Here is an 89,591-nt window from a genome sequence, read left to right as displayed (position 1 = left end):
GAGGTCGCGCTTGGTGAGTTGGTAGTTGCGATCGTCCCAGCCGCCGAGTCGCTTCAGGGCGGGGTAGTCGACGGCGCGGTCGGCGCCGCGGGTGGCGTCGATGCTTTGAGCAAAGGAGAGGGCCGGCAGGAGCGCGAGGGCGCCAAGCAGGCTAAGAGCGTGTTTCGTTTTCACCTTGAGTACCTTCTCAGTGGTGTGTGTTATCGAACGAGTGCGAGCGGGCAACACGTGGCGGATCCGCGGGGGATCCGCCACGCCTACCCCCAGTCCCATTCCCACCCATCGAGCCGAGCGAGGTGGCTCGCGATCGTGGTAGGGGACGTGGCCGAGCAGTAGCACCGGTGATGATGCGTACTGTGCGGACGCCGCGACGGAGTGTGTCGGCGCCATATGTAATCGTTGTTATCGCTGTCAGTGACCGAGGTCTCAGGTCCTTCGGGCGTGGAGTCTTACACGAGCAATTCCGGGAATACCACCGATGGTAGGGGTTCGCGCGATAGGGCCCTGCGAGGCGTCCTATGAAAGGGCCATGTGGGGCGTTTTATCGCAGTTGTTCTCGTAAGACGTTCCCTTCGAACTGCGCTGAGAACTAAGTTGCGCAACGCGGCTTCCGTTGCCAGGTGCGGCGGCCTGATGATGGAACGGGAGACGTAAGTCATCTGTCGACCCTAGCGCAGCAGCGCCGGTGGTTAGCCGGCGCTGCGTTGCTTGGACTTCCCCCGGTCAGAAGGTCGTACTGGTAACGTTGCTCAGTTCGCAGGAACGCAGATCGAGTGCCTGGAAGTTGAGGGTTACGCCGTTGGCGCCGGCCCCGATGTTGCGGGTAGCGGTGGCCGTGCCGGTGCCGTCCGCCGCGGCGAAGGCGATCGGTCGAGCGTTGTTGAGTGCTACATCAACTGTGCACTGCCCAACGCTGATCGGCGTCGTGCCGGCGGCGCGGCCGAAGTAGATCAGGTTGAAGCCGCTCGGCGTGCCGTTGCTCGTGGTCCAGGCATTTTCCTGGCCGGCGACACCAGGATCGGTTTGCGCAAGCGTGTAGTCCACGCCGCCGCCCCCGCCGTCGACGGCGGTGCCTGCTACGTAGATGTCCACGGAGTTGCCGCCGCCGCCGGTCTCGCTGCGGTTGTCCGTGAAGATGGCGATGATGTTGTCCATGGTCACCGCAAGGCCATTGTAGTCACCGAATTCAAACCCATCGTTTATCTTAGGTGATGTCTCCGACGTGATGCGCTGTTCGTCGCTCCAGGTGACGCCGCCGTCCGTGGAGAACGTCCAGTAGACGTTGACGCTGGTGCGGCTAGGGTCGTCGATGGTGTTGTAGTAGATCAGGTGCACGGTGCCGTCGGGGCCGACCGTGAGCCACTGGTGCCAGCGATCGACGTCGAGGATGTCGGCCGTGGGGTGAGGAGTGACCACATCCCAGCTGTCGCCACCGTCACGCGAGTGGGCCACCTGAATGCGAGCGTGGTTGTTGGCCGGGTTACCGCCGGTCGGTGCGTTCGAGTCGGTCCAGGAGACGTACAGGCTGGCGGCAAAGGGGCCGTTGGTCGTGTCTACGTCTACGGAGTTATAGATGAACACGCGGCGGTTCGACATTGAGGGGATCGGGAAGTCGAAGCTGCCCTGCGTGTCGGCGATCACGGACGTGGGCAAGAAGGACTCGCCGCCGTTCTCTGACACGGCTAGGCGAATCGTGCGCGAGTTGAAACCCGGCCAAACGTAGTACAGACGCCCCGCGCGGTCGGTGCTGATGTCCGAGCCAATGCCGCGGTTGGCGTTGGCACCGCTGAAGGTGATCACGGGCTCGAAGGTGTTGCCGAAGTCCGTGGAACGCGCAAAGCGCATGATGTTGGACTCGTGCCAGGTGAGGTAGATGTTGTCCTGGAACGGCGAGGTGGGCGAGCGATCGACATGGAGGAACTCCTTGTCGACGAAGCCTCCGGCGCTGATCTCGCGGCGGGGATCGCCGTTTTCGGTGGCCAGATCATCCCAGGTTTGACCGTTGTCCGAAGAGCGGTAGAAGAAGTTCTGCGCCCCGAGGGTCGCGGTGTAGACGAATTGCCCATCGCTGGACCAACCGATCGTGGGGTCGCAGCAGGTGCCGCCCAAGGGCAGGGGCGCCGACTCGTTCCAGGTGACGCCGCCATCGAAGGAGTAGTGCATGCGCTGGCCCGAGCCTGGACCGTTGGAGCCTGCGACTAGCACGTCCGGGTTGATTGGGCTGACCTCGATGGAGGACTCGGCACCGCCGTTCGGGTTGGTGACGCGTGACTCGCCCTCCAGGGACACAACGATGTCGTTCTCGCCGAGTTCGGCGACCGGGTCGCGATGGGTCAACACGGTCCAATGACCGTTTGCCTCACGCTCCACATGGCGATAGAAATTCCCGTTCACGAGGAACCCGCTGTGCTCGACGAGGAAGCGCGGCAGCACCGAGTGTGGGTATTGAATGCGTCCCGTGCGAGGTAAGTCCGGGTACTGCTTGCGCAGCTGTACGCGATAGAAGGCGGGGATGGAGACGTTGAGTTCCGCCTCATTCTTGGCCAGTACGGCAAGGTCCCGGCGGGTGAGCTGGTAGTTTCGATCGTCCCAGCCGCCGAGTCGCTTGAGGGCGGCGTAGTCGACGCTTCGGTCGGCGCCGCGGGTAGCGTCGACATTCTGGGCGAATGTAAGTGCCGGCAGCAGCGCAAGGGCGCTGAGCAGGCTGAGTGCGTGTGTTGTTTTCACCTTGAGGTCCTTCTCAGTGGGTGTGTGTTTTGGAAACATCGCGGTCGATATTGGCGCGCCCGATCCCCCTAGATCGCTTGCGCGAGAGTAGTCCTACCGCAGCTCATGGGGGATTGCCACTGACGCGGCAAGAAGCTTGCCTCGTTGCGTCAACGGACGAGGATTCTTGGTTCATGTGTGGTGTTTTGTCGCACCCGTCCCGCGGTCGGTTTCATTAGAAACCAACCCTATTCGGGGCGATGCGCAACTTGCGGTGACGCTGTCAAACGACAGGAACCGGCCGGGGCCGCGCGTTCCCGATCGCTCTGTCGCCTAGCTCCTCGCCTTCTCGGTCGGGGGGAGAGGTTAGGCCACGGGGAGTGCGAAGCGTTCGGCCAGCGTCTGTTCCAGGGCGATTTGGTCGGCCACGAAGCCACGAATACCCTCGGCGAGCTTCTCCGTGGCCATCGCGTTGCTGTTTAGCTGGAAGCGAAAGTCCGCTTCGTCCTTGCATTCGCAGGTGCTCATCGGCGCCTCAGCAGCGCCAGGATGGAGGCGCCGGGGAAGGGGGTGTTGCTCAGCGGCCAGTGCCGTGAGTAGCTTTGGGGCGATCGTTAGCCGATCGCAGCCGGCCAGCGCGCGTACCTGATCAATGTTGCGAAAGCTTGCGCCCATCACGATGGTCTCAATGCCCTTGGCTTTGTACAGCTGGTAGATGTTGCGCACGGAGCGCACACCGGGGTCCGCCTCAATGGGTAGGGAGGGGGCTTGAGGGTCGCGTCCCTGATACCAGTCGAGGATTCTGCCGACGAAGGGCGAGATCAGGTAGGCCTTAGCCTGGCCAGCGGCGACCGCCTGCACATCGCTAAATAGAAGTGTGAGGTTGCAGTCAATGTCTTCACGTTGGAGCGTAGCGGCGGCTTGAATGCCTTCCCAGGTGGCAGCCAGCTTGATCAGGACGCGCTCCCGGACGACCCCAGCGTCGGCGTACAGAGCCATAAGGCGTCGTGACTTCTCGATCATGCCCTCAATGTCGAAGGACAGACGCGCGTCCACTTCCGTCGAAACGCGCCCGGGTATCACCTGCAGGATCTGCGTGCCGATGGCCACCGCTACCCGGTCGCACAGGTCTTGCATCCCGTCACAAGTGCGCGCCGATGACGCGATGATCTCATCGTAGCGGGGCAACTGAGCTGCCTTTAGCAGCAGCGTCGGGTTGGTGGTGGCGTCTACGGGGCTGTGCTGCTCGATGGCCTCGAGGTCCCCCGTGTCGGCCACGACGCACGTCATCTCGCGGAGTTGGTCTAGCTGGTGCATAGCAAAGAGGTTCCCGGTCCTGCCGTCGACGACCGCGCATGCTGCCATTAGTCGCTAGAATCTGTAAACGTTTACAGCTGTAGCTGGCCTGCAGATTCTTCGCGAGCGAGTAAGCGAGGGGCGCCGGCAGTCTGAAGAATCGGTCCAATTTCCGCAGTGATAGCGTTATCTTAGTGTGCACCGGGTGCTGCGATGCAAGGTGTGCCGGGGAAGGGCAGCACTGCTCGACAATCGTGCAGCGGCGCTTGATATTGAAAACGTTTACAAGGATACTCGCCCCAACAACACCCGTTCGACCAAGTGACACGACCTGAGGGTTGGGGGACCTTCCTACATGACCAACAAACACGTGATGAACCATGTGCTGGTGCGGGCGACCGCGCTGGCGATTGCGCTGAGCGTCGGCAAAACGGCCCTCGCGCAAGAGGGAGGCGGAGCGGTTGAAGAAGTGGTGACGGTCGGCATTCGTAGCTCGCTGACGAGTGCTGCCGACATCAAGCGCAACGAGAACGGCGTGGTCGATTCGATCACCGCGGAGGATCTGGGTAAGTTCCCGGATACCAACCTCGCCGAGTCGCTGCAGCGCGTGCCAGGTGTCTCGATCGATCGCCGCCAAAATGAGGGGAATCAGATTTCGGTTCGCGGCCTCGGTCCGAACTTCAACATGGTCACCTTGAACGGTCGTCAGATGCCCGTGACTTCCTCGCCGGAGCAAGAGAGCATCGCTTCAGCCACCCAGAGCAGGGCCTTCAACTTCGCTGAGATCGCCTCCGAGTCGGTGACTGGCGTCAATGTCTACAAGACGGCACGTCCCGACGTGCCTTCCGGTGGAATCGGGGCGACGGTGGACATCCGTACGGCGCGCCCCTTCGACTACGAGAAGACGACCTTCTTCTTCAGCGCTGCTGCCGCCCACGACTCTTCCGTTGAGGTGGGGGACGATGTCACCCCGGAGGTTGGCGGGCTGTTTTCCACCACCTTCGGCGGTGACCGCTTCGGTATCCTCGCCAACTTCTCCTACTCCAAGCGCGACTCGAGTGAGCTGTCTACGCATACCGATGGCTGGCTGCGGGATGAGCCGAAGGGGTCTGTGGATGACAACGACGGGCCCTACGAATTCTGGTGCGCAGACGAGAGCTCTGCTTGCGCAGATGCGCCCTTCGTCTACCGCCCGGTAACGCAGATATCTGAGATTCAACACAACACGCGAGAGCGTACCAACGCCCAGTTCGTCGCCCAGTTCGCGCCTAGCGATGACGTGTTGATCACCCTCGACTACGTGCTGTCACGCTTCGATCGTGAGCAGGACCGCTTCCAGACCGGGCTGTTCGGTGTGGTGGCCCCAGGTGTGTTCAACACTGTGCTCTCGGCGAACAACAGCGTGCTTAGTGCCACGCGCACGAACACGGCCGCAGACGCCATCGTCTACGAGAACACGCTTGCCATCGAGAACGACTCCTTCGGACTCAACATCGATTGGCAGCTGAGCGATTCGCTCAACATGCGTTTCGACGCGCATACCTCCCAGGCCGTGAGCCAGCCGGGAGGGCAAATCAACGACAACACGCAGCTCCTGCAGGGACCCTTGGGAATCGACTTCGACTTGACCTACACTCCCGGCGGCGTGGCCATCATCGTGGATGATTCAGGGGCCTTCCGCGGCGTCGACCAGTTCGGCGGTGGCGATCCGCGCCCGGGCGTCGATGAGTTCCAGGACGTGGATGGCTTCTCCCCCCTAGGGTCGGTCATTCGTAACATCGGTATCGACAACGAAATCGATCAGTTCCAGTTGGCCTTGGACTGGGAACTGGATGAGGTGACGCTCACGGTGGGGGCTTCCTACACGGACTACCAGGTCTCGACCAACGCCGTCTCCAGTGGCTTCGTCTTCCAAAACCTCGATGCGTGCAACGGCTGTGCGGACGTGCTCTCACGCGACATCATCGCGGCGCCGAGCGGCTTCAACGTGGTGAACCAGTTCCCGGTCAACGACCTGGTCGCAGCCACCTTCCCGATTCAGATCGACGACATCGTGGCGGCCAATCCGCCCACCTTCTTCGGTGCTTCCGAGCAGTCCTTGGCCCTGTACTTCAACCTGGACCACGACTTCCAGATCGGCAACATGGACGCACGGATCTCCGCTGGCTTCCGCTATGAAGACACGGACGTGACCGGGTCGGCCTTCCAGACCTTCCCCCAGTCCCTCACCATCACCACCTCCACCGAGGGCATGGTCAATTTCGATCCCGATGCGGAGCCGGAGTTCTTCGAGGTGGATGGCGGCTACGAGGTGTTCCTACCGGCCTTCGACTTCCAGCTGCGACCCCGTGAGGATTTGATCGCTCGCCTGTCCTACGGTAAGTCGATCGCGCGGCCGGACCTGAACGCCTTGCGCCCACTGACCACGGTGAGTGACTACCGCCCAGGCACTAGCACGGCGAGCGGCGGTAACCCCGATCTCAACCCGTACTTGGCGGACAACATCGACCTCTCACTCGAGTGGTACTACAGCCCCGGTAGCTACGCGGCGATCACGTACTTCTACAAGAACGTGAGCGACTACATCTCTAGCGAGGTGGTGAACGATGTCATCCTCGACGCCGACGGCAACCCGCTGTTGGACCCCCAGGGCCGCTTCGATCCAACGGTCATCCCGAATGTGGCAGTGACCAGTGAGCCGGGCGACCCCGAAGCGGTGTTTGCTATCACCCGGCCCCTGAACGCACAGGAACGATCGGTGAACGGCCTCGAGCTCTCCCTTCAGCACCTCTTTGGCGCATCGGGCTTCGGCATGCAGCTAAACTACACCCTGGTGTCGAGCGATGCGGAGTACGACCGCTCGAACTTCGAGCAGCAAGCCATCCTGATCGGGCTTAGCGATTCGGCTAACTTGGTCGGCTTTTACGAGAACGACCGCTTCTCGATTCGGGCGGCGGCCAACTGGCGCGATGAGTTCCTGTTCGCAGAGAATCAGCTGCGCGCCACCAACGAGCCGGTGTTCTTCGATGAGTACCTGCAGATCGATCTAAGCGCCTCCTACCAGCTCACCGAGCGGCTGCGTGTAGTGGCGCAAGGGCTGAACTTAAACGGAGAGGATCAGGTGCAGCGAGGTCGTTTCGACGAGCAGTTCCTCCTTCGCAATCAGCAGAAGGCCCGCTTCACCCTGGGCATTCGAGGTACCTTTTAGGCCTTGGGTGTGACGAGGGCCGATATGGAGTTCGCTGCGCTGAAACGCACCTTCGAGCGCGACGGCTACGTCGTGATCGAAGATATGTTCGACCCAGCGACGATGGATCGCTTGGAGTGCTCTATCGCGGAGCACTTCGGCGATCGTCCTGAGTTTCTCCACGACGGCCAGTTCATCACGAAGGCGAAGACCGAGGTGATTCCTTGGTTCCCGCAGCGCGAGGGCGTGACGGACTTCGACGACATCGAGCGCGATGGGCGCCTGCACGAGTTGAGCTCCCTTGTGCTTGGTGAGCAGTGGGAGTCGCAGTACTGCATGGTGATGTTCTCGCGGGCGGGCAGCAGCGGGCAGGCATGGCATCAGGATTGTGATCCCAGCAATCCCGAGCGCTATAACCTCAACCGACTGGTGTACACCCGCGACATCGTCGATGAGATGGGCGGGCAGCCGGTGGTGGTGCCCGGTTCCCATCGGCGAGGGCTGCTCGAGGCCGGGGATCCGATGGCGGCATTCGAGGGCCAGGTCGTCCTGCGTCCGCGCAAGGGCAGCCTACTGCTGCTCCACGGTCATAGCTGGCATCGTGTGCTGCCCGTAGTGCATGGCCATAGCCGTTCCTCCACCAATTTCCGCGCAGCGCCCAAGGGCACGCCGCAGGACATCACCGATGTCTGTGTCTACCGCAACATGCGCTACCGATTTTCCACCGAGGAGGTGGTGGAAGAGCGGATCTCTTAGGATAGGGCGCGAATCGTGTCCATCATGCGCTGTACGCGCAGGCTCGCGGCCAAGGGCACGATGGTGGATTCACGGCGGCCCGCCTGCAGATCCTCGTTGACCGAATCGATCTGGTAGTGGAAGCCTTCCGTGGTGCGCTGGTCCACGAAGCGGTCCACCATCTCGTCCAGGTGCCACAGCTGGCATTCGTCGGCCCGCCAGAAGTCGGGTATGGCGATGTAACCCTCCTCACCGATGATGTAGGCCCAGTTCCGCAGCTTGGCCCTAAACGAGGTGCCAAGCGAGGCGATGCAGTCACCGAAGCTGAGCGTTGCCACGAGGTCGTCTTCGACCCCGTTGGGCGCGCGGCGGGCCACCACGGTGAACTCTCGAGGGTCATCATCGCGAAGCAGTGCGGTGAACGCGACAGGGTAGACGCCCATCTCAAGCAAGCACCCGCCCGCTAGCTCGGCGTTGTACTCCCGCTTGGCGGGGTCGTAGGCGAGGGGATAGCCGAAGTCTGCTTGGATGCGCAGTACGCGTCCGATGCGTCCCGTCGCCACCCAATCCTTCGCGCGCCGTATCGGCGGCAGAAACCAGGTCCACATCGCTTCCATGAGATAGGTACCGCTCTCGTGGGCGAGATGGATCAGCTGCTGGGCGCGCTCTGCGCTCTCAGTGATTGGCTTCTCGCACAGCACGGCCTTTCCGGCGAGCATCGCCTCGCCCGCGTGGGTGAGATGGAAGTTGTGCGGCGTGGCGATGTAGATTGCATCCACCTGCGGATCGCTGTAGAGCGCTTGGTAGCCCCCATGGGCCGCGGGAATCGCGTACTGCGCCGCGAAGCTCGCAGCGGCGGCGCCGTCACGAGCGGCCACCGCCTGCACGCGACCTGCTTTGGTCGCCACCATGTCTCGGGCGAAGGTGTGGGCGATGCGCCCAGCGCCCACAATGCCCCACCGCACTTCACGCATGCGCTGGCCTTGCGCTACCCGCCAATTCCCGCTCGAGAGTCTCGAGCGACTTGCCCTTCGTTTCGGGCATGAGCCAGGTGAGTAGCACCAAAAATACGATCGCCGTCAGCCCAAACAGCAGGAAGGTGCCAGCGCTGCCAAGCGTGGCGAGCTCCCACGGGAAGATAAGCTGAACGGCGGAGGAGACGGCACTGTTGACCACCCCCATCAGTGCCATGCAAACGCCTCGGATGTGATTGGGGAAGATCTCGGAGAACAGCACCCACATCACCGGTCCGAGGGAGAAGGCGAAGGAGGCGACGAAGCCCAAGATCCCGAATAGCACCAGTCGTGCTTTGATCACACCGGCGCTTTGCAGCAGGGCGGCTTCGTTGGCGTCAAGGGCGCTGCGGCCGATGAGTTCGGCCACCGCGTTTTTGAACTGCGTATCGCTCTCGAAGCGTACGCCCTCGAGGGCGATCAGCGAGGAGAGATCGTCCGCGCTCACCAAGTCACTCAGGGCGCCCACGGGCAGCTCGTAGTAGGCAGTGAAAAAGCCGTAGGCGGAGATCATCATCGTGATGGCGACGCCCGCGAGTCCGGCCAGCATCAGCGGCCGACGTCCGACGCGATCGATCAACATCATCGCGAGGACGGTGAAGGCCACGTTGATCGTGCCCACGTAGGTGGCTTGAGCGAAGGCTGCGTTGGTTCCCACGCCGCTCTGTTCGAAGATCGTGGGCGCGTAGAAGAACACCACGTTGATGCCGCTGCTCTGCTGGGCGATGCCAGCGATCAACCCCACGATCAACACGAGGCGCAGGTCGGGGTGGAGCAAGGCGCGCAGCTTCGCCGCCAGCCCACGGGTGGCCTCCTGGGCGCTGGAGCAGATGCTGCTAAGGAGCTCCGGGACCATGGCGATGGGCGCGATGCGCGCCAGGATGCGCTCGGCCTCATCCCTGCGACCTTGCAGCACCAGGTAGCGTGGGCTCTCCGGTGCGAGCAGCATCAGGAAGAAGTAGCTGGCCGCCGGCAGCATCTCGAGCCCCAACATGTAACGCCACACGTTCTGGTCGAGGTCGAGCGCCTGCGCCCATGGGGCTCCCGATTGGCTCGCACCGAGGATGAAGAAGTTGGCGAAGTAGGCGGCGGAGAAGCCGATGACGATGTTCAGCTGGTTGATCGACACCATGCGCCCCCGAAGACGGGCGGGGGCGAGCTCGGCGATGTAGATCGGCGCCAGCATCAAGGTGCCGAAGGCGAGGCCGCCAACGAAGCGCGCGACGACCAGCGTGAGGGCGTCGGGAGCAAAGGCGGAGGCGATGGCGGACACGGTGTAGAGCAGGGCGAGGGCCAACATGACGGGCTTGCGGCCCACGTAGTCGGCGATGGGCCCGACCGTGAGCGCTGCGATCATCGCCGCAAAGCTCGGTGCACTCACGATCGCGCCAACCCACCAGGCGTTGAGCTCGAACTGGGTGGTGACAAAGCCGACCACGCCGGAGATGACGGCCGCATCAAATCCGAATAGGAATCCGCCGAGGGCGATGATGACCGCGTAGCCGATCGCGGTGCGGTCCGTACGACTCATCCACCTTCCTTCCAAGCCGCTACCGCACGGGTGAAGCGTGCGGCCAGCTCATCGTTGGTTTCAAGGCGCGTGTCGCCCCAGAAACCGCTCGCGTAGGGGGCTCCCCACATCGGCTGTGAATCCCAATCGACGTTGATGTAGGCGAGGGCGCGGATGACGTCGCGATGTTCGCCCAGGTAGGCGAACAGGGGCGCAAACCAGTAGTCCCAGATTTCCGTATCGCTCACCGCGACTCGCTCCGTGCCAGCTTCACCGTCCCAAATGGGACTGTGATGGGCCGTAAAGCCTTCGTTCAGGTCGAAGGCCTGCGGGGACGCTTCGGCAATCATCACAGGCTTGCCATGGGCCCGGGCGAGCGCTAACACCTCGTCCGCCAACTCGCCCGGGGCTAGCGGAACGAAGCTGCCTGTGGAGGCGATGGAACGCTCATCGGGGCGCATGAACCAGGATAGACCTAGCCAGTCGACGTAGTCATCCCCCGGGTACCAGCGGCTGATGTCCTCGTGCCCGCCGTCGATGATTTCGTCGACGCCAGCTGCGCTGGCCTGGAGCACGTACTGGATGTTGTCTGCGCCTTCCCCACGCAGCACATCGACGATGCGTCGGTAGGCGGCGATGAAGCGCTGCGGGTTCTCGTAGCCCTGGTTCCACGCGCCGTCGAACTCGTAGCCTATGCGCAGATAGACTTCCCCAGACACCGTGCTGGCGAAATGGGCCAGCTGCTGGATCTTGTCATCGTGGGCACCTTGCACCAGGCGCTGGAGCTCACCCGGGTGGTCGTTCTCGGTAATGGACAGGCCGATCGCGATGTCGTCAACGCCGAAGGTGGTGGCCGTGGTGTAGGCGCTGACTGCGCCGGCCCCCCAGGTGTGTTCGAAGGCTACGGGCTGTCCCTCGCCATCGATGCCGAGGCCGCCGAAGTTGCCTGGTGCCAGCAGGTTGTAGAGGTCGAGATAGGCGGTCAAGCCGTCCGGCGTGGGGCAGCAATCGCTGGCCATGTAGCCTCTAATCGCATCTAGGTCCTGTCCAATGATCAGCAGGTGAGAAGTGGGCGGAGCAGCCGAGGCCTCCTCGCGGGAGGGGGGCGCGAGGGAGACCTCAGCCACTTCGCCGCAACCTTCGATGGCGAGCGTCACCAGCAACAAACAGGGGAAGACGGTAGTGATGGTCAGGGTTCGATCGTTCATCGGCTTGTCGCTTGCACGGCGCACGGTGGTCTTGTTTCAATAGCGCAGACTGTAAACGTTTACAAAAGACGCGGCAACGTGAGAGGAGAGAGGCCTGTGGCGGTGCGCAACGGCGTTAGCAATCCGATCCTGCGCGGATTCAATCCCGATCCGTCGATCTGCCGGGTGGGGTCGGATTTCTACGTCGCGGTATCCACCTTCGAGTGGTACCCGGGCGTGCTGATCTACCACTCCCATGATCTGGCGCGCTGGCGACTGGTGGCGAGACCGCTCGACCGGGCAGCGCTGCTCGACCTACGCGGTGTACCGGACTCATGCGGCGTCTGGGCGCCGTGTTTGAGCTACGCCGATGGGCGCTTCTGGTTGTGCTACACGGCGGTGAAGCGCTTCGACGGAAACTTTAAGGACACGCACAACTACCTCACCACCTGCGAGGAGGTGGATGGCGTCTGGTCCGACCCGATCTACCTCAACTCCAGTGGCTTCGATCCTTCCCTGTTCCACGATCAGGACGGCAAGAAGTGGCTGACGAACATGGTTTGGGATCACCGAGGGGGACGCAGCTACTTCTACGGCATCGTGCTGCAGGAGTTCTGTGTAGAGGCGAGGCAGCTGACGGGTGAACGTAGGCATATTTTCCGCGGTACAGCCCTCGACTGCACGGAGGGGCCCCACCTGTACCGCTTCGGTGATTACTACTACCTAATCACTGCGGAGGGCGGCACGGGCTACGGTCATGCGGTGACCATGGCGCGTGCGAAAGCGATTGACGGCGAGTATGAGGCGGACCCTTCGGGGCCCCTGCTCACCGCGGCGGACGCTCCCGAGTGGCCCCTGCAGCGGGCCGGCCATGGCGACCTCGTGGAGACCGAGGACGGTGAGCTCTACCTCGTGCATCTGTGTGGGCGTCCGCTGCCGGGCACCCGACGCTGCCCCTTGGGGCGGGAGACGGCGATACAGCGCGTGCGCAGGACACCGGATGGATGGATGCGCCTCGCCGGCGGCGGGCATCTGCCAAGTGTTGCGGTCGAGCTCAGCGCACGGCCGTTCGAGCCTACCGCGGACGAGCACTATGAGGATTTCCGTGGCAGGCAGCTTCCGAGTCAGTTCCAATGGTTGCGCACGCCCGACCCGAGCGAGTTCATGAGTTTGGAGGCAGCCCCTGGGCGACTGCGGCTCTACGGCAAAGAGTCCCCCGGGAGCCTGTTCTCCCAGGCCTTGATCGCGCGGCGACAAATGCACTTCGTCTACGAGGCGAGCACGTGCATGCGGTTCGAGCCGGAGAACTTCCAACAGATGGCGGGGCTCATCTGCTACTACAATTCCTCCAAGTTCTACTACCTGTATGTCTCGTGCGACGAGGATGCTGTGAAGCACCTGAGCATCATGAGCTGTGAGGCAAATCGCACGCTGGCGGTGACTTACCCGGTGGCAGCGCTGCGTGTCGATCTGCCTCCGGATGCGCCCATCTGGCTGCGGGCGAGCGTGCGCTACGAGCACCTGAACTTCGATTGGTCCGAAGATGGCGAGCAATGGCGCCGCCTGCCCGTGACTCTGGATTACAGCGTGCTGTCGGACGAAGCGGGCATGGACGGTGCTGAGCAGTTCACCGGTGCGTTCGTCGGCATGACCTGCAACGACCTCTGCGGCGCGGGCGCCTACGCAGACTTCGAGAGCTTCGCCTACCGCGGACGAGACTAGGTTAGCGCCTGGGGGAGCCGGTGGACTGACGGATGATCAGCTTGTGCGGCACGATTTCTGCAGCGCGGTTGACGCGCGCGCTGTCTTCAATGCGGCGGCACAAGCGGTACATCACCCGCTCACCGATCTCCTCTGCAGGCTGGTTGATCGTGGTGAGTGGGGGGTCGGTGACTTCCGCGTAGCGGATATCGTCGAAGCCGATGATCGAGATGTCGTGCGGCACGCGAAGGCCAGCGGCCTTCACTTCGTGCAGGCAGCCCATCGCCATCTCGTCGTTGGCGCAGAAGATCGCCGTCGGCAGGCGGCTGTGGTTGAGCAGATTGCGAGTGGCGCGACGGGCCCCCGCGATGCTAAGGCCACCGTCCACCACCCAGCCCTCGGCGATTTCCAGCTCGGCGTGCTTCATCGCGCCGCGGTAGCCGTACTCACGATCCTTCGTGAGCAGGGAGGACTCCTCGCCGCAGATCATGGCGATGTCGCGATGGCCTAAGGAGATAAGGTAGTTAGTGGCTTCCTTCGCGGCAGCCACGTTGTCGATCTGCACGCTTGGAAACTCGGCCAACTCGGGAGACACGGTCTCGCAGCCGATCACGATCGGTAGGCGCTGCTTGCTCTTGCTCGACAGCACCTTGGTGCCAAACGGTGACATGCTGGCGAGCAGCACGATGCCGTCCGTCTGGTTCGACACCACCATCTTGCCAAGCTCGTCCGCGGTCATCGTGTTGAGCTGAGTCTCTTCGATGATGACGCCGTAGCCCTTCGCCGTCGCCGCCGCTCGAATGCCGCGCATGACCCCCGCGAAGAAGGGGTCGCCCACGGAGGGCAGCACCACCATCACGATGTTGGTGCGGCCACGGCGAAAGTTCTGGGCCAAGGTGTTCGGCGAGTAGCCCGTACGCACGATCGCGTCCTGGACCTTGATCCGGGTCTTGTCGGTCACCTTCTCGGGGGTGTTGATACACCGTGAGACCGTGGCGATGGACACGCCTGCGAGGCGCGCCACTTCTTTGATCGATACGTCTGCGGCCATGGGAAGATAACTCTCGCGGCGAATTAACTCGGTTCATTGGCGGACTTGACGCCTGCGTTTCACCGCGCGAATTGCGGCGTTGCGGAACCGTGAGACACCCAATAATGTAAACGTTTTCTCAACGCTCATGTAAAGAGGGACCTAGGCCTGTTGAACGCGGTGCAGCATTCTCTCTCTTCCTTAGGGCTCGCGTCTGCGCGGGGCCTGCACCTACGGGTGCTGAATCTTGGCGCCACCGTACAATCCCTTAGTATGCCCTCTGCACAGGGCCGGCTGCCGGTGGCGCTGGGATTTGAGCGGCCCGGCGACTATCGGCAAAGCCCTTTCTACCTGGGGGCGACCGTAGGCCGCTATGCCAATCGGATCCACCGGGCACGGTTCGCCTTTGCGGGTCGTCGCATCGCCTTGCAGGCCAACGAGCCGTCCACGGGCAACAGCTTGCACGGCGGAGATGACGGCTTTCATCGGCAAATTTGGCGCTTGGCCTACGGTCCTGATCGCCGGTCCATCCTATGCCGCTATCGCTCCCCCGATGGCGAAGGTGGGTTTCCCGGTAACGTCGTTGCAACGGTGATCTACACGCTGGTCGATCCGATGACGTTAGCGATTCGCTTTCATGCGGTGTCTGATCAGGACACGGTGCTAAGCCTCACGAACCATACGTACTTCAATTTAGCGCCCAGGGACGGGGCGGTAGATAGCCATCAAATACGCATTCATGCCAGCCATTACACACCCACCAACGATGCGAAAATCCCAACGGGGGAGCTGCGCGCGGTGGCTGGCTCCGCGTTTGATTTGCGCGAGTTGCGAGCCCTGTGTCACGAGGATGGACCGGCCCGTTTCGACCACAACTTCGCGGTGAACGGGCAGACGGGGGTGTTACGGCCCGCCGCCGAGCTTTACGCGCCGACCACGGGCCTGCGGATGCGCATGAACACGACGCAGGCGGGTGTCCAGCTCTACACTGGCGATGGACTCGCTGGGCCCTTCGCCCCGCGGCAGGGAGTGTGTCTGGAGGCCCAGGGCTTCCCTGATGCGCCGAATCAGCCGCAGTTTCCATCACCGCGTCTAGCGGCTGGGGAGCCCTACGAGCACACGAGCGTGTTTGAGTTCTCGGCGGGCCTGGACTAGGCGAGCCCCGCCGTCGAGGGGTGTGGGAACCCGCTTGGAACCGTTTGTGCCTTGTGCAGGCGAGCAGTCTGGCTCTAGAATGTAAACGTTTTCTTTTTCGGCCAATTCAGATGAGCACAGTCCTCGGGATCGATCTAGGCACCCAGAGCGTCAAGGCCCTCTGCTACGACGTGGACGCCCGTGAGATCATCGCGGTGGCGTCGGCGCCCCTGGATCTTTACCAGACCGACGCGGGCTTGGCGGAGCAGCAGGCCCACTGGTGGACCAACGCGCTCACCCACGCCTTGCGGCAAATCGGTAAGAGCACCCGCGAAGGCGTCGCGGCGATCGGCGTGTCTGGGCAGCAACACGGTTTTGTGCCTCTCGATGGAGGTGGCGAGGTGCAAGCCCCGGTGAAGCTGTGGTGCGACACCTCTACGGGCGCTGAGTGCGACCTCGTCATGGAGGCCTTCGGCGGCCGGCAGGCGTGCATCGAGGAGCTCGGTAACGCTATCTTGCCCGGCTACACGGCCTCGAAGGTGCGCTGGTTTCGCGACCAGCACCCAGGTCTCTACGCCAAGATGAGCAGCATTCTGCTGCCTCACGATTACCTCAACTTCTACCTGACCGGCGAGCGTTGTATGGAGGCGGGCGATGCCTCCGGCACGGGATTTCTCGACGTGCACACGCGCAGTTGGTCAAGCAAGATGCTCAGCGCCATGGATCCTGAACGGGATCTCAGCGAGTGCCTGCCGGAGGTCGGGGTCGCTAACGTGCCGATCGGTCAGCTGCTGCCCTCGGTGGCTAAGGAGTTGGGCCTTCCCGCTGGCGTGCCCGTCTCGATCGGCGGTGGTGACAACATGATGAGTGCCATCGGCACGGGCAACGTGGAGGCGGGCGTGGTCACCATGAGCCTCGGCACCTCGGGCACCGTGTTCGCGTACTCAGCAAGTCCCGTAGTGGACCCGAAAGGCAACATCGCGGCCTTTTGCTCGTCCACCGGTGGCTGGATGCCCCTGCTGTGCACGATGAACTGCACCGTGAGCACCAAGCTCATGGGAGAGCTCATCGGTAGCGACCCCCGAGACCTCGATGATCTTCTGGAGAGCTCGACCCCGGGCGCCGACGGCGTGGTCACCGTGCCGTACTTCAACGGCGAGCGCACGCCGAACCTGCCCAACGCCAAGGGCTGCGTGGCGGGCTTGGACGCACGCAATTGCCGCCCGGAGAACCTCGTGCGCTCGGCCGTGGAGGGCGCGACCTTCGCCCTACGCTTTGGCTTGGAGGAGCTCGCGGACCAGGGCGTAGCGGCCGAGCAGATCGTGCTGACGGGCGGTGGCGCAAACAGCCCCGCTTGGCGTCAGATGGTGGCCGACATCTGCGCTGCACCCGTGACCATGGTCAACCATAGCGAAGGCGCCGCCTTCGGCGCAGCGCTGCAGGCACTCGCCATGCTCGAGGGTCCCGAGAGGCCTATGAAGGAGCTGATCGCCCCCCACCTGCAGTGGGACGACGAGGCGCGCAAGGAGCCGAACGCCTCGGCGGTCAACCTCTACAACGACACCTATCGCGAATATCAATATGCTGCGCAGAAGGTCGCGGAGCTCTACGGGTGAGCATTGCGAGCTAGAGGTGATCCTATGAGTCGAACCGTCTTTACCGGTGACACGAGCTACTTTCCTGGCGTCGGGCAAATCACCTTCGAGGGCCCAGACTCGGACAATCCGTTAGCCTTCAAAGCCTACGATCCCGAGCGGGTCGTGCGCGGCAAATCGATGGAGGAGCACCTGCGCTTTGCGGTGTGCTACTGGCACTCCTTTTGTGGCAACGGCGGCGACCCCTTCGGCCCTGGCACGCGTGCCTACCCCTGGCGCATCGACGGCGATCCCCGCGCCTCGGCCACGGAGCGTCTGAACGCGGCCTTCGAGTTCTTCAGCAAGTTGAACGTGCCCTATTGGTGCTTCCACGACTTCGACCTCGCGTGGGAGGGGGCAAGCGTCGTCGAGTCTGAGCGCAACCTTCAGTACGTGGTCGAGCTGGCCAAGGAGCGCCAACAGGAGACCGGAATGCGTCTGCTCTGGGGAACGGCCAACGCCTTCTCTAACCCGCGTTACATGAATGGCGCTGCGACCAATCCGAACTTCGAGGTGGTGACCTACGTCGCCGCTCAGGTGAAGGCGGCGATCGACGCCACGATCGCCCTAGGTGGGGAGAACTACGTCTTCTGGGGCGGGCGCGAAGGGTATGCCTACCTGCAGAATACGGACACCAAGCGCGAGCTGGCGCATTTTGCGATGTTCCTGCACAAGGCGAGGGAATACGCCCGCGCGAACGGCTTCGAGGGCACCTTCCTGATTGAGCCCAAGCCCATGGAGCCGATGAAGCACCAGTACGACTTCGATGCGCAAACGGTGATCGGCTTCCTTCGCCATCACGGCTTGGCCGGAGACTTCAAACTCAACATCGAAGCCAACCACGCCACGCTGGCCGGGCACACCTTCGCCCATGATCTGCGCATGAGTGCGGATGCGGATCTGCTGGGTTCCATCGACGCTAACCGGGGGGATCCCCAGAACGGCTGGGATACGGATCAGTTCCCCGGGGACATCTACGATTGCGTGCACGCGATGATGGTCGTGCTCGAGGCGGGAGGCCTCGGCCGCGGTGGCCTCAACTTCGATGCCAAGGTACGTCGGGAATCGACGGACCGGGAAGATCTGTTCCATGCGCACATCGGCGGCATGGACGCGTTCGCGCGTGGCCTCGTGATTGCCGATCGGATTCTCGACGATCCGCGCTCGGCGCAGCTGCGCGACGGGCGCTACGAGAGCTTCGATTCGGGCGACGGTCAGCGCTTTGAGGCAGGCGAGCTCGGGTTCAATGAGCTACGCGAGATTGCCGTCGCGCGGGGTGAGCCGCAGCAGGTCAGCGGTAAGCAGGAGCTGTTCGAGAACCTGATCAACGATCACATCGCGCGCGGCGCTTCCTGAGGCGCGCCCGGCGGGGCTGCGTCGGCGATCTAGGGAGGATGCGCTCAGCTCACCGATCGGCCGTCTTCGCCGCGGCGCGCAGGCGCGCCAAGATCTCCTGCGCTGCCCCCTCGCGGTCTCTCTCATTTCTGCGCACGAGGGCCATCGGCGCGTCTACCTCCCGCGTATGACGTCCACTCCACACCATCAACTCCAGCAGCAGCGGCACCATGCGCTCCCCGTGTTCGGTGAGCTCATACTTCGTCCGTCGACCGTCCTGCGGATCGGCTAGGCGCACGATGACACCTGCCCGCTGCAGCCTGGCTAGACGCTCAGTTAGGATGTTGGTGGCGATGCCCTCGGGCATCGCCTTGAACTGCGAGAAGCTGCGCTTGTGGTTGAAGACCATGTCGCGCACCACCAGCAGCGTCCACTTATCACCGAGGATCTCGATCGCGTGGTCAATCGGGCAGCGCGAGCGCGGTGCTTTGGTCCGTTCGGTCATCGGGCCTCAGTAGGTCGACCAGTCCAGCTGCTGGTCCATGTGTCTACGATACCTCGCGATGCGCGCGAACTGCTCCAATACCTCCGGCGCAAAGAAGCGCAGGGACCAATGCAGGAAGACGTCAAGGGCGGTGACGGAGTCGCCTAGAAAGTAGGGGCCTTCAAAGCGCTGATCGTAGAGCGTCAATGCGCGGTGTATCGCCAGGCGCGATTCCGCCGCCTCGGGGTGGCCGGTCGGGAGCCTTAGGTGCTGGACGGGCGCGGCGTCTTGCGCGTGAATGCGAACAGGCCAAGCACCAAGAGCAGTGCTAGGGTGAGGGCGTGCAGCGGCCAGAAGGCCGTGGGTGCCAAGTCTCGCCCGTAGGTGTGGGGAAACCCGCTGACCGCCTGGACGACGATCGACGTGTTCCAGGCCAGCCACAGGAAACCACTGGCCGCGAGCGCGGCGCTGGCGCCAAGTGCTCGCAGGCTCATCAGCGGGGGCAGTTGCCATGCTACGTCGTCGCGCCGCAGTCGCCAGGCCAGCACCGCGAAGGCAAGGGCGAGGAGCACGAGGAACACGGCGATGACAATGCGCGCCTGGCCCGCCTGCTCTGCGGCCACGGCCTGCGCATCGGCACAATCGGTCGCGTACGCAGGGACCTCGAAGGACTCGCTCCAGAAGCAGAGCACGTCCTGGATGAGGTGCATGCCGTTGTTGCCGTTGGTAAGTACCACGATGCCCGCATCAGCCGAGGGCGACAGGGAGAGCCTGGCCCGCCAGCCGATGTTGCCCCCGTTGTGCCAGACGATGTCACCGTCTTCTTGCGCCACGAACCCTAGCCCGTACCAGCCGCCGGACTCGGGCACCGCGGTGTGGAGCAGTTCAACCGACGCGGGCGACAAGACGGTCTGCTCGCCGAGGTTAGCGACCACGAAGCGCCCGAGGTCTTCCGCCGTTGTGTGTAGGGCCGCGGCCGCCTGCGCCGTGAAGCGATAGCTGGGGACGCGCTTGCCGTGCGAATCGTAGGCGGTGGCTGCGCGGGCGAGCAACTCGGCAGAGGGTTGGTAGTCGCTGGTCGACATCCCCAGGGGTGTCAGCACGCGCTCGCGCGCGTAGTCGGCGAAGGCTTGTCCGGTCGCCTCCTCGATAATCAGCTGGATGAGCGTGTAGCCGCCGCCCGAATAGGACCATTCGGTGCCGGGCGTCGATTGCAGGAACACGGCGCCGGCACCGTTGGTGTCGCCGGCGAGTGATTCGGTGACGGTGGGGCGTTCCACCTCCGGCGGGAAGCCCGGGTACCCGCCCAGAGAGAGGCCGGCGGTGTGGGAGAGCAAGCGGCGCAGGGTGACGCCCGAGGCGTCGAAATCGCTGTCCGGGAGCTGCCAACGAGTGAGGTAGGTGGCGACCGGCGTGTCCAGATCGAGCACGCCATCCTCCACCGCTGTCATCACTGCCCAGGCAGCAACAGGCTTGGAGATCGAGGCGACCTGCATTACCGTCTGCGGTCTCATCAGCGCTTGCGCGTCGGCCCGCCCAGCGGCCGTGAGGTGGGTTACCTCGCCGCCGTGGATCAGGGCGACGGAGGCGCCGACGACGCCGTGGTTCTCGAGTGCCGCGGTCAGGTACGTATCGAACGCGGCGTACTTCTGCGCGTCAGCGATGGCGCCCAGGGGCAACAGCAGCAGGAAGAGAAGAGCGTAAACGGATTTCATAGGTCGCGCGAACTCTCTGGGGCTCCGTCCGCACGACGGCGGGCTTCGCGGACGAGGCGCACGAGCTCGGGGCGTAGCGCCTCGCAGCTGGATAAGCTCGCGTCATAGGTCAGTCGCCGATGATCGTCCCCCAGCGCCATGTCCACACCTTCGGGGTCGAGCCCCGTCATGTGCCATTCGCCGTTCGGCGCCCCGCACAGCACGTGGGCGTAGAGCGCCGTGGCGTCCAGGTGATCCTCGTTCATGTGCGTGACGGCGCCGCGCTCCATCGCGTGCCAGGCGGACCAGTCTGGGAAGGGCGTCGCCAGGTCCTCGTGGGTCAGGGCGAAGGCGCGGCCAAAGCCGAGCACGAGATCCGCTTGGGCGGGCCTTAGGCGCCAGAAGGAGAAGTCGTCGAAGTCCGCGTAGCGTGCGGCACCGGGGTGGCGGGCGAGGTAGCGACGCTGGACCCGTGCGCGTTGCTCATTCTCACATCGTTCGACGGTGCCGTGGAGCGTGAGGCGCCGGTGGGCCAACGGATCGCCGGCACCCGGCTCGCCGATCAGCACAGCGGCGCGCGGATCAGCAGTCATGCAAGCGACCCGGCCGGAGAGGGTGGAGACCAGGAACACGGGGCTGCCATCGCAGTCTGTAGCGAGGCCGACGCGACCGACCGTGGGTGCGCTCGCCTCGGGCTCACACAGGGCGAGGGCCCCGAAGCGTGCTGTGCGGATCATGTCCTTGGCCGTGCGCCGGGCATCGTCGTCTACGGGTTGTCGTACCGCCTGCTTGGTGTCGCTCATGCGTCCTATCACTGCGCTATTAGCTTGCGCCGATTGTGGCACGGTTCGGCCGGGGGATCGCCGTCGCTTAGCGTTCTGCAGCGCGGCCCTTCCAGCGCACGAGGTGACCTCGCATGGCCCACATGTCGTCGATCAGCACGTCGATCTGGCCGGCGTTCGGCACCGCGTCCAATTGCGCTGGACGGATGAGGCCGAGATTGGCCGTGCCGCGCGCGTAGGGTCCGAACACCAGGATGCGCGTGTTGCTGTCCGCCATCCGAGCAATGAATCGATTAGGCCAGCCCCAAAACAGGTGGCGTAGATTTAGGGGTACACCGATCACCTTGTCCCTACAGCTCGGGGGAATCCGGCCGCTCCATCCCGTGAGCAGGTAGTCCTTGGTGCACACTTTCGCTTCTGAACTACCGAAGGCGACGACCCCCGGGAAGCGGTCGGCGATGCGCTGCGAAGGCGCTGTCGCGCCGTAGAACAGATCGCCCAGAGGCACCGGGTCTCGGCCTGCGGTGAGGAGGGCGTCGGCGAGCTGATCGGCCTCGGCCGGGTCGTCGCTCTTGAAGTTGAACATGATCGCGCTGGCGGGCAGCGCGTCCAGGGCCTCTTGCAAGGTGGGCATCTGGCCCACGCCCCTACCGCGAAGGGGGTAGGTCTCGCCACCGTCCGCCGTGTAGCCATAGCCGACGTCCAGGGCCTGCAGCTCGCGCAAGGTCAGGTCGCGCGTCTCGCCGCTGCCCTCGGTGCGACAGTCGACGGTCCAGTCGTGGAAGAGCACGATCTCCCCATCGCGGGTGGGGGCGATGTCGACCTCCACCGCGTCTGCGCCGAGTGCTAGCGCCTCGCGCATGGAGCGGACGGTGTTTTCGAAGTAGTGGTGGACGGGCGCCACGATACGCGAGGCCGTGCAGTCGTCTCGGCCCACCCCGGTCCGATCGAAATAGTGGTACACGCCGCGGTGGGCGATCACCCGTGCCGTGCCGGGCGGCGTTGGCGCGAAGACACTGGCATTGAGGCCAGTGAGCGCAGCGAGGGCGATACCACCGAGGATCATTGCGAGGGTCCGCTTGTGCACGTACGCCTTCTCCCTTCCACGTCGACGATGTTGCTGATCGTGGCCAGGCACTGCGCCGTCGCACCCTACGCGTTGCAACGACGCCAAAGCGTAATGGACACTAGGGCCATCGACATAGTGCTAGGATTTTCCCCATGACCGCTACCTTCGACTTCACCGGCAAGCAAGTGTTCGTTTTCGGCGGCACGAGCGGCATCAACCTCGGTATCGCCCAGTGCTTCGCCAATGCAGGCGCGTCCGTCGCGGTGGCGAGCCGTTCCCAGGACAAGGTGGATGCGGCAGTGGCGACCCTAGGGGCCGGCGCCACGGGCTATTCGCTGGATGTGCGGGACGTGGACGCGGTGAGCGACGCCCTCGCGCGCCACGCGGAGGCGGCGGGGCCCCTCGACATTCTGATCTCTGGCGCTGCGGGCAACTTCCCGGCCTTCGCCAGCGACATGTCGGCGAACGCCTTCAAGTCCGTCGTAGATATCGACCTGCTCGGCTCCTTTCACGTGTTGAAGTCGGCGTACCCGTACCTCACCAAACCGGGTGCATCGGTGATCAACATCTCCGCCCCTCAAGCGTTTCTGGCCATGCCGATGCAAAGCCACGTGTGCGCGGCGAAGGCGGGCGTCGACATGTTGACGCGGACGCTGGCGTTGGAGTGGGGGGCGGCAGGGGTGCGCGTGAACAGCATCGTGCCGGGGCCGATCGAGAACACCGAAGGCGTGAGGCGCTTGGCACCGACGGAGGCGGTCGCCGACATGTATCGCAAGAGCGTACCCCTCAATCGCTTCGGCACGGCGACGGAGATCGGCCAGACGGCCATGTTCCTCTCCTCCGATGCAGCCGCTTACGTAAACGGCGCTATCCTGCCGGTGGACGGCGGCTGGTCCGTGGCTGGTGCTAGCGCCGCGGCACTCACCATGTTGGAGCTTCAGCCAGGCAAGCGCTGAGCTTGCCTGCTCACGCGTAGGGTGCGACCCATCACTAAAGGCGGCCGTGTCCTCCTCGTGCAATCCGCAAGCACAAGTGCTCGGCCACTACCGATTAGGCGTGTGCGCCAGCAGTTGACGCAGGCGCGGATAGTCCACCTTGGAGTTGTGGCGCTTGTCCATCGGCACGGTTCGCACGGCGACCACCGTCACCTCGCCTAGGGGCTGTGCCAGGTTGCGCAAGAGCTCCATGTCGAGGCGTTCTCCGGCGAGGGCAAGCCAGCGGCGCTCACCGTCCACGAGCAGCGCGGCCTGGCGCACGCCAGGCCAGCCGAGTGCCGCCGCTTCAAACGCAAAGGGATACAGACCGTCGGCGGTGGCGCAGAGGCGTCCGAGGAGCCACAGGCGACCTTGTGTATCCACCCGCACCGCATCCCCGGTGCGGTGCCAGAGCTGAGCGCCGTCATGGACCTTCGTGTGCCGATCGTCCGCGGGATCGAGGTAGCCCGGATTGACGTGGGGGCCGCTCACCCACAGTTCATCGTCCTCCACTCGCACCTGCGCTTCGGGGATGGGATGACCCGCGAGCAGACCGCCGCCACGCGCCATGGCCTCGAAGTCTGTGGCTTTGATCTCATCGAAGCGAATAGCGGCGATAGGTTCTGCCTCCGTGGAGCCGTAGACGGCGTGAATCGCGGCCTGCGGCATGGCCTTATGGAGCGCGTGCAGGAGGTTTGAGAAGACGGGGCCACCGCCGGTGAACACGGCCTTGATCGAGGGGAGCGCAGGGCCCTCGGCCCGCACCACGCGTTCGCAAACCGCCGGAGGGGCGACGAGGCGGGTCACCTGATGTCGGACCATCTGTTCACGCAGACGGCGACCGTCGAGCTTTGAAGGGCGCGAGAGGCGGCCCGCGGGGATGACGCTGGTGGCGCCCGCAGCCAGGTTGGAGAGGATGAATACCGGTAGAGAGATCAGATCGACATCGTCGGGCTGCGTGTGCCGAATCCGCTCCAGCAGCTCGTGCTGCAGCAGCAGGAACTCAACGGATCGAACGATTCCCTTTGGTTGGCCGGTAGAGCCGCTGGTGAAGGTCATCAACGCGGGGGACTCGGCAGCTGTGGCCACCACGGGACCATCGGCCCGGACACGTCGATCATTACGCGCCTTAGGGGGTGCAGCACTCGCGGTCGCGGGACGTTTCGGCAAGTTCGCCAGGGCGCGCAGTTCTGCGATGAAAGGCTGCAGGACGCGCACAGGCCAGCCGCCGATTAGCCCAGCGGGGCCAGCCGCTCGCACTGCGTGGCGTACGCCACTGAGGCCTGCGGCGGGTTCGGGAAACATCGCCACGGCGCCGAGACGGAACAGTGCTAGCAGTGTTTCGTAGAGAGCGGGCGAGACACCGCGGGCGACCAGGACGATATCGCCGGCGTGAATACCGCTTCGCTCCAGTTCGACAGCGCGCCGTCCAGATCGGGCTGCGAGCTCACCGTAGGTGGTGGTAGCGCCGCTGCCCATGATCAGCGCCGCCTGTTCGGGACGGGTGCTAGCGTGCGCGAGGAAACGCTCCAGCAGGGCGTTCACAGGCTCTTGCCGTAGAGCGCGTAGCGTCGAAATATCCGCCCCGCCGTGCGCGTACTGTGTTCGGCCGAGAGGTTGTCCTCGTGCATTAGGGCATGAATCACCTCGCTGAAGCCACGTCTTCCGGCGATGCGATGAAATCTGTTTGCCAGTGCGGAACCACAGCCCGGCACCAATGACGCATAGGTCTTGAGGATGACGGTGTGCGCGGGGTTGCTTGGATCCGGCAGGGCAAAGAGAAAGCCACGCAGGGCACCGGTCCCGTCTTCGGCCAGGAGCACCAGTTCAGGGTCGATGTGGACAGCGAGTGCCCGGTAGCCCTCTATGAACGCGGCGCGGGGGATCGGCGTGTAGAACGCGTTGCGCGCAAAGGCCTGTAGGCATACGTCGAAGATGCGGGAGAGTTCGTCTTCGAGCGCATCTGCGCGTAGCGACCTCAGGTGGATGCCTGGCGGGCGGTTTGCGTCAGGGGCGGGCGCGGCCGAATCGCGTACGGCCGAGCAGTAGCGCCCCACGACGTCGAATCCTGCATTCTCGAAGGCGGTTACGAAGTGCGATGGATTGGCTGGCTCCAGAAAGAACGGGTCGCGCCCCTCGCTCTGCGTGACCAAGCGGTAGCTGGACCACGTGGTGCCGTTCATGGGACCCAAGACGGCGCCGAATCCTGCCTCGCGCAGGCGGACGACGGCCACCTTTAGCGCCACTTCTCCCGCCATCGCATCCGCGCAGGCGAAGCTACCGATCGCTGCGGTTCGCGCGCCGTCAAGGCTGGGGGCGTGGGCGTAGACCGTCATCTCAGCGTTCGCGAAGTTCCACTCGGTGATGTCGTTCATAGGTGCTGGGGCTGTGGTGTGCGCTGCTTACCGGCGGGGCGGCGCGGGATGAGGCGACCGATCATGGTGAAAAGGGCAGTGTGAGCAGGCCCAGGGTCGCACTCACGGACCCCAACACCACCCAGGGAAAGCGCAGCTCGCGATCGCGTTGACTCCATCCAAGAAGTGCCGCTAGCGCGATGGCGCTGGCGCCGACGGTGAAGAAGCTCAGTGCCTGCGCCGACGCGCCTTCCACGACTACCGTGCGTACGCTCATCGCCGCCATGGCCAGCGCGGTTGCGAGCAACGCCACCGCGACCCGCTGGCCGTAGCGAGCAGCGATCCCAGCCGCCAGGCTCGCAAAGGCGACGTTGAAGGCGAAGATCGTGTTCACCTCGAGCAGGTGACTCACGAGGAAGAAGGCTAGCGCCACTCCCACGATCACGACTACCAGATTCAAGGGGTCGTGCAGTACCTCGCGGGCGGGGTCGGTGCGTCGGCAGAACGCGTAGACGGCCACCGCGAAGATCGGCGTGAGCAGGCTGTCCACGCCCGAGAAAGTGCCGATCAGGAAGAACAGGGACGTGAACATGGCCACCATGTGAGGAGACTCATGGCGGCGCCGGGTCAGCTCCATGAGCGTGGCCACGGACACGAGAAAGGCGCTAGCCACGAGCACCAGCCACCACGCGCCGAGGTAGCTGAGGTTGGCGAGGAGAAAGTACAGCCCTAAGGGGATGAACAGATTGTCGAGCCCCCGCCAGCTCGATGCTTCGAGCAGGGCACCGAAGGCGGCCGTGACGAAGGCGAGTAAGATGACTTCGCGGCGGCCGATGTCTGTGAGCAGGAGGTAGACGATCAGCGAGAGGAGCCAGCCGCTGGCGACGAACACCGCGACGCCCTCCCAACTCTTTCGCCCGCGTTCGACGCGGAAAGTATTGCGACCGTAGCGTGAGCCCACGATGGCGCTGGCGGCGTCGCAGAGCGTGAGCATGAGCAGCGGCAAGACGTAGAGCACCACGCCCATCGGCGGCGCACCCTGGTCGACTACGGTGATGTAGTGACCGTCCTTTAGAACGAACAGCAGGGCAACCGACACGGCGAACAGCACCTCCCCGTACGACACCCGATCCACCGAATGCAGTCCTTCGCCGAGCTTGCTGCGCAGGCGCCCGCGGGCGGCGATGAACACGGCAGCAGCGAGGGCGCAGGTCAAGGCGACTTCCCACGTATGGGTGAATAGCCAGGGGAACGCGAGGCAGTACAAGCCGAGGGAAATGTGGATAGCCTTGCGCGAGAGCTCCGGCGCCAGCTTGAGGCGCCTTGCGAGCCGCGCGACGCTCCACAGCACGGCCACTAGCAGCACGACAGATCCCACGATCTTGCCGGCGCTCAGGCCGAGCATAGCGGCGCTCACCGCACCTGCTCCACGACGAACGTGCGATAGAAAAAGGCCTTGTCGCGCGGTGCGAGGTCTTGCTCAAGAGCCTGTAAGGTGATGACCTGGTTGGCCAGGGATGGCGGTGCGCGCCGGGGTGCCATCATGTTCCAGTAGGCGATACGGGCACCGGATCGCGCGGTTGCCAGTACGGCGCGGTAGGCCGCTTCATGCGCCTGTGGCGACATGTACTCGAAGATGTCGGAGAGGTTGAAGGCATCGGCTTGCACGCCCTGATCTGCGAGGGCTTCCATCGTGCAGTGGTGAATCTCGAGGTGGGCGAGGCGCGACCGAATCATATCGAAGTTTGCGGCGCGCAGGGCGAAGGGCAAGGCGTCTTCGTGCTCACCGTGGCGTCCTAGCAAAATCCAGTGCAAATACGGGTTGGCGGACGGATCCAGGGCGACCAGTGCGTGACGTGTGAGCTCGCCAACTTGGGCCGAAAGGCTGCCTTCGGCGTGGGTGAAGAAGGCGGGGTCGCGGCCCAGGCGTCCCATGACGAACTCTGAAAAGAACAGCTTCAGCACCAATCGCCAGCGCCAGCTATTCCAGCGCTCGCGATAAAATTGCTCACGCGCCTCGGGGTCCCGTGAGTCGAGCAAGTCGCGCACCGTGCCGCTGCCGTGGATGACGGGCAGTACGCGGGTGCGGAACACGCGGAAGTAGTGCTCGAAGCGGCCGACGCCGCCCAGCCCATACCGTTCGACATGGTCCCGGCGTGCTGACCAAAACGCCTGATCCGCGTCGTCGAGGCGCCGCGCCGTGCGATCCAGCAGCTCGGCCCGTCGCACCGACGGACGCGATCCCATCAGCTCGACCAGCTCTTCGTGGCGTAGGGTCTCATAGGCGCTCACACGTAGGCGTACGCAGGCGAGCTGGGCAGCGCTGAGATCGACGGCGATCACGCGCGCGAAGCCGCGCGCCAGCAGCGCGAGGGCGTTGTCGCCGGCGGAGGCGATGGAGAGGGCAGTGGCGTTGCTGAGGTCAGTAGCCTCATCAGGCACCAAGGCGGACAAGAGGATATCCGCGTCCTCCCACACCTGGGCGTAGCGGATCTGGTCGAAGCGCGCGCGGCTGGTGATCTCGGTGTCGCTCACGGCGGCGTCTCGGCGGATGGTGCGTCGCCGACGCGGGCAGCCTCGTCAGGCGTCACTGCGGTTGTGAAGTCAGACGCTCGCTGCACGCGGGTGATCGTGCCGAGGCCGCCGTCGAGTCGCACCAGGTCGCCGCTCTCGAGCCAAGCGGTGACCCCTGGGACCGCCACCACGCAAGGCAATCCCAGCTCACGGGCGACGATGGCGGAGTGCGACAGCAATGAGCCGCGCTCGGCGATCACGCCGGCCGCAGCGGCGAATACAGCGATCCAACCGGGGTCCGTATGCCGTGCGACCAGAATCTCGCCAGTCTTCAGCCCCTCGCGCCGCGGGTCTGTGATCACCCGCACGCGCGCAGTCACGATGCCCTGGCAACAGGCGAGACCTTCTCGCACTTCCTCGCCGCGATGATCGTCTTCAGCATCGGCACTCGTCTCGTGGTGGAGTGCGCCTTGCAGCACGGCGAGGCTCGGCAGGGGCGAGCGCAGGCTTAGGCGTTCAGGGGGGTCCGGGCGTGCCAGGCTCGCGTCGAGTTCCCGTTGGCGCAGTGCGGCGAGTTGGCGCAGATCTTGGGTGACGCTCGTCCCCTCCGCCGCCGCGAGCAGCTCGTCCACCGTCAGGCAGAACACCTGGCGGGCGTCGTCCAGGACGCCGGCTTCCTGCAGCCGTGCGCCCATCGCCAGGAAGATCCGGCGCACGCGGCCAAACAGGCGCGTTCGCTCGAAGCGCAGGTTCTCCCGGTCGCGAACGCGGGCGCTGGCCCAGGCCAGCAGTCGACCGGCAAACCAGCGCTTGACAGGGTGGCTGGGGAACGTGCTGGCCAGCGTGCGCCGAGGTGGGCGCGTGGTGGTGGCATTCGCGTCGCGCTGGTCGGCGCCTCGCTCGGTGCCTGCCGGCGGGCGGGCGGCGGCGGCCTGGGCACTGGCTGCGACGGCGAAGGCGAGCGGCTGCAGATCGTCGTGCAAAGTCAGGCTCTCGAGCTTGAGCTCCTGCGTGCAGCGATCGGCGAACCTCGCGAGGTAGGCCTCTACGGGCTCGCGCAGCGCGGGATGCGTGCGCAGGCAGGCAGGGTCGCCGTTGGCCAGCGCGGCAACCGTGGCGGGTTCCCCGGCGATGGTGTTGCCCATCTCGCGGATCATGCGCGCCGGCTCGGCGGAGACGATGTCGCCGCGGCCGATCAGCGTGTCCGCGTGCAGGGCGAGCCCCTCTTTACCGGCCGCGTGCTCGAGCCATTTGCGCGAAGCGCCGAAGGCGATCATGCATATGAAGTCGTTGATCAAGGGCGCGTCCCAGCGCTGCAGGAGCTGGCGTTCGAGGTCCCGGAAGGCGCCGGCGAGCTGACCCGCGTCGAGGGATCCTATCGCCTCGTCCGGCAGCGTCATCGCAGACTCCAAACGGGCGTAGAAGGCCTTCACGGTGCCCGCCAGTCTCACCTGGTGCCAGAGCAAGCCGGTCGCGACGCGGGCCATGCGCAATCGTTGGGCCACTAGGGCCAGGCCACGGGCCTTCGGCGGTACGATGTCGGCGACCATCTCGTCCGCCAGGCACTGCGTGCCCATCATGCTTTCCATGAACTTGCGGTTGTTGGCGAACCCGGGGAACAGGGCGAGGGCGCGGTACCAGTTGAGGAGGTTGTAGTACACACGGCCGTCGAGGCGGCCCAGCATGTTCTCGAACACGTGGCGGTGCTCGTCGACTCGCCGCTGGGACACCCCCATGAGCCGCGAGAAGGCCCGGTACACGTGGGCGTAGATGTAGCGAGCGAAGGAAAACGTCAGGGGCGAGACGACCCCGGGGTAGCTTTCGATGATGTTGGCGCTGTCCCAGATGGTGAGGGTTATGCCCTGCGCCTGCCCTTCGGTGGCGGGCATTGTGGAGCTTCCCGCTGAGTCGGATGACGCCAGTGTTGTGATGGGGCGCGACTGAAGGAGGTAGAGCGTGCCGTCAGGGGAATACGCCCACTCCACATCTTGCTCGGCCCCCAATACATTGCGGGCTCGGCGAGCGAGCGCGGCCACTTCGCGCCGGCGCTCAGGGCTTAGCACGGCTTCCTCGCTCGCCAGGTGAGAGCGCAGAGTGTCATCGGCAGCGACCCAGTATTGGTCGCCATCCACTTCGCCGCTGACCAGGCGGTCCGCAAGGCCCCGCGTGGCGCTGATCACCACCGTGTCCTGATCGCCGCTGACCGGGTCCGCTGAGAACGCCACGCCTGCGGCGACCGCCGGTACCATCGCCTGGACGAGCACAGCCGGAGGCTGCGGGGCGTCGTCGAGGCCTTGGGCGCGGCGATAGGCGAGCACGTTGTCCGCAAATCCCGATCGCCACACGCGCAGGGCAGCGTCCGCCACGTCGTCCGCCGCCACGTTGAGCAAGGAGAGGAACTGACCGGCATGCGCCGCCGCCGCGCCGTCCTCTTCTCGTGCCGAGGATCGCACGGCGTAGGGTCCAGGCCCCAGGTGAGTGAGTTGTTCGACGAGAGTGTCGGTAATGGAGGAATGTAGCGCGCCTTGCGCAAATGCACCTGGGGCGATCACAAGGATCGGCGGGATGTCAAAGTGCTGCTGCAAGCTGGCCAGCGTCGCCGCTTTCGCGCCGGCGCGGGCAAGGGTAATCGACGTACCAGTAAGCAGCAGATCGCTCACGCTATCCGTACCTGCAGCATGAGTGGCAGGAACGCCAGCAGGGAATAGTTGATGAGCACGACTAGTCCGCTCGCCAGCTCTAGGTGTTTCGCAGTGGATACGGAAGGGCGCTTCACATAGCGCAGCACGACGCCGCCAGCGCCGATGCTCGCTGCGAGTACGGCCCCTTGAGCTGGGACGCCTACATCAAATGCGCTGACGATCATCGCGGTCAAGATACCACTCGCCAGAATGCTGGCTGCGACGACGCTTCCAGCCATCGTTGACCCCCAGCGCGACGAATAGGTTTCCACACCCGTCCGCTCAGACTCCGGCGCCCAGCACTTGCGCGCGACCTCGAGCACGACGCCCTGCAGTAGGGAGAGGGTGAGGAACACGGCGAATGGACGGGCCACGAGGATCTGGTGGGCGTCCCAGGTGGCGAAGCCGACAGAGACGCCGTAGGCAGCAATGAGCGGCATGATCAGCATGTGAGAGACGAGGTAGGCGATCGGGCGCGCCTCCAGCCAGGTCGACACGAAGAACTCGCGGCGCATGAGGGCCATCCACACCCAGACGATGGCGAGCATGATGACGGCATGTCGCGGTGCTAGCAGCGCCGTCAGCCCAAGTGCGATGACCCCGGCGCCAACACTCAACCCGGTCAGCTCGGCGAGCGACACGAGGCCGCGCGGGACAGGTCGTTCGGGCCGATGGGCGGCGTCGGTCTCGACGTCTTTGTGTTCATCTGCGACGCGAAGCTGCAGAAACAGCGCGAACACTGTCACGAAGGCGGTAATGATCAGCGCGCTGGTCGGTGCGGCGGCGAACGGGAACCCATCCGCTTGCTGTGCCACGCCACGGGTGTGGTTGCAGAGATGACCGATGGCAACGCCAGCGCCAGCGAACGCAGCGATCAGCAATCCGTTACGCAGAGGCGGGAAACGCTCGCTGGCGTATTGCCAGAGGCGGGCGGGCAACGACAAGCGAAGGACTCCTGGCTGAGCGAGTGCGTCACCGTGGCAATGGTACGACAACGGTGACAGGTTCGCAGAGCGGGTGCTTTAGGCCTTGCTCGGTCGCCCGCCTCGGGGAATCGCGTGTGCGGCTACGTCTCTAGCGAGCCCTCCGCAACAGAGGGCGCGGGTTCGTGCTGGCGGCTCCGCAACACCACCATCAACAAGCTCGGTAGGAACAGCAGGGTAACGACCGTCGAGCACAGCAGCCCACCAAGCACGATCACCCCAACACCCCGGTAAAGCTCCGTCCCGGCGCCAGGGATCAGGACCAATGGCGCTAGGCCAAAGGTGGTTGTCAGCGTTGACATCAGGACGGGACGCAGCCTGCTGTGGACGGCTCCGCGCACCGCATCCCCGAGCGCTTGCCCCGCACGCAGGTTCTGCCTCGCCCGATCGACCACCAAGATCGGGTTGTTCACCACGGCACCGAGCAGAATCAAAAACCCGAGCATGGTGATCATATCAAGTGGCTGGGACACTGCCGCGACCCCGGCTAATGCCAGTGCCGCGCCGGTGCCGTTCAGCAGGGCGAGTCCGATCAGCCCGCCCACCAGTCCGATAGGCACCGTGATCAGGATCAGCACGGGGTAGCCCCAGTGCGAGAAGATCGCCACCAGCAACAGGTAGCAGAGCACGATCGCTATGAGGAAGTTGCCGCTCAGCGCCTCGCGAGTTGCATCCAGCTGGTCCGCCGCGCCCGTGATCGTGATGCTCACTCCTTCCCCTACCTCGCCTGCCGCCCGCAGGGCGGGTAGCAACTCTGTGCGTACGCGCTCGACGGCACTTTCGAGCGCAACGGCGCGCGGAGGGATGATGTAGAGCGAAACGGTGCGTCGGCCGTTCACTCGGCGCAGGGAATCGCTGTCCACGCTCTCCACCACGTCGGCCAGGGCGGACAGCGGCACCACGCTGCCGCTCGGCGTCAGCACGGGCTGGTTCTGCAAGTCGGTCAGCGTTTGCTTCGAGCCTGCCCCGCTGAACAGGTAGATATCCACCTGGTCATCCTCGAGGAGGAACTCATCGACGAAGGCACCGTCGGAGAGGGCGGAGACGGCAAAGCCGAAGTCCCGCGCGCTGAAACCAACCTCCGCCAGCAGTTCCCACCGCGGTCGCACCTGGATGAGGGGCTGATCTAGGGATAGGGAAGACGGGTCTGAGTCGATCTGCGGGGTCTCGAACAGCATTTGGGCACGCTCGATCGCCGCCTGGGCCGTGTCGTAGAGCGCCGCCATCTCCGCCCCCGAGATGTCGAGGGCGACGGCGCGCGAGCCGCCGTCGTTACTCGAGATGATCGATCCGCGGGCGGAGAATGCGCGCATACCTGGGTAGGTGCGAAACAGGTCCGTGAGCCCAGACATCATGGCCTCGATGTCGCGTCCGTCCACCGGCTCGCTCATCACGCTGATGCTGCCTGGGGAGATCCACAGCGAATACCCGCGCAACGGTGGAATCGTGGACTCGCCGGCCAGAAAGGCATCGCGCGAAGCGTCCACCGTTGGGTCGAGAAGCGTGCGCAGCTCATCGCCGATGCGCGTCATCTCCGTGAGGTTGTAGCCTGGCGGTGCGATCATGCGACTGAACGCCTTAGGCTCCTCGCCTTCGGGTAGGTACTCGGCCGGCGGCGTGAGCCAACGGCCGATCAGCACGGTGGCAAGCGCTGTGACGAGCAGGCATGCCAAGCTGCGCGCGCGGGTGCCCGTGAGCCAATCGCTTAGCCCCAAGAACGCCTTGGCCGGTCGTGGGACGTACGCGCTGCCACCGCTATCGCTCACGCCCAGCCCGACGCGCGCCGCGATGGCGGGAATCACGCCGATCGCCACCAGCATGCTGGCGAGGATCGAGGAGGCGATCGCAATCGCGATGTCCGAGTACAGCTGCCCCGCCTCTTCCTGCACGAACAGGATCGGCACGAACACGAGTACCGTGGTGAAGGTCGACGCCACCACCGCGCTCCACACCTCGCGCGTGCCTTCGAGGGCAGCAGCAAAGCGATCGAGGCCGCGGCGCCGGGCCTGCTCTATGGACTCGAGCACCACGATGGTGTTGTCGACGGTCATGCCAATGGCGAAGGCGACGCCGGCGAGGGAGATCACGTTGATCGTGCGGCCAAACAGCAGCAGGCCGAGGAATGCGGCCACCGTACAGATCGGCAAGCCGATCGTGGCGATGAGCGTGGCGCGCGCCGAGCGGAAGAACACCAGCATGATGCCGATGGCGAGGGCGGCGCCGATCATCAGGTTGGTCCAGACGTTGCGGATGGACGCCTGCACGTAGCGCACGTCGTCGCTGAATAACCCGATTTGTAAGCCGTTGGGCGAGAGCAGGTGGGCGTTGAGCTGCTCGACCAGGGGCAGCATCGCGTCCTTGATCTTGATGACATTGGCGCCGGCTTCGCGGTTGACGGAGAGGCTCAGGCGCGGCGAGCCGTCGACGAAGGAGACATCGCGCAGCTCGAAGTGATCCAGCGTGACCTTGGCCACGTCCCCTAAGCGCACCACCGCATCCCCACGACGCTCCAGCACCATGTCACTCAGCTCGTCGACGCCCTCGAAGCGGCCCAGGGTGCGCACGAGAAAGCGCCGCTTGCCGCTGTCGATGTCGCCGGCCGAGGAGTCGGTGTTGCGGGCGCGAATCGCATCGCGCAGCTCAGCAAGGGAGATACCTCGTTGAGCGAGGCGCGCCGTATCCACTTCGATGCGCACCTGGCGGTCCGCCCCGCCGCCCAGGCGCACTTGAGACACGCCCTCCACCCGCTCCATCTCGGGGCGCACGTTATCGTCGACGAAGTCGCGCACTAGGTCCATGTCGATCTGCAGCGGGTTGCCGGGGAGCGGGGCCACTGCGAAGTACATGAACGCGTTTTCCGAGAAGGAGCTGCTGTACAGGCGCGGCGGGTCGACGTTCTCCGGATAGCTGGAGACCTGGGACAGGGCGTTGCTGGTGCGGATCAACGCTTCGTTGACGTCGATACCGAAAGGAAACTCTAGCTCGATGTTGGCCTCGCCCGTGTCGGCGTAGGAGACCATGCGCGTTAAGTTGGCGAGGGAGCGCAGGTAGCGCTCTTGCTCGATTAGGATCTCCTTCTCGACGTCCTGGGGCGTGGCGCCCGGCCAGTTAGTGACCACGCTGATCGTGCGCACCTCCAGATCGGGGATCATCTGTACGGGGATGCGCAGGGCCGCGGTGATGCCAAGGACGCAAACGATGAGCGCGAGGACCGTGGTCAGCGTGCTGCGGGTCAGGATGAAGTTCAGCATCGCGCGCGAGCCCTCAGCGCAAGGTGCGCGAGCTGATGCGCACCCGTTCGCCTTCGCGCAATACCTCGTTGCCGCGGGTAACCACGCGCTCTTGCGGGTTTACACCGCTCAGAACCTGCACCTGCTCGCCTGCGCTGCGGCCCAGGGTGACGCGGCGACGTTCGGCAGTGAGCCCATCGTTACTATCGGCGATCACGAACACGCTGTAGCCGCCGTCGGGGTGGCGGATGAGGGCGTCGCGGGGGATCTGCACGGCGTCGGCAACATCGCCTGCTAGGTGGAAGCGGGCGATCGCTGAGGTGCCTGGCAGCAAGCGAACGCTTTCGTCGACGGGTTGCAGGCGGACCAGAAAGGTACGGGCCCCGGAGCCACCGCCTACCGGCAGGCGCACGGTGATCTCGGCAGCTAGCGCGGTGCGCGGCGCGGCGTCCGGGATGATCTCTACTACCGTGTCGCCGCGCAGGTCGTCGTAGCGCTCCTGTGGGGCTTGCACGTCGAGGCGCACGCCGCGCAGGGAGGTGAGTTCCAGCACGCTGTCGCCGCGAGCGACCCACTCCCCGATGTCCGTATTACGCGCGGTAATCACGCCGGCGAAGGGCGCCGTGAGCGCGTGTCGGGCGACGAGTTCGTCCTGTTCGCGAAGGCCCGCTTCAGCCACCCCCACGGCCGCTTCGGCCTGCACCATCAGGGCGAGGCGCGTGTCGAGCTCGGTCTGCGGTAGGTGGCGTTCGGCCACCAGGCGGCGCGCTTCCTCCACGCGCCTGACGGCTTCGTCGTATGCCGCTTGTACCTGCGCGCGGGTCGCGCGAGCGCGGCGTTGCGCCGCCTTGGCGAGCGTCGCGTCGAGGCGTAGCAGTGGTGCGCCGGGGGCGACTTCGTGGCCGGCGTCAACGGCCAAGGACTCCACCAGGCCGTCCACGAGCGGGGACAGACGCGCCTGGTGGCGCGCGGTGAGCGTGCCGCTTAGCTCGAAGACCTCGTCGATCGCTGAGGGCGCGGCCGACACGACATCGACGTTGGTTTGCGCTCGGGCGGAGAAGGGCAAAAGAAAGAGGCATAGGCCTGCGGCGCAAAGGCGCGGCAAGCGTGTGGCGGCGCTGATCGTCCCTGACATTGGAGGCGAGCCCCCCCCCGGCTGCGGTGTGCGTCATGAGTCTTCGTGATGGAGGCTCACAGGTCGAAGAGGTCATTCACGCGAGCGCCCTGGGCGGCGTGCGCGCCCCGCGGTGTTGCTGCCGGGAATATGCCGAGGGCTGCGTCCGCCATCGCGCCCATCATCGCATATCAGGAGCGGTCAAGGCGCACGATGGAAACGCAAGCGGCCCGCAAGCGGGAGGCTTGCGGGCCGCTCAGGTGGCACAGCGATCAGGGCTGCGCCGAGTTGTCGTTTACCCCTTAGCTGCGCTGGCGGCGACCGGCGGGGACCATGATTCCCAGGGCACCCAGCATTAGCCACACCGCGGCCGGCACGGGCACGGCGCTGACGGAAAGGAATGTGAAGCCCTCATCCGCCAGGGTGTCCGAGTTGTTGCGGAAGCCGTGAAGGAAGTCGTTGCCGGACGTGTCGTTGCTCCCGGTGAGCGCAATGAACTGCAGCGCATCCCCTGCATCGATCCAAGAGGAGATCAGAGCGGTGACGTCGAAGGTGATGTCGCAATCGATGCAATCGACAACGCTCAAGGCTGCCGCGTCGGCCGGCAAAATGTTCTCGCTGAAGAAATCGAACCAGAAGATGTCGCCCCCGGGGTTGGTGTCATCTTCGATGCGCGCAAAGGGATCAGCATCGACCCCGTGAGCGGAGACGGTGAAGGGGTTGCCGGGCCCGGCGTTTGCGCCGAAGCCGCCGTCCACGCTGCGCAAGGTCAGGGTGGCGCGCACCGCTGAGCTGTCGAAGGACGAAAGGTCCACGCTGCTGAAGTCGAGGTAGATGGTCTCCGGTCCAGCGCCGAACGCATTGTCCGTGCCAACGCGGAAGGCGGGTCGCACGTCGCCGACGTAGCCCCGGACGTAGTTCGGTCCGAAGAAGAACGCCGAAGTCATGACGTCCTCGTCAGGCGCGAAGGTGGAGGTTGCTGCGTGAGCGCCGGCTCCCAAGAGCGAGGACAGGCATAAGGCGGCTAGTACGCCCATTCGTTTTCTGTTGGTGTGCATCCTGCAGTCCTTGTCGTTGTCGCACGCCGCCGCCCCCGCAGGCGACCGCGCACAGGGTTCAGCACTGCCCTATTGGAAGTACTGAGTAATCGACAATCGCATCAGACGCCCGACATTGAAATTGCCGAGCACCAGATCACGATCGTCGGTGATCCCCCCCACCACTAGAAATTCAGCGTTAGTGACGTTATTGGCCGTGAAGCGGATGTCCGTACGCTCGCGCGGACGCCAGGTAGCGTAGATGTCCAGTTCGCTCACGGACGGCTGTGTCGTGCGCACGGCCTGCTCGTCCACCAGCTGCAGCGCCTCGCGGCTGAACTGGTGGGTTGCGCGGAAGCCGAGCTCCCAGCGCAGCGATTTGCTAATCCAGCGCGCCGTGAGCGCCAATTGATCAGCCGGAAGATCGAGACGGTCGTCGGTGATGAAGGCGTACTGCGTGTCATTCAGCGCGTTGGTGCCCTCTGGATTGTCGACGATGCGAAAGCGCCGGGTCTCGCCTTCGCTGTGGTTGTAGGTCAGATCGAAGCGGTAGCCGCCGAAGACGTAGGTGCTCTCCACCTCGTAGCCCCAGGTGTCTTCCTCACCGGGCTGGCTAGTCGGGTCCAGAGGATTGCTGTTCAGCGACTCTAGGACCTGGTCTACCTCCGTGCGGAAGTAGGTAAATTTCAGGCGCAGCGTGTCGTCGGCGCGCAAGAGGCCGGCCTTGTTGTAGGCGATTCCCCACTCTCGGTTAGTCGCTAGCTCGGGCTGGAACAGCTCCCCGCATACCTGGAGCGTTTGGAAGGGCTCAGGCAAGGTCGTGCGGGTAGGGATGTCGATGGCGTCGAGGTCGACGTTGGGGTCATCGAGGCCGACGTCGGCGAAGATCCCGGCTAGGCGCGCCTGGGAGGATGCGATGTCAGTCTCCAGGCCAGTGTTGATCTGATCGGTGAAGAAGGTGATGTTCTGCTCTGCCGTCAGCGTGGCCGCGTTGATGAAGGAGTCGGTCTGCCCCCGGGCCGTGGCGATGTCCGCGTCGCGCTGCGCTTCTGGATAGCCCACGGGGTCGGCTTCGTTCAGGGCGTTGGCTTGCTCGATGAAGAGCGCCAGCTGGGACTCGGCAGCCTCGACGAGCGCATCGCGCTCGGCGATCTGCTCCGCGGCGAAGGACTCGACTTCGGCGAGCGAGAGGGCGGTGGCCGCATCAATGGTCTCCTGAGTGGAGCGCTGGTCAGCGGCGAGGGAGGTGGCCAAGCGTTCGGCGTCGCTGGAGTCCCTCACGCACAGGCTGAAGGTGCCCTGGGTGAAGTACTCGTCGATCTTCGGGTAGCGAGCCGCTTCGACGTAGCTGTGGAACAGGCGCACGGGCACGCGATCGAAGGCGTACTCCAGGCGGTAGTTGAACAGTCCCGCGTCCTGATCGATCTTCGGCGCCGTACCGCTCAGGGCGAGCAGATCAATCGCTTCCTGCTCGAGCACTTCCGTCGAGTTGTTGTCCCAACGGTGGCCGGCCGTGGCCGTAAAGCCACCGTAGGTGAGTTCCCCCTGCAGGTATGCGCCCCAGTTCAGGGTACGACCGGAGGGTTGGCTCAGCACCGAATCGGTGGGTTCGCCATCGATGCCCGTGATGTCCGTGGTGCGCTCTTCCTGGATCGCCTGGATGCCCGTCTGGACGGTCAAGCCGACCGTCCCGGGTAGGGCGAAGTCCGCCGTGTTGTGCAGGCGCGTGGACCAGATGTCGTACTCGTAGTCCCACACGCGATCGGTCAGGTTGTCGCTCGCATCGATACCCTGTTCGTTCACCCGCGTGTCCGTGTAGGCCACGGAGATCGTCGTGTTGATCAGATCGCTGACAGGGTCGATGTCGATGTAGGTGGCGAGCGTATCGTCCACGGTTTCGCGCAGCACTTGACCGTTCACGCCGTTGTTGAAGGCCGCCGTGTCGAAGAGCTCACGTCCTTCGGTGGAGGTGCGCGTGTAGGAGAGGCCGACGGAGGCGATCTGGCCGGTCCACTCGGTCTTGGCAAGTAGCGCCTCCGGGCTCGATGCGGAGAATGGCAAGGTGTCGCCAGTCGAGAGTTCAAGGTCGCTGGCGTCGCGTCGGGTGTAGCTCAGCAGCAGGTCGAGGCTGTCCGTGGGGCGGCCGTAGATGCTGCCGATCGTGAGCAGCTCGTCGTTGTTGTCGGCGTAGCCGAGCTTGGCGAAGCCGCCGATGCGCTGACCGTCTTCGAGAAAGTCGCGCGCGTCCTTGGTTTCCATCTCGATGACGCCGCCGATCGCGCCGCTGCCCTGGATGGCGCTGGCGGGGCCGCGGGAGACGGTGAGTTCGCGCAGCATCTCAGGTTCGAGTGAGACGGCGCCGAAGCGGTACTTCTCAAAGTTCTTGACGGCGCCGTCGACGATCGTCAGCACGTCCTCGTTGTCCGAGAAGCCGCGAATGTTGACGGAGATGCCGTTGGCGCGGGGGCCGCCGGAGAGCTCGACGCCGGGGACCGTCTCCAAGATGTCGTAAATCGATCCTGGTTGGAGGACGCGAATGGCTTCCAGGTCGAAGGTGGTGGTGGTGCTCTTCAGGTCGACGCGCGGTCCCGCCAGCTGTTGCCCTGTGACGAGAACTTCCTCGACCACGGTGGCCTGGGCAGCGCCACCTTGAGCTTGAGGCTCGTCAGCCCCGTCGCTGGACTCCTGCGCAGATACGGGCGCTACCAACGCAGCGCAGACGAGCGGTGCGAAGCTGATCCCCTTGCGATACAGCCGATCGGTCACGCGAGCAGGTCCCCTCCAACGGCATCAAGCAGCGAGCGATACGCGGCGGCGCCGCACGCCTGCCAGCGACAGCAGCGCCGCACCGAACATCCACACGGCGGCTGGCACAGGCACTGCCGCGGGGAAGTCCCCGGGGTAGCGCTGGGAGCCGTCGAAGATATCGCTGCCGGGGAGGCTCGGGAGGATGGGCAGGAAGGGCAGAGCGAGCAGGCCGTCCGTGCTGCCGGCGGCGAACAGGTCCAGCACGATCAGGTCCATGGAGGTGCTGGTGAACGGCAGATCCCAGTCGAACACGTAGAGGCTACTCGCGGACGTCGTCCACGAGTAGAGGTACTCGTACTGGGTGAAGGTGCCGAAAATAGGGTGTGTCTGTTGCCCGGCAGTCAGCTGGGTGATCATGTCGGCGCCGCGCCCATTCAAGGTCACGCTCGCGTGGTCCGCCTCGAAGCTCCATGTGCCGAGCACCAGCTGCACCTGCAGGTCTTGCGCGATCGGCGACGGACCATCGGACGTGGTGGTCACCGTCAGCGTGTAGGACTGGGGCGAGGAAAAGCTGTACAGGTTGCCACTCGAAGTGACAAACGCCTGCCCTAGCTGCTCGGTGAGCACGGCGGAGTTGACGTTAGCCGAGCCTTCGCTCGGCGCCGTGTTGAGCGAGCCATCGTAGGTGTCCCACGACAGGTAGGCGCTGTTCTCTTGGCCGCGGTCCCAGGCCGTGGGCGTCACGCTGGCCCCGTGGGCGGACACGGTGAGCGTGGTGAGCAATGAGCCGATCAACAGGTGACGGAACGCCATGGTCTCAAACTCCAGCAAAGTGGGGTGTTGGCAAGGGGCGGCGCCGCGTAGCGCCAGCAACGCCTAACGCATTTGCAAATAAAACTAGGGGCGCGGTGAGCGGCACGGTAGTAGGTGGCCATCTGAGTACGCGCCTGGATCGGTAAAGAAGCCGCGTGGGATTGCCACGGGAGGAGAGGCGCGCCTCGCAATGAAGGCGCGCCTGCCGTGTGCTGCCGTCCTAGGCGCTAGCGACGGCGCGGCGACGGCGCATCGCGCCGAGACCGAGTAAGCCGGAGCCCAGCAGCCAAGCGGCCGCGGGTACCGGCACCACAGCAGCAACGCCCGGGCCGATGTCGATGGCAACCTGCGTCAAGGAGAGGCTGCTGCCGGAGGCATTGAAGTCGAAGACGATATCGCTGAGCGAATCGAAGGTCCAGGTGAACAGCAGGTGCTCGAGCAGCACTTGACCGAAGGGGCTGTCGTACTCGTTGTCCTGGTAGGTTATCGCGCTGAGTTCCGGTGCCACGCCATTCAACATGACGCTATTCAGATCGAGCGGCGTGCCCCACGTTTCCAGCTGCAACGCCACGCTGACCGGGTCAGTGAACGCCACGTCCGGGGTGAGCGTCAGCTCGAAGTCAGGTGCAACGCTGAAGGAGTAGAGATTCAAGGACCCGGTCACGAAGGTGTTTTGATTCCACGTGATCAAGGCGTCTGCGCCAAAGGTGGCGATATCGGCGCCGGACTCGCGGCTGCCGAAGTCCGTTTCGGCGAAGCTGTCGAACTCGACGTGAACGGTGCCTGCATCACCGCGAGTCCAGCCACCCCAAGCCGCAGCGCCGGCCTCGTCTGGCTCATCGAAGCCGAAGCCAGGCTCGTACGGGTTGGGGCCGTTGCGGAAGTCCGCTAGGGCGGATCCGGAGGCAACGAGCAGCATGGCGGCGAAAGCGGCGGATAGATTCTTCATGATCTCTGAACTCCTAAAGAGAGTAGTCCTCAGCAGCCCGCGTTCGGGCTTTCCAATAGCTGACCCGCCGCTGACGAGCGCGGCAGCGAAAGGTGGTGTTGAGACGCGTGCGGGCTGGACACGCGCACCCCCGGCGCGGCCGATTTTAAGGTAAGCCGTGCCAGATGCGCGTAGTAGAACGCAAGCTCGGGGGAAACGCAAATAGAAATGCGACTCGATCGCATATCCCTGGAGCCGTACAAGACGGCCGGTCGCCACGCCAGCGCCGGCGGCTTTGACGACGGTTACCCCTACGGCATCAGGCGGCCGTGATTATCCGCCTTCGAAGTCCAGCCCGCCCAAGGAGATCGTGCGCTCGTAGGCTTCCATGAACGAGGAGAGATCACCACGCTCTAGCGAGTTGAGGCGCGGATAGTCGCTGAACTCCACCGGCCCCTCGCCATCTAGGTCGGTGACGCCGTACTCGATGATCGTCGCCACCTCGGCTTGGTCGTCGTAGCGGACCAGCTCCCAGGCGTTTTCGCGCACGCTGAATGCGGTGGTGTCGACGAAGGCCAGGCGACCCTCGGCCACGCCGTAGAGCCACCCGTCGTCGAGGGTGAAGCAGGGGAAGGCGAATTCGAAGCACTCGGGCACTGCGCTGCCTACGATCCCGAAGCGGCCTGCGGCTGCCGGGCCGAGCAGGTAGCCGTCCACCTGCTCGGCAAGCAGCAGGCCATCGAAGCCGTACTGTTGCGCGCCCAGTAGCTGCAGGCCGTCTTGCCAGTAGGCGGGTTGGGTGGCAACCAGCTGTTCAGTCGGCCATGTTCGTACCTCATCGGCCCGCACCGCGCGGACCAGCGCCCGGCCAGCGAGCTGCTCAGCGTCGAAGATACTCAGCAGGACCAAATCGAATTGGCGCCCGCGCTGCACCAAGCGATAGCGATAGGTGCGATCGCCGAGGCTGAGTTCGAGCTCGCCGGTAGCGTTGACCTGCCAGCTGTGACTTGCAGCGCCGTACAGCCCTTCTGTGGTGGTTCCGTCGGCGCCCAGGGCGATCAGGTCGACGGCGAGAGCCGGATCGGCAGTGTCAAGGCGCGGCACAGACGGGGTGTAAATCACCGGCAGGGCCCAAGCATCGCCGGCCACAGCAGGGAAGGGCTCGACACTCGCGCCGCCCGGCAAGAGTATCTGAAGCGTCTCGACCACGGTGATCGGCGCGCGAGGCAGAGGACCTGGGAAATCGAGCTCGATGAGAAAGTCATCGATCTCGTAGTTAAACTGGCGCGTGCGGCGCACGGCAAGGCGGTTTGCGGTGCGTGAGCCGATCTCCACCGTCTCCGCGTCGATCCGGGCGAAGAAGGTGATGCGCGTAGGTAGCGGCGGGTCGAACTCGCCGGCGAGAAAGTCGACGACCTCCTGGGGGAAGCCGAACTCTGCGACGTTGCCGATGTCCTCGGAGAAGGAGACCTCGAGGTCTGCGTCTGGATACTCCAAGCGCAGATCGCCGCCTTCTTGGATGCGCCAGCTGAGCCGGCGCTGGCGCAGGGGCTCGAGGTCGCCCTCGGGCAGCACCGCGAAGAGGGAGTCCAAGTCCTCGTACCAGCGCCCCGTGCCGTCCTCGGCCAGCGCGTAGATCTCGCCGCGAGCGCCGACGCTACCCACGCGGGTGGCGCTCACCCAAAGGCTGTCGCCGACCCATTCCTCGGCCGTTACTTCGATGGACAGGGACGTGTCGCTGAGCGTGCTCGAGATGGCCTCGTCCACTCTAGCCTGTAAGTCTCCGAGGAGCTGTCCGTCGCCGTCGGCGAGTCCGTTCTCCTGCAGCAGTCGATAGAGGCGGGTGGCATTGCGCTCGGTGGCGTCTGCCGGAGAGCGCAGGAGCGAGAGAGAGGTCTGATCGGCCGCGATGGGCAGCAGCCCCTCGTCGTTGATCAGCTTAATGAGCCCTGCAACCTCCAGCAAGCGGTTGGTGGGTATGCTCTGCTCTGCGGCTTCGATATTAGCGAAGTCGTTAGGGTCAGCGCCCTCCGCTAGCGTATCTTCGGTGAGCAAGAAGCGCGCAGTACTCAGATGCGAGACAGCGAGCCGTGGCGCTTGGGCCAGGGTCACCGAGCCGTCGTCTTCGGCTTCGGCCAGCACCTTAAGTTGCGCAACGCTTGCGACGTGGGCGATCAGCTCCACCTGCGCTTGGGTGCCGCTACCGCGAGCGCTTAGGGTGATCGGCATCATGGCCGCCATGCCCTCGGCAGGGGCGCGTAGGGGCAGGGCGTAGGCGCCGCTAGCATCCGTAGTGGTGGTGAAATCGCGGTCGCCGACGGCGGCGGTCACCGTGGCCCCGGCCAGCGGGTCGTCGGTCGCGACGCCTTCCAGGGTCACGACCAAGGTATCGATCACCTGCAGGGTAAAGGGCGCAAGGGTCGCTTCTGCCTCACCGTCACTCACGCGGATCGTGATCGAGGCGTAGGTCCCCTGATCATCGATCGACGGTGTGCCGGAAAGAGTGCCGTTGCTCGTATCGAACTGGGCCCAGGGTGGCGCGTTGTCAATGGAGAACGTGAGCGCGTCGCCGTCGGCGTCGTTGGCCGTGGGCGAAAACGTGAACGCCACGGTCTCTTCGGTTTCCGTCGGCGGCTGGCCAGCGATCGTTGGGCCCGTATTGCTCGCTGGGGGATCGACCGGCGCGCCGCCACCGCCGCCACCGCCGCACGCAGTGAGGGCGAGAGCGATGATAATCGTCACCAGGGAATTCGCAGTCGACAGACGGTGGGTCGCCATAGGGCGCATCACTCCTTGATCATCGGGGCATCAGGCTTGTGGCGGGGACCACCGCCGCAAGCGCGGCGCCTACTGATTCGCTGCGGACCACCGCCTGTGGCGGTAGATTCGCGTTTGCGGCGCGTCGTTGGAATCCCTACAGTATAAATCGGAACAATTCGCATTCGCCAGCCGGATGATCTCTTCGCCCGACGACGAGCTAATCCCCCACTTAGTCAGGAGTTTTCCTTGCGACCGTCGACAAAATCCAACGACCTCATCCTGCTTGCGCTCTTCGGGGCGTTCGCGTTTATCGTTGGCGGGTGCTCACCGTCGACAGACGCCTCGGACTCGGCACCGAGCGCAACACCTGCAGATGTGGATAGGGAGGACTTGCCGAGCGAGCTCGCCGCCCCCGCGCCAGCGGAACAAGCTCCCGCCCAGGTTGCCGAGTCACCCGAGCCAGCACCGGAGGGCTCGCAGAGTGCGCCCTCCGGCGCAGACGGTGGCGGCACGGTTCACACGGTGGTGGCTCAGGGGGTGAAGTTCGAGCCGATGTTCGTCTACATCGAAGCGGGTGACACAGTTCAATGGACCAACATGGCCGCGCACAACGTCGAGACCATCGACGCGATGGTGCCGGATGGCCAAGAGAAGGTGCTGAGCGATATGGGCAGCGAGGTCGCCGTGACGTTCGACAAGGAGGGTGTGGTCGTCTACAAGTGCACGCCCCATTGGAGCACCCGGATGGGCGGCATGGTGGTGGTTGGCAAGCCCGAGAATCCTGCCGCCATCGTCGAGACCTATCTTGCGGCCATCGCGTCGGACCCCTCATCGCTGCCTGCCAAGGGGCTGCTCAAGAAGTTGCTGCGCGACCTGGAGGAGAGGGGCCTGCTGTAGGGAGGGGCTAGCGACTCGCTCCTCGCCGTGGTGTGCCGCGCCCTCGCCGGCATAGGCTTGTGCCTCGCCGCTCGGCCGTCGCCTAATTTTTTCAATAGGATGAGGGAGGCTGCGCGTTCACAAGGGGGCTGTCCGTTGTGAGGGGCGAGTGGCGTCTGGTAAACCGCCACTGACGATGTGGACCGAGGCGAACGCGCGGACCACGCCCTCACGCTGGCAGGCCTGGTAGCGAGTGGTAAGGGTCTGTTCGGCGCGCGCGAGCAGCGTTGGCTGGCTCTGCAGGGGTTGGGCGACGCCGAAGGAGCCTAGGGCAAATCGCGCAGCATCTTGCGCCGCTACCCCGCCTCCAACGGCGAGTTCGCCGCGCCAGGCCTCGGCTTTCAAGCCCGCGAAGCCGGCGGTCTCTAGCAAGGACACGAAGGCCATCGGGTCGGCGTATCGAAACGGACCGGGCGTATCGGGTAGGGGGGGCGGCAGCTCTATCAGCTGCGCGACGGTCTCGTAGACCTCCCGGATCCAAGGGTTGTCAGCCAAGGCTCCCCACACGGCAAACGCAAAGCGTCCGTCCGGTTTTAGCCAACGGGTGAGGTTGGCGAAGGCGGCCGGGGGATCTTCGAAGAACATCACGCCGAAGCGCGAGGTGAGCCGATCGTAGGGGGCGTCGGCTAGCGTGACGGCGACATCCGCGACCTGATAGGACAAGCGACTGCTGTTCTGCGCTCGTCGCCGGTGGTTGGCTGCCTCGATCAACTCAGCTGAGATATCGAAGCCGTCCACCCGCGAGCCGGCCGGGGCATCCTCGGCGAGCCGGCGGGCGGTATCGCCGCCACCGCAGCCGACATCCGCAACGGCAGCTGGCGTGTCCACCTGGAGGGCGCGTAGCAGGGGGGCGTCCACAGGCGCGAGCATCGCCTCCATGGCCCCCAGGTTTGCGCGCCATTTAAGTCCGCGCTCACCAGACCAATCCGTGTGCATCGCTCGCTCCATGTGCCCGGTGGTGCTCATCCAGCGACTCTTGGGGATCCGTGATGCCAAGTTGCGACTCTTCGCGTCATGGATCGAATCGCAGGGGTCAGCCTTATAGCAGCCTGCACCCAAAAGCAAAAGATTCTCATTCTTGTTCGACAGGCGCTACCGCCCCTCGGTTTCTCCTTATCGCCCTGGAGTGCAACCGGCGCGCGGTGTGGTGTAACATCAAGTTTACAGTGCTTTGTGACCCATATAGTTGACGACAGAGGGTCTAGACCAACGAGACCCCTGGCGAGTGGATCGTGGCCGCCGCGCGCACTAGCAGCGCCGCCCGGACCCCCTCGCACGCGTCTATGCACTAGAGGTATGTGATGGGACTGCTAACGCGCACCACCGAAACCGCCCCCTGCGAGATCGAAGTCAGCCACTGTTTCGATAGCCTCCACGCCCACCTGAAGTTTCTAAACGGGGCCATCATCCATCCCGGCGATGAGGTGCTTGTTCACGGCCCCCCCGTCATGGCGCCGTACGGCGAAGTCGTTCGCGAGTCGCGCACCGCCACGATCACGCGCGCCTCCAAGCTGGAGCAGTTCTGGACTCGCCTCACGGGCGACCTCGAGTGCTTCGAGCTGTTTGAGTATTCGTTCTCAGAGAAGGTGTCGGTATGAAAGACGTTGCCTCCGCCCCGATCCAACACTCCGCTGACGCATCCAGCGTGGAGGACGCGCTCGACGCGGGTAACTACCGTCAGGCGATTATCGACAGTGAAGCCGCCACGGCAGTGGCGATGCAGGACACGCTGCTGACGCCGCGCTTCTACACCACGGACTTCGACAAGCTGGACGCCGTCGACGTTACGCCCGTGCGCCACGAGTGGGATCCGCTGATCGCGCGCATGAAGTCGGACCCCAATAGAGGCCACTTCAAGAAGAACGAAGACTGGGACAAGGTCGACTGGGACGGGATGGAGCCCCGCCTGAAGGCCGAGTTCATCGATTTCCTCATCTCCTCCTGCACCGCTGAGTTCTCAGGCTGCGTGCTCTACAAGGAGATGAAGCGCCGCGGCACCAACGAGGACATCACTACGCTCTTCCAGCTCATGGCGCGGGATGAAGCTCGCCATGCGGGGTTCATCAACGATGCGCTGCGCGAGGCGGGAATCGCCGTCAACCTTGGCTTCCTCACGGAGAAGAAGAAGTACACGCACTTCCAGCCGAAGTTCATCTACTACGCCACTTACCTATCAGAAAAGATCGGTTACGCCCGCTACATTACAATCTTCCGTCACCTGCAGAAGCACCCCGAGCACCGCTTCCATCCGATCTTCAAGTGGTTTGAGCAGTGGTGCAACGATGAGTTCGGCCACGGCGAGGCCTTCGCCCTGCTCATGAAGACCGATCCCAAGCTCACCAGCGGCCACAACGTGCTGTGGATCAAGTTCTTCATTACGGCGGTCTACGCCACGATGTTCGTGCGAGACCATCAGCGACCGGTCTTCCACCAGGCCCTAGGCGTCGACACGCAGTGGTACGCCCACTCGGTGTTCGAGAAGACCAGCGAGATTTCCAAGCAGGTCTTCCCGGTGATCGTGGATATCGATCATCCGCGCTGGCTGCCGGGCCTGAAGGCCCTGCAGCGTGCGAGCGTGGATCTGGCCGAGGCGAAGGAGCAAGGCAAGCTGTTTAAGCGCATCGGCGCGTCGGCACGGGCGGCGGCCGCCTTCTTCTCGCTCCTGACGATTCCGGCGATCCGCAACGAGGTGCCGGCCAGTACGCGCCTGCAGCCGGCGTACTGATCGATCAGCTGGCCGCCTCACGGGCGGCTAGCACCTCCTTGGCCCACGGCACGATGGCGTCTTCCATCGCGACGTAGCCGGATGCATCGTGCTCGAAGCGCTCGCCTACCTGCTTCGCGCCGCGCGTGCTCAGCAGCTCCGTCAGCAGTTTGGGACCGAAGTTGAAGGTGCCGGCGAAGGCACTGTCGCCCATGCCGAAGATGCCGAACTCAATGGCTGAAAGGTCCGGCTGGTCCTTCTCCAGGCGGGCGGCGAAAGGTTGCGCGGAGGAGGGTAGCTCGCCGTCGCCGAAGGTCGAGCAAATGAAGATGTAGAACTGGTCCGTGGGCAGGTAGGACGGGTCTACGTTCGCAAGATCGTCCACGTAGATCTGGTGCTCATCGTCGAGCTGCTTACGGAGGAAGTCGGCCAGCGATTCGGCGTTGCCGGATTCTGTGCCGTACATGATTGAAATATTCACTCGTCACTCCTCAGAGAACTTAGGAACAAAGCGGGTTAGCGCGCGGGCTGTGCACCTAGCCCTAGGCGCATCAGCGTGCGGCGCAGGGGCGGTAGATCGTGCAGGCCCGTCATCGCATGAGCGCGCGCCTGGCGAAGGAGCGGAAGTTTCAGCATAGATGCCTGGTTCAGGGCGAAGATACCGGCGAGGCGCGCCGCCACGTCCGCAAAGCGCGCGCTATGGTAGCGGCGTAGCATCTGTTCGCTGCCGAGTCCTTCCGTTCCGTAGGTGCGCGCTAGATCGCATAGGGCGGCGAGATCAGCAAGGGACATATTCAGCCCCTGCGCACCGATCGGCGGCACGACGTGCGCGGCTTCGGCCACGAGCGCAACGCGAGGGCCGAAGAAGCGCTCCGATAGTTGGGTGATGATCGGCCAAATCGTACGCTGGGACGCGAGCTTGAGCGGCCCCTGTACCTGATGAGAACGTTCGGTCATGGCGAGTTCGAAGGCAGCTGTGTCCAGCGCCATCATCGCCTCCGCCACCTCGGCCCGATCCATCCAGACGATCGCCGAGGCGTGCTGATCGCCCACATCGGCCAGAGGCACCAACGTGAACGGTCCTCCCGTATCGTGCACCTCCGTCGATACGTTTTGGTGCGGCTCGGGGTGGGTAACGGCAAAGGCGAGGGCCTTTTGCCCGAAGGGCACGCGATTGGCTTGTACGCCGATCGCCTTCCGGGTGGGCGAGTCTCGCCCGTCGGCGCCGATGACCAATGGTGCCTGCACCGCCGTGCCGTCGCTTAGATCCACCACCCTTGCCTGCTTGCTACCGTCGATCTCGCGCAGCGCTGCCAGGCCGACCCCGACGCGCAGCTCGACGTTAGGGGCGTCGTCGATGGCGTTCAGCAGCTCTCGTCGCATTAGCCAGTTCGGCAGATTCCAGCCGAATGGCTGGGTGGAAACGTCACGAGCATCGAAATCACGACACTTAGGCGGGCTGGTGCTGACATCGAGCAGGCGCATCACTTGCAGGGGCGTCGCGTAGGTGGCGACGTGGGGCCAAATGCCCGCTTTCTCGAGCGTGCGTCGAGCCGGTTGCAGGAACGCCGTCGAGCGCAGATCGGCGCCTGGCGCCTCACGGTCGGTGACCGGTGGCACGGGATCGACGCAGATGACCTGGAAGCCTGCCCGGCCGAACAGCAGCGCAGCCATGAGGCCAGCGATGCCGCCGCCCGAGATGAATACATCAGCCCTATCGCTCATCGATACCCACCACCCACTGCACTGCTTCGACTCAGCACTCTCCAAGATCGTCGGCATGCTACGCACATGCGGGTCGCTAGGCAGCAGCTACGGATCGCGGCGATAGGAAGAACAGGGCATAATTTTGGAATCCAGGCGTATCGACTCGACCATCGCGGAGAGACCCATTCCTATGCCCGATAGACTAGAGGCCCTGGCCGCGCGCTTCGGTTCCAGCTTCGAGCAGGCTGAGGCCGCCTCGGGTACGGCGTGGCAATCGATTCGCGAGCAAGGCGCCGTCGCCCACAGCGATTCCGTGCTGCCCCAGGGCCTGCACGTGGCTTTCGGGGTGGCCGACATCGAGACCCGCAGTGCGCGTTGCGGCGGCTTCCGCGAGCGAGCGCCGATCCTCACGGCGTTGGCAGTGCCAGCCGAGGGTGCGCACTTCACCACCCGTATCAACCGGGGGGTGGCACGTTCTTTCGGCTGGCACCTAGGTGAATTGGACGCGGCCCTCGAAGACCCGTCGCTGGCGGCGATTACCTCTGCGGTCAGCAACAAGCCGATCGCCGTGATTCGCGGTGCTACCGCGCTTAGGGTGGCCTCCTTGCTAACGCCGATCGATCCCTGGTTTCAGGGCCACGCGCGCCAACTGGCATTCCAATCGCGGACGCTGGAGCTGCTTGCCGTAGTCTCCCAGGAGCTATCGACCTCCCCGTCGTCGCAGGCTCCGGATGCGCGACCCATCGATCTGCAGCGCGCCCACCGCGTTCGCGATGCGATCGAAGCCGATCTCAGTAAGTCCCATCGCTTGGAGGAGCTGGCAGGCGGCAACCCCTCCAATATCCATCAGGCCACGCGTGCTTTTCGCCGGGTGTTTGGCGAGAGCATCGGTGTCTACCTCGCCCGCCGGCGTATGGAGGAAGCCGTTCGCCTGATCGGCGAGGGCGCTAGCGTAAAGGCCGCGGCCTTGTTGGTCGGCTACACACCCAATGCTTTCTCAACCGCTTTCAAGCGCCAGTACGGATTCTCGCCGAGCCGCTTGTTCGCTTAGCCCGGTCCGTCGGGGAACCGTCCCGATCGCGTAGGCCAAAGTCCCGGTCACGAACACGGTATTGCTTGCCTGTCTCCCTGCTCGCTCTGAGAATTATTCTCATTTATTGAAGCTGATTGGGAGCCAAGCTATGAGGCGATCAGGAACATTAGTTGGGCTTGTGTGTAGCGGCATCTTAGGGGGCGTCGGCGCCGGCGCACAGGCGGTCGATGAGACGCCCGTGCTTGAGAACATCATCGTGACTGGGACCAAGCAGGACACGACGCTCCAGGATGCAGACGTGGCGGTGACGGTGATCGGCGAGCAAGCGCTGCGCGATGCGCGGGTGACTGATATCCGCCGTCTTGACGATCTCGCGCCTAACGTGCAGTTCAACGACTCTAGCCCCCTCGGAGCCGTGTACGTGTCCATTCGCGGCGTGGAGTCGAACCCGTTCATCGTCAATCGCGCAGCGGTGTACATCGATGGGATCCCGTTCCGGGAGCTCAGCAACTCGGTGCTCACGCAGCTGGAGTCGGTGGAGGTGCTGCGCGGTCCCCAGTCGACGCTATACGGTGCGAACACCGAGAGCGGCCTGATCCTTATCAATACCCGACCGCCCAGCGATCAGTTCGAATCGAACATCGCGGTCACTGGGAGCACCTTCGATACGGGGGAGGCCTTCCAGGCTGAGGGTTACTTAGGTGGGCCATTGGTCAAAGACGTGCTGGCGGGCTCCGTCGCTGCGCGCTACTCCGATCGTGATTACTTCCTCGAGAACATTGGTGCCACGCCTCAGGGGCCGGGACAGATCGACGAGCTCTTTGTGCAAGGCCGCCTGCGCTGGACACCCACGGACGCCTTCACCTTGAGAGCCACGGCCTACGTAATCGACACCGACGCCCCCGGGATCTATCGCTTCGACGGGTTCCCTGTCGATCTAGAACGCTACAACGCCGTGTACAGCGACGGGATACTCTTCGACCCGAATAACCCCTTCAGTCCCTTTCCCGCGAACGGGGAGCTGCGCGCGGGTGACTTCAGCTTCGTTCACGACGCCCCAAAGCGGGCGCAGATTGAAGAGGTCGTGACCGGGCTCAATGCAAACTACGTCACGGCCGTCGGCGAGATTGATTTCTCCCTGAGCTACCGCAGCGAGGATATCGACGACCGGGGCTTTGACATCGACAACACCAACGGCCCCTTCCTCGCGGGCACACAGATTGACTCGAACGAGCTGGTCAACGCGGAGCTTCGCCTCTCATCGCCTGCAGATCGGCCCTTCCGCTACACGATCGGCGCGTCCGTCTACAGCGAGGAGGAGAGCCTAATCCTCGGCTCGCTGGTCGGTCCAGGCGGCCTGGACGACTTCAACTTCTCGCCCGAGCAAGGGTTGAACAGCGATGATCTTGGTATTTTTGGCTCCTTGAGCTACACGCCCGCCAGCTTGCCGCGCCTCACCGGCACGGTAGGCATTCGCTACGATCGAGCCAAGCGTGAAACGACCCAACAAGCGGGTGAACTGGATCTTGGCTTCTCTGTTTTCGTCTTCGACGAGCTCGCCTTGGAGGATACATTCGACGCAGTGCTACCGCGCTTCGCGCTGCGCTACGAGCCGAGCGATACGCTCACGCTGTATGCAAGTGTCGCCAAGGGCTATCTGCCGGGAGGCTTCAACCTCACGGCCGCCCAGGACGGTTTTCAGGACGATGTGATTCGCTACGAGTCGGAGGAGCTGTGGAGCTACGAAGCGGGAGTGAAGTGGCAGGAGCCGGCCGGTAAGGCCTTCTTCGCGGGCGCGATCTTCTACATCGAAGCGGATAACTACCAGGAGATTTCGGCTCTCCTTGATGAGGCGGGCAACGTCGTTTCCACGTCCTTTATCGGCTCCGATGCCGCCATCGAGAGTTACGGAATCGAATTTGAGGGCAGCTGGCAACCGATCGATCGCCTACAGCTAACAGCGAACTTCGGCTGGGTAGAAGCACAGTACACGGAGTTCGCGCGCGGCAGTGCTGCCCAGGTCGTGGGCAATCCCGTGAAGCTCGTACCACAGTACGATGCCAACATCTCGGCCCGCTATGCGTTTGGCAATGGGCTGTTCCTTCGTGGGGAAGTGAATTTCATCGGCGAGACGGCGCTCGACGAGGGCGACCGCTCAGGGTTCACCCGGGGCGCCCTAGACGTGCAGGAGGCCGTTGAGGTCTTCGGTCTGCAGCTGGGTTACGAGCGCGACAGCTGGTCGCTTCGCCTATTTGCGGAGAATCTGACCGACGTGCGACGGATCAGCGGCGGCGGTTTCCCGAACGCGTTCTTCCCGGTGGACGGGCAGCTGTTCGGCGCGGTGGATGCGCCGCGGGTGGTGGGGGTCGAGCTCGCGCTTTCCTATTAGCGCGATCCAAGACTCGCTGAGCCCGAGGACTGACACGCTCACTGCGCGCGCTCACTACCCTAAAGGGCGCGCTCGATGCGAGCACGGCGTCTCGCGCCGCGCCATCGTCGTGTAGCGAACAGCGTTGCGTAGCGGTTGCCATGCTCGGCGAGGCGTGAAGGGTGCCTTGGCGCTCGGGGTAGTGGAGCAGCGTCTATCTCCGTCGGGATCGCGCAGCCCAACTTCCCAAAACGCGAGCCACTCGATCCGACAAAGGAGTTAGGCGGTGGACGTGGTGGCCACGATGAGGTCGATGCAGCCGGGGCGAGTGAGCGGTGGAACGCTAGTGTCCTGAGTTAGAAGTTCGTTGATGACTTCGCGGCACCTTTTCGCCCCTGAACACGTTGCTCCTCCTCCCGTGGGACCTGCCACGCTCGTCCTCGCGCCGCGCTCAGGGACAGAAACTCGCGTGCGAATTCATCAACGAACTTCCAACTCAGGACACTAGGGCACCATCGTGCGCGAGTGCAGTCGCCACACAGATGTCCGGATCGCCGCTGGTAGCGATTGCCGTTCGATCAGCGTCTCCCTAGGATGCGGTCATGACGAAGAATCGACCCCTCGTTACGCCTTGTACCTGGTCACCCACGCGATGACAAGACGCCGTCTTGCCTGGAGTGGGGTAGCGGCGTTCATCGCACTCGCGCTCATCGTCTCCTCGCTAGTCTCGCTGACCCAGGCGAGGGCTGGCCTATCGATCACGCGAATGACGGTTGGCAACACGCCCGTGCGGGTGTTCCAAGATGATCGTCTGGCGGAGAGTGACGCCACGCCACCCAGGGTGTTGATCGCCCACGGCTTTGCCGGTTCACAGCAGCTTATGGAACCCTTCGCCCTTAGCCTCGCGCGCCAAGGCTATCTCGCCGTGACCTTCGATTTCCTCGGTCACGGTCAGCACCCGCGGCCCCTCGGCGGCGATGTCACGAAGGTCGAGGGCTCCACCCAACAGCTGCTGTCGCAAATGGGCACACTCGCGGCATTCGCGCGCACGCTGCCGCCGGCCGCGAATGGTCGTGGTGACGCGAAGGTCCGCCTGGGTCTGCTCGGTCATTCCATGGCCAGTGACGTGGTAGTGCGCTACGCGCAGCAAGATCCGGCCGTCGATGCCACCGTGGCCGTGTCCATGTTCTCACCCGCGGTGACGGCCGCATCGCCCGGCAATCTGCTCATCATCGACGGGGAGTGGGAGTCCTTTCTGGTGCAGGAGGGCGAACGGGTGATGGGCTTGGTGAGCGATCCGCAGGTGCCCGAGGCGGGCGTGACCTACGGCAGCCTGCGCGCTGGTGACGCGCGACGCCTCGAGGTGGCGCCGGGTGTGGAGCACGTGAGCGTCCTGTACAGCGCGTACGCCCACCGTGCCGCGGCCGACTGGTTCCGCGAGCGTTGGGCTGCGCCGCAGGCGGACGCGGGTGATGCTGACGAGTCGGTTGCGCCTCGGGGTGGCGCCATCGTGCGCCTGTTCTTGGGAATGGTCTTGCTCACCTGGCCCCTAGCGGCGTTGCTGCCGCGCGTAGTGGGCCCGTCGCCGTCAGTCGAGCCAGTGAATCCAGCGCCACAAGGGGGATGGCGGGGCGCCGCCCCCAGCGTGTGGATTCCCGCCATCGCTACGCCGCTGCTGCTGTTCTGGGTGCCAGCAAATTTCCTAGGTGTGCTGGTGGGCGGCTATCTCGTAGTGCACTTCGCGGTGTACGGGTTGATCACCTGGGCGTGTATGCACCGTTGGCCGCCGGCGCCGAAGCGGGCGCTCGGCGAGTTGCTGCCGGGCCGCGCGGCGATCGCCATCGTGGCCACCATCCTCTGGACCACCGGCGCCTTCGCCTGGGCGCTCGATAGTTGGTTCACGGCGTTCATTCCCACCGCGCCCCGCGTGCCGCTATTGGCGGCCATGGTGATCGCGACGGCCAGCTACTTCTTCGCTGACGAGTGGCTATGCGGTCACTACGCTGTGCCAAGGGGAATGCGCCTGGTGACCCGACTGAGCTTTCTCCTATCGCTCGCCATCGCCGTCGCGCTGTCCCTGAACGAGCTGTTCTTTCTCATCATTATCGCCGCCCTGGTCGCCTTTTATTTCCTGGTCTACGGCCTGATGAACGCGTGGATCAATCGTGCGACCGGACACCCCCTGGTGGCGGCGATGTCGAGCGCGATGGCGTTCGCCTGGGCCTTGGCGGTGGTGTTTCCGATGATGACGGGTCAGTGAGTACTTGGTGCGCCGGTGGAAAGTTGCCGCCAGCTACCGCCCTGAGCGCGGCCTGTGGCGGAGACTTTGGAGGGTAGGATACGTTCAGGCCGGTGCCGTGTGCGTAGGGTATGACAGCAAGTCCAGTCTGCGCCAACTCGCCCCCGCGGTCTGCTCGATCACCAAAGGAATGCAAATGAGGATGTCCCGCACGCTTCGCGCCATTGCGCTTTTGGCCCTGAGCCTGTGCGCTCACCACGTCGGGAGCCAAACACCGCTTTCCATCGATGGCGTCTTGGATTTCGCTCACGCGACGGCGCTTACGGAATCACCGGTCGGCGATCGCGTCGCGTGGGTGCGCAACTACCGGGGCGTTCGCAACGTGTGGGTGGCCGAGGGACCCGACTGGGCGGGCAGGCGCATCACAGAGTACGCGGCGGACGACGGCCAGGCGATCGATAGCCTCGCCTTCAGCCCGGACGGTGCTGCCGTGCTCTTCGTCAGGGGCGGTCGCGCCAACGGCAACGGCGAGTTCCCCAACCCCACCAGCGATCCCGACGGCGCGAAGCGAACGCTTTGGGTCGTGCCCTTCAGCGACGCCGATCGGTTGCCGCGCGCGTTGGCCGACACGGGCACCTACGAGGTGTTCCCCGACGGCGAACGCTTCGCCTACGTGCAAGGCGGCCAGATCTGGGTGGCGCCGTTGGCGGCGAGCCCCCCGGCTTCGGCCGACGAGCTCTCGGCGCCCGTGCCGGATGCGTCGCCCGATGAGGGTGCTGCGCCCGAGCCCACGCAGCTGTTCTCGGTCCGTCGAGGGGTGGCGGGCTTCACCATCTCGCCGGACGGTGGGCGCATCGCGTTCGTGTCCAATCGCGGTGACCACGCATTCGTCGGTGTCTACCACCTTGAGGCTGAGTCGCTCACCTGGCTACACCCTTCGGTGGACCATGACACCTACCCGGTGTGGTCGCCGGACAGCACCCGGGTCGCGTTCCTGCGCCAGCCCCACGAAGCGCAGGTGCTCCCGTTTATGCCACGACGTGAGGGCTTACCCTGGTCGATCCACGTGGCCGATGTCGACACCGGCGCCACGCGGGAGATCTTTCGCGCCTCCCCTGGGCCTGGCAGCGCCTTAGGCGCGGGCTATTGGTTCGTGGGCGACCGGCTGTGGTGGGGCGCGGACGATCGAATTCTCTTCCCCTGGGAGAAGACTGACTGGCTGCACATCTGGTCCGTGTCGGCCGACGGCGGCGAGGCGGTTGACCTGACCCCGGGGGAGGGGGAGGTACAGCATGCCGAGCTCACGCCCGATCGGCGCCACCTTCTCGTCGCCTCCAACCACGGCGATATCGATCGCCGCCATCTGTGGCGTAGCGCGGTGGGGGGTGGCGCGTTCACGCCGATGACCGAAGGCGACGGCATCGAGTGGGCGCCGCGGCATACGGCCGCCAGTAAGACCCTGGTGTTTCTTGCGTCGGGAGTCCGCGACCCCGCCCATGCCGTGGCGATGGTGAGCGGTAAACGTCGCGCCCTGGCGCCCTCGTCGGGGCGAGCGTTTCCAGCCCAGGCGCTCGTGCCCCCTCAGGCGGTGAGCTTCCCCGCGGCCGATGGCATGCGCATCCCCGGGCAGTTGTTCTCGCCACCTGTTAGCTGCGGCGATGGCCCGCATCCGGGCCTGCTGTTCTTTCACGGCGGCTCGCGTCGACAAATGATGCTGGGCTTTCATCCCAGCCAGTACTACGCGAATGCCTATGCGTTCAATCAGGTGATGGCATCACGTTGTACGGTCGTGCTGTCCGTCAACTACCGCAGTGGGATCGGCTACGGTCTCGACTTCCGGGAAGCGCTCGACTACGGCGCCCGAGGGGCGTCAGAGTTTCGTGACGTCGTAGGTGCCGGGCTGTACCTAGCGCAGCGGGCCGACGTGGAGGCGAGCCGCATCGGTCTGTGGGGCGGGTCCTACGGGGGCTACCTCACCGCCCTGGGGCTTGCGCGCGCGCCCGATCTGTTCGCGGCGGGTGTCGACCTGCATGGCGTGCACGACTGGAACGTGGTGATCGGCAATTTTGCGACGGACTACGATCCGCAGGCGCGCGAGGCGTTTGCGCGCGTGGCAGGCCTTTCTTCACCGATCTCGGATCTCTCGCGCTGGCGGGCGCCCGTGTTGCTCATCCACGGTGATGACGATCGCAATGTGCCGTTCAGCGAGTCCGTGAGCCTGACCGAGTCCTTGCGGCGGCAGGGAACGCCGGTGGAGCTGTTGGTGTTTCCGGACGAGGTGCACGGGTTCTTGCTGCATCGGAACTGGTTGGCGGCGTACGAGGCCTCCGCGAAGTTCTTGGGGAGAGAACTTGCCGTGGGTGAACGCTAGCCTAGATTATTCATGAGTCATCTACTGCGGCTGCCGATACACGACAAAACACGGCGCGTGCTAGTTCCAGGTGCTCGACGTACTGTCGAGTACGCCTGCGCGCCTGACCCCTGCGCGCCACACCCGAGTGTGTTCTTGGCATTCGTCGCCCTCGCGACGACGACTCATGAATAATCCAGGCTAGTGGCCACGCAATTGTCCACTCGTATCACTCCGCCGTCAGGAATCACCGATGAGTCACCTCCTTGTTTCCTCGCTAGTGGTTGCCGCCTGCGTCATGTCTGTCGCTCCGCGTAGCGCTGCGCGTGATATGCCGCCTTGGCAGCACTCGCAAGGCACGCTGATCGCAGAGGGATCGAGTGAGTTGGCCCCAGGGCATCGCCCAGCGGGCACCTGGGAGGGCGTTGCGCAGATTCCCTATCGCGTCCAGGAGGTGTACCCCGCCGCGCACAAGGGACAGCTCTGGCTCGCCGGCGGTCTGAGCCCAGATGTTCCGATGGCTGCGCAGAGCATTTCGGATCAGACGTGGGTGTACGACCCGGAGCAAGATCGGTGGGCGCCAGGCCCGGCGTTGCCGGAGCCACGCCATCATCTTTACCTCGTCTCGACCGGCGATCGCCTGTACGCCTTCGGCGGCTTCATCGCAGGGGGGAGCCGACGCTGGCATGCCAGCCGGGACGTGCTGCTGCTCGACGAGGGCGCCGAGCGGTGGCGTAAGGTGGCCAGTCTCCTGCACCCGCAGTCGGAGACCGTCGCCGCGTGGCTCGACGGCAAAGTCTACCTCGCGACCGGGCGTCGACCGACGGGTGAGCGAAACACCGAGTGGCGTGATCAGGGGGATATTTCGCTCATGCAGGTGTTCGACCCCGACGATCACTCCGTGACGATCGGCCCGCCCGCGCCCACGGCACGCAACAGCGCGGCCGGCGCCGTCATCGGCGGGCGCCTGTACGTTGTTGGTGGCCGGGTGGTCGACGACGGCAACCGCGCCAGCAACGAGGTGTTCAACCCGACCACCGGGGCCTGGAAGACCTTGTCGCCGATGCCGACGGCGCAGGGCGGCATCGCCGCGGCGGCATTGGGCGGACGCCTCTACGTGTTCGGTGGCGAGTATTTCGACGATGGGGGAGGCGTTCACCGTGAGTCGTGGGTGTACGATCCGGCCGCGGATCGCTGGGCGCCGATACCGCCGATGCCGGTTGCCCGCCACGGACTGGGCGCCGTCACGCTGAAGGGGGCGATCTACGTGGTGGCTGGTGCGACGCAAGTCGGTGGCGCTGGTACGAGTGATCGCCTCTCTCGCTTCACGCCTAAGTAAGGGCGTCGAAGACCGCGCCTCCCCAGCGGTCTGTCTCGGGCCTGCCCAGGGGTTGCGTCCGCGGCGTTGCGCCGGTTGCCAATGGCGATGCCTCGGCCGCCCGACGGCCTTGCTGACCCCGCCCCATCCCAGACTGAGGTTTCCTTGGTTTGCCAAGCGACCCACTAGCTAGTGTCCTGAGTTAGAAGTTCGTTGATGACTTCGCGGCACCTTTCGCCCCTGAACACGTTGCTCCTCCTCCCGTGGGACCTGCCACGCTCCACGTCGCGCCGCGCTCAGGGACAAAACTCGCGTGCGAATTCATCAACGAACTTCTAACTCAGGACACTAGCTTGCCGTCAGCACCAGTCGGTGCTTTGGTCGGAGTAGGCGTTTTGGCCTAACGTTGCCGTGTGCACGACAGGGAGGAGGGGGCGCTACGGCCCCCTCCTGAAGCGAAGCTACACGAACGATGCACTACCGCGAGGGCGCAAGCTCGCCTAGCGCGTCCGGTAGCAAGACGCCGAATAGCGTGGCGTACTGCAAGCGGTACACATCAGTGTTGTCAAAGCGGGTGGAGAACTCGCTCTGCAGCAAGTTAGCGTTTGGGCCGGCGGCGCGGGAGATGATTCCTCCGGCAACGTCCGAGCTCGAGGGGTAGCTGATCGCAAAGCGTAGCCTGGCCGACGGAATCGCATCGGAGATATCACCCTCACCGTCAGGCAGCGGGCGTAGGGCTGACAGTGCGTCCTCCTCGGCTTGGAAGGGGGGAAAGACCTCACGTCCGCCAAGACCATCGAGCGGATTCGGCAGCTCGACCTCATCCGGCAGCTCCGTGCGGTTGGCGGCCACCGTTCCCACGTTCGCATCCACGTCCTCTACGCGGTTGAGCGACAACACCTGTAGGCCGCCGCCATCGCTGTCGGCAGCGGTGATCATCAGCGTCGGGAAGCGCTGGAACCGGCCGGGTGCGTAAATGCCGATGCCTGCGAGGTAGGTGAGGTACTCACCGATTGTGTCGTCGCTGCGCTTGAGTGCACGCAGGGTGCCGATGGCGTTGGTATTGTTGGGCATGTTGTCCGTGGACTCGGTCTCTACCACTAGATGAAACGGCTTGCCGTCCCGGCGGCTGCGGCGATCCAAGATGAGCACTGCCAGGCGCGTGAGCTCCTGCACCGTCGGCGGTTGTGTGGAGTTCGGCGTCTCGAAGGCGCTTGGGTGTGCGGCGGGGCCCCAGGTGCCCTCGGGCGTGCCCCACAGCACCAGGTCGCCGATCTTGGCCAGCGCTTGCGCATCGTCGAAGTCCTCGACGTCCTGCGGGATGCCGTCCAACTCGCTGCGCACGAGGCCTGCGGCGCGCACGCGCTCTTCGGGTTGGTCGTTGAAGATGTCGTCTGCCGCGAACACACCGAGCACCTTCGGTGCGTAGCGCGGTCGGGCGACGAGGTCATCGAGCAGGGCGAGGTACTGCTGCTTGGTGCGAATGACCACGTAACCATCCTCCACTGCCTCCTGTAGCAAGTTTCGACCGTCTTCGCGGGTCGGACCGTTGTCGATGATCGCATCCTCGGCGTTCGCGCCGTCGCGCACGTCCTCCGCTGCGCCGATCGCCTCGAAGTGGACGAAGCAGTCGAGCAGCGGTTGGTCGAGGGTCGGTGCCTGCGTGCCACAGTACGGAGTACCCACCGGCAGGAAGAAGCGCTCCCCGCCGCCGAGGATGACGACCGGGTCTTCTTCGCCGTCGGTGATGTCCGGATCTTCCTGTGGGTTGCCGTCGAACCCGTTGAACCCCGGGCGGCCGCCCAGCAGCTGCAGGGACTGGAATTCGGGTTCACCGCGCGTGTCGGTTTCGGCGAAGAAGGCGCCGGTGCCCGGTTCGCCGGCGATATCGCCGTCGTTGACCAGGCCGGTCGGGTGTCCGTTGTTAGCCGCCTCGCGCGAGATCGAGCCGGGATAGCCCGAGAGGGAGAGAATGTCGCGGCCGTCGTCGGTGCCGTAGGAGTTCGGCCCGATCACCTTGTAGCCAAAGGCGTGGGTGGTGGCGCCGCCGTTCGATGTGCCGGTGAGACGATCGGCCATGTGGCCGCGATAGACGGCCATCCAGGGCAGCTTGTCCCAGTTGAGGTTGTCGTCCGCGCCGTACCAGTACATGCGTGCAGCGTTCCACTGCTGTAGCGCCGACCCGTCGGGGTGGAAGAAGATGACGTTGCCGGGGACCGCATCCTGAGCGACGGCGTTGAAGGCCGTTGCCGAGGACGCCACGATGGCGGCGCTGAAGAGAATAGATCGCATCGATAGCTCCTTGCGAGTAGATGAGAGAACAGGCGCATGCGTCCTGTAGTGGTCATCATGTGCGCCGCGCATTGGAGCAGAACTTGATGACGGTCCAGCTAATGGACTGTGATGATTTCCCTACGGAATTGTTTCATTTCGGAGTCTCCTTCGCCGACCGCACTTCAGTTTAATAAGATGTATTCGGTGACGATGTGTTCGGTTAGCGAAGAGGAGCGAGCTTTCGAGGTCATTGGTTTGGGCCGCAGCTGCGGTGGTGGTGGCGGTTGTTTTGGAGGTCACCTGCACGAGGCCGCGACCGGGCGCGTCAAGTCCTTCCAAGGCTGGGCCGTCATGACCCATGCCGAAGCGCCCTCTTGCGCCAAGTTCGACCGAGCGGATTCTGGCGCCGCGCCTGCGCTCTCGGAGCATCGACCCACCGCGGTGCGATCGAGCTGGGGGCGGTAGGAAGACCTGCCCTGGCCGCGAGCGGCAGTCTAATGCGCCACTCGTCACTTGCCTGAGGGAAATGCGGGCCGGATTACGTACACATCGATGGAGAAGCAAAAAATGGGGCAATTGTGCTGCTGGCGAGGCCCCGAAAAACTATGCGTCTCCACCTGTACAGCGCGCTCAACGAGCGCCGATTTTCACTTGATCATCGCCGTGGCCTTGTCCCGGCGTCCCTCAGGGGGTTTTAAGAATGCTAAGAAAATTGACACTGGCTGGCCGCCTATCCGGTTGGGCAGCGGTCTTGCTCGCTGCCGGACTGTTCATTGCACAGCCTGACTCGGCGTATGCTGCGATCATCGACGTCAATCCAGGCAACGTCGGTGATTCAGTCATATCGCCTAGCTACGACGTGACGGATGAGCTGATCGATGCGATCGGTCAGCCCGTTGGCGGACAGTCCTTCGACGTGGACTTCATGTTCACGGACGACAAGACGCTTACCTCCGGTGGCCAGGCGGGATTCACGTGGTCTCTCGTGCTCACCTACAGCGACCTCGGGCCGGAGGTGCCGCCGGATGCGCTGGTCTCGCTGTTGGACGGAGATGGCAACAGCATCGCCAATGGCGTGGGCAACACGTTCTTGCCGGGAGGTAACGCTGTGACCTACTCCGGGGCGTTCAACTTCGGGCAATCCACCTTCAGCGGCGTCAGCTTTTCCTTCGTTGCCACGGACTTCGGCGGGGCGCCGCCGCTATTGGATGCGAGGTTCAGCGCCTCTGCGGACCTGCCGTTCGCGATCGGTCAGCGTCAGATAGGCGTGCCGGAGCCAAGCTCGGCAGCGCTGTTTGGCCTAGGCCTCATGGGGATTCTCGGGGGGGTCGCCTCGCGCAGGCGCGCCGTGCGCACGGCGCGGCCACGCTAAGGGCGGTCATCGCCAAGCGCGCAGCCGCGAGGAGAGATGTTGCTCGTGGGGAGTGCTCGTCCTAGTGCCCCCACGAGCCCATCTCGTCCATCTGCGACCAATCGCCACGACATGCTTGTCGGGCAGTCTCGCGCGCCACGCCGTGGACGCGAGGATCAACAGCACGGGTGTTCGTTCAGGACAAGATTCGTGGACCGACTCACCGAAGGCAAGCGGTCGATGCTCAGGCGACTACGCGGTTTGCCGAGCCGGGCGGCCGCCAGTTTCGGGCGGCCACCGTAGGCAACGCCGTGTTCTTCTGTCGCGACCGGCAGGTCGGCCTCGGTGGAGGCACGCAAGGTGGTGAACTTACTGCTGGATGGTTTAGGGCGGGCGCGTGATGTCTTCGTGACAGAGTTCGGCTGTAATCGAGCCATCTGTTGGCTTCAGTGCGACCGGTCATGATGTTCTCCTACCTCCTCCATCCCGCGTTCGAGCCGTTTCCGCGATCATCGTGGTCACCACCATGCTGTTCGGGCCGACGCTCGCGGCTCAGCCGCTGGACGTTGATTGGTTCTATCGCTCAAGCGCCAACGGGACGTCGGAGTCTCTGGTGGATCTCGCCGTGGGTGCCGATGAGCGCAGCGTGGCGACCGGGGAGCTGATCCGGCGCTTCGACTTCCAGAATTCAGACGTGCTCACGGTCGCCGTCGATAGGCAGGGCAACGAGTTGTGGAGCGATCGCTACATCGGCAGCGCGAATGGCGCGGACCGAGGACTGCCGGTGGCCCTAGGGCCTGATGGCGCCACGTACGTGGCGGCGCAGAGCGATGGCGGCCCTAGCAGCCTCGACATCTTGACCCTCAAGTACTCAGCCACCGCCGAAAGAAATGTAAACGCCTAAATCTTTTAGAGTTTTGTGTCGGTTGCTGAATTGACCGACCATCGTGCTTGATCACACCAGCAGGTTGCGCGGTAACCCCTGCGCGTGAATTGGGCTGTCGAACACGCCAAGAACGTGGCGTGCCATTGCGCCGCTTACCGAGTCACTTGCTAGCGAATGAAGGTTGTCTCCTGCATCGCGCGGTTAGCCGGAATCTCCGCGCATCGTCCGCAGGGACTAGATCGATACGCTGGCTATGTAGGTTACCTACGGCGACCTCGGGCCCACGCCTCTTAGCTAGCGGTTGTCATCGCTAGCAAGATTCACGCAAGGCAATGATTCTAGGAGTGTGCGTAGCGGGTAGGGAGAGCTCGTTTGAGCGCCCCACGAGCACGCGAAGGCCAGAGAGAATCATCTAGGGGTGGGCTGCTGACAGCATGCCACGACTGCCGGACACTGTGCATCGGATCATCCGATGGCGTGCGTTGGTTGGGTGGTCACCGTGGCGCGTCTAGAGGTGAGGGGGCACCCGCGGTAAATCGCTTCAAGCGCGGTGCGGACCCAGCCACCGTGACGGTGACCCCGCCGTTTGCCGTCAGATTGATGGAGCCGAGGCCCGCTGGCGTTTGCGCCCCCTCGCCCCAGGGGCTCACCCGCACCTGGCCGCCGGGGTCGACCGAAAGCAGCGTCAACTCGCCGGTGGCTCGACGCCGGGCGGCCAGGACGAAGCGGTCATCGTTGCCCACCGCCGAGGCGGAGGCCGGCGCGTAGTCGTTCAGGCGCAGGCGCCAGGCGGCGCTGTCGCCGAGGTCCTCGAGGATGGAGACGCGGTTGTAGCCAGGCGCGGAGGTGCCCGTGCCTCCGGGCATGAGGAATCCTCCGGCGCTCACGGTGGGCGGATCGGCGGCGCTGAAACCGAGGGCGAAGTCCCACAGCGCCGTGCCGTCGTTGGCGGCGAAGGCATGCAAGGTGCCGGCGCCGTCCTGCACGTAGAGGCGGGTGCCGTCGGCGCTCGCCACGGGTGCGCTCGCGGGGCCTGCGATAACCGGGCTGGCGCCGAGCCACGCGCGTCGCAGCGCTGGCGCGGTGCCGTCGCCCGCTGCGGGGATGTAGCGCCAGGCCTGCAGCACGCTGCTGCCGCCGCCGAGGTTCTGCGTCACGTAGATTCGGTTGGCCTTGCCGTTCACCACGGGCGCCGTGAGGTAGATACAGAGATTAGGTTGATCGAGGGCGACGCAGCTGAAGGTCTCGCCGACTTCGCGCTGGACCAGTCGCCGTTCGAGCAGCACGTCGCCCGTGCGCGGGGCGATCACGTAGCCCCAGCCGTTCCAGGTGAAGAGCAGTAAGTTGCCATCGGGTGCGAACGCAGGCGCCCGGGCTAGCCCGGCCGTGGGCGTTTGCCACAGCACGTTGCCCTGGGCATCGAGTTTCGTCACCGCTGACTCTGCGGCGATGTAGATGTCGCCGTTCGCGTCCACCAGGGGGCTCGTCTCAGCGATCTGCTGGCCGAGCGTGGCGTCATCGATGCGGAACGCCTCGGCGCCGAGCGCATCGAGAGCCGCGAACGCGGTACCGCCTGCAAGGCTCTGCACGGGCGTATAGGTGTTGCCGTCTGCCCCCGTGGCGTGGCGGTAGGGCACGATGCCGCCAGGATCTTCGGTGAAGACCTCCAAGTGCGTATCCGGGATATCGAAGGGCGCGCAGGCGCAGTTTCGCGGTCCGCGCAAGCCGTTGGCCCAATCGCCACCATAGGCGAGATCGCCGTACTGCAGCTGCGCTTCCAGGCCCGTGGCGGCGCGGCGCAGGAGACGAATCCCCGAATCCTCGGGCTTCTCCGTGTAGTAGACGACCGCTTCGGAGGTGAGCACGAAAGGTTCCGGCTCAGACTTCTGTTCCACCGTGAGGGGATCGTCGATACGACGGTAGAAGCCCTGGCCAGGATCCAGCCCGGTGATCCAAATCTCCGACGGCCCCACCGGCTGCCCGGGAAAGAGCTCCGCCAGCACATCGGCCGCCACGAGGGTAATGTACGAACGCCCGTTGACTACGAAGGCCTCGGGAGAGCTCAAGAAGGGTTTCTCGCTGGGCACGGTAAACGTGCTCACTAGCTCCCATTCCCCGGCGCGCTCACGCCACACGCCGAGGGCCTCGAAGTCGATGAGCCCGACAACACCAAGGTCACCGCCGAACTCCGGCGGGTACCAGTTGAAGGCGCCGCCCTTCAAGCCGGGGCTGGTGGAGACCGAGCGGGTGGCGCCGGTGGCGGCGTCCACTTCGACGATCTGATTGATGCCGTCGACCTCCTGGAAGGCCGTGAAGCGGAAATCACGGCCGAGCCAGCGCCCGCCTTGCCCCGTCGTCGATGTGCCTTCTACCTCCTGACCCGCCAAGTCACGCCAGCTAGAGACGAAGCCGAGGGTCTCGTCGTTGCGCACGTACACCAGTCGCGCCGGATTCAGCCCGAGGTTCTCCACGGGGGTGCCCTCGGGGCGGTAGCGATCGGCGCCGTTCGTCTGCAGGCGTGGGCGCCAGGTGCCCTGGGCGTCGCGGGTCGCCGTGGCGAGCCAGCGCGTGAGGCCGATGAGCCGCGTGTAGCCGATGACAGGGCCTTCGAGACCGTAGCCGAACTCGGGGCCGTTGCCCGTGAAGCCGATCGGCGCCAGCCCCGTGTCGAGCAGCTCCCCGCGGCCATCTTGAGGCAGCAGGTCGCCGGAGACTAGGTCGACCTGCGCAAGCCACATCTGCCCCGTGAGGTCCTGCCACACCACGAGCCCTTCCTCGCTGTCGAATTCGGGATCGAGGAGGTCGACGTTGGGGTCCGACACGATGTCGTCGCGCACGACAAAGTCATCGGCGACGGCGGGCAGTATCAGTGACCAGGCGAGCAGGAAGGCGACGATGCCCACCCGCCCGCGTCGGCCGAAATCGACTGCCGTCGGGTCGCGGCGATCGCCCATTGAGGCGCCTTGTCGAGCGTGAATGGTGAGCGTGCCCTCGCGAGCGCGGAGTGACGTGGTGCGGCGCATGCCGGGACCTCCCTGTCCTGCCAGCGCTTAACTCTAGCAAAAGGCGGCTTACATGATGGAGAGGGGCGATGACGCCTGGCGCTCGCCCGAGGCTCTTCGCGGCAATGTGGCGATGCTATGGGTTGGTTAGGAAGGGGCGACGCCGAATGCGAGTGACCATAACGGGTCGGCAGCCAGCAAGAAGTTCTGGCAACGGTTGTGAGGGGGGAGCGTGTTGGGGCTCAGGCACACTGGCGACGCGGTAATTGACGAGGCGAGCGGTTTGGCACGAGCATCGGTTTGCCCACGTTAACGACCTAGGGAAGAACCGATGACACCGGATGCAATCAACGCCGCCGTCAGCGCGGAGTGGCCGCACGCGCGCACCTCATGTATCGAGGTGAGCGACAGGCACGCCACGGCCATGCTGCGCCCAGGCGATGGGGCGCTGCGCCCGGGGGGTTACGTGTCCGGGCCGACGCAGTTTGCCGCGGCGGACGCCGCGCTGTGGTATCTCGTGTTCGGGGCGATCGATCGCATCGAACTGCTCGCGCTCACCTCAGAGCTGTCGATCCGCTTCCTGCGACCCGCCGTCGGGGGCGAGTTGTACGCTACAGCGAGCCTCGACGGCCGCAGCCGCCGCAGTGTCGTCGGCACGGTCAAGGTCTGGACCGACGACAACATCGACGCGCCCTGTGCGACCGCCCAGGGCACCTACATCCTGCCCAGTCCCTCAGCGCGCTGAACCCCTCCACCGCAGCCGACTCCAGTCGTCGATCCGCTACCGTTAGAGACGTCCTTGCACGCCGAACTGCACAGTGCGTCCAAGGAACGAGGTGGGGCGCACTCGTTGGTTCGGCCCCCCAACCGCGAAGGGCTCCCGGTCAGTCAGGTTGTTGACTCGCACGAACAACCGCAATCCCTCGCTCACGTCGTACGCGCCGCCGACAGAGTGGACGAACGCATCGCCCGTCTCCGCCACGTTGATCAGCAGGGGATCTGCATCTATCTCCTCTGCCCCGATGCCGAAGAAGCCGAAGGTGGTGCTCGATTGGTAGGTGAAGCCGTAGTCGGCGCTCCAAGGGCCCTTGCTCCAGCTCAGGGAGGCGTTCAAGAAGTGCCTCGGAAACGCCGGCGTGCCCAGGCGACCCACTTCGCCGCGCAACACGTCGAAGGATGCTGGAATCCCCTCGAAGCCGGTCTCCTCCCGTTCGATGAGGTAGTTGCCGGCGAGATCCACCCGGAACGTGCCAAGGCCCGCTTCCGGTGCACGGTTAAGGCCGAAGAGGTAGCTGAACTGATAGTCGATCCCGCGGGTGCTCGAGGCGGAAAGATTGAGCGCCGTGGACTGCACGGACTGGATGACGCCGGTCACGGGATCCCTGGGCACGGCTGCGCAGGCGGCGTTGTCGATCGTCGGCGCGTCGACGCAGTTGTTGATGACGGCGAAGCGGTTGGGGTTCAGCTGAATCGCATTGTCGATGCTGATGTCGTAGTAATCAGCAATGAGCGTGAGCCCGGGCGCGACCGTTGGCGTGACCACAAACCCCACGGTAAAGGTATCCGCTCGCTCCTCGTCGAGGTCTGGATTGCCGCCCGTGGTCAGCGGCGAGGTGGCGAAGAGCCCTGGATCGAAGTCCTGCGGCGTGAGCTGAGCACAGTTGCCCGCGCGGAACTCACTGCCGTCGTCCAAGTTGTCGGCGAAGCAGGGATCTTGGTTGCCGACGACGAACGCGAAGTCGGCCGCCTGAGGTGAGAAGAGCTCAGCGATGTTGGGTGCTCTGATCGCCCGGTTGTAGGAGGCTCTCACGCGAAGGTCGGCGACAGGTTGCCAGATGCCGCCGAAGGCGAAGGAGGTGGCGCTTCCCACGGTGCTGTAGTCGGCTAGGCGCACCGAGGCATCGAGGTCCAGGCGCTGCGCGAGGGGCTGACCGGAAAGCACCGGCACACTGATCTCGGCAAACCCTTCGATGACGTCGAAGCCCCCGGCCACGATCTCGGGAATGTCGCCGAACGCGGCAAACTCGCCAAAGCCCGCCAGTTCCAGCGCATCGGGTTCGAAGCGGCTGCTCTCATCGCGGTACTCGAGGCCCGCGGCGTAGCCGATGGCGCCGGCGGGAAGCGTAAAGAGGTCTTCGCTGTTGCCGGTGATGGTGGCATTGACGACGAGCTGGTCGATTTCGAAGTTCGAGGTGAGCGATGTGCCAAAGAAGGCCGCTTGCTCAGGCGTTAGCGGTGCAAAGATGTTGGTAGGCACGCAGGCGCCGCTCGCGGGATCGAAGGTCGTCGCCCCGGGGTTGATGGGGAAAGGCTCCTCAGCGAGGGTCAAGGGCGCTTCCGGATCCAGCGTCGATCGGCACACGATGTTCCCCGTCGCCGGATCGACAACGGCGTCGATGGCAGCGAAGAACCGGTCCAGCAGGATCTCATCATTGGTGGTGGCGGACGTCGTGGTGCGGCCGTAGTTGACGGAGAGGTCGTAAGCGAATCCGCTGGACACATCGCCCCGTACGCCGCCGACCAGGCGCACGGTCTCGCGGTCGATTTCGCCGGGCTCGACGAGCGCGGGGTCGCCTAGGGAGAAGTTGACCACCAGGGACGGGTCGAGGCCTTGGGTCGCCAGATCATCGAATTGGGCGGCGAGACTGTCGGGCAGGAAGGCGTTGTCGCGGCCGATGGGTAGATTGAAGGAGGTCACCCCGAAGCTGCCCCTGGCGGTGATATCCGAGCGTGCGTACTTGGCTTCGACATAGGCGTTCACGCCAGGGCGAATGTCGTAGTCAGCTAGGGCGTTGACGATGACCCGTTCGGTCTGCGGGATACCGTCGGCGTTAGGGTTGAAGACCGTGACGCCATCGCCGCCCTGGAAGCGAAACAGCGAGGCGTCCTGAATGCCGAGGTCGAAGGCGCGCAGCTCACCCGTGGTGCGATCGAACAGCTGGTAAGCAGGGAAGCCGCCGAAGGTGCCGCCGCCGGCGACGATGGCGTCGAAGGTGTTTCCCGTGAGGCTTAGGGCCAGATTGGAGTCTCGCGCCACGGCGGCGTCGCGAATGTCTGGAATGAGGACGTTGGCAAAGTCGGGGTTGACGCCGAGGAACTCGGACAGCGCCGCGTTGTTGGAGGCGATGCCCGAACGGTTGGCCAGAAAGTCTCGGTCCGCTACGGGCAGGTTGTCCTGGCGGTTGTACTCGATGCTCACCACCGCGTTGCCTCGATCCTTGGCGAAGTTGCCGCCGAGGGTGAGCGACGCGAACACCGCCTCCCCGTCGCTCCCCTGCGTGGGGAGGCCGTAGTTGGAGGAGAACGCGAGGCCTTCGAAGTCGTCTTTCAGCACGTAGTTGACCACGCCCGTAACGGCATCCGCCCCGTAGATGGATGAGCCGCCACCCGTCAGCACCTCGACCCGGTCGAGCAACGCGGCCGGAATCGTCCCAACGTCGACGATGGCCGTGCCTGGGGAGCCGGCGACGTGCCGACGGCCGTTGACGAGCACCAGCGTGCGCTCCGGGCCGAGGCCCCTCAGGTCCAGGCTGGCGAGACCCGTGTCAAGGAAGTTCCCGAAGCTTATGGTGTTGTTAGCCGTGAGGCTCAAGGACTGCTGGAGGGCAGGCACGAACCGCAGGGCCTCCGTGTTGTCCGTGAGGCCGAGGCGGGTGAGCTCCTCGGCGGTGACGATGTCCACCGGTGACGGCGCATTGCTCGCGGTGCGCTCGATCCGCGTGCCCGTGACCACGAGCGTCTCCTGCACATCCGTCTGGCCGCTTGAGCTTGCGGGCCGGGCCGTGGTGGATGATCGCTCGGCGCGAGCGATCACGAAGGCGCCACTGGCATTCTGCCTGACGGTGAGGCCAGACCCGGCCAGGGCCCGATCCAGGGCCTGGTCGGCACTGAGTGCCCCAGTGATTGCCGGCGCGGACTTGCCCTTGAGGAGCGCGTCGGAGACCACCAGGTTGATCTCGTAGCGTCGCGATATCTCCAACACGGCGCTCGCCAGGGGCCCAGCGGCGATGTCGACTTGCAGGGCGCTAGCTTGCGTGCCCGCCGTGGGTTGTGCCGAAGCCGTGGACAGGCAGGCTACCGCCGCCATAGCCACCATCGCGCGCAAAAACGCACCGCGAAGAAGTTGATTGGTCCGTGCCAAAATAGATCCCTCTTTCCATCCAGCGTCTGGTCTGGGCTAGGCCCGAGAAGCGCCAGCTGCCCAAAAACCTGCAGCCCGCTGCCGCGACGCTCGGCGCGTCAGCAGTCCACTCGAGACGTTCTGTTCCACAGCTGCGAACGCGAATCACTCGCAGCACTCACAGGACTCGACTCGCAAGTGAGGGGGATCGATACCCACGACCCTCAAAATTCGTCATCCGATGGGATAAATACGGGCTTACGGAAGCGCAAGTCCCGTCATTGGGCGGCAGCTGGCGCCCGCTCGCGTTGGGGCTTGGGACGTGGTCGCCTTACTGCGGGATGAAGACGCGACCGTCAGGTGAGTCGGTGAGCGCGACGGGAAAGATGTCCATCAGTGTGCTCAGCATCTGCTCGACGTCGTCGGCGGCGAAGGACACGGTGACGCGACTAGAAGGGAGGCGTGTCACCTCCGGCGCCAAGGTGATCGGCGTGGGGGAATAGCGGTTTGCGTCGGCGACGATTTCCGCCAGCGTGGCGCCTACGTAAACCAACCTGCCAAGCTCCCACGCGGCAAAGTGGTGTGGCGGGAATGGCTCAACAGCGCCGAGCCCGGCCGCGGCGGTGGCGGCAACGTGCTCGCCTGGCCCTAGGGATGCCTGTCGGGCGAGTGACGTCGGCTGCTCGTTGAGGATGTAGGGGAACCGTGCTTCCACCTGCCCCTCCCGGACGGCGACGCGGTACACACCGCCGTTGTTCCGCACCTCGAACACCGTGCCGACGGCTCGCGCTTCCAGGGCCCCAGCCTTGACAGTGAACGGCCGGGCGGCATCCGGGGCGACATCGAACACGGCGGCCCCGGATATCAGCCGCACTTCGCGTGCATCGGGCCGCAAGACCGCCTCGATCTGGGTTGCCGACGCCAAGGTGAGCTCGCTCTCGTCTGGGAGCACGATGGTGCGTGCGTGGCCGCGAGGCGATTCATACCGTTCGACCACCGGCGCGGATGCCCTGGGTGCTAGCGCGTCGTTGCGCTGGCTGAACGGGATTGTGGCGAGACCGACAGCGACCACCGCGGCGGCCGCCGTCGCCCAGGCGATCACCGGCAGATGGCGACGGCTCCGCCGGGCAGCCCCTTCGGCGAGGTCAGGTGAGGCAGGACCGGATGCCCCGGGCGTGGCAAGGCGCAGCGCCGGCGACAGATCTTCGCGTCGTAGCTGACCGAATTCATGCCATGCCTGACTAGCGTATTCGTAAGCCTTCGCATGCGCCGGATCGTGCGCCAGCCATTGCTCGAACTCACGCCGCTGGGCCGCCGTGACCAACTCGGCATCGAACAACGCTCGCCATTCGAACGCCGCCGCGCGGATTTGCGCGTCGCTCTGCTCAGACGTCCCCCGTGTCATCCGAGTCTCCCCCCATGAGTTGGCGCAGCGCCGTGTCTATCTCAAATGCTGCTTTGGCTACGTGCTTCATCGCCGCTGCCCGCGTGATGCCGAAGCGGCGTGCGATCTCCGTGGCCGTCAGACCGTCGACGCGATGCCAGACGAACGCCGTGCGTCTGCGCTCGGGCATCGCCTGCAGGGCCTGATCGATCGCGCGAACTTGCTCTTCTACCAGTAAGACGCGTTCGGGCGAGCTATCGCTACCTTGGCCAGCGGTATGCCAATGGCCCAAGGCCTGGTCGTGTCGCCCGCGGACCGCCGCGTTGCGCTTTTCGCTCAGGACGAGGTTGCGCGCGGTGCGCCAAAGAAAGGCGCGCAGGTCGCGGATCGACTCGAGCTTTGGGTACTCCGCTAGCTGTTGAAATGCCTGCTGGGCGATATCGTCTGGTTCGGGTGGACCTGGTCCGAACTGGCGGCGCAAGTACTGCGTCAGGGCGGCGAAGTGATCGCGATGAAGCGCCCCGAGAGAGCTCAGCTCTGAATCAATCGTGCGCTGAGGTTCGGTGCGCGTCGCAAGCTCCTGCCGCTGCGGTGAAGGCGTCTCACCGCCCGCTAGACGCTGGTGCTTAGTCGTGTCCAAATTGCCAAACCCCGGCCGTACTGCAATCCATCCCCGCACTTTCCGGGCAGGGCGATTTCACGCGGCGCCGGGGGTGCAATTGGCCGCAGTATATGCGGGATAGGCACGCGGCGTGCTCGCGCCCTAAGGCGGCGAGGCGTGGGGCTCGCTCTTCTCCTGGCGACGCTGTCGATTCGCGCGGCGGCGGCGACGCAAGCTGGGGCCAACCCGCGTCAGTCAGTGTCTTCGTCCAGCTCTGGTGGCGACCGGCCGTAGATAATGTAGGCTTCCCCATCGTCGGCGTTTGCCCCGAAGGCACCCACGATGATGTCACTGAGACCGTCAGCGTTGAGGTCTCCTGCCGAATCGATTGACGCGAGAGCTGCGTCGAACTCAGGCGTGGTGATGACGAAGCCCCTACTGCCATCGCCACCGTTGGCAGCAAACAGATCTCGCAGGGCGAATTCTGCAGGGAAGCCCTCGCTGCGACCGAAGACCACGTGGGCAACGCCAGGTGACTGTGGTACCCCCAACAGATCCCCGATACCGAAGTCGTCGACACCGTCGCCGTTAACATCGCCTAGGCCTGCGACGGTGAACCCCGCCCCGATCGATACGGCCACCTCGCCGGCAGCACCGAACAGCACGACGCCTTCGCTTCCGTCACCGCCACCCGCAATAGTGAGCGTGCGCAAATCGATGCGCGGCGGAAAGGGGGTGCTGCGACCGAACAAGACGATCACACGGCCCACGCCATCGCCATTGGAAGCGACGGCCTGGGCGAGTAGGAGATCGTCGATGCCGTCGGCGTTCACGTCACCGGCGCACGCGATGTCACCTTGTAGGAAACCGATCGGCAGCTTGTCGATCACGAAACCCTCGCTACCGTCCCCGCCAGCACCGGGATAGAGATCCGTGAGCCTGAAGCTCGGCGGAAACCCGCCTTGGCGGCCGAAATAGACGAAGGTGTCACCGCCGTCTTGTATCGCGGTGCTGACCACGACGTCGTCTATGCCGTCCGCATTGATGTCGCATCCGTCGCCGCCTACAAACTCGCCGGCATGCCCATCTTCCACAACGTTCGTGAGCACGATGCCGTCGGTGCCGTCGCCTCCTGCTTCCTCGCGCAAGCCTCGCGCAGAAACCAATGGCGAAAGGCTCGCATCCGCACCGAAGAGAACGTAAGCGGCACCAAGGTCGTCGAGGCCACCGCGGGAGAGGCGGGGTGCGCCTACTACGACGTCCCCCAGTCCGTCGGCGTTAATGTCCCCCGCATAGGCCACGTCGAGGGCAAAGTCGTCCCCCTGGGCTTCGCCCAACACCACGACACCGCGGCTACCGTCGCCGCCGAGTGCGGGGAACAAGGTGCCGAGATCGAATAGGGGGCCGTAGTCGTCCGCGCCGAAGACGATGTACGCCTGGCCCGTTTGCGCGATGTTTGCCGCGCCGATGATGAGGTCCGCGAAACCGTCGCCGTTGAGATCGTCGGCACGGTCGAGGCCGCCCGTGTTCTCGTCGATGCGCGCACCGAGCAGAATCACGCCCTCGCTGCCGTCGCCGCCGCTGCCGGGGCGCAAATCGCCCAACTCATAGCGCGCTGGAAAGCCCGCGGGATTGCCGAACAGTACGTAGGTCAAGGGGCGTCGGCCCGTGGAGAAAAGGCCAGTACCGATCACCACGTCATCCACGCCGTCGCCGTTGAAGTCACCCAGCGTGGAGACCGGGAAACCGAGCGAGGCGAAAGGCTCGAAGGGTGCGATGACAAAGCCCGTGGAACCATCGCCGCCGTTCTCCGGTGCCAAGCTGCTCACACTGATCTGCGCGGGGAAGACTCCGGCGGGCGCACTTGCCGACCATAGGAATGCGTAGGCGACAGTTCTCGCCAGCGTCCCTCTAAGAGGCGTCACCGCTCGCTGGGTGAGCTTATGTTCCATCTGTACTCCTCCTTGAGTGTCGGAAGGCGATCTAGTGCTTGTGCACCGGGTCGTCGCGAGAGGCTTATTGCTTCTGAGGCGGGCTTCACCCGCTTTGCGTGAGTGTACGGACTCAAGGGGCAAGTGCGACTTTAACGATGGGGTGTTGTCCAGCGCTAGCCAGGCCAACCAGGCCGGCGTACTTGGACAACATCAAGAGCGCGACGCCGGGTGCGAACACGGCCATCCACGCGGTGGCCGTGAGTGCTAAGAAGTCCCCTTGAAGGGTGATGGGGAAGGGTGCGTGCCGTTGCACGTCAGCGACCACCTCGGCAAGGCTAGCGCCGTCGTAGATGAGGCGCCCGCTGCGCCACACCGCGATTCCACGCGTGGGCCGTGCGGCGGATGTTCTTCGGCGTCGCCGACGGCGATGTGTTCCGGCATGACTCGCTCCCGCTACGCATGATCTTCGGCCTTCCCATTCTCAAGGCGACCATCTTCCAGAGTGCGATCGATGTCCTCCATCGCCCGGACGAGGTGCTTAGCCGCCGCGCTGCGGCTGACCCCCAGTTGGGGTGCGACCGCCGATAGGTTCTTGCCATCCAATCGATGCAGGACGAAGACGTGCCACCTCTTCTCAGGCATCGCTCGGAGAGCCACATTGATGATCTCCAGCTGGTCGTTGGCGACATCCCGGACCGGACTGGGGGTGTCGACCCACGTACGGTCAGGCGGCATTCGCAAAGCAGGCGTTAGTGGGGGTTGGGGGCTTGTGTTACATTGAGTAATAAGAACGGTTCTCAACAAGCGCTACTCGCTTCGCAAATGCTGTGGCCTCTAACGCTCGAGAAAAAGATCAGCGAAACAGTTCCCGGTGGGGCGTCGTCGCGCGCTCCTTGTTAGCGTCGGTAGGCGGGTTCTTCTTCGTCAGCGCCGTGGGCGCCTGCTGCGCGATGGGCCTTGCCGCCGTCGGTTTAATGCCCATTGCGCAGGCGGTGCACGTAGTGACGTTGATCGGCTTCGTCGCCTGGTGCGCCGTGGCCATGTGGGTCTTCGCCGCCGGGTCCCTGCGTAAGGTCACCCTCCAACTCGGTCTTAGTACGCTAGCAGCGCTCGGTGTGGCGCTCCTCGTGAGGTAGTGGAATGAGCACGCAAGGATTCAAGGGCAGCTTCCGCCAGTCGATGGCCTGGTTCCACACCTGGATCGGCCTCGTGCTGTCCGTGCTCTTGTACTTCATTTTCATCACCGGCTCGTTCGGTTACTTCAGAACAGAGGTCAACCACTGGATGCAGCCCGAGCAGAAGCTGCATTCCGCCGAGGTACCCAGCCATTCCGAGATGGCCGAGGCCGGCTTCGCCTATCTCGCGCAGGCAGCGCCAGAGGCGACGCGTTTCTTCATCGCCTTCCCGACGCAACGCCACCCCGCCCTCTACTACTACGCGGCGCTGCCTGAGGAGAACGAGAAGGGCGACAAGTTCGTCCGGGGCGATCTCGACCCGAGCACCGGGCAGCCCCTGCAGGCGCGCGAGACCGGGGGCGGCGACGCGCTCTACGCGATGCACTACTCGCTCCACTATATGCCCTACCGCGTGGCCATTTACATTGTGGGCGTTGCCACGATGTTCATGTTCATCGCGCTGATCACAGGGATCGTGATCCACAAGAAGATCTTCGTCGACTTCTTCACCTTGCGCTTGGGTAAGGGCCAGCGCTCGTGGCTCGATGGGCACAACATCAGCAGCGTGCTCGCGCTGCCCTTCCTTCTAATGATCACCTATTCGGGCTTGGTGTTTTACACCTTCGACTACATGCCCGGCGTCGCGGCGCTCTCCATGGGCGTGGAAGACGCCACTGAGCAGATCGGTGCTCACCTGTATCCGGACTACGAGCCGGTGGAACCCAGCGGCGAGCAGGCGAGCATGGCTAGCGTGGGCGATGTGATGACGCAGGCACAACAGGTGTGGCCGGCCGAGTCGATCCGCTACGTGAACCTCGAGAACCGCGGCGATCGCGTGGCACTGTTCCACGTGGGGCAGCACAGCCAGGGCCTGTCCCGCGGCAGTGGTGTGATGAAGTTCAACGCCATCACCGGTGAGATGCTGGACCGTCCCGAGCATCGCCTGGGCGCCGACGTCGTGTTCACGCGCGGGGCCCTCGCCCTGCACGAGGGGCATTTCGCGAACATCCACCTGCGCTGGCTGTACTTCCTAAGCGGATTGATCGGTGCGGCCATGGTGGCGACCGGCATGATCCTGTGGGCGAAGAAGCGTCGCACGCGCCTCGGCAAGAAGGGCGTGGCGGGCAACGGGCTGAAGTTCGTCGAGCGCACGAATCTAGCGATAATCGTGGGCCTGCCCCTTGGCGTTGGGGCGTACTTTTGGGCCAATCGACTGCTTCCGCTGGGGCTCGAGGGGCGCCCGGAGTGGGAGATGCACTGCCTGTTCCTGGTGTGGCTTGCGAGTTTCTTTCATGCCGGCTTCCGGGAGCTGGGGCAGGCCTGGCGTGAGCAGCTCGCGGCGCTTGGGGCCACCTTCGCCCTGCTGCCCGTGGTTGACGCGCTCACGACGAACGCGCACCTAATCGCATCCCTACGCGAGGGCGATTGGGTGAGGGCTGGCTTCGACATCGCGGTGTTGATGTTCGCGGGCGCCGTGTTCATCGTCCTGCGCAACATGACGCCGTCGCTGGAGAGTGCCCTCGGCAGCGATGCGCGTGAGCACTCGTCCGCCGTGGCGGGCGGTGGCGCCCGCGCGGCCTCGGTGCCGCAAGCACCCGCTGACTAGGGCAGGGGCCCTATCGGGTGTTTTGGCTCGGTTTCGCCGTGACGCTGGCGGGTGCGTTCTGCTTGGCTGTGTCCCAGCCGAAGCAGTCCCAGGTGATCATCAAGCGTACGCTTGGCCGTCCATGGCAGCTTGCGGCGAGAGGCGTCGGCAGCGTTCTTCTGGCCGGCGCCGCGACGGCCGGTGCGCAGCAGTACGGCTTGGGGATCGGGTTGGCGACGTTCCTCGCGTGGGCGTTCCTGGGAAGCTGGCTCATCGCCCTATACACGACCTGGAAGCGAGGGGTGGCTGCACCTGCAAAGGGCCGTCGACGCTAGGCGTTGCGTTCACCAGCGGGCTGGCAGGGAAATGACGCCAGTGCGAAGCGGCGAGGGCGGATAGGCCTGTGCGCCTTACCGTGTCTCCTTTCACTCAGTTGCGTTCGCAACGCCGGTGGTCAAGACCCAGCAGACTACCGTTCTTTAGGTGCAGGGACCGCCTCTCTCTCGGGCAGTAGCTCGCTCAGTACAATTTCGTGTCCGTCGGGATCGGCGACAGCGAACTCTACATCCCCATACGGCATTCTCTCGGGCTCTCGGGTGAGTGCTGTCTTGCTACGAATGTGATTCGCGAGCTCTAGTAGCTGATGGCCCTTCAGGCGGATGTAGGTGGACCATCCCTCGTGGCTCAATCTCTCAGAAGACGTCGCTAGTTGGAGCATTAGCTCTATCCTATCTCGGTTGAGTATCGCAAAGCTGTACGGTTCGCTCTCGGGGAACGCTGAGCTGTCAAACCCTAGGACTGCTCGGTACCACGCTATGCTCCTGGCGACATCAGAGACCTGCAGGACGGGAGTCGCGGAATCAAAGGTCATTGTGGGTGCTCTCCTCGATGGTTGAGTCTTGGTCCATGGCGCCTCAACGCGTCCGGCGATCGGCGGACTTCGCCCCCGAATCCATCGCCGGCATCCATGGCAGATGCTTGTCCTGCGCCGGACTAACCTTTGCGTCGGGCGTTGGTGGTAGCGTTGGCTCTTGGTGGCGGCGAAGCAGACTTGGCGCCAAGACGCTGCATCGGCCGATGTTGACCCGATGCGCCGTCGACCGTACACGCGCCCGTTACGTTGCGTACGCCCTGGTTAGGATAGCGGCTGGCTCTAGAACTTCGGGAACAGGCGTCCTGTTCGAGCACAGTACGCCTCGTAGGCGGAGCCGAAACGCTCTCGCATCATCGCCTCCTCGTAGGGCACGCGCACGAAGTACAGGAGCGCGAAGGCCACGAGGCCACTGAAGCCGGCGATCCCGTTGTGCACGAACAGCGGCTGCACGGCGCAGAGGATCCAGATGGCCGTGTACATGGGATGGCGTACGCGCTCGTATACGCCCTGGCTCGTGAGGCTGTGGTCTTCCCGGATCTGCGTGGTGACGCTCCAATTGCGCCCGAGGTCATCATGGCTGCGCCAGAACAACCACAGCCCTGGCACCAGCGCTGCGACACCGATGAGCGGCGCCCAAGTGGGTAGCGTGTAGTTGGCACTGGCCAGTACACCGGTGGCGAGGTGGAGGAGGGGTAGGAACGTGCCGCCGATCATGACCAGGCCGAGCAACAGCTTCTCGGTGGAGGCGGCGTGTGTCTCGGTGATCGTGTTGCCCGCGGTGCGCTTGGCGTAGGGCTGTCGAATGACGGTGACTAGCACCGCGCAGAGTAGCCAGGCGATCGACCCCCAGCCGTTGACTTGCCAACGCAAGAGCACCGCACCGATGGCGGTGCACGCGATGATGCCGCCGAGCAGTCTCAGGAAGAGTGGCATGAAGTTCCTCCGAACGGTCGAGCGGTTTAGGCGAGATGTCCCCGTTGCAGATCTGACGACGGGCGTCGCGAATGCCGGCGCGAAACACAGTTCGCGCCGGAATCCTGGTCGGCTACTTCGAGAAGGCGGCCGCCTCCTCAGAACCGCTGGTAGCGTTGCCCTGGCTATAGGAGTGCGCTCCCGTGCCCGCGAGCTGCCCGCCCTGCACGATGAGGTAATCATCGCGGATCGGCTTGCCCTCGAAGAAGCACTCGAGGATCTCACGGGTGCCGGCAGCGTAGCGCGCCTGGGCCGAGAGCGTCGTGCCCGAGGTGTGCGGGGTCATGGCGTGGTGGTCCATGGAGCGCCACGGATGGTCCTTTGGCGGCGGCTGCGGGAACCACACATCACCCGCGTAACCGGCCAGCTTGCCGCTGTCGATGGCGCGCTTGACGGCGTCGCGATCGCAGATCTTGCCGCGGGCGGTGTTCACGAGGTAAGCCCCGGGCTTCATGATCGAGAACATCTCATCGTCGAACAGATGCTCCGTCTCCGGGTGCAGCGGGCAGTTGATGCTCACCACATCACAGGCCTTGACCAGGTCCTTCACGTTCTCGTGGTAAGTCGCACCGAGGGCGGCTTCCTTCTCCGGCGCCATGCGGTGGCGATCCTGATAGTGAAGGTGCACACCGAAGGGTTTCATTCGCTCAAGCACCGCACGGCCGATGCGACCGCTACCACCGATGGAGCCCACGTGCATGCCTTCCACGTCGTAGGCGCGGGACACGCAGTCCGCGATGTTCCAGCCGCCGTCGACCACCCACTGGTAGGACGGAACGAAGTTGCGCACGAGGGCGAGGATCTGCATGACCACGTGTTCGGCCACGCTGATGCTGTTGCAGTAGGTGACCTCGGCCACGGTGATGTTGCGCTTGGCAGCGGCCTCGAGATCGACGTGGTCCGAGCCGATGCCGGCGGTGACCGCCATCTTGAGGCGCTTGGCCTTCTCGATGCGCTCGGCGGTGAGGTAGGCAGGCCAGAAGGGCTGGGAGATGACGATGTCCGCGTCGACCAGCTCGCGTTCAAACGCGGAGTCCGGGCCGTCCTTGTCCGAGGTCACCACCAGGGTGTGTCCGTGGCGCTCGAGGAAGGGGCGCAGGCCGAGCTCGCCGGAGACACTGCCCAGCAGTTCACCGGGCGTGAAGTCGATGCCCTGGGGCGTGGGGAGGGTGGTGCCGTCTGGGTAGGCCTCGAGCTTGGGGACGTCCGGTCGGCTGTAGGTCTTGGGGAACCCGCTGACCGGGTCGTCGTAGAGAACGCAGAGGATCTTCATGGGTTCTGCCGCCATTGGGTATGCTCCGTTGCAGTTACGAATCGAAATGATTCTTAATTATTACCTGCACTTTAATCGCCCCCAGCATGGGAGTCAAAGCGCTTCACCGGCGCTTGCGTCGCCCACGCGCAGATCACACTTTGCCGCAATCACGTGTTGGCGAAACAGGCACTTAAGTCAGATCCTGGTGGCTGCGCAGGTGAACTTTGTGGCACGTTACCGTATCAACGCCGCGTCGGCGCACGGGTAGTCGCGTGGTCCGTGGCAGGGAAAGAAACGTCGTGTGCCGCGCCACTGCCGGCACACGAGGGTGTCGTGAAGTGCGGTTGTCAGCTAAAGTTGACACTACTGCGGGTGCGCGGCGGAGCTTTGGAAGGCTAAAGCGAGAGCGAGTATGAGCGAAGTGAAAGAGTTCGAGTCGGTGCGCAAGCGCCTAGCCCACGACACAGGGCCGGTGCACGAGTCTCTTCATCACCACCCGGTGCTCGGCGCGCTGGCCAGTGAGGATCTCCCCACGCAGACCTACCGCGTGATCCTAAGCGCCTACGCAGGGTTCTATGGCGCCGTGGAGGCCAGCCGCGAGCGGCTTCGGGCCCACCCGGAGCTCTCGCTGCGGCCGCAGGTGGACGCGCTACACGAGGACCTGGCGACCCTCGAGGAGATGCCGACGGCCCTCGGTGAGGATGCCCTTGAGTTGGAGTCCACACCGGCCGTGCTCGGCGCCTTGTACGTGCTGCAAGGGGCGGGCTTCGGCGGGCGTATGTTGGCTCGCCAAGTGGCGCTCTCGCTTCCGCAAGCCCCTCGCCGGTTCTTGCAGGACGGCGTCGCTAAGGCCACTTGGCTCGCCCTGTGTGCACAGCTGGAACTCGTGTCGGAGGCGGACTACGAGGACCTGTGCGACGCGGCGATGCGCACCTTCCACACCCTTGCGCGGCACGTTGAGCAGGCAGCTGCCTACGTACCTCTGCAGTCGCCCGAGACCCCAGCCTTCGGCACCGGTTCGCGTTTGTAGGACGTCGGTTACGGTCAAGTCCTGCGCGCGCTATGCCGCGCAGGTGCCACATGCTAGCTGTGTGGCCGCCGCCTGCTCGCGAGCGCGCCGGAGTTATCGAGGGGCGTCCTCGCCATACACCAACCCGCCATTCACCTTTACCGAAAGCGGATGATAGGCGTCCTTCGCAGCATCGAAAATCCGTCGAGCTTCCTCTTCACGTCCCGCCTCCACTAGGGCGCGGTACAGGGGCGTAAGATACTTATTGCGGCCAACGGAGGTCAGGAACGCCTCGACCCGCCCATCAGCAGGCGCGTAGCCGTTGCGGATCGTGATCAGCAGCCAGGAGAAGGCGATCTCGTTGTTCCGCGCCCGCGTGAGCTTGAACGCCTCGTCGAGCGCGCGCAGCTGGGCGTCGCTCAGGCGCTCCGGCATGCCGTCGAGGAAAGCCTTCCATTCGTGGTAGGTCCAGGGGCCGGTGTATAGCTCGGTCGCCGCGGTCTCGCCCGATAGCCACTGCGCGCGCGTCGCCTCCACGCGTACGAAGGCCTCGGAGGTGGGTGCGGGCGCCCCGGCGGGAAGGCCCGCGGCGTAGATCCACTCGAGGATGCGGTCGCGATCCAGCACGTCGTCGTGCTCGGCGAGGAGGGTGTCGTCGAGGTGCTCGAGGAAGGTGTTGGTGTCGATGCTCTGGAAGGCGAAGCGCTGGAAGTAGTCGAGGAGGAAGGCGTCGAAGGCGGGGCGACCGATCAGCGTTTCCAGCTCGTGGAGGAAGAGGGCTCCCTTCTCATACGGAATGTCCGAGAACACCGCATCCGGATCGCGACCCTCCGTGGGGAACACCAGGCGCGTCTGTTCGGCGGGCAGATCCTCGAGAGACGCCTGCAAGGCGTCGTAGCCGAGGGCCATTTCCATCTGGTAGCGCTGCTTGCCGTACACCCGTTCCATGATGCGGTTGGTGAGGTAGGTGGTGAAGCCCTCGTTGAGCCACAGGTGTTGCCAGCTTGCGTTGGTGACGAGGTTGCCCGACCAGGAGTGAGCGAGTTCGTGGGCGATCAACGACACGAGGCTGCGATCGCCCGCGATCACCGTGGGCGTGACGAAGGACAGGCGCGGGTTCTCCATGCCACCGAAGGGGAAGCTCGGCGGCAGGATCAGCAGATCGTAGCGCCCCCAGTTGTAGGGGCCGTAGTCGCGCTCGGCGATGTCGAGCATGCGTTGCGTGTCGGCAAACTCGTAGGCGGCGCGCTCCAGCATTTCCACCTCGGCGTACACGCCCGTGCGGTCGCTCATCGGTTGGTAGGCGAGCTTACCTACGGCGAGCGCTAGGAGGTAGCTCGGGATGCGCTGTGGCATCTGGAAGCGGTAGACGCCGTCAGAGGCAAGCTCGGGGGTATTGTCCGCGCTCATCACGGCGCGCAGGCCGCGGGGCACCCGCACGGTGGCCTCGTAGGTGAAGCGAATCGCCGGCGTGTCCTGCAGGGGCACGAAGCTGCGGGCGTGAATCGCCTGCGCCTGGCTGAACAGGAACGGATGGCGCTTGCCGGCAGTCTGCCGCGGCTCCAACCATTGCAGGCCCGAGGCTTCGGGGGAGGTGCGGTAGGTCACTTCGACCCGATTCGCATCTGCCGGCAGGGTGATGCGAAGGGGGGTGCCGATGATCGGGTCGGTCTCGCCGAGTTCGAAGGGCGCGGGCGACATGCCCTGCGCGTTGCCGGCACGCACGGCGGTAATAGCGAGGTCTCGCGTGTCCAGCACCAGGCGTTCTCCCGGTCCCGTGCGCTCGAGCCGAAGCAGGGCGTTGCCCTCGATGACCTTGCGCTCGAAGTCAACGGTCAGGTCCAGTGCCATGTGGTACGTCGAGAAGGGCGTGGCGGACGCCGCGCTGTGCACGTCCCCAGCGTCCGTCTGGGCATCGATGTCGTACGCGGGCGGCCGCGAGCACGCGGTGAGAGCACTCGCCGTCACCAGGGCAATGACGAGGGCGGGGGCGAAGCGGCGGTATCGGGACACCAAAAATCTCCTCGGCACGGATGACATCGCGCAGTGTGCGGGCTCTGCCAGCGTTTCGCTACGTGACTCCTGCCACCCAAAGCCGATGGCAGCCACCCTTGCATAGTACGTTCGGAGTGGCCGCGGCACGGCGGGCGCTGCGGTATCGCTTGCGACGCACCAGCAGGGGCGGAGGCGAAAGTGGGTAAGCGTGCTGGAAATTCAGTTTGTGCGTGTGGGCCGCAGGCGTAGACGACGCCGTACCGGCTCGGCGGAAGGGCGGTCGGCGGGCCTCAGGGAGCGTGGGATACTCTGAGGAGGGCTACGCCGACTCCGCCTTCGAATTCGAGGATCAGAACGGTGGGGACGGTGTTGAGGTGACCGTCGATCAGGAAACGGGTGAGATCACGGAGACGGCCTTGGTCGGCATTGTGCCTCCCGCCAACCTCTTTGGCCTGTCCAACCACGTGACGTCGACGCAGCTGTTCTGGAGCAACGATCGTTGGTTCGTCCAGGCGATCTACAACACGCGCTCTGGGTACTTCCAGCATTTCGCCCGAGATGCCTTCGGGAGGATCCGCTACACACGCGCCAATCAGCGGCTGGACGTGTGCATGCGCTACAACCTAACCGACAACCTGCGGGTTAGCCTGGAGGCCAAGAACATACTCGATGAGGCGCGCTTCGACGATCGTGCCGTCGAGGGCAACACCTTCCAGACGCTGAGCTATGGACCGCGCCTGTTCCCTGGCCTAAGGGGCAAGTTCTAGTCCACCGGGGTTGAGTGCGAGGCGAGTCGATAGTGCTTGCCTCGCGTCGCGGGTCGACCTGGGCCCAGCTGCCTGTGCCAACTATAGAGAGATAGCCTATGGACCCTATGTCTGTGCGTTCGTTGGCTGGCGCCCTGGCGCTGGCACTGTTGATGTAATCGACTACTTACGCGGCGCATCCGGCGGATAGCTTCGACCTTCGGTTCTGGAAGCTCACGCTGCCCTTGGATGACAACAACGACGGCAAGGTGGACGAGGTCGCCGTCAGTGCCCTTCGCACCTACTCCCATGCTGACTTCTTCTATCTGGATCAGCATTGACACCTCGTGTTCACTGCACCGAACAAGGCTATGACCACCGTGCGCTCCACCAACACGCGCAGTGAGTTGCGCCAGATGTTTCGAGGCAGGAATACGCGCATCGGCACCCACGACCCCGAGAACGAACGCGGCTTCGTCTATATGGCGCACGAGATCCGCAATGCGGACGACCTCTATTTTCCGGTGCTAGGCCCCGCGAACAGTGACCCGGACGATGCGCCCGTCGACGATGAGAATCCGGCGAATGGAATCGCGCTGGATGAGATCTTCTCCTACGAGATCGTCCAACGCGGCGCCCGCATCGATGTGGCGCTAAGGTGCGGTGACGGTAGCGGCCCGATCATCGGCCACCACTATGTCGACATGCGCGAGCAGAACAGTGGCTACGACGTTCCCCACGAGTGGATGTTCTTTAGGGCCGGCGCTTACACGCTTACACGCAGAACAGCACGGGCGATGGGGAAGACTTCGATCAGGTTACCTTCTACGTACTCGAGAACTTGCACGATTTGTAGCATCGGTAGGACGCGTAGGCTGGACGCCCTGGATTCGGGTGCCGGAGTCCAGGTCATATCGTTGGTTCCTTCCCGCTCCTGCCTTAGCGAAGAAATCCTATCGGCAGATTACGCCCAGCGTGCACCTAGACTCAATCAGTGACACTGTTTGTTCGCGCGCGGTGCGTGTTCAGGACCCTGTACAGAATCGCCTCGAAGGCATGGTCAATCGACTTGACTCGCAAGTCGATACACGCATCGATTTCAGGGCGAAACCAATCTACTCTCACGTCGTCGCAACGTAGAACTACGATGGTGTCGGATCGCTCCACCGATCGCCTGACCCGAATTTCTCTGGACTCATGGTGGAGCCAACGGCTTGTATCGGCGCCGCGGGCGAGAACCGGTACGATGATTCTCGCTCTGCGGAAAATTTCTGCTAGTGTCTCATCGAAGTCGAGCGAAGCGGGGTCGATCCGCATCTGCGTGTATGCGAAAACCGAGCCCTCACCAAGTTCCTCTTCAAGCTTGGCTGCAATCGGCTCAATGTTCTCCGCTGCAGTTCCAGGGTAAGAGAACGCAATCAGATACTCTTCTGATAGTACTAACGTACCCAACTTCCCAGCGACGGCGGAAGGTGCCTTAACCCTAGGTGCTTGACTGCTCGTTGCTGCTCGGTTCTGACGTAGGGCTACTACAGCGGCAATGGAGACTCCGGCGCAAGCGAACGCTAGGATGAAAGCCAAGCGCCACACCATCCAAAGGACCACGGTGACCCACTCGGGTGGGAACAACACCTTGCCTAATGTAGAACTAAGCAGCGCGCAAACAAAGAGCGAGACGAGTAGACCAAGCACGCCATAGAGAATTACCTTGTTCGGACGGTTCCCGACGAGCCTTGCATTCGCCAAAATCAAGGCGAGTGAGGCGGCGGAACAGGTGCCGCCAACTAGTGAGGCCACCCGCCCCGTCACGGGCTGGAAGTACTCCCGGATAAGCTCCACGCCGGTAAGCTTGTGTTGCCAAGGTAGGGCGGCTGAAAGCACCACAACCGACACCCAACCCAGCACTTTAAGGGCATTCACTTTCTTTTGTAGTAGGCCAGCGAAAATTCGGCCAACTGGATTTTGCCCTCCTTGGTGGAAAGAAGGACGCTTGTTTCGCTAGTCTGGACAGACGCAGGGTTGTCCACAGCCGACTCTCCGGAAAGTACGACTTCGCGCCCCTCCCACCCCGGGAGCCGTTCACCATCGCTTAGCAGCAGGCCATGAAGCGCTGAACTCTCAATTCTAAACGTAATGGCACTGGGCGAAATCAACGCCGCAAACTCGCGCACGCTATCGTCGGGGTGAGCCTCCAAGTACGTCGGATCCAAGCGGGCGGCTGCCTTGATGGTCGCAACCAGTTGATTGTACTGACGTTCATAGGCTTCAGTGTCAGATTGCATTTCTTCCTTCCATCTAGGGCCGGCCGGGTGACGATGGAGGTACTTGCCAGCGGTGGGTTCGGGTGCCGCCACGATCATCTCCGCGACCCGTCGCACGCGTACATCTTCGTGATCGGCAAGATTTTCTGCTTGGCTGTAAACGCGCAGCGCGCTCCCGGCGCTTCTGCTATAGGGTGCGGTCAGTTGCACCTCTCCCAAGGTGTCTTTCTTCGCTCCTCCAAATTGATAGCTACACCACTGCTTCACTACGACCGAACCGGATGGAGTTGGGGTGAGTTCCGACTCGAACCGGAAGTCGACAGGGATCAGGCTCTCCGGCCTGTCCACGCTTGCAATTAGTTCCTCGAGGGTCTCTCCATCGAAGTTTGCGAGGAATCTCTGGTCGGGGATCCAGACCCTGCCAACTGTGACCAATCGATCGGGGTCGCCTTGTCTGGCAGGCATGCTGCCAGCGGCGGTGCGGTACCCTGATCGAGTTGATCCATAATCTAGGCTGGCCACACGTTCAGCGTCGCTGAACACTGTTGGTACCACGATGCGCTCGGGGCCATGACCGAAAAATAGTGGCACTTTCTCCGTCGTGTGCCCTCCGGTCTTGTAGTAACTGAGGCGACCCAGCAAATCGCCCGGAGGAATCCAGCCGAAGGTGATCCGTTCCCAATTCACATGTAGGGGGCGTTGGCCGTTGTTTCGAACACAGCTGCAAACGGAAAACCCCGATTGGTAGCTTTCCTGCCAGGCCCATGACTCGTATCCGAAACGGTAGGCGCTACTAGCGTGCTGACTACGGGTCGGATCGGGGCAGATCTCATGCAACGTGCTGCCCTCTCGACTCATCCCGGGGGCGGTTGCGAAAACGCTGGCAACAAGGACCAGGAGAACTGCCATGTACGGTAACCGACCGCGCGGGCGTTGGGCGCGTAACGTGTCGCTGTAGGTTAGTTGATCGTTTTGCATTACAGCCCTAGCTGTTCGTTGACCTAAGACGTGAGATCGTATCGACAGCCGAGTGTGGTTGCGAGCCGCCTTCGCGGTCACCGTATCGATTGTCGCTATCGGCGTACTCCATTTTGAACAAGGGCGCTGGGTCCCGTCATCACTACAGTAGGGCCTGCCTGATGGCAGGACGTTAGTTAGTGCTCCGCACCGTAGTCTCCAGTCTGACCTCCGGGCCTTGAACGGTGCGGGTGGGGCGGTGGGCAGGGGGACGCGCCACCAGTAGTGCTGCTGTTTCTGGTGGTGATCATATGCGATCCTTGCGTCCGGCGTCTCCGCCAATGCACGCAGCAAAAAAAAGAGGCCCGCAAGAACACTTGCGGGCCTCTCTGGTGCCGCCACCTAGCAGGCTAGGAGCGGACCGTAGGCGCGTTCGCGCACCTAGTCACAGGCGTTAGGCACACCGCTCGGCCCCGGCGCCGCGCCAACCAGGCCACGGAAGATCCGGAAGTCGACACCGTTGGTGGTGCCGTCGCCGTTCAGATCCGTGTCTGGGTTTGCGGTGCCGAAGTTGTCGCGGAAGATGGTGAAGTCGGCGCCGTTGACGAAGCAGCTCTGATCGAAGTCTCCGTCGCAGATGTTGCCGATGCCGCCACCGTCCGTGTCACGCTGGTTGGCGTTACGGCGCTCGATGCAGTTGTCCTGATCGTCAGGAATGCCGTCGAGATCCGTGTCCGTCGGATCGCCGCCGCCCTCGGTCACAGGCGTCAGGCACCACATCTCCGGCGTACTTCCCCTTCTAGCTTAACGGCTTCAGCCTCCTGGCACACCCATCGCCCGGAGCCGCCGAGATGCCAAGACGCAAGCAAGCCAGTCCGACCACCACTGATAAACGAGAACGCTACTGGCTACAGCACCTGCAGAGTGCCGAAGCGCAAGGCGCTACACTAGCCGCTTACGCGGAGGCCAAGGAACTCAACGTCCGCCACCTCTACGACTGGAAGCGCGTCCTCGCCAAGCGTGGCCTGCTCAAGCGCTCGCCAGGTTGCAAGCGTAGGGGCCGAAGCAAACTTCGTCGCAGTCACCTCGCCTTCGCACGCGGCCCCTGCGGCTAGCGCCGCGCTGACGGTGAAGCTCGCTCAGGGGGTGGAGCTGCAGTTCCACAGTGCCCTTGATCCGGAGCAGCTCACCGCGCTGCTGGTAAGCGTGCTGGAAATTCAGTTTGTGCGTGTGGGCCGCAGGCGTAGACGACGCCGTACCGGCTCGGCGGAAGGGCGGTCGGCGGGCCTCAGGGAGCGTGGGATACTCTGAGGAGGGCGTTTATCCTTCCTCGTATAGACGCCCCCGTTGTCAACCTGGCGAGGTTGCTGAGTGGGCGAGTGGGTCAAGACCTTGGACTTGCATCCTCGTATCCGCGTGCTGGTTAACGCAATAAGATGTGTCCGCTGTCGGGGTTACCACTACCTATCCTCAGGTGCATGTGGCCGCCATGGAGGGCGGTTACATCCTATGGAAGGATGCGTGGGCTTCCCGAGGTCCTCTTATCCCTCGCCTTTCTAGGGCTCATCAGGTAAACAATCGAAATCTTGACCTAATTTTTTTGCAAGTCATTTACTAGCGGCCAGGCGCAGGGATTCCCATACGAACCCGACCATCTCTCGAGCGCATGCGACTTTGACCTTGTTGACGTGTTTGCCCGCATTGAGCATTCGATAGTGCTTCTTGTGCAACCTTTTCAGGCAGCGATCGGCGATTGCGATGAATTCCATTGGCGTCCCGACTCGACGAGCCTCGGTGTCGCGGCTCAATGTCAGCGTGCGACACCCCCGCTGATTCGCCTCGATGAACGCGGTACGTAGGTAGCGATTGCCCTGGCGCGTGATCCCGAACCGGTGAGACTTCCCCCCAGAAGCATATTCGCG

67 protein-coding genes are annotated in these 89,591 nt (G+C 64.3%); 25 read left to right on the top strand and 42 right to left on the bottom strand.

The annotated features are described in order from the left end of the window. Positions 1 to 723: 723 nt before the first annotated feature. Together AAGA68_17220 and tal are read right to left on the bottom strand one after the other, a co-directional pair. On the bottom strand, positions 724 to 2,727 hold the full coding sequence (locus AAGA68_17220) for a hypothetical protein (protein ID MEM9386804.1): 2,004 nt from the start codon (positions 2,725 to 2,727) through the stop codon (positions 724 to 726). A 345-nt stretch (positions 2,728 to 3,072) separates the two neighbouring features. Beyond that, positions 3,073 to 4,023, bottom strand: coding sequence for a transaldolase (tal, locus tag AAGA68_17215; GenBank protein ID MEM9386803.1), 951 nt, complete (start codon positions 4,021 to 4,023; stop codon positions 3,073 to 3,075). Positions 4,024 to 4,357: 334 nt separating this feature from the next. Here tal and AAGA68_17210 point away from each other — a divergent pair, with 334 nt between their 5' ends. Both AAGA68_17210 and AAGA68_17205 read left to right on the top strand, forming a co-directional pair. Further along, positions 4,358 to 7,210, top strand: a complete 2,853-nt coding sequence (locus AAGA68_17210) for a TonB-dependent receptor (GenBank protein MEM9386802.1) — start codon at positions 4,358 to 4,360, stop codon at positions 7,208 to 7,210. Between the two features lie 24 nt (positions 7,211 to 7,234). Further along, the gene (locus tag AAGA68_17205; protein ID MEM9386801.1) at positions 7,235 to 7,945 is read left to right on the top strand and encodes a phytanoyl-CoA dioxygenase family protein; all 711 of its coding nucleotides are present in this window, start codon (positions 7,235 to 7,237) and stop codon (positions 7,943 to 7,945) included. Here the strand turns inward: AAGA68_17205 and AAGA68_17200 are convergent. The 3 genes from AAGA68_17200 to AAGA68_17190 are packed head-to-tail and all read right to left on the bottom strand — an operon-like array spanning position 7,942 to position 11,655. Beyond that, entirely contained in the window at positions 7,942 to 8,898 is a 957-nt protein-coding gene (locus tag AAGA68_17200) for a Gfo/Idh/MocA family oxidoreductase (protein ID MEM9386800.1), read from the bottom strand. The genes AAGA68_17205 and AAGA68_17200 overlap by 4 nt on opposite strands. Next, on the bottom strand, positions 8,891 to 10,468 hold the full coding sequence (locus AAGA68_17195) for an MFS transporter (protein MEM9386799.1): 1,578 nt from the start codon (positions 10,466 to 10,468) through the stop codon (positions 8,891 to 8,893). The genes AAGA68_17200 and AAGA68_17195 overlap by 8 nt, the downstream gene beginning before the upstream one ends. Further along, entirely contained in the window at positions 10,465 to 11,655 is a 1,191-nt protein-coding gene (locus AAGA68_17190) for a glycosyl hydrolase (protein MEM9386798.1), read from the bottom strand. Before AAGA68_17190 ends, AAGA68_17195 begins: the two co-directional genes overlap by 4 nt. A gap of 96 nt (positions 11,656 to 11,751) precedes the next feature. Here AAGA68_17190 and AAGA68_17185 point away from each other — a divergent pair, with 96 nt between their 5' ends. Further along, the gene (locus AAGA68_17185) at positions 11,752 to 13,356 is read left to right on the top strand and encodes a glycoside hydrolase family 43 protein (protein MEM9386797.1); all 1,605 of its coding nucleotides are present in this window, start codon (positions 11,752 to 11,754) and stop codon (positions 13,354 to 13,356) included. A 1-nt stretch (position 13,357) separates the two neighbouring features. Here the strand turns inward: AAGA68_17185 and AAGA68_17180 are convergent, their stop codons facing one another. Beyond that, positions 13,358 to 14,386, bottom strand: coding sequence for a LacI family DNA-binding transcriptional regulator (locus AAGA68_17180; protein MEM9386796.1), 1,029 nt, complete (start codon positions 14,384 to 14,386; stop codon positions 13,358 to 13,360). 159 nt (positions 14,387 to 14,545) lie between these two features. Between AAGA68_17180 and AAGA68_17175 the strand changes: the two genes are divergently transcribed. The 3 genes from AAGA68_17175 to xylA all read left to right on the top strand — a co-directional run bounded on the left by AAGA68_17175 (position 14,546) and on the right by xylA (position 18,489). Then, positions 14,546 to 15,520, top strand: coding sequence for an aldose epimerase family protein (locus AAGA68_17175; protein ID MEM9386795.1), 975 nt, complete (start codon positions 14,546 to 14,548; stop codon positions 15,518 to 15,520). A 110-nt stretch (positions 15,521 to 15,630) separates the two neighbouring features. Beyond that, positions 15,631 to 17,115: a xylulokinase gene (xylB, locus tag AAGA68_17170; protein MEM9386794.1), complete on the top strand. Its 1,485-nt coding sequence runs from the start codon at positions 15,631 to 15,633 to the stop codon at positions 17,113 to 17,115. 24 nt (positions 17,116 to 17,139) lie between these two features. Further along, a complete protein-coding gene (xylA, locus tag AAGA68_17165) occupies positions 17,140 to 18,489 on the top strand; it encodes a xylose isomerase (GenBank protein ID MEM9386793.1) in 1,350 nt (449 codons plus the stop codon). Positions 18,490 to 18,538: 49 nt separating this feature from the next. Here xylA and AAGA68_17160 read toward each other — a convergent pair whose 3' ends face one another. The 5 genes from AAGA68_17160 to AAGA68_17140 form a co-directional block, all read right to left on the bottom strand. Then, complete coding sequence (locus AAGA68_17160; GenBank protein MEM9386792.1) at positions 18,539 to 18,973, bottom strand: helix-turn-helix domain-containing protein; 435 nt, start codon at positions 18,971 to 18,973, stop codon at positions 18,539 to 18,541. A 6-nt stretch (positions 18,974 to 18,979) separates the two neighbouring features. Further along, the gene (locus tag AAGA68_17155; protein ID MEM9386791.1) at positions 18,980 to 19,159 is read right to left on the bottom strand and encodes a hypothetical protein; all 180 of its coding nucleotides are present in this window, start codon (positions 19,157 to 19,159) and stop codon (positions 18,980 to 18,982) included. A 56-nt stretch (positions 19,160 to 19,215) separates the two neighbouring features. Next, positions 19,216 to 20,667 carry a serine hydrolase domain-containing protein gene (locus tag AAGA68_17150; protein ID MEM9386790.1) on the bottom strand — a complete coding sequence of 484 codons (1,452 nt, stop codon included), beginning with the start codon at positions 20,665 to 20,667 and terminating at the stop codon, positions 19,216 to 19,218. Beyond that, complete coding sequence (locus AAGA68_17145) at positions 20,664 to 21,449, bottom strand: DUF2470 domain-containing protein (GenBank protein ID MEM9386789.1); 786 nt, start codon at positions 21,447 to 21,449, stop codon at positions 20,664 to 20,666. Before AAGA68_17145 ends, AAGA68_17150 begins: the two co-directional genes overlap by 4 nt. 67 nt (positions 21,450 to 21,516) lie before the next feature. Next, positions 21,517 to 22,515, bottom strand: a complete 999-nt coding sequence (locus AAGA68_17140) for a glycerophosphodiester phosphodiesterase family protein (protein MEM9386788.1) — start codon at positions 22,513 to 22,515, stop codon at positions 21,517 to 21,519. 134 nt (positions 22,516 to 22,649) lie between these two features. Between AAGA68_17140 and AAGA68_17135 the strand changes: the two genes are divergently transcribed. Next, entirely contained in the window at positions 22,650 to 23,453 is an 804-nt protein-coding gene (locus tag AAGA68_17135) for an SDR family oxidoreductase (protein ID MEM9386787.1), read from the top strand. A gap of 87 nt (positions 23,454 to 23,540) precedes the next feature. Here AAGA68_17135 and AAGA68_17130 read toward each other — a convergent pair whose 3' ends face one another. The 13 genes from AAGA68_17130 to AAGA68_17070 form a co-directional block, all read right to left on the bottom strand. Further along, positions 23,541 to 25,016, bottom strand: coding sequence for an AMP-binding protein (locus AAGA68_17130; GenBank protein ID MEM9386786.1), 1,476 nt, complete (start codon positions 25,014 to 25,016; stop codon positions 23,541 to 23,543). After that, positions 25,013 to 25,846, bottom strand: coding sequence for a hypothetical protein (locus AAGA68_17125; protein ID MEM9386785.1), 834 nt, complete (start codon positions 25,844 to 25,846; stop codon positions 25,013 to 25,015). Before AAGA68_17125 ends, AAGA68_17130 begins: the two co-directional genes overlap by 4 nt. Positions 25,847 to 25,907: 61 nt before the next feature. Then, on the bottom strand, positions 25,908 to 27,242 hold the full coding sequence (locus AAGA68_17120) for a hypothetical protein (GenBank protein MEM9386784.1): 1,335 nt from the start codon (positions 27,240 to 27,242) through the stop codon (positions 25,908 to 25,910). Then, positions 27,239 to 28,360 (bottom strand): DUF3419 family protein, encoded by a 1,122-nt coding sequence (locus AAGA68_17115; GenBank protein ID MEM9386783.1) that lies wholly within the window; start codon positions 28,358 to 28,360, stop codon positions 27,239 to 27,241. Before AAGA68_17115 ends, AAGA68_17120 begins: the two co-directional genes overlap by 4 nt. Then, positions 28,357 to 30,999, bottom strand: coding sequence for a PEP/pyruvate-binding domain-containing protein (locus AAGA68_17110; GenBank protein MEM9386782.1), 2,643 nt, complete (start codon positions 30,997 to 30,999; stop codon positions 28,357 to 28,359). The genes AAGA68_17115 and AAGA68_17110 overlap by 4 nt, the downstream gene beginning before the upstream one ends. Next, positions 30,996 to 31,964, bottom strand: coding sequence for a hypothetical protein (locus tag AAGA68_17105; protein MEM9386781.1), 969 nt, complete (start codon positions 31,962 to 31,964; stop codon positions 30,996 to 30,998). Before AAGA68_17105 ends, AAGA68_17110 begins: the two co-directional genes overlap by 4 nt. A gap of 122 nt (positions 31,965 to 32,086) precedes the next feature. Beyond that, positions 32,087 to 35,254, bottom strand: a complete 3,168-nt coding sequence (locus tag AAGA68_17100) for an efflux RND transporter permease subunit (protein MEM9386780.1) — start codon at positions 35,252 to 35,254, stop codon at positions 32,087 to 32,089. Between the two features lie 13 nt (positions 35,255 to 35,267). Beyond that, positions 35,268 to 36,368, bottom strand: a complete 1,101-nt coding sequence (locus AAGA68_17095) for an efflux RND transporter periplasmic adaptor subunit (protein ID MEM9386779.1) — start codon at positions 36,366 to 36,368, stop codon at positions 35,268 to 35,270. Positions 36,369 to 36,649: 281 nt separating this feature from the next. Beyond that, positions 36,650 to 37,405, bottom strand: a complete 756-nt coding sequence (locus AAGA68_17090; protein MEM9386778.1) for a VPLPA-CTERM sorting domain-containing protein — start codon at positions 37,403 to 37,405, stop codon at positions 36,650 to 36,652. Positions 37,406 to 37,474: 69 nt separating this feature from the next. Next, positions 37,475 to 40,150 (bottom strand): TonB-dependent receptor plug domain-containing protein, encoded by a 2,676-nt coding sequence (locus tag AAGA68_17085; GenBank protein MEM9386777.1) that lies wholly within the window; start codon positions 40,148 to 40,150, stop codon positions 37,475 to 37,477. Between the two features lie 24 nt (positions 40,151 to 40,174). Continuing rightward, a complete protein-coding gene (locus tag AAGA68_17080; GenBank protein ID MEM9386776.1) occupies positions 40,175 to 40,945 on the bottom strand; it encodes a hypothetical protein in 771 nt (256 codons plus the stop codon). Positions 40,946 to 41,165: 220 nt separating this feature from the next. After that, positions 41,166 to 41,894, bottom strand: coding sequence for a VPLPA-CTERM sorting domain-containing protein (locus AAGA68_17075; GenBank protein ID MEM9386775.1), 729 nt, complete (start codon positions 41,892 to 41,894; stop codon positions 41,166 to 41,168). 312 nt (positions 41,895 to 42,206) lie between these two features. Beyond that, a complete protein-coding gene (locus AAGA68_17070) occupies positions 42,207 to 44,651 on the bottom strand; it encodes a putative Ig domain-containing protein (GenBank protein MEM9386774.1) in 2,445 nt (814 codons plus the stop codon). Positions 44,652 to 44,879: 228 nt separating this feature from the next. On the opposite strand from AAGA68_17070, the gene AAGA68_17065 reads away from it, so the two are divergent. Continuing rightward, positions 44,880 to 45,530: a plastocyanin/azurin family copper-binding protein gene (locus AAGA68_17065; GenBank protein MEM9386773.1), complete on the top strand. Its 651-nt coding sequence runs from the start codon at positions 44,880 to 44,882 to the stop codon at positions 45,528 to 45,530. A gap of 117 nt (positions 45,531 to 45,647) precedes the next feature. Here the strand turns inward: AAGA68_17065 and AAGA68_17060 are convergent, their stop codons facing one another. After that, positions 45,648 to 46,535, bottom strand: coding sequence for a class I SAM-dependent methyltransferase (locus tag AAGA68_17060; protein ID MEM9386772.1), 888 nt, complete (start codon positions 46,533 to 46,535; stop codon positions 45,648 to 45,650). Positions 46,536 to 46,870: 335 nt separating this feature from the next. On the opposite strand from AAGA68_17060, the gene AAGA68_17055 reads away from it, so the two are divergent. Then, positions 46,871 to 47,167, top strand: coding sequence for a hypothetical protein (locus AAGA68_17055; GenBank protein MEM9386771.1), 297 nt, complete (start codon positions 46,871 to 46,873; stop codon positions 47,165 to 47,167). After that, positions 47,164 to 48,294, top strand: a complete 1,131-nt coding sequence (acsF, locus tag AAGA68_17050) for a magnesium-protoporphyrin IX monomethyl ester (oxidative) cyclase (GenBank protein MEM9386770.1) — start codon at positions 47,164 to 47,166, stop codon at positions 48,292 to 48,294. The genes AAGA68_17055 and acsF overlap by 4 nt, the downstream gene beginning before the upstream one ends. Before the next feature lie 4 nt (positions 48,295 to 48,298). Here the strand turns inward: acsF and AAGA68_17045 are convergent, their stop codons facing one another. Both AAGA68_17045 and AAGA68_17040 read right to left on the bottom strand, forming a co-directional pair. Further along, positions 48,299 to 48,754 carry a flavodoxin domain-containing protein gene (locus tag AAGA68_17045; GenBank protein MEM9386769.1) on the bottom strand — a complete coding sequence of 152 codons (456 nt, stop codon included), beginning with the start codon at positions 48,752 to 48,754 and terminating at the stop codon, positions 48,299 to 48,301. A 35-nt stretch (positions 48,755 to 48,789) separates the two neighbouring features. Continuing rightward, entirely contained in the window at positions 48,790 to 49,998 is a 1,209-nt protein-coding gene (locus AAGA68_17040; GenBank protein ID MEM9386768.1) for an FAD-dependent monooxygenase, read from the bottom strand. Positions 49,999 to 50,170: 172 nt separating this feature from the next. Between AAGA68_17040 and AAGA68_17035 the strand changes: the two genes are divergently transcribed. The 5 genes from AAGA68_17035 to AAGA68_17015 all read left to right on the top strand — a co-directional run bounded on the left by AAGA68_17035 (position 50,171) and on the right by AAGA68_17015 (position 59,309). After that, on the top strand, positions 50,171 to 51,031 hold the full coding sequence (locus AAGA68_17035) for an AraC family transcriptional regulator (protein ID MEM9386767.1): 861 nt from the start codon (positions 50,171 to 50,173) through the stop codon (positions 51,029 to 51,031). Positions 51,032 to 51,161: 130 nt separating this feature from the next. Then, positions 51,162 to 53,402: a TonB-dependent receptor gene (locus AAGA68_17030; GenBank protein MEM9386766.1), complete on the top strand. Its 2,241-nt coding sequence runs from the start codon at positions 51,162 to 51,164 to the stop codon at positions 53,400 to 53,402. 631 nt (positions 53,403 to 54,033) lie between these two features. Further along, on the top strand, positions 54,034 to 55,641 hold the full coding sequence (locus tag AAGA68_17025; protein MEM9386765.1) for an alpha/beta fold hydrolase: 1,608 nt from the start codon (positions 54,034 to 54,036) through the stop codon (positions 55,639 to 55,641). Positions 55,642 to 55,822: 181 nt separating this feature from the next. After that, positions 55,823 to 57,991 (top strand): prolyl oligopeptidase family serine peptidase, encoded by a 2,169-nt coding sequence (locus AAGA68_17020; protein ID MEM9386764.1) that lies wholly within the window; start codon positions 55,823 to 55,825, stop codon positions 57,989 to 57,991. A 232-nt stretch (positions 57,992 to 58,223) separates the two neighbouring features. Then, complete coding sequence (locus AAGA68_17015) at positions 58,224 to 59,309, top strand: kelch repeat-containing protein (protein MEM9386763.1); 1,086 nt, start codon at positions 58,224 to 58,226, stop codon at positions 59,307 to 59,309. Between the two features lie 456 nt (positions 59,310 to 59,765). On the opposite strand, the gene AAGA68_17010 is transcribed toward AAGA68_17015, so the two are convergent. Next, the gene (locus AAGA68_17010; GenBank protein ID MEM9386762.1) at positions 59,766 to 61,580 is read right to left on the bottom strand and encodes an alkaline phosphatase; all 1,815 of its coding nucleotides are present in this window, start codon (positions 61,578 to 61,580) and stop codon (positions 59,766 to 59,768) included. Between the two features lie 682 nt (positions 61,581 to 62,262). Between AAGA68_17010 and AAGA68_17005 the strand changes: the two genes are divergently transcribed. Both AAGA68_17005 and AAGA68_17000 read left to right on the top strand, forming a co-directional pair. Then, positions 62,263 to 62,934, top strand: a complete 672-nt coding sequence (locus AAGA68_17005) for a PEP-CTERM sorting domain-containing protein (protein MEM9386761.1) — start codon at positions 62,263 to 62,265, stop codon at positions 62,932 to 62,934. A 493-nt stretch (positions 62,935 to 63,427) separates the two neighbouring features. Continuing rightward, positions 63,428 to 63,817, top strand: a complete 390-nt coding sequence (locus tag AAGA68_17000; GenBank protein ID MEM9386760.1) for a hypothetical protein — start codon at positions 63,428 to 63,430, stop codon at positions 63,815 to 63,817. 476 nt (positions 63,818 to 64,293) lie between these two features. Here the strand turns inward: AAGA68_17000 and AAGA68_16995 are convergent, their stop codons facing one another. Next, positions 64,294 to 66,822 (bottom strand): PQQ-binding-like beta-propeller repeat protein, encoded by a 2,529-nt coding sequence (locus tag AAGA68_16995; GenBank protein MEM9386759.1) that lies wholly within the window; start codon positions 66,820 to 66,822, stop codon positions 64,294 to 64,296. 310 nt (positions 66,823 to 67,132) lie between these two features. On the opposite strand from AAGA68_16995, the gene AAGA68_16990 reads away from it, so the two are divergent. Beyond that, complete coding sequence (locus AAGA68_16990; protein ID MEM9386758.1) at positions 67,133 to 67,546, top strand: PaaI family thioesterase; 414 nt, start codon at positions 67,133 to 67,135, stop codon at positions 67,544 to 67,546. A gap of 42 nt (positions 67,547 to 67,588) precedes the next feature. Here AAGA68_16990 and AAGA68_16985 read toward each other — a convergent pair whose 3' ends face one another. From AAGA68_16985 to AAGA68_16960, 6 genes are all read right to left on the bottom strand, one after another. Then, a complete protein-coding gene (locus AAGA68_16985) occupies positions 67,589 to 70,942 on the bottom strand; it encodes a TonB-dependent receptor (protein MEM9386757.1) in 3,354 nt (1,117 codons plus the stop codon). A 310-nt stretch (positions 70,943 to 71,252) separates the two neighbouring features. Further along, complete coding sequence (locus AAGA68_16980; protein ID MEM9386756.1) at positions 71,253 to 72,326, bottom strand: FecR domain-containing protein; 1,074 nt, start codon at positions 72,324 to 72,326, stop codon at positions 71,253 to 71,255. Continuing rightward, positions 72,307 to 72,945, bottom strand: coding sequence for a sigma-70 family RNA polymerase sigma factor (locus AAGA68_16975; protein ID MEM9386755.1), 639 nt, complete (start codon positions 72,943 to 72,945; stop codon positions 72,307 to 72,309). The genes AAGA68_16980 and AAGA68_16975 overlap by 20 nt, the downstream gene beginning before the upstream one ends. Positions 72,946 to 73,157: 212 nt before the next feature. Then, complete coding sequence (locus AAGA68_16970; GenBank protein ID MEM9386754.1) at positions 73,158 to 74,858, bottom strand: hypothetical protein; 1,701 nt, start codon at positions 74,856 to 74,858, stop codon at positions 73,158 to 73,160. A 112-nt stretch (positions 74,859 to 74,970) separates the two neighbouring features. After that, positions 74,971 to 75,213, bottom strand: coding sequence for a hypothetical protein (locus AAGA68_16965; protein MEM9386753.1), 243 nt, complete (start codon positions 75,211 to 75,213; stop codon positions 74,971 to 74,973). A gap of 80 nt (positions 75,214 to 75,293) precedes the next feature. After that, positions 75,294 to 75,575 (bottom strand): sigma factor-like helix-turn-helix DNA-binding protein, encoded by a 282-nt coding sequence (locus tag AAGA68_16960; protein ID MEM9386752.1) that lies wholly within the window; start codon positions 75,573 to 75,575, stop codon positions 75,294 to 75,296. A 158-nt stretch (positions 75,576 to 75,733) separates the two neighbouring features. Between AAGA68_16960 and AAGA68_16955 the strand changes: the two genes are divergently transcribed. From AAGA68_16955 to AAGA68_16945, 3 genes are read left to right on the top strand one after another with little or no spacing between them, the layout of a single operon-like run. Next, the gene (locus AAGA68_16955; GenBank protein ID MEM9386751.1) at positions 75,734 to 75,976 is read left to right on the top strand and encodes an iron transporter; all 243 of its coding nucleotides are present in this window, start codon (positions 75,734 to 75,736) and stop codon (positions 75,974 to 75,976) included. 4 nt (positions 75,977 to 75,980) lie between these two features. After that, positions 75,981 to 77,621 (top strand): PepSY-associated TM helix domain-containing protein, encoded by a 1,641-nt coding sequence (locus AAGA68_16950; protein MEM9386750.1) that lies wholly within the window; start codon positions 75,981 to 75,983, stop codon positions 77,619 to 77,621. Between the two features lie 17 nt (positions 77,622 to 77,638). Then, on the top strand, positions 77,639 to 77,935 hold the full coding sequence (locus AAGA68_16945) for a DUF3325 family protein (GenBank protein MEM9386749.1): 297 nt from the start codon (positions 77,639 to 77,641) through the stop codon (positions 77,933 to 77,935). 818 nt (positions 77,936 to 78,753) lie between these two features. Here the strand turns inward: AAGA68_16945 and AAGA68_16940 are convergent. Together AAGA68_16940 and AAGA68_16935 are read right to left on the bottom strand one after the other, a co-directional pair. Beyond that, positions 78,754 to 79,407: a protein-S-isoprenylcysteine O-methyltransferase gene (locus AAGA68_16940; GenBank protein ID MEM9386748.1), complete on the bottom strand. Its 654-nt coding sequence runs from the start codon at positions 79,405 to 79,407 to the stop codon at positions 78,754 to 78,756. 112 nt (positions 79,408 to 79,519) lie between these two features. Continuing rightward, positions 79,520 to 80,734 carry an NAD-dependent formate dehydrogenase gene (locus tag AAGA68_16935; protein ID MEM9386747.1) on the bottom strand — a complete coding sequence of 405 codons (1,215 nt, stop codon included), beginning with the start codon at positions 80,732 to 80,734 and terminating at the stop codon, positions 79,520 to 79,522. Between the two features lie 379 nt (positions 80,735 to 81,113). On the opposite strand from AAGA68_16935, the gene AAGA68_16930 reads away from it, so the two are divergent. Beyond that, entirely contained in the window at positions 81,114 to 81,731 is a 618-nt protein-coding gene (locus AAGA68_16930) for a biliverdin-producing heme oxygenase (protein ID MEM9386746.1), read from the top strand. A 93-nt stretch (positions 81,732 to 81,824) separates the two neighbouring features. On the opposite strand, the gene AAGA68_16925 is transcribed toward AAGA68_16930, so the two are convergent. After that, positions 81,825 to 83,723 (bottom strand): M1 family metallopeptidase, encoded by a 1,899-nt coding sequence (locus AAGA68_16925; GenBank protein ID MEM9386745.1) that lies wholly within the window; start codon positions 83,721 to 83,723, stop codon positions 81,825 to 81,827. A gap of 281 nt (positions 83,724 to 84,004) precedes the next feature. Here AAGA68_16925 and AAGA68_16920 point away from each other — a divergent pair, with 281 nt between their 5' ends. Both AAGA68_16920 and AAGA68_16915 read left to right on the top strand, forming a co-directional pair. Continuing rightward, the gene (locus AAGA68_16920) at positions 84,005 to 84,472 is read left to right on the top strand and encodes a hypothetical protein (GenBank protein ID MEM9386744.1); all 468 of its coding nucleotides are present in this window, start codon (positions 84,005 to 84,007) and stop codon (positions 84,470 to 84,472) included. 350 nt (positions 84,473 to 84,822) lie between these two features. Further along, a complete protein-coding gene (locus AAGA68_16915; GenBank protein MEM9386743.1) occupies positions 84,823 to 85,449 on the top strand; it encodes a hypothetical protein in 627 nt (208 codons plus the stop codon). On the opposite strand, the gene AAGA68_16910 is transcribed toward AAGA68_16915, so the two are convergent. From AAGA68_16910 to AAGA68_16900, 3 genes are all read right to left on the bottom strand, one after another. Then, positions 85,439 to 86,371 (bottom strand): hypothetical protein, encoded by a 933-nt coding sequence (locus tag AAGA68_16910; GenBank protein MEM9386742.1) that lies wholly within the window; start codon positions 86,369 to 86,371, stop codon positions 85,439 to 85,441. The two genes, AAGA68_16915 and AAGA68_16910, sit on opposite strands and share 11 nt — an antisense overlap. After that, complete coding sequence (locus AAGA68_16905; GenBank protein MEM9386741.1) at positions 86,368 to 87,399, bottom strand: hypothetical protein; 1,032 nt, start codon at positions 87,397 to 87,399, stop codon at positions 86,368 to 86,370. Before AAGA68_16905 ends, AAGA68_16910 begins: the two co-directional genes overlap by 4 nt. A 711-nt stretch (positions 87,400 to 88,110) precedes the next feature. Further along, a complete protein-coding gene (locus AAGA68_16900) occupies positions 88,111 to 88,449 on the bottom strand; it encodes a thrombospondin type 3 repeat-containing protein (GenBank protein MEM9386740.1) in 339 nt (112 codons plus the stop codon). Between the two features lie 71 nt (positions 88,450 to 88,520). On the opposite strand from AAGA68_16900, the gene AAGA68_16895 reads away from it, so the two are divergent. Beyond that, positions 88,521 to 88,784, top strand: coding sequence for a hypothetical protein (locus AAGA68_16895; GenBank protein MEM9386739.1), 264 nt, complete (start codon positions 88,521 to 88,523; stop codon positions 88,782 to 88,784). Positions 88,785 to 89,276: 492 nt separating this feature from the next. Here AAGA68_16895 and AAGA68_16890 read toward each other — a convergent pair. Next, positions 89,277 to 89,591 (bottom strand): transposase (locus AAGA68_16890; GenBank protein ID MEM9386738.1); only part of this gene is annotated, 315 nt, incomplete at its 5' end.

The sequence above is a fragment of the Pseudomonadota bacterium genome (genome assembly GCA_039193195.1).
In the GTDB taxonomy this organism is placed as follows: Bacteria; Pseudomonadota; Gammaproteobacteria; order Steroidobacterales; family JBCBZW01; genus JBCBZW01.
Note: the sequence above shows the minus strand (reverse complement) of the source record. Positions and strands in the feature narration are given on the sequence as shown.

Bases quoted from the DNA above. Each gene is read 5' to 3' on its own strand.
- AAGA68_17090 (MEM9386778.1), bottom strand. From the start codon at position 37,405: ATGCACACCAACAGAAAACGAATGGGCGTACTAGCCGCCTTATGCCTG.
- acsF (MEM9386770.1), top strand. From the start codon at position 47,164: ATGAAAGACGTTGCCTCCGCCCCGATCCAACACTCCGCTGACGCATCC.
- xylB (MEM9386794.1), top strand. From the start codon at position 15,631: ATGAGCACAGTCCTCGGGATCGATCTAGGCACCCAGAGCGTCAAGGCC.
- AAGA68_17010 (MEM9386762.1), bottom strand. From the start codon at position 61,580: ATGCGATCTATTCTCTTCAGCGCCGCCATCGTGGCGTCCTCGGCAACG.
- AAGA68_17080 (MEM9386776.1), bottom strand. From the start codon at position 40,945: ATGGCGTTCCGTCACCTGTTGATCGGCTCATTGCTCACCACGCTCACC.
- AAGA68_17035 (MEM9386767.1), top strand. From the start codon at position 50,171: ATGCCCGATAGACTAGAGGCCCTGGCCGCGCGCTTCGGTTCCAGCTTC.
- AAGA68_17195 (MEM9386799.1), bottom strand. From the start codon at position 10,468: ATGAGTCGTACGGACCGCACCGCGATCGGCTACGCGGTCATCATCGCC.
- AAGA68_17020 (MEM9386764.1), top strand. From the start codon at position 55,823: ATGTCCCGCACGCTTCGCGCCATTGCGCTTTTGGCCCTGAGCCTGTGC.
- AAGA68_16950 (MEM9386750.1), top strand. From the start codon at position 75,981: ATGAGCACGCAAGGATTCAAGGGCAGCTTCCGCCAGTCGATGGCCTGG.
- AAGA68_16960 (MEM9386752.1), bottom strand. From the start codon at position 75,575: ATGCCGCCTGACCGTACGTGGGTCGACACCCCCAGTCCGGTCCGGGAT.
- AAGA68_17145 (MEM9386789.1), bottom strand. From the start codon at position 21,449: ATGAGCGACACCAAGCAGGCGGTACGACAACCCGTAGACGACGATGCC.
- AAGA68_17100 (MEM9386780.1), bottom strand. From the start codon at position 35,254: ATGCTGAACTTCATCCTGACCCGCAGCACGCTGACCACGGTCCTCGCG.
- AAGA68_16995 (MEM9386759.1), bottom strand. From the start codon at position 66,822: ATGCGCCGCACCACGTCACTCCGCGCTCGCGAGGGCACGCTCACCATT.
- AAGA68_17125 (MEM9386785.1), bottom strand. From the start codon at position 25,846: ATGAACGACATCACCGAGTGGAACTTCGCGAACGCTGAGATGACGGTC.
- AAGA68_16930 (MEM9386746.1), top strand. From the start codon at position 81,114: ATGAGCGAAGTGAAAGAGTTCGAGTCGGTGCGCAAGCGCCTAGCCCAC.
- AAGA68_17040 (MEM9386768.1), bottom strand. From the start codon at position 49,998: ATGAGCGATAGGGCTGATGTATTCATCTCGGGCGGCGGCATCGCTGGC.
- AAGA68_17070 (MEM9386774.1), bottom strand. From the start codon at position 44,651: ATGGCGACCCACCGTCTGTCGACTGCGAATTCCCTGGTGACGATTATC.
- AAGA68_16895 (MEM9386739.1), top strand. From the start codon at position 88,521: ATGCCAAGACGCAAGCAAGCCAGTCCGACCACCACTGATAAACGAGAA.
- AAGA68_17025 (MEM9386765.1), top strand. From the start codon at position 54,034: ATGACAAGACGCCGTCTTGCCTGGAGTGGGGTAGCGGCGTTCATCGCA.
- AAGA68_17030 (MEM9386766.1), top strand. From the start codon at position 51,162: ATGAGGCGATCAGGAACATTAGTTGGGCTTGTGTGTAGCGGCATCTTA.
- AAGA68_16935 (MEM9386747.1), bottom strand. From the start codon at position 80,734: ATGGCGGCAGAACCCATGAAGATCCTCTGCGTTCTCTACGACGACCCG.
- AAGA68_17060 (MEM9386772.1), bottom strand. From the start codon at position 46,535: ATGAGCACCACCGGGCACATGGAGCGAGCGATGCACACGGATTGGTCT.
- AAGA68_17015 (MEM9386763.1), top strand. From the start codon at position 58,224: ATGAGTCACCTCCTTGTTTCCTCGCTAGTGGTTGCCGCCTGCGTCATG.
- AAGA68_17005 (MEM9386761.1), top strand. From the start codon at position 62,263: ATGCTAAGAAAATTGACACTGGCTGGCCGCCTATCCGGTTGGGCAGCG.
- AAGA68_17135 (MEM9386787.1), top strand. From the start codon at position 22,650: ATGACCGCTACCTTCGACTTCACCGGCAAGCAAGTGTTCGTTTTCGGC.
- AAGA68_16900 (MEM9386740.1), bottom strand. From the start codon at position 88,449: ATGTGGTGCCTGACGCCTGTGACCGAGGGCGGCGGCGATCCGACGGAC.
- AAGA68_17095 (MEM9386779.1), bottom strand. From the start codon at position 36,368: ATGTCAGGGACGATCAGCGCCGCCACACGCTTGCCGCGCCTTTGCGCC.
- AAGA68_17205 (MEM9386801.1), top strand. From the start codon at position 7,235: ATGGAGTTCGCTGCGCTGAAACGCACCTTCGAGCGCGACGGCTACGTC.
- AAGA68_16980 (MEM9386756.1), bottom strand. From the start codon at position 72,326: ATGACACGGGGGACGTCTGAGCAGAGCGACGCGCAAATCCGCGCGGCG.
- AAGA68_16940 (MEM9386748.1), bottom strand. From the start codon at position 79,407: ATGCCACTCTTCCTGAGACTGCTCGGCGGCATCATCGCGTGCACCGCC.
- AAGA68_17180 (MEM9386796.1), bottom strand. From the start codon at position 14,386: ATGGCCGCAGACGTATCGATCAAAGAAGTGGCGCGCCTCGCAGGCGTG.
- AAGA68_16915 (MEM9386743.1), top strand. From the start codon at position 84,823: ATGACCACCGTGCGCTCCACCAACACGCGCAGTGAGTTGCGCCAGATG.
- AAGA68_17055 (MEM9386771.1), top strand. From the start codon at position 46,871: ATGGGACTGCTAACGCGCACCACCGAAACCGCCCCCTGCGAGATCGAA.
- AAGA68_17200 (MEM9386800.1), bottom strand. From the start codon at position 8,898: ATGCGTGAAGTGCGGTGGGGCATTGTGGGCGCTGGGCGCATCGCCCAC.
- AAGA68_17190 (MEM9386798.1), bottom strand. From the start codon at position 11,655: ATGAACGATCGAACCCTGACCATCACTACCGTCTTCCCCTGTTTGTTG.
- tal (MEM9386803.1), bottom strand. From the start codon at position 4,023: ATGCACCAGCTAGACCAACTCCGCGAGATGACGTGCGTCGTGGCCGAC.
- AAGA68_17150 (MEM9386790.1), bottom strand. From the start codon at position 20,667: ATGAAATCCGTTTACGCTCTTCTCTTCCTGCTGCTGTTGCCCCTGGGC.
- AAGA68_16990 (MEM9386758.1), top strand. From the start codon at position 67,133: ATGACACCGGATGCAATCAACGCCGCCGTCAGCGCGGAGTGGCCGCAC.
- AAGA68_17210 (MEM9386802.1), top strand. From the start codon at position 4,358: ATGACCAACAAACACGTGATGAACCATGTGCTGGTGCGGGCGACCGCG.
- AAGA68_16970 (MEM9386754.1), bottom strand. From the start codon at position 74,858: ATGGAACATAAGCTCACCCAGCGAGCGGTGACGCCTCTTAGAGGGACG.
- AAGA68_17075 (MEM9386775.1), bottom strand. From the start codon at position 41,894: ATGAAGAATCTATCCGCCGCTTTCGCCGCCATGCTGCTCGTTGCCTCC.
- AAGA68_17160 (MEM9386792.1), bottom strand. From the start codon at position 18,973: ATGACCGAACGGACCAAAGCACCGCGCTCGCGCTGCCCGATTGACCAC.
- xylA (MEM9386793.1), top strand. From the start codon at position 17,140: ATGAGTCGAACCGTCTTTACCGGTGACACGAGCTACTTTCCTGGCGTC.